The organism is Cyclobacterium xiamenense (genome assembly GCF_900109255.1).
In the GTDB taxonomy this organism is placed as follows: Bacteria; Bacteroidota; Bacteroidia; order Cytophagales; family Cyclobacteriaceae; genus Cyclobacterium; species Cyclobacterium xiamenense.
The window spans coordinates 576716-692058 of record NZ_FNZH01000001.1 but is presented as its reverse complement, the minus strand read 5'-3'; the positions used below and the strand labels follow the sequence as shown (position 1 = coordinate 692058).

Here is a 115343-nt window from a genome sequence, read left to right as displayed (position 1 = left end):
TGGCCCATACAAATCTTTTTGGGTATCCGGTTCTGTTTCCTTTAAAGACCTTTCGGACTGTTTTCAGGGCATAGTCCCTGTCTTATTTTTATGTATCCTACGTGGATGCATCCATTTCGAAAGCACGTATACACTCATTTCAACCAAACCTTCTTCGGGCTGTTCGCCGGAAAGCACTTCAAAATTGAAATGCGAATAAGCCCCAATCCATGTTGCCATGTCGAACCAGAAATTTATCATAAAACCCGCATCGGGAGAGCACGGTCATTACGCTGAGATCATTACTCAGGAAATGGAACGTTCGGCACAAGCCCGGGGCACAGGAATCGCCAAAAGGTCTCCCGAATACATTCGGACAAAAATGAATGAAGGAAAAGCAGTAATCGCACTTACCAAATCGGGAGAATGGGCGGGGTTTTGCTACATCGAAGCCTGGGGACACGGAAAGTTCGTGGCCAATTCGGGGCTGATTGTTGCGCCGGAATTCAGAAAGCACGGATTGGCCAGAGAAATAAAACGAGAAGTCTTTAAGCTTAGCCGAAAAAAATACCCCGATGCCAAGATCTTCGGGCTCACAACCGGGGCAGCCGTTATGAAGATCAACTCCGAATTGGGCTACTATCCGGTAAGTTATTCGGACCTTACCACCGATGACGATTTTTGGAAAGGATGCCAAAGCTGCGTGAATTATCCCATTCTCATGAGCAAAAACCGATCAAACTGCTTGTGTACGGCCATGCTCTACGAACCTAAAAGCGTAAAAAAGGCGGAGCAAAAGAAGCTTTCCTCGGAATTTAAAAAGAATCTCAGCCTTTTTGAACGATTGATAAAAATCAAACGGGCCATGTTTCTTAATATTGCCAAAGGAAAACGAAATGCACTGGCGAAGGTCAAAGGAAAAGTAAATCAATCATCCTAAGTCAAAAGTTGCTCGCGGCGACGTTTGCAAACAGTAAGATACATTATGAAAAAAGTAGTTTTAGCATACAGCGGTGGATTGGATACCACATTTTGTGCCATTTATTTGAGTCAGGAAAAAGGCTACGAGGTACATGCGGTACTAGTCAATACCGGTGGTTTTGCGCAAGAGGAATTGGAACGTATTGAAGAGCGGGCCAAAAAATTAGGCGTAGCTTCGTTTAAAGTATTGGATGTAACCCAAACCTACTACCAGGAGGTACTCAAGTACCTGATTTTCGGCAACGTACTGAAAAACCAAACCTATCCGCTATCGGTCAGTGCCGAACGGATCCTACAGGCCAAAGCACTGGCAGAATACGCCAAAAGCATCGGAGCAACCGCTGTGGCTCACGGAAGTACCGGGGCGGGTAATGATCAGGTTCGGTTTGATATGATCTTTCAAACCATCCTTCCCGAGGCGGAAATCATAACGCCCATCCGGGACCTCAAATTGAGCCGGGAAGAGGAGATCAGCTACCTCAAGGAGCATCAGGTGCACATGAATTTTGAAAAAGCGGCCTATTCCATCAACAAAGGGATTTGGGGCACGTCTGTGGGGGGTAAGGAGACACTTACCTCGGATCAGGCCCTGCCGGAAGAAGCCTACCCTACCCAGGTGAGCAAAACCGATCCCGAAGTTCTTCGCATTGGTTTTGAAAAAGGTGAGATCAACCGGGTGAATGGAGCGTTTTTCGCAGATCCGGTAGCCGCGATAATAAAAATACAGGAAATTGCCGGTCCTTTCGGTATCGGGCGAGACATTCACGTGGGCGATACGATCATCGGCATCAAGGGCCGTGTGGGTTTCGAAGCAGCCGCTCCACTTGTCATTATTAAAGCACACCAGCTGCTGGAAAAACACACCCTGACCAAATGGCAGTCCTTTTGGAAAAACCAGCTGTCGGAATTTTACGGAAACCACCTGCACGAAGGCCATTACCTTGATCCGGTGATGCGAAATCTGGAAGCATTTATGGCAGCGACCCAAACCTATGTAACCGGGGAAGTGAACGTTCAATTGATGCCCTACCGCTTTAGCATGATCGGTATTCATTCGGACCACGATCTCATGTCGGCAAAGTTTGGCAGCTATGGAGAGATGAATAAAGGCTATACAGCGGAGGACGTGAAAGGATTTACCCGAATTCTTGGCAATCAAACCGCTATCTTTCACAGCGTAAACCAGGAAAAGGATGATTAAAACCGGAATCGTTGGAGCCGCTGGATATACCGGAGGTGAACTCATTCGCCTGCTCGTTCACCATCCCCAGGTGTCGTTGGAATGGATCCATAGCAATAGTCAGCAGGGCAAACCGGTGGTGGCCGTACATCCGGATTTAATTGGCGATTCGGAATTGGTTTTCACAAATCAGATTGATACCAAAGGCCTGGACCTGGTTTTTCTCTGCTTGCCCCATGGTGAAGCCAGGCCTTTTCTGGAGCAGCATCCCTTTGGGCAAGAGACAGTCGTCATCGATCTAAGTACCGATTTTAGGGACGAGTCGGAGGGCTTTGTCTATGGATTGCCCGAGGTGAATGCCTCCCGTATCAAACAGGCGAAGCGAATTGCAAACCCAGGTTGTTTTGCCACGGGTATTCAGCTGGCTCTGGCACCAGCAGTGAAGGAAGGTTGGTGCGCGGGCCCCTTACATGTCACCGGCATCACGGGAAGTACCGGCGCCGGCAAGAAACTTAGCCCCACTACCCATTTTAGCGAGCGGACCCAAAACGTATCGGTATACAAACTGTTTACCCACCAGCACCTGAAGGAAATCAACCAAACCTTTGGCCAGTTGGACTCCGATTTCCATGGACAGGTGTTCTTCGTTCCGTACCGGGGAAATTTTGCCCGGGGCATTTGGGTGACGGCGTATTTTCCTTACAGCGGCACAGAAGAAGCAGCCCTGGAAGCTTATGTCCATTTCTATAGGCAAGCTGCCTTTACCCATGTGACCCAGCAAGACCTGGACCTCAAGCAAGTAGTCAACACCAACAAATGCCTCGTCCACCTCAAAAAGGAAGCGGGACAGTTGGTGATTTACTCGGCCATTGATAACTTGTTGAAAGGTGCCTCCGGGCAGGCGGTCCAAAACATGAACCTGGCCTTTGGGTTGGACGAGAAACTGGGATTGCAATTGAAAAGTGTGGCGTTTTGAAAAACGACGTCAGTACCAAATAAAAACTTAACTTTCGACCAATGAAGCCATTTGATGTATATCCATTGATGCAGGTAACGCCTGTTAGAGCGGAGGGCGTGTACCTTTGGGATGAGGGCGGAAACCGGTACCTGGATTTGTACGGGGGACATGCTGTCATTTCTGTAGGGCACAGCCATCCTCACTTTGTGGCAAGTCTGCGCAATCAGCTGGAAAAAATTGCCTTTTACTCTAATTCGGTACGCATTCCCCTACAAACCGAATTTGCCACCAAACTGGGGCAGCTATCCGGATACGAGTCCTACGATCTTTTCTTATGTAATTCCGGGGCTGAAGCCAATGAAAATGCGCTCAAACTTGCCTCGTTTCGAACAGGAAAAGCAGGCGTCATTGCCTTTAAAGGAGCCTTCCACGGAAGAACCTCCGGAGCAGTGGCGGTCACCGATAACCCAAAAATTGTTGCCCCCTTTAACGCCGGACATCGGGTGTTTTTTGAAGAAATGGGCGATCTCGAGGCGGTCGAACATCGCCTGAAAACCGAAGAGATCGCTGCCATTCTTATCGAAAGCATACAGGGCGTGAACGGCATTCACGTTGCTCCCCCTGACTTCTTGCAGGGGCTTTCCGCATTGGCCAAAAAATACGACGCCTGCTTTATTTTAGACGAAGTGCAGGCGGGTTATGGAAGAACCGGTAAGTTTTTTGCCCACCAATGGACAGCTGGACTGGAGCCGGACTTAATTCCGATCGCAAAAGGGATGGGAAACGGATTTCCCATTGGAGGGGTTCTGATCCATCCCGATTTTCAGGCCCGCCACGGGTTGCTGGGGACTACTTTTGGTGGAAACCACCTGGCCTCCGCGGCAGGGCTGGCGGTATTGGAAATCATCGAACAGGAAGATTTAATGGAGAACGCAATACAGCAGGGGGATTTCCTGACGGAAGCCCTGGCCACGGAGTTTCCTGCCATTTCTTCGGTGCGCGGCAAAGGCCTGATAATCGGGTTTGATCTCCGGGAAGAAGCCGCACCCTTCCGCTCCAAACTGGTCAAAAATCACCGCATCTTTACCGGCAGTGCCGCCAGCAAAGAAACCATTCGTCTCTTGCCTCCTTTGGGCATTCAACGGTCGGATTTACAGGAATTCCTCAGCAGTCTTAAACAAGTAACCGAACAAAAAGCCGACCCGATAAAACCATGAAGAACTTTACACAATTTGATACACGTACCCTCGCCGACTCCCTGATCGATAAAGCCCTGGCATGTAAAGCATCTCCCTTGGAACATCAGGAAAAGGGGAAAGGGAAGCGTCTGGGATTGATTTTCTTAAACCCCAGCCTACGGACCAGGGTGAGTACGCAACTTGCCGCTTCCAATCTGGGGGTGGAGAGTTTTGCACTAAACATGGACAAAGAAACCTGGGCTCTGGAGATGCAGGATGGGGTATTGATGAATAAAAACAAGGTGGAACATATCAAAGACGCGGCGGCTGTTTTGGGCGGCTATTTTGATTTTCTGGCCATTCGTGCATTTCCCTCCCTGACGAATAAAGAAGAAGATACAGAGGACTTTATCATCAATCAATTTATCCGCTACTCCGGCATCCCGGTGATCAGTTTGGAAAGCGCCATCCGACACCCCTTGCAAAGCCTGGCGGACATGGTCACGATTCGGGAGAATTTTCAGGAAAAAAGAAAGCCAAAGGTGGTACTCACCTGGGCTCCACATATCAAATCCATCCCACATGCCGTCGCTAATTCCTTTTCCGAATGGGCGCTGGGCTGCGGCCATGACCTGACCATCACGCACCCGGTGGGCTACGAGTTGGACGAGCAATTTACCCAGGGGGCGACCATTGAATACGACCAAAACAAAGCCCTGGAAGACGCCGATTTCGTCTATGTGAAAAACTGGAGCGCGTTCAATCCTTATGGGAAAATTCTGAAAGTAGACGAAAACTGGCTACTCAAAGAAAGTAAGTTCAAAAAAAATTCCAAGGCCAGGGTCATGCATTGCTTACCCGTGCGCAGGAACCTGGAACTCAGCGACGAAATACTGGATGGTAGCCGAAGCCTGGTACAGAATCAAGCCAAAAACAGAATATTCGCCGCACAGGCGGTAATCGATTCGCTGCTATAAATCCCCATACCATGGAAATCAGTGTTATCAAAATTGGGGGAAACGTCATCGACCATCCGGAAAACGCCAGCCGTTTCCTCCAGCTTTTTGCAAAATTTCCGGGAAAAAAAATCCTGGTTCATGGAGGAGGGGTGCTGGCCAGCCGGATCGGAAAGGCTATGGGTATCGAACCTCAAATGTACCGGGGACGACGCATTACCGACAGGGAAACACTGGGCCTGGTCACCATGGTATATGCCGGACTAATCAACAAAAACCTGATTGCCGAATTGCATACGTACGGCCAGCAAGCCATCGGACTTACTGGAGCAGACGGCAATGCCATACAGTCGGTCAAAAGACCCGTAACGGACGTGGATTATGGCTATGTGGGGGACGTGGTGCAGGTAAACACGCAGCTATTGGAGTCTCTTTTGCAACCATCCATTGCACCGGTGTTTTCTGCGATAACGCACGACGGCAAGGGGCAGTTGCTCAACACAAACGCCGATACAATTGCCTCCGAAATCGCAACCGCTTTGGCCCGAAAACACAAAGTAAACCTCTACTATTGTTTTGATAAAACCGGCGTACTCATGGATGCCAACAACGATGCTTCACTGATTCCCCTTATCAACGAGGATATATACAAGGAATTACTGCGGGATCAGATCATTCATTCTGGCATGATACCCAAACTGGAAAACGCATTTAATGCACTGGCCAAAGGGGTTGTCCACGTATGGCTGGGCTTGCCGGAAAACCTGCTGCTGGCATCGAAAGGTAAAAATGCCGGCACCATCATTGAGTCCCAAAAGTACGGGCTATACTGAGCCCGCCACCTAAACAACTGCCTCATTGGAATCCATCGAACAACTGTATACCGAAGCCATTCACTTACTCAAAGACCTGATCCGCACCCCGTCGCTGAGCCGGGAAGAAGACGGAACGGCGGCGATTATCCGATCCTATCTTGAAAAAAAGGGAATTAACTGCCACCAAAAAGGGAACAACATATGGTGCTATGCGACGAAATACAACCCAAGTCTACCGACGGTCCTCCTGAATTCCCACCACGATACGGTCAAACCCAATCAGAGCTATAGCCTGGATCCATACGAGCCCCTGGAAAAAGAAGGGAAACTATTTGGCCTGGGATCAAACGATGCAGGAGGCCCCTTGGTCGCACTCATTGCTACATTCGTATACTTTCACGAACAGCAACTGCCGGTAAACCTCCTGCTGATTGCGTCGGCAGAAGAAGAAATCAGCGGAAAAGGCGGAATCGAATCCCTGATCCCGGAATTGCCGGAAATGAGCCTGGCCATCGTAGGCGAACCTACACTACTAAAACTGGCGGTGGCAGAAAAAGGGCTGATGGTCATTGATGCCCAGGTAAAAGGCCGTGCCGGCCATGCGGCGAGAGAAGAAGGACTGAATGCCATTTACGAAGCCCTGGACGATTTACTGGCCATACGGGACTTTCGCTTTCGCAAGGTTTCTCCGTACCTGGGACCCAGCAAGGTCTCGGCCACCATCCTACAAGCGGGCTCCCAACACAACGTGGTCCCCGACGTATGCACCTATACCCTGGATGTGCGGGTGACCGATGCCTACACGCTGGAAGAAGCACTGGAGGAAATCAGGCAAGTGGTAAAGGCCGACCTTCACCCCCGCTCCATGCGCTTGCGCCCGTCCCGAATCAGCCAGACACACCCCTTGCTGCTGGTGGCCAGGTCCATGGGATTGGAGACCTATGGCAGCCCTACCCTGTCAGACCAGGCCTTAATTCCCTACCCATCTGTGAAAATAGGGCCGGGAGATTCCGCGAGATCCCATACCGCCGACGAATATATCCATACCGACGAAATCAAGGAGGGTATTTCCCTGTACATTTCACTATTGGAAAATTATTTTTCCCACCTAATCCAGACAAACGCATGAAGCTTTGGCAAAAAGACAAAACGAGCAAAAAAGAAGTTGAAACGTTCACCATCGGACGTGACCCGGAGTTTGATTTGATCCTGGCTCCTTTCGACGTCACAGGCTCCATGGCACACGCCATCATGCTCGCTTCCATCAATCTATTGACTGCCGAGGAATTGGAAGTGCTAAAAAAAGGTCTCAAAGAGATTCGGCAGGAGATCGCAGAAGGAAGGTTTTCCATAGCACCGGGGGTTGAGGACGTACACAGTCAGGTAGAGTTTCTGCTTACCGAACGCTACGGAGACGTGGGCAAAAAGCTACATAGCGGACGATCAAGAAACGATCAGGTACTCGTAGATCTCAAATTGTACTACCGGCAGGCCATCCGCCAAACCATGGAGGAGGTTGAAAAGCTATTTGCGCTATTGTTGCGATTGGCGGAAAAGCATAAAGGAGACCTCATGCCAGGCTACACCCATACGCAGTTGGCCATGCCTTCCTCCTTCGGCCTATGGTTTGGATCATTGGCGGAGGGTTTGGCCGAAGACATGTACCTTTGGCAGGCAGCCTATGCATTGGTGAACCGCAACCCACTTGGGTCTGCAGCGGGCTATGGCTCTTCCTTTCCCCTGAACCGCACCCTGACGACCGAATTGCTTGGCTTTGCTGACATGCATTACAACGTACTAAACGCACAGAATAGCCGGGGAAAAACCGAAAAATCCCTTTCCTTTGCGATGGCCGCTACGGCAGGAACGCTAAACCGCCTCGCTACAGATGCGATCCTTTTTATGAACCAACATTTCGGGTTTATTCGGTTTCCCGACGAACTCACTACGGGCTCGAGCATCATGCCACATAAGAAAAACCCGGATGTGTTTGAATTGGTACGTGCCAAAACCAACCAGATCCAGAGCTATCCCCAAACCATCACCCTGCTATTGACCAACCTGAGTACCGGTTACCACCGGGACTTGCAATTGTTGAAAGAAACCATTTTTCCAGCGTTTGAGCAGCTACGGGATTGCTTATCCATCACCCAACTCATGTTGGAAAACATTTCCGTGCAGAAAGAATTGCTCGAAGATGAAAAGTATGCCTATCTCTTTAGTGTGGAAGAAGTCAACCGACTGGTACTGGAGGGAATGCCCTTCCGAGATGCCTATAAAAAAGTGGGACTGGATATTGAAAACCGGCAGTTTTCTCCCGGAAAAAGAGTCCACCATACCCACGAAGGCAGTATCGGAAACCTTTGTCTCAACGAAATCCAACAAAAAATGGAAGGTATTACAATCGACTTCAAACCCGTACTGGATGCAGAAGAGCGTCTCTGGAAAGACTAAATCAGATAGAATCCCGGATCAGGTAAACCATGACGGAGGCCAACAAGTAGCCCCCCAAAAAGGATAAAAAATACGGCCAGGTCAAATCGTACTGACGGTAGAAGGCTTTCTTCGCAGAATGGGAGATTTCGTTAAATTTTTTGAACCTTTTTACAGGGAACATGGACAAGAACAACAGTCCATAGCAAAGGGTAAATAACAGAAGCGCCACGAATGTTTGCATAATTTTCAATCGTTGACACAAAGGTACGTGCTGTGCTACAAAGGTCCAACACATACCCTTGAAAAGGACTGTTTTTTTTAAATTTTCTGCTGAAGTCGATTCAAACCAATGTGTTAGTAATCAATGCTTTAAATTAAATATGTTGAAAAAATCAAACCGGCGGTGCCTACGCTTGAATTTGTATTTCATTTTAGCATAGGTATAATTCGGAACGATTCGAAATGAGAGCAAAATGATGACAAATAGTAGCACGATCGATCCGATAAACAGCGCATCGAAGCTGTAGCCAGCATCCACCACCAGCCCGTAGATAGCAGGACCTATCGCCGAACTAAGTACCATCACCGAGGCAAAGATGCTCCGTACCTTTCCAATAAAGCTCGCGCCAAACAATTCCACCTGAAGCGCCGAAATAATCGCATTTCCAAAACCCGCGGAAGCGCCCATAAGGATCATGTAAGGAAAGATGACCAGGGAATCGTTTACCAACCAAATAAAGACGATGGCGATTAGAAAAGGAATCAGGTAAAATGGAAAAAATTTTCTCGCCGTATACTTATCAATCAGCGGACCAGCAAACAGAATGGCCAGGGAACCGGCGAGGGCATAAAAGGTAAGCCCAACGGCCATCCACTCCAGCGTCCATCCTTTAAATTCAGCAATGGCAAACTGGTAAAAAAACAAACCGGTTACGGTGAACGAAAGCACAAAGAGATTTGGTGCCAGCAACCAGAACTTGCCGGATTTCAAAATCTCCCATTGAGAAACTTCTTTGGTCGAAGAGACCGCTCCTGCGCTGCCGCCCTCTTCGTGAACGACCAATTTTTTTTCGTCGATAAATAGCTTTAGGTATACCGGAACCACGATCAGGACGATCAATGCATTCACCAAAAGCGATTGCCTCCACCCAAACAAGTTGATCAGGCCTACCACCATGATGGGTAGCGCCGCCTGTCCTACCGGATGCCCCAGCGAAGCCAGGCTGATGGCCTTTCCCCTTCCTTTTAAAAAATACTTTGACATGCTGGTGATGGCAATGTGGCTGAACAATCCCTGTCCAGCGATGCGAAGTCCAAAAAACGCCAGCGGTAACAAGTACCAATGTTGGTTAAAACTCATCAAGACCATGGATAAAATGAAGATGACCGTGGCCATGAGCGTGTATTTCACCAGGCTTGTCTTATCGATGTATTTGCCCAACTGAGGCAATAGCAAGGCACTAGCGATGGTAGCGATCATGTAGTAACCACTAATCTGCGCGTTTTGTAACGAAAACTCCTCGATTAGATACGGCACATACAGGGCCAGCAGGTACGTTTGTCCGTAGCCGGAAAGACTGGTCATCAGTAACCCAAAAGTCAGCAGTTTTTTGTTCTCCAATACAAAGTTCAAATAATTCATGAAGTGGGAAAATTTTGCTGGTGTGTAAAAAAAACAAGCATCCGAATGGCAAAGATAATTTGTAAAATCAGGGATTGCTAATTTTCACCCGAGGCAAGCTCCGTTCAGAGGAAAGATAATTTCCCCTCCCGTTCGATTGCAGCGCATTTCCGACCCATTCTACTGCGGATATTCTCGGGAGGGCAGCTATCAAGAGCAACAAAAACGTAGCTTTCCCTCACAAAGACCATTTGATTGGCAGAATAGTCGCATTTTTTTCTTTATTTAGCCTTTTGAAAAATTGAAAATAAACAAACCATGACCACCGGATTTCAGCACCTTCATTCGTTTCTTGCCTACCTTGTTCTGGCGGGCTTGTTGTTTAGTATTTTCGCCGCCCTTTTTGGGGCTTTGGGCAACAAGGCCTTCAGTGAGAAAGACCGAAAATTCGGTTTGATTGGAATGATCCTCGCGCACGTACAGTTACTCATTGGCATTGTGTTGTACTTCCTCAGTCCGCTTGGTTTTTCCAACCTTAGCGGAGAAGCCATGGGGGACTCGATGAGTCGACTCTACGCCCTGGAGCACCCGCTGATCAATATTCTTGCCGTAGCATTGATTACCGTTGGATACAGCCGCGCCAAAAAACTAACGGAAAGCAAAAGCAAGTTTCGAAGCATCTACCTCTTCTATGGTATTGGATTCATCCTCATTCTCAGCCGTATTCCCTGGGATTCTTGGTTAAACTAATCGTTTAAACCAATGGATTCGAGCATTTTACTTGATCTGGTGTCCAAAAAAATGCCCTTTGGAAAATACAAAGACCGCCTGATCTGTGATATTCCGGAACATTACCTGATTTGGTTCAAGCGCCAGGGTTTTCCCGAGGGAAAGTTAGGCGTTTGGTTGGAAACCATGTATGAAATTCGGCTTAACGGATTGGAACACTTGCTGGACCGGATAAAACCCAAGCGCTAGTGTTTCCCAATTTCTGCCATACTGTTGCAATGATGGATTAATACTGGTATCTTCGTATCCTGTATTTCACTCGTATCATCCAATTCCACCATTCGTGCGGACACTCCTACTTTCAGGCTATTTATTCTTTTTCGTAACCCTTTATTCTTTGGCACAGGAAAAACGTTCCCTGTCCATAACGGGAACGGTTCGGAGCGAGCAGGGCGATGGTCTACCGGCCTTAATCGTTGTGCACGAGTTGGGCAAGGGAACGGCTGCTGATTTGGATGGTCGTTTTCGCTTGGGAGGCCTGAATCCCGGCAACTACCACTTGCACGTGACACACCTGGGATATAAGGCGCTGACCCGCACCATTACCCTGACCACGAATGACCTGGAACTTGACCTGCGGCTTTCCGAATCCGCCATTACCTTGCAATCCCTCACCATCGAAGCCAACCCCTTCAAAAATGGCCCGGTGGAACAATCCCAAACCATCGAGGTGGTGGATAGGGAATTTTTGGAAAAAAATAACGCCGGAACGTTTGCCAATGCCCTGGAAAAGTTGCCCGGCATCAGTACCATCAATACCGGGGTAGGCATCAGCAAACCGGTGATCCGGGGAATGAGCTTTAACCGCATCATGGTCAACGACCGGGGAATCAAGCAAGAAGGCCAACAGTGGGGCGCAGACCACGGGCTGGAGATTGACCCCTTTGATGTGGACCGGGTAGAAGTAGTCAAAGGACCCGCTTCCCTTATCTACGGTTCGGATGGGATGTCGGGGGTTATCAATATCTCTCCTGCCCCGCTGCCTCGGGAAGGGACCATTCAGGGCCATTTGATCAATAGTTACCGAACCAACAATGCCATGCGCAGCCATTCGGCGATGGTGGAAGGCAACGAAAAGGATTTTGTATTTAAAGGTAGGGTCACGCTGCAAGATTACCAGGATTACCGGGTACCTGCAGATCGATTCGTTTACGCTGGATTTGAATTACCCGTATTCGATTCCCGATTGAAAAATACGGCCGGAAAAGAAAGGCATTTCTCGTTCATGACGGGGTTGCGAAAAAATTGGGGAAAAACGACCGTTACGGTTAGCCGGTTTCACCAGAAAGCGGGGATTTTTACGGGAGCCGTGGGTATTCCTAACAGCTACAACCTCCGCCACAACGGCGAGTACGGCAATATCGAATTTCCAAGGCAAAACAATACGCACCTCAAGGTGATTTCAAATACCACGGTGCAACTGAAAAAAAACTGGTTGGAAATTGATCTGGGGTACCAACGCAACCAACGAAGGGAGGAATCACTGCCACATATCCACGGGGTTGGTCCTACGCCGGAAGGCAATCTGGCACTCTACCTGGACCTTGACACCTACACTGCAAATGCCCGATTTAACCATTACATAAACGCCGACCACCAATCCATCATTGGTGTTCAAGCCTCCTTTATGGACAATCGGTTTGGTGGCTTTGAGTTTTTATTGCCCATGTTTCAGTCCTGGAACGCCGGCATGTTTTACTTTCACGAATACCGATGGAAGGAAAACGTCATCCTAAATGCAGGGATCCGACTCGATGGTGCCCGTCATCAAATACAGGCGCACGAACAACCCGTTTACGATGCCTCCCTCAACCCAACCGGGGAAACGGTACAGCGAAACCCGGACATCGACCGGGACTTTGCCAACCTAAGCGGCTCTGCCGGCATGTCCTGGATTTTCAATGAACACACGAATTTCAAAGCGAATCTGGGTAGCAGCTACCGCATTCCTACGCCCATCGAACTGTCCACCAACGGCATCCATCACGGCAATTTCCGGCATGAAATAGGAGATGCCAATCTCACAAGCGAGCGAAGCTACCAGGCAGACCTAAACTTTACCCATTCCCTGGAGAAGCTACTGGTTGGGTTCAGCCCCTTTTTCGCCTATTACCAGGATTATATTTACCTGGCACCTACCGGAAGATTCTCTACCCTTCCCGGGGCCAGTACCCTCTGGGAATACCGCCAAAACAATGCGGTGTTTGCCGGAGCCGAATTGAAGTTTCAATGGGCACCGATCCCAGGTGTGCAAGCCTCGCTGGCCGGAGAATACGTATACAACCAAAACCTGGATACCCGCTTGCCCTTGCCCTTAACCCCGCCGGCCAGTCTGCTAGGCAGCATCGAATGGTCCCTTCCTCAAACTACCCGGATCCTGGAAAATGGCTACCTATATTTGGAATACCGGCAAGTGGCCAGCCAAAACCGAGTGGACCGAAACGAACGCGTTACCGGTGGCTATGGCTTAGTGCACGCTGGGTTGGGATGGGAGTTGCTGGTAGCAAAAAGCCCCTGGAAATTCCAGTTGAGTGGGCAAAACCTGCTTAATACGTACTTTTTTAACCATCTAAGTCGCTACCGCCTACTAAACCTACCCGAACAAGGGCGAAATATCAACCTCCACCTCAAAATCCCCATATCCCTAAAAAGTATTTGAGATTTTCTTCGCCAACTTTTAGGAACTGTTCTACGTTTGTTTTATTATTGCAACAACAATGCATATGCAATAAAATTGAATTAGGTACTACCACTGTAATTGCTACTAGATTTATGAAAAAAAACGGAATACTGCTCTTCGCCTTTGCCTCTACCTTTTTTCTTGCCTGTGGAACCGGAGATGAGCCCCCTCAAGATTTGGAGGCCCCGGTCATCGACCATGCGGATGGGCACGACTACATCGAACCCGAAAATGGCGAAATTTTCAGTGAAACAGCTGATCACACCCATATACGCTTTTCGGTAGAAGACGCATCCGGTATTGGGCAGGTACGGGTCAATATCCATGCTAATTTTGACGGCCACAGCCACGCCCGAATGAAAAACGACTTTGTTCGTTTGGACGTAAATGACATCTACAGCCCTGAAGCGTCGAACCCGGATTTTCGCTTTCCGGAGGGAAGCACACGTATCAATATTGACGGAACGGGTACGGACATTTATTGGACCGGGGCTAACTCCCGCCTCTCTGACCCGGTGATTGCCGGATCGTATGATTTTTCGATTGAAGCGACCGATGTGCATGGCAACCAAACCGGATTTGCCGATGGTAGTAGTTACCTGGCAACCATACAGATCCGCACGCCTTACGCGCCTGCTATCGACGTCACCAACCTACATGATGATGAGTTAGAAGGAGCAGCCGGTTCGCCACTCGATGTACAGGGTACCGTCAGCAAAACCGATCATACACTAAGTGCGCCTATCGCGTTTCTATGGGTTCGTTTGATGGAGGAACACGAAGACCATGGAGGCGGAGACGATGGACACAACCATCGAATCGCCGATGAAGAGTATTTTTACGAAAAAATGTGGGGAACTTCTGCCTGGTTGGAAGAAGGAAGCGGACCCGATTTACCCCATAACGAAATGATCGACCTATCCAAGGTCCTGACTGGAGACGATGCCATTATGGTGCCTTCCGGAGAAGACCACCTGGACTTGGTTATTTTGGCCGAAGATACCAATGGAAATACCACTGAAATGAAATTTACCGTTCACATTGAGTAGGATAGAATCGATAAAATGTGAGAGAAAGTAGCCTATTGATGAGGAGAATAAGCGGCAATCATTTACTTCCGCTTTTACCAAAGCCACCGGAAAGTTGCCGGTGGCTTTTGGTTCCTGACTCGTACTATACCTGCCCGTGGGACAAAGAGACCGACACCTATCCGAATGGAGAACGCACCTCGCAACACGTGCGTTACAGATAACGGCGCTTTATAGTTTTAATCACCCGTAGGTAACTGGCGCCTTGTTCTACAAATAAAAAAAATCGCTTTCCGTTGGAGGCGATTTTTTTTGTTAGATAACGTTGGTTTAGCTTTGGTATGTATTGTAGTCGGTAGGTATTACATCAATTATCAAAAATTCGCGTATGTGGCAGATCCATTGCGTGTTTGGATACGTCCTGTGCAAATCCAGCGAACAATTCCTGAAAGAATGCCACCATTTGTGCCGTTCTGAAACCAACAGCCCCATCCACCTCTACGGAAACCCCTGCTCCTTGATGACTTAAAACAAGAAATGCGAAAATTATAAGTAGGTATTTGGCTGATAACTTCATGACAATTTCGTTTAATAGTATACTAACACACATTAAACAAAAATGTTTTTCAGTAGATAAATTTTTTGCGGCATTATCTAAAAACCGGTGTCGGTCAACCAGCCAAATTTACTAATAATCAGCTAAATAAACCCAATTTAAGGGAAAACCGGACGTTTTTGACCGGTTTTCAAAGCTAAATAAATTTGATTAATAATTAGGGTAGGAAGGTGAACAAAGTGCTAATTTATTGGAATTGAAATTCTCGAGTGAGGTATCGTTGCTGCCAATATTGCCACTTACCAGGATGATGTCGTAATCCGGCCCCTGATCGGCCAGGTGGATCTTGATGTGCCCGTCAAAGTTTTTAAGGGACTCAAAGTCGATCGCTTTACCGTCAGTGAGTTTGCCAAGTTGAGTCCGGCTTTCTAAGGTGCGGCTGTCAATCGGGCTCAGTACTTGCGCAATGGACGCGTCTGCTTCGTCAAAACTCCCAAAGTGTAGGTGTGCAGTGTAGAAATAGGGATCCATGGATCGTACCCCATCCAGCTGAATTAGCAATTCAACATTGGCATCTTCTTTCAATTCAAAAGTAGCTGTACCTTCGAACGCATAATCCGCACTTTGATAAAGCGGATAGGTAACAGCCGCTATTTCCGGTAGTTTTTCTTCCTGCTGACATCCGGCAAATGCCAGCAACAGACTTACGATAAACGGAATTTTTTTCATTTGTTAGTAGTTTACTTACTCATTTTCTAAACGAACAAATAAAAATATTGGTTTATGAAACACCTGAATTTGTGAAAATAAGTGAGGAAAATCATAAAAACCACATGAAGCGCTTTTCGAACCTGATCGCTCAACTCGATCAAACCAATAAAACAGGGGATAAACTGGGGCTTTTGCAGGCCTATTTTGCCCAGGCGCCGGATCAGGACCGCTTGTGGACGCTGGCACTTTTTACGCACAAACGACCCAAAAGAACGGTGACAACGCGGCAACTCCGGGACTGGTGCTGCGATAGGGCAGGTATCCCGGATTGGCTATTTGAAGAATCCTACCAAACCGTAGGCGATCTGGCCGAAACCATTGCCTTGGTTTTGCCAGATAATACCGAGCGTTCCGAGCGGTCCTTGCACGAGTGGATTCAATTTCTGGAAAAGCTCAAGAGCCAGGACGAGGATTCCAAAAAACGTGAAATAGCAAGCGCATGGAATAAACTAAACCGCGAAGAACGGCTGGTTTTTAATAAACTCATTACCGGGGGATTTCGGATCGGTGTGAGTCAGCAGCTGATTACCCGGGCATTGGCAAGTACCTTTGATATGGAAAAATCCGCCTTGGCCCACCGCATCATGGGGAATTGGAGCCCCTTGGAAACCACATTCACCGATTTATTGTTTGAAGCGGACCTATCTTCGGATCGCTCCCGCCCCTACCCCTTTTACCTGGCTCATCCACTGGAAGGAACGGAAGCCTTACCAGGCAGCCGCTCGGATTGGCTGGCCGAATGGAAGTGGGACGGTATCCGTGGGCAACTGATCCAGCGAAAGGGAGAGGTTTTTATCTGGTCCAGAGGGGAAGAATTGATAACGGATAAATTCCCGGAGTTGGAGCAGATGGGGAAGAATCTGCCGGAGGGAACGGTACTGGATGGAGAGATCATGCCCTTTGAAAATGGGAACCCGCTTCCTTTCGGATTGCTTCAGACACGTTTGGGTAGAAAAAACGTAAGTGCGCGGCTGCTTCGAGAGGCTCCGGTGTCCTTTATGGCGTACGACCTGCTCGAATGGAAGGGACAGGATGTGCGTCACTGGGAATTGTGGAAACGACGAGAGACGTTAGCGGCATTGATCCATTCCATGCCCAAGGAAAACCTGGAGCTCTCCCAGGTGCTCACCGACTCAAACTGGGCGGAATTGGCAGCACTGAGGGAACAATCGCGGTCGGTAAAAGCAGAGGGTTTGATGTTGAAAAGAAAAGACGGCAGCTACGAAACAGGAAGAAAACGGGGCGGTTGGTGGAAATGGAAAATTGATCCCCTGACCGTCGATGGGGTGATGATCTACGCACAGAAAGGCCATGGACGCCGGGCCAACCTGTATTCCGACTACACCTTTGGGGTTTGGAACGGAGACACATTGGTTCCGTTTGCTAAAGCCTATTCCGGGCTGACAGATCAGGAGATGAAAGCCGTGGATGCCTATGTAAAGAAAAATACCCGGGAACGGTTTGGCCCGGTTCGAACCGTGACACCAGGTCTGGTCTTTGAGATTGCCTTTGAGGGTATCCAGGAAAGCCCCAGGCACAAGTCAGGCATAGCGTTGCGGTTTCCCCGAATTCACCGCTGGCGACGGGACAAATCCATTGAAAGTGCCAACACCCTGGAGGATTTACAGCTTTTATTGGAAAAATATGGAAAGTAACTGGGCAGAAAAGTGGTTCGAATCGAAGGGATGGACCCCGTTTGATTTTCAGCATGCCTGTTGGAAGCACTATTTACAAGGACAGAGTGGCCTGCTCAATGCCCCAACCGGATCCGGCAAAACCCTGGCCCTATTCATGCCGGTACTGATGGAATACCTGCGTGACCATCCTACTACCTGGCAAAAACCGCAGAAAAACGGCTTGCAAGTCATCTGGATCTCTCCGCTACGGGCGTTGGCCCAGGACATTCAACAAGCGATGACACGGGTCTGCGAAGAAATCGGCCTGCCCTGGCGCATTGGCGTAAGGAACGGAGATACCGGGACGGCCGAGCGGCAAAAGCAAAAGAAATCCATGCCCGAATGCCTGATTACCACGCCCGAGAGCCTGCACTTGCTGCTCACCCAAAAGGACCATCCGGAACTCTTTAAAAACCTGAAAGCCATCGTCGTGGACGAATGGCACGAACTGTTGGCCAACAAGCGAGGGGTACAAGTACAACTTGCGCTCAGCCATATCCGTACGCTAACCCCCAAACCGCTCAAGGTTTGGGGTATTTCGGCGACCATTGGCAACCTTTCCCAAGCCCACCGGGTGCTGTTGGGCGAGCAGCAAGCCGAGCTCATTGTGCGCTCGAAAATCAAAAAAGAAATTCATGTCGTATCCGTCTTGCCAGATGAAGTGGAGCGCTATCCCTGGGCGGGGCATCTCGGCAATAAACTGATCCCGAAAATCCTTCCGGTGATCGAAGATAGCCAAAGCGTGTTGTTGTTTACGAATACCCGCTCCCAAACCGAAATCTGGTACCAAAAAATTCTGGAGGCGAAACCAGAATGGGCAGGCATCATGGCCATGCACCACGGTTCGCTGGATCCATCCGTGCGGGCTTGGGTAGAGCAAGCACTGCATGAAAAGAAACTCAAATTGGTCGTGTGCACCAGTAGCCTGGACCTGGGTGTGGATTTCCGGCCGGTGGATACCGTCATTCAGGTGGGCGGCCCCAAGGGCGTAACCCGCTTTGTGCAGCGCGCTGGCCGGGCCGGGCATCAGCCAGGAGCCACCAGCCATATCTATTTCGTCCCTACCCATTCCCTGGAACTTATCGAGGCGAGCGCATTAAGACAGGCCATACAGCAAGACCATTACGAAGAGCAAGTCCCGTTGGAAAACTGCTACGATGTGCTCATCCAATTTTTGGTAAGCCTCGCACTGGGTGAAGGGTTTTTTCCGGAACAAGTATTTCCGGTCATCCGAAATGCCTACGCTTTTCGCAATTTAAGCAAGGAATCCTTCGAGTGGATGTTGGAATTTATCACGGTAGGGGGCCGGGCCTTGGGTAGCTACGAGGAATTTTCAAAAGTGGAGATCCTGCCCGATGGCCTGTACCGGGTAACGAGCCGAAAAATAGCCATGCGGCACCGATTATCCATGGGTACGATCGTCAGCGATCCCATGATTCAGGTAAAATTCCTGCGCGGGGGATACATAGGCTCGGTCGAAGAAAGCTTTATTTCCAAACTAAAACCGGGGAACGTTTTTTGGTTTGCCGGCCGAAGCCTGGAGTTCGTGCAAATCAAAGAGATGAAAGCGCTGGTACGCCGATCCACGAAAAAAACCGGTACCATTCCCCGCTGGATGGGAGGGCGCATGCCCCTTTCTTCCCGACTGGCAGAATTGATTCGGATCGAATTGCAAAAAGCCGCCGATCACCGGGAAGATTCCATTGAACTACGCACCATCGAACCCATCCTGGCGCTACAACAATCCTTGTCCAGAATTCCCGATCGGCAGTCCCTTTTGATCGAAACCTGCAAAAGCAGGGAGGGCTACCATGTGTTTTTCTTTCCCTTTGAAGGTCGGTTTGTGCACGAAGTATTGGCAGCCCTACTGGCCTACCGCATCAGCGTCAGCAATCCGATAAGCCTGAGTATTGCCATGAATGACTATGGCTTTGAACTGCTGTCTGAAAGCCCCATCCCGATAGCGGAAGCGCTGGAAGAAGATTTATTTTCTTCCGATCAGCTAATGGACGACATTTTCGCAGGAATCAACGCAAGCGAAATGGCCCGGAGGCGTTTTCGGGAAATCGCGGCAATCGCCGGACTGGTGTTTCAGGGATACCCAGGCAAAGGCATACAAACCCGGCATTTGCAGGCAAGCTCGGGGATTCTTTATGGCGTGTTTGAAACCTATGACCCGGAAAACCTGCTGCTCAAACAGGCAAAAAACGAAGTGCTGCACGTGCAGATGGAAAAAAGCCGGCTGGAAAAGGTCATCGAACGCATCAACTCGCAAAAGATTCACCTCGTTACCACCCCGAGAATCAGCCCGTTTGCCTTTCCCATCATGGTTGACCGCCTTAGCCGAAATAGCCTCAGTTCAGAGAGTATCGAAGACCGGGTACTGCGTTTGCAGGCCGAACTACTGGCTTAACATTTGTTTAGAAGCTATTTTCCGGTTAAATTGGACTTTTATTTAGCTATAAAATTCAAATCTATCCTTTATGAAATCACTATTCCTTTCCGTATTGATGGTCAGTCTGTACGTGGCCTGTATGGGCCAAACCCCTCCCAATGGTCCTGAAGTAACTGATCCTCAATGGGACAACTATACCGTCGAACCGGTAGTAGAAGGACTAAAATTACCCTGGGGAATGGCTTTTTTACCGGACGGCGGCCTGCTGATTACCGAAAGGTCCGGAGAATTGATTCATTTTAAGGATGGAACGAAAACCGAAATCAGCGGCGTGCCGGAGGTATGGGCCAAAGGGCAGGGCGGATTGCTCGATATCGCGCTCCATCCGGAGTATGCCAGCAATGGTTGGCTATACCTCTCCTACTCTTCTGACGAAGGACCAGGAAGTGGCGCACATACCGCCATCAGCCGGGCACAGCTGGACGGAACGCGACTAACCAATCTGGAAGTACTGTACAAGGCCACGCCGAATACCGAAAAGGGGCAGCATTACGGATCCCGGATCGTTTTTGACAGAGACGGCTACTTATTTTTTACCATTGGTGAGCGGGGTGCCCGGGATGAAAACCCTCAAGACATCACCCGGGATGGTGGGAAAGTGTACCGATTGCACGACGATGGAAAAGTACCCGACGACAACCCATTTGTCAACACAGCGAATGCCAAAAAAGCCATTTATTCGTATGGACACCGAAACCCTCAGGGAATGATTGTACACCCCGAAACGGGTGAAATCTGGGTGCACGAGCACGGTCCCAGGGGAGGTGACGAGATCAATGTGGTAAAAAAAGCGGCTAATTACGGGTGGCCCGTAATATCCTACGGTATCAATTACAACGGTACCGTATTTACCGAAGAGACATCCAAACCCGGCATGGAGCAACCCCTGTACTACTGGGTACCGTCCATCGCGCCAAGTGGGTTTGCCGTGGTCACCAGTGACCGATACCCTTCTTGGAAGGGGGATTTATTGGTCGGTTCGTTGAGTTTTGCCTACCTGGAAAAACTAACGCTGGAAGGCACTACCGTCACCAAGCGAGAAAAGGTGATCGACGGTATGGGTAGGGTGCGAAACGTCGTAATGGGCCCCGACGGCTATATCTACGCCGGCATCGAAGGGAAAGGAATCGTTCGGGTAATGCCATCGGGTAACTGATCGCAAACAAGCCAGTCCGGCAAATTCCCGACACCCGACACCTGGGAATAAAAATCGATTTGTACAAAAAATTAGTAAGGTTGAATAACACGTATGATTTTATCATTATTGGAGGTGGCTCTGCCGGAAGCGTACTGGCCAATAGACTAAGCAACGAACCCGAAAACAACGTACTCGTCATTGAAGCAGGGAGAATGGACCATGCCTGGGATTTTCGCATCCACATGCCGGCAGCCCTCACCTACCCGCTCTCCAATAATTTCTACAATTGGGGCTACGAATCCGACCCGGAACCCTACATGCACAACCGTAGGATTTACCAGCCCCGGGGCAAGGTACTGGGAGGCTCCAGCTGCATCAACGGCATGATTTACATTCGCGGAAACGCACTCGACTACGAAAAATGGGGCGCGATGGATGGATTGGAAAATTGGAGCTATGCGCATTGTCTTCCCTATTTCAAGCGGATGGAAAACCGGCTCATCGGCGGGGATACGTATCGGGGCGTGGGCGGACCGCTGCATCTCACCACGCCTAAATGCGACAACCCTTTGTTTGATGCCTTTTTTGAATCCGTCCAACAAGCAGGCTACCCGCTGACCGATGATGTCAACGGGTACCAACAGGAGGGTTTCGGAAAATTTGACGCAACCATCTATAAAGGGAAGCGCTGGAACGCCGCAAGGGCCTACATTCACCCGGTAAAAGACCGAAAAAACCTCACCATTTCCCTCAAATCTACCGTTTCCCGCATCTTGTTTGAAGGAAATCGGGCCATCGGGGTAGAATTTGTGAAAGGAAAAGAAAAGCAGGTAGTTTATGGAAATAAAATCATTTGCAGCGGAGGAGCCATCAACTCGCCTCAGGTCCTTCAGCTCTCTGGTGTAGGCAACGGCGATGAACTCAAGAAACTGGGAATTCCCGTCGTAGCAGACCTGAAGGGTGTGGGAGAAAACCTCCAGGACCACCTGGAAGTCTACGTGCAATGGGCTGCCAAAAAGCCGGTTAGCCTCTACCCTTCCCTTAAATTTTACAACCAGCCCAAAATCGGGCTGGAATGGCTCTTCAACAAAACAGGAATTGGTGCCAGCAATCATTTCGAAGCCGGCGGTTTTATTCGTGGAAACGCGGAGGTGGCCTACCCCAATCTGCAGTACCATTTCCTCCCCATCGCGATACGTTATGATGGCTCCGCCCCCAACGAAGGACATGGATTTCAGCTCCACGTGGGCCCAATGAATACCGATGTACGGGGACATGTGAAAATCAAGTCGGCCGATCCCAGTGAATACCCCAGTATCTTGTTCAATTACCTGTCTACCCGGCAAGAAAGAAAAGAATGGATCGAAGCCATCCACTGTACCCGAAACCTGATCAACCAAGCCGCTTTCGACGAGCTGCGCGGCAATGAATTGTCGCCCGGGCCCTCGGTTGAAACGGATGAAGAGATTCTGGACTTTGTGGCGCGGGAGGGAGAAAGCGCCTACCACCCCAGTTGCACCTGTAAAATGGGCTACGATGAGCTATCGGTGGTGGATGCCGATCTTAACGTACACGGGCTCGAAAACCTACGTGTGGTGGACGCCTCTGTCATGCCGGCCATTACCAACGGTAATATCTATGCCCCGGTAATCATGATCGCCGAAAAAGCAGCCGATAGTTTACTGGGAAACAGTCCCGAGCCAGCTCAGGAAGTTCCCTATTATACGCATTCTCCGGAAGTAGAAAAAAATCACCTTTCGCATTAATGGCAGTTCAACCTTTTTTCATTAATGGCTCCTGGGTAACCGGACAAGCCGGGCTGGAGCGCGTAATCATCAACCCTTTTGACCAACAAGCCATTGCCACGGTGGCCGAAGGTGACCGGACCGATGCCCGGGCAGCGATCCGGAGCGCCCGCGAAGCGTTTCAGGGAGCGGACTGGGAGCAGCTATCTCCCACGGAGCGAGGGCAATTGCTCTATCAACTGGGAGAGCGCATTGCTGCCGAAAAAGAAAACCTGGCGCGTCTGGAAACGCTCAATACCGGCAAGACCTATACCGAAAGCCTGTGGGACATGGACGATATCGCGGGTATCTTTCGCTACTATGGAGGTTTGGCGGACAAGCACGCAGGGGAAATCATCGCCAGTCCAAATCCTCACAGCCAAAGCCGGCTGGAAAAAGAACCGGTTGGCGTGGTAGGCATGATTTGTCCCTGGAATTACCCCTTGCTGCAAGCAGCCTGGAAAATTGCCCCGGCCCTCGCTACCGGCTGTACCCTGGTGATCAAGCCCAGTGAACTCACACCCTTGAGTACCCTGGAATGGACCCGCCTGGCCGAAGAAGCGGGCTTTCCAAAAGGAGTCATCAATACGGTGACCGGCCCCGGTTCCACGGTTGGCGCCGAGTTGGCCGAAAGCCTGGAAGTGGACATGATTTCCTTTACCGGAGGCGTGGTTACGGGCAAAAAAATCATGCAGGCGGCCGCTGGAAACGTGAAGAAGGTAGCCCTGGAATTGGGAGGGAAAAATCCTCACATCCTGTTTGAAGACGGGGATTGGGAAACAGCCATCGATTTTATTTTGAACGGGGTCTTTTTCCACGCCGGGCAAATTTGTTCGGCAGGAACCCGGGTGCTGGTACACGCCTCCCTACACGATCGGGTAGTTGCCCATTTGGAAAGCAGAATCCGGAATATCCGTTTGGGCAACGGGATGGAAGAAAGCACCCAGATGGGGCCACTTATTTCCGCCGATCAGCGTCAAAAAGTAGCCCATCACGTACAAAGAGCCATCCAAGAAGGGGCGGTGTTGGTTTGTGGCGGACAACAGCCGGACAACGATCCCAAATTGGAAAAGGGCTTCTTTTACTTACCGACCCTGCTTATCGGATGCAGGCCGGATATGCGTATTGTACAGGAAGAAATCTTCGGTCCCGTGGTCCATGTGGAAAAATTTGAGACGGAAGCGGAAGCGGTAGCTCGGGCCAACGACACCATTTATGGCTTGTCGGGAGGCTTTTGGTCGCGCGACCCGGATCGAATTTCCCGGGTTTCGAAAGCACTACGGTTTGGTACCGTATGGGTCAATGACTTCAATGTTTATTTCACCCAGGCTCCCTGGGGAGGCTACAAACAATCGGGGCTGGGAAGGGAACTAGGTACCACCGGCATGGAGGAATTTCAGGAAATCAAGCACATTTATCAAAACTTCAACCCCCAACCCCTCAACTGGTTCGGGAAATAAACCTCCAAAACTATCGATACCACAAGTCTCGGCATATTCGTCACCGTTTTCTTTTACCTGATCATTTTACTGACCGGCTATTACGCCAGTAGAAAAGAATCCGGAGACAGCAGTTCCGAAGGCATGCTCCTGGCAGGACGAAAAATGCCGGCCTGGATCGGTATCTTTACAATGACGGCTACCTGGGTGGGAGGCGGCTACATTATCGGAACCAGTGAAGCGGTATTTGACAGTGCCCGCGGATTGGTTTGGGCGCAGGCTCCCTGGGGTTATGCGCTTAGCCTGATTCTGGGTGGCTTGTTCTTTGCCCGCAAAATCCGCAGTTTTGGATTCACCACCTTTATCGACGTATTCGAACGGAAATACGGAAAACAAACAGCCGCTATCCTGTTTATTCCCGCCTTGATTGGGGAGATTTTCTGGAGTGCAGCCATCTTGGCCGCTTTGGGGATTACCTTTGCAACCATCTTCGGACTGGACCTGGAAACCTCCATTCTGGTTTCCGCCGCCATCGCCGTTGGCTACACCATGCTGGGCGGGCTTTGGTCAGTAGCCTATACGGACGTCGTACAATTGGTGTTTATCCTCCTTGGATTGGGGATCAGTATTCCCTTTGCTTTGGATACAGTCGGTGGATTAGACCAGGCACTGGCACAATACGATCAGGCCATTCGTCATGGGTTTCGGCTTTTTCCTTCGCTGAATGCATTTACGGGGAACGATCCCAGCTGGGGTAATGAAATCTGGGTATGGTTGGATTTTGCCCTGTTGCTCGTGATGGGGGGCATCCCCTGGCAAGTTTATTTCCAACGGGTTTTATCTGCCAGCTCCGACCGATCCGCCATTCGCCTTTCCATCTATGGGGGAGTTTGCTGTGCCCTGATGGCCATTCCGGCAGTGCTAATCGGGCTCGCCGGAGTAGGGTTTGATTGGAGCAGTTCGACCTTGGGTGAGGCACCGGAAGCAACTATGGTACTGCCCTATGTACTGCTGGAAATGACGCCGCCTCTGATCGCCGCGTTGGGTTTGGGTGCCGTAGCAGCTGCCGTCATGTCCTCGGTAGATTCTTCGGTGCTTTCCGCCGCTTCCCTATTTACCTGGAACCTGTACCGGCCCCTGCTGCGTCCCGGCTGCAGCGATAAGCAAATCAAGGCTACCATCCGATGGGCCATCCTTGGAATCGGAGCACTTGCCACCTGGCTGGCCCTGACCCTTCAAAGTGTGTACGACCTTTGGTACCTCTGTGCTGACCTGGTGTATGTCATTCTGTTTCCGCAACTCCTGCTGGCCTTGTACGATAAAAGAAGCAACCGAAAGGGAGCCTTGACCGGTATCGTTGTCGGCTTAGTGCTGCGGTTTGGCGGCGGTGAACCCATTTTCGGAATACCTCCCTTTTTACCCTATCCCATGGAAGATCCCGTAGCGGGTATTCAGTTCCCATTTCGTACCTTTGCCATGGTGAGCAGTCTGCTTTGCATCCTGCTCGTTTCCCGTCTTTTTCCGGAAACCCAACAATCCCATGAAATCGCTAAAAACTAACCTGCTTGTTCTGACTTTGTTGCTTTCCCTGGCCTTTCTCCCCGCCTGGGGGCAAATAAATGTCATTTTGGATACCGATCTGGATTCGGATGTAGACGATGTGGGCGCCCTGGCCATGCTGCATACGCTGGAAGCAAACCATCGTGTACAGATTCTGGGGATTATTGTCACCAGCGACGATACCCATGCCGCTGCCTGCGCCGCTGTGATCAATACCTTTTACGAACGGCCGGAAATTCCGGTAGGCGTGGAAAAAGGAATCCCCCTCCGGAGTTTCTCCCGCTATACCAAAGCGCTGGCCAGCGAATTTCCAACCGGCGGCAAGCAACCGTTGGATGCCACCGTTTTGTACCGGCAGCTATTGACAGCAGCCGCAGATCAAAGCGTGGTGTTGGTCAGCATTGGACACCTGACCAATATCCGGAACCTGCTCGAATCGCCCCCGGACAGCATCAGCCCCCTGACTGGCAACGCGTTGGTTCGCCAAAAGGTACGACTCTGGTCCTGCATGGGTGGGCAGTTTCCCCAAGGAAAAGAAGCCAATTTCTACCGGCCTGACCCCGAATCCACCCGTATTGCTGTGGACAATTGGCCTGGAGACGTGGTGTTTGCCGGTTGGGAAATTGGCAATGCCATCATCACGGGTAGTGATTTTCTAGAGCACAGCCTGCCCGATTCGCATCCGGTACACCGGGCCTATGCCTTGTACAACTCGTTTTTTGGTCGGCAAAGCTGGGACCAGGCGGCCTTGCTGTATGCGCTTTCGGATAAACCCTATTGGGAACTGAGCGAACGGGGAAAGGTAAAGGTCTACGAAGACGGCTCCAATGCCTGGGAGGCAGACCCCGCTGGCAACCATCGGTACCTAAAAGAAAAAACAGCTCCTCAGGAAATCGCAAAAATTCTGGACGCACTGATGGTGGGCATGTACCGACCGGGATATTAGCAAGTACCTAATAGCCTCCGCCAATCTAGCGGGGAGGATTTTTCAGTAATTTTAAATGGATTCGTTTGATTTCCTGAACGCTAGGTTAGTATTCGGCAACTGGCCTGTAAAAAGTTAAATTCCTGAGCCCCCTCACTCCCCACGCTGGTCGGAATCGCCAGGTTACTACTTTATTCTTCTGGAAATTTGTCTAAATTGGATTCCATTTGGCGATTACAAAGAAGACTCGGCATGGCCTAGGAAGTGCCATCAGGGGTAGGTCTTACAACCGAACTGGGATCTGCCGGAAGTCGTCGAGACCCCCCTACGCGGTAATTCTGACTACTAAGCTAAAAATGGGCACTTAAGTGATTTCCGAGTGGACAACGGGCTTGGCCGCGTAACTGCTTAGTTGAATGGTTCCGGCGGAAAGAAAACAAATAACAGCCAGCGCCAGAAAAACCGGCGTGCTGCTACCAGAGCTATCGATGATTTTACCCAGTATCGGTTCCCCCATCGCGGCAAAAAGGTAAGCGCTGGTATTCATGATTCCCACGCCCGTTCCAACGAATTTTTCACCCAATATCTCTGGACTCAGCGGCCAGAAGTTGGCTTGCGGCCCGTATACAAAAAATCCAGCCAGAAACATCCACACTGCACCCAGCTGCCAGTTTTCGGGTGGTGTCAAATAGATCGCCAGCATGGTACCGGCTGCCAGCAGCATGCCCATACCAATCGATCGGACCCGGTTGCCATAAAAAACCTTATCCGACAAGATTCCAAAAGAAAAGGCACCCAAGGCCATACCGATGGGTAACAACAAACTTCCCCAAAGGCTTTCTTCCCCATCGGTGGAAACCGTACCAAGAAAATGTACCGGCACCCAAACCAGCAATCCATAGCGAGCCATACTTTCGAAGCCCAGGGATAGGGAAGTAAGCAGAAAGCGTTTGTTTTTCAGCACCACCCGGTACCGCTCCATCCAGGAAATGGTCGGCTGATTCGGTAAGTCCGGATACAAATCCGGGTAGCCTTTTTGGGAGGGCTTGCTGCGGGCCACCAGAAAAAACACGATGGCGGCAAATAAAAGGAACAGCACCGGTAGTCGAAACAGATAAGGCCAGGGGATCCCATTCTGAAGAATCAAAATCGATAGTAAAAACGTCACCACCGACGAACTTCCCGCAGCCATGGTGTACAATCCAAAGGCTTTCCCTCGCTCCTCCCGCTCCCACCAGTTGGAAATCAGCCGACTCCCGGGTGCCCAGGCCATGGACTGAAAATAGCCATTCAACGCCCATAACACGAGAATGTAGGTATAGGTCGTACCAAAACTGATGGCTACATTTGCCCCGACAGAGAGAAGTGCTCCCAAAACGATCATGTTCCGCGGACTAAACCGGTCGGCGAGGTTGCCGTTGACAAACTGACCGAAGGCATAGCCAAAAAGCATGGCAGCGCTAATCCAGCCAATCATCGCATAGGAAATCCCCAGGTCTGTTGCCATTTCCGTTGCTGCCCAGCCAAAATTATGCCTTCCTGTATAAAAAAACAGGTAGCAGAACATGGTTGCGAGCAACATGGTCCATTGATCCCTTCGAAAATTCGTTACAGCTGCCACTTAGATTGTTGGATGGATGCGGATGGCTACCCGCAGGGGTTTATGTGCCAGGGCATAGGCAAATGCCTCTTCAGCCTGCTCGAAATCAAATGTTTTTTCCACTACGGATACAAAGGGAAACCGCTGCCAGTTCCTGCGCATAAAATCCAGGCCATAGACAAAATCTTCGTAATTGTAATTGTGAAGGCCGCGAATGGTGATCAGTTTTCGAATCAGGTTTTCTGGGTTTACCTGCACGTTTCTGGTAGCAAAAACAGCCCCCACCCAAACAGCGACTCCCCCGATACCCAGGGCACCTAACCCTACTTCCATGGCCTCCGGTGCCCCGCTCATATCAAATACCCGATCCATCCCCTTTCCGGAACTGGTTTTCGCTAATTCTGCGAGTAAGGCGACGGAACGGTTCCCGCTTTCAAAAATCGCATCCACACCAAATTTCAGGGCTCTGTTTAGCCGTTCCGAAGACACATCTACCATCCCCACCCATTTTGCACCCGCATCCCGGCACATGGCAGCACAGGTAATGCCCAGCATTCCTGCCCCAAAGATCAGGACCCGCTTGCCCTTCGGGTTGCCCGACAGGCGAACGGCACCGGCCGCCGTAGAAACAGCGCAATTGACCGTCGCTGCCAATTCCAGGGGTAGTTCTTTCGGCAGCTTCAAAATTCCTGTTCCGGGCTTAAGGACGCAAAATTCGGACAGGCCTCCATGAAACTGCTCCTTTTCGGTAAGTTGGGCATGTCCATATTTAAACAAATCGGCGCCTTTTTGGGGAATTCCTTCCTTGGCCAGTTGGGATGAAGGATCGCTGGAAAAAATGGTCCAGGTAACCAGGTCGCCCGGCTCCAGCTTTTCGCCGGAATAGTCCCGACCGCTGTGTTGCGACCCAATTTCTACGATGGTACCCACGATCTCGTGCCCCAATACCACCGGGCAGGGTTCTTTTCGAACACCGGTAAAGGTATGCAGATCACTCCCACAGATCGTTGTAACCAGATTTTTTACCAGCACCGATGCCGGGTCCAGTTCTCCAAGCGTTTCGCTTCGGATTTCCAGGTTAGTTCCCGGTCCATTGAATGCTATCAGCCTGCCTTTGTTCATAGGTAGCGTTTTGCCTATACGTTTGTGTTACCTTTCAGCTAATCCGATTCCCAAGATATCTGATTTTTTTACAATTTTCTGCTGGAGTATGTGATGAAACCGTTAAGAAAATTTCTCCCCTGTCGATCTCTCGCCGGCATTGCCCCAATTCGATCCATTTGAGCTACCTTGATACAGGCATTCCCGTATCCCATCCCGGTAAACTATTATAAGTGCCTTTATTTTTTTAAGTTTATACTTCTCTTTAACGAAACCCTATGAAAGCATCCGATTTATTTGTAAAAGCCCTGGAAAAAGAAGGGGTGGAATATATTTTTGGCGTACCGGGGGAGGAAAACCTGGACCTGCTGGAATCACTCAGCAAATCTTCCATTCGCCTGATCCTTACCCGGCACGAGCAAGGCGCGGGGTTTATGGCGGCCACCTACGGAAGACTGACCGGCAAGCCGGGCGTTTGCCTGGCTACCCTGGGTCCCGGAGCGACCAACCTGGTAACTCCTGCCGCCTATGCCCAACTTGGTGCCATGCCCATGCTGATGATTACCGGACAAAAACCCATCAAGAAAAGTAAACAGGCTCGATTCCAGATCATCGATGTGGTGGACATGATGCGTCCCATCACCAAATACACGAAACAAATTGTCAATGGTAGTGTCATAGCTTCCAATATTCGGGAGGCCTTTCGGCTGGCTACCGAGGAAAGACCCGGTGCCGTACACCTGGAATTACCCGAAGACATTGCCCAGGAAGAAACGGAAGATACCGTATTCGAGGTGGTCGGGCATATCATTCCCAAACCGGACGATGCGGCGATCGAAGCGGCCGTGGACCTGATCAAACAAGCCAAAATGCCCTTGTTGCTAATCGGAGCCGGGGCCAACCGGAAAGTAACCTGCGATGCCCTGGCTGATTTTGTAAACGAGAGCGGTATTTACTTCTTCACAACCCAAATGGGCAAAGGGGTCATCGACGAACGGCATCCCCAATACCTGGGCACTGCCGCTCTTTCCAGCAACGATTTCCTGCATGCCGCTTTGGACGAATCCGACCTGATCATCAACGTCGGCCACGACGTGATCGAAAAGCCACCGTTTTTTATGAAGAAAGGTGGTAAAAAGGTCATTCACGTCAACTTTGCCCCGGCGGAAGTGGATCCGGTGTATTTCCCCCAACTCAATGTGGTGGGAGATATCACCACTGCCGTGCAAAAACTGACCGAAAAAATTACCAAAACCAGCAACTGGGATTTTTCCTTCTACCAAAAAGTAAAAGCAGAAGTAGCCGGCCATTTGAGCAAGTATTTTGAAGACGAGCGTTTTCCTACCCTACCCCAGCGACTGGTAAACCTCCTGCGCAAAAAACTCGGCGACAAGGACGTCATCACCCTGGACAATGGGGTGTACAAAATCTGGTTTGCCCGTAACTACACCTGCTACCAGCCCAAGACCCTTTTGCTGGACAATGCGCTGGCCTCCATGGGTGCCGGATTGCCCTCGGCCATGACTGTAAACCTGCTTTACCCAGACAAGAAAGTGGTAGCCGTGTGTGGAGACGGTGGCTTTATGATGAATTCCCAGGAACTGGAGACTGCCGTTCGCCTGGGACTCAACCTGGTAGTGATCGTCCTGAATGATCAGTCCTACGGGATGATTAAATGGAAGCAGGAAGACATGGGATTCAAAGATTTTGGCCTGGATTTCAAGAATCCGGATTTTGTTCAGTATGCACAAAGTTACGGTGCCCATGGGTACCGTCCAGAGAGTGATCAGGAATTGCAGCAGGTACTGGATAAAACCCTGCAAAGCCCGGGGGTGCACCTGATCGATTTGCAGGTTGATTATTCCCTGAATCACCCCATTTTAAATGTATTACTAAAAGAAAAAACAGCGAAATTATGAGTGACCAACTAAAGGTATATGCTCCCTACGACCGACAACTGATCGATACACTACCGCTAATCAACGAAAACGAACTGGAAAAAGTGCTGGAAAAAGCCTATGCCTTGTTTCTCGACCGAAAAGCCTGGATTCCCGCCCATCGGCGAATCGCCATCCTGGAGAAAACGCGTGAACTTATGGAAAGCCGTGTAGAAGAATTGACCCGGACGGCAGCTCGCGAAGGCGGTAAACCGTACGCGGATTCCAAAGTGGAAGTGCTTCGGGCGATCAATGGGGTCAAAATCGCCGCTGAGGAGATCTCTCAGATGAAGGGAACGCAAATCCCGATGGGAATTACCGAATCCTCGGTCAATCGGCTGGCCTTTACCATGCGAGAACCGATTGGTGTGGTGGCCTCCCTCTCTGCCTTTAATCATCCCCTGAATTTGATTGTTCACCAGACGGTTACGGCTTTTGCGGCTGGATGCCCAGTGATCGTCAAGCCAGCCAGCAATACCCCATTCAGCTGCCTGGCCCTGGTGAACATACTGAAAGAAGCGGGCGTTCCGGAGGGCTGGGTGCAACCCATTCTTTGCTCCAATGAATTGGCCGAAAAACTGGCCACCGACAAGCGCATCAATTACCTGTCGTTTATTGGTTCTGCAAAAATCGGCTGGTACCTAAAGTCCAAACTGGCCCCTGGCACCCGCTGTGCCCTGGAGCACGGGGGAGCGGCTCCGGTGATCGTGGCATCCGATGCAGATTTGGAAGACATGTTGCCCTTACTGGTAAAGGGTGGATTTTACCACGCCGGTCAGGTCTGTGTTTCGGTGCAGAAAGTGTTTGCAGCAGCCGAAATTGCCGAAAAACTGGCGGAGGACATGGCCGTGGCGGCCAAAAAACTGAAGGTAGGCGACCCCTTGGAGGAGGCGACCGAGGTAGGCCCGCTGATCCGCACCGGAGAGGTGGACCGGGTGGAAGAATGGGTGCAAGAAGCGGTAGATGGAGGTGCCCGACTGCTTTGTGGCGGCAAGCGCATTGGCGATACCTGTTTTGAACCCACCGTCTTGTTTAATCCGCCAATTGACGCCCGTGTATCCCGGGAGGAAATTTTCGGTCCGGTGGTGTGTGTGTACAGCTATACCGACCGGGAAGCTGCCATCCAACAGGCAAATAGCCTGGACTATCATTTCCAGGCCGCTGTCTTTACCAAAAACATTGACCTGGCACTGGACACCGTACAGCAGCTCAATGCGACCGCAGTGATGGTAAATGACCATACCGCCTTCCGGGTAGACTGGATGCCTTTTGGAGGCAGGGATGCCTCCGGAGAGGGAATGGGCGGCATCCCCTACTCCATGCACGAAATGAGCCGGGAGAAACTGATGGTTTTTCGAAGCAAACCATTGCCGTAAATGTTGAGTAAATTAACGGAAAAAGGCCTTTCATCGATAGATGAGGGGCTTTTTTTTGCCTACAGCTGAAGCAGTAGGCGATTGATTGAAAGAATCCTGGTTCTAAATGATCATCCCCCAATAGGAATGCGGCTTCAACCCATTCCTATTATTGGAAGAGAGAAACCCCGGCTTTAGCCAAAATGGGTGAATGGCTGATGTCTGGATTGAAAAGGGGTTGTGGATCAATGATTTGGCGAAAGCCAATCAGAAAAATGCACGTGTTTTTTTGGATGCAAAGGCTATTTCAGCGCAACCGGTAAAAAAGGTTTTGAAAAAAGATTGATTTGACCCAATACCGGAACGATCGTTAGTTCTACGAATTTCCCCACCAATTTCCAGGGTATTAGCTAATACGATACCCCTTCCGACTTCGACAGCAAGGCATTCGGGAGTTAAACATGTCCGTTCGTTTCTTTCCTGGCAGAATTGATAAATTCAGAAGGCGTTTTTCCGAATTGCTTGTGGAACGATTTGGTAAAGTAAGATGGATCCTGAAAGCCTACCAAAAACGCCACCTCTCCGATATTTCCGGCTCCCTTCCGGAGTAGTTCGGCCGCCTTTTTTAGCCGCATCAGGCGAATAAAATCTCCGGGAGGATAATGGGTCATGGCCTTTAGTTTTCGAAACAGCTGCGTCCGACTCATCCCTACTTCCCGGCAAAAAACTTCCACGCCAAACGAAGGATCCGTCATGTTTTCTTCAATGACCTGCATCGCACGTTGCAGGAATTTTTCATCGGCCGATGTGATTGCCACCGATGAAGGCTGTAAGACGATCTCTCTACTAAAATAGTCCTTCAGCTGTCTACGGCTCTCAATGAGGTTTTTTATCCGAGCCAGGAGCTCTTCTGCATCGAAGGGCTTGATCAGGTAGTCGTCTGCGCCGGTCTCCAGTCCCTCAATTTTGTCTCCGCCACTTGCCTTGGCTGTAAGCAGGATGAGCGGCACGTGGGCTGTTTTATCATTCTCCTTCAACTTTCGACAAAGCGTTACTCCATCCATTTTTGGCATCATCACGTCACTGAGAATCAGGTCCGGAATGGTTTCCTTTGCCAGCGCATATCCCTTTTTCCCATCACCCGCCTCCAGTACCTGGTAGGTAGCCTCCAGATGTTGACGGATAAAAAACCGCACATCCGCATTGTCTTCGATGATAAGAACCAAGGGGGCTTCGTTCTCCTCCTCCTCCTTTTTCGGCTTTAGTGATGGAACCCGGACATCCGCTTCCTGGTCCGAACCGTTTTGAAGTCGTTTGCTCGAAGCCAAAAACGAGCCATATTGGGCCATTTCTCCTAAATCCGCCACCAACAGGGGTAACTTCACAGTGAAGCGACTACCCTTCCCCAACTGACTTGCCACGGATATTTCTCCCTGATGCATGGACACAAGTTCCTTGACCAGCGAAAGACCAATACCCGACCCCTCCTGTTCCCGGGTATGGCTGGTATCCAATTGATAAAAGCGATCAAAAATCATTTCCAATTGATCCTCTGGAATACCCTCACCGGAATCTTGAACCGCTATTTCCAGCCATTTGGCTTCCCTTCCTACGTCATTCGTTTTAGTTGAGGGGACTTTTGCATGATTTACCAGCTGGAAAGTTACCGTTATTTCCCCCCGATCGGGTGTAAATTTGAAGGCATTGGACAACAAATTCGAAACAATTTTTTCCAATTTATCCGCATCCATGTAAACCACTGGATTTCCCGTAGGGAAGGTGAAATGATACCGTATCTGCTTTCTTTCTGCAAGGGAAGTAAAGGGTAGAACCATCCGCTCCAGAAAAGCGACCAGGTCATGAGGTGTCGATTCCAGCTTCATACTGCCCGTTTCAATTTTGGATAAGTCCAGCAGCTGATTGATCAGGTGCAACAGCCGCTGGGCATTTCGCTGCATCATCTGAAATACCGTCTTATCGGGGTTTTGCGCGGAGGTTCGGGAAATAAATTTCTCCAGGGGACCCAAAATCAGGGTGAGCGGCGTACGGAATTCGTGGGAAATATTCGCAAAAAAACGGGACTTAAGCTGGTCCACTTCGTACATTTTTTCGGTTTCCAGTTTTTGGATTTTAAGCGCATGCTTCATCCTTTCCCTGTTGACGGTGTACTGCCTTCCGCCAACTAGTAATCCAATTCCAAGCAACCCATATACGGCATAGGCCCACCAGGTAAGCCACCAGGGCGGCCGGATTTCAAAAGAATAAGCGAGCACCTCACTCCAAACCCCCTCACCGCTCAGCGCCTTCACGTTAAACGTGTACTGCCCATGGGGCAAGTTGCCATACGGCACCTCGCTTCGCGCTGTAAGCGCACTCCAGCTTTTGTCCACTCCCACAAGTTGGTACCGATACCTGACTTTTTTAGGGGATTGTGTTGCGATCCCTACAAATTGAAAGGCGATAAAATTATTATCGTAGGGAAGGCTTAGGTTATCTGGAACACCGTACCACCTGCTCAAGTCGTCGAAATCCAAATCGTGTAGCCGTACACCGTTGCCCAATACCAGGCTGGTATCTTTCGCTTTCCAGGAGTGCTCCTTTTCCTCAAACTCCACCCTAAAGCCAGGTGTTTTTTCTTGGGGCGTTTTCTCCCAAACCGGATTTTCTTGTGCAGCAAAGGAGTGCCAATTGACTTGTTCGTTAAACAACCCCAAACCGGTAAGTTGGATGGTTGGGGCAGTCGTGTCTTTTGTCAACTCCTCGGGACGAAAAGCCACTAGACAGTTATCCCCTCCCAACCAAAGGGTTCCATCCGAAGCTTCAAAAATCGATTTGCCGTGGCTGAGTCCAAAACCAGCATAACCGTCTTCGTACGTGTAGGTGGTAACAAGCGTACCCGTATCGTTCAACCGATCAGCGCCCCCCTGATCAAGCAGGGATAGGTACCTGCTATCCAAAAGGTTTAACCCATTGCTGGTGCCCACCCACAGATCTCCTTTTCGCCCAACAAAAAGACTGGTGACGTTCGTATCGCTCAATCCCTCATTTACCGAAAATTGCGTGATCGTCGCGCTTTCTTCTGCGGCATTCTGGTCGAACTTGAGTAATCCATCCCCATGCGTACCCATCCAAATATCACCCATTTTATCTTCGGCCAGTATCCATAGGTGATCGTTCCCCATTCCCGGTACCTTTGGAATGTACGAAAAATTTTCACCGTCGAATCTGTTCAATCCCCCTCGGGTACCCAACCAAATAATCCCTTTCTGATCTTCTATCAGGGTCAACACCGTATTATTGGACAAGCCCTGCTTATCGGTATACTGGGTAAAGTTCTCCCCATCAAATCGAATTACCCCACCCTCGTGCGTACCGAGCCAAAGATCACCCGCCCGATCTTCCAGTATGCTCAAAACAATCTCACTGTTCATTCCATCCCGCTTGGTGTAATTGGTAAACGTCTGCCCATCAAACTTACTGAGCCCTCCCAGGGTACCAAACCAGAGGTTTCCCGATTTGTCTTCCACCATGCAGCGTACGATGTCATGCACCAGCCCTTCTCTTGTGGTATAGTGCACGAATTGGCTCCCATCGTATTTGGTAACTCCTCCGCTAAAGGTTCCGAACCAAAGGTTGCCGATCCGATCCTCCAGTATGCTGCTTACAAAATCATTCCCCAAGCCCATCTTAACGGTAAACTGCTCAAATCCTTTGGTATAGCGACTAACCCCTCCGCCCGGGGTACCAAACCAAAGATTGCCGTTTTTCTGTTCCAGCATGCAAGCAACGTAATTGATAGCCAGGCCTTCCTTCTCCGTAAAATGGGTAAATTTGTTTCCGTCAAACTTGTTTACCCCTCCACCACGGGTAGCAAACCACAGACTACCGTTTTGATCCTCCAGAATACCCGACATTTTGTCGCTACTCAAGCCTTCTTTTTCCGTGTAATGGTAAAAATTTTCACCATCAAACTTGTTAATTCCTTGCTCAGTGGCCAACCAAATAGTCCCGTATCGATCTTCGTGCGCGTTCAAAACCAACCGAGTACTTAGCCCTTCCGCTTCGGTGTAGTTGCTAAAACTTGTACCATCAAATTTACTTATCCCCCCTTCGTAACTGCTAAACCAGAGATTTCCTGACTTGTCCTCCAGTATGCCGGTAATTATGTTAGAGACCAGGCCTTCCTTTTCGGTGTAAGTGGTTACATGCGTACCGTCAAATTTGCTTACGCCACCCCCGAGGGTTCCCATCCATAGATTTCCATTACTATCCTTTACGAGGGTATAGACATCGTCGTGGCTTAATCCTTCCTTGCTTGTAAATTGAAAGAAACGTTTCCCATCAAACCGCACTACACCCTCTCCCTGGGTCGCCATCAAGAGATTACCGGATGCATCCTCCAAAAGGGTGCGGATGGCACGGTTTGGCGCGTCTTTCTTAAAATAGTGAAAAAAATTCTTTCCGTCGTATTTACTAAATCCTCCATATTGCGTACCAAACCAAATGTTGCCGTTTTGATCCTCCAATAGGCTGGTGATTAGGTTGCTTTTTAATCCCTGTGGCTTCGAAAAACTGCTGAAATTATGGGAGTTTTCGTCTTTTTGATACGCTTCCCCGGCGCTTACGACCTCCGGAATTATCGCCTTTGCAGGCACAAACGCTGCGGGCACGATTTTGGGAAGCGGTAAGCCGTTTTTTCCGGGCTCCTTTTTCTCTGGAACCCCTGCTTTTACCTTTTTGGGAGTCCCGGCAACACGAACATTGGAATACCTCGGTACTACCCGGGGTTTGCCCGCCTTGATTACGGTAGGGGATCCGGCGGGAACAACCACTGCTGCATCCAATCGCTCCTTTGGCATCGCCTTAAACCGGACCTCGGCTACGGTGGGCGCAAATGCATCCGGAAGGTCTTGCTTCGGATGGGGGCTGCAGGAAAGCAGCCATACGAGGAGGGCTGAAAATAAAGCGAATGAACGATTCATAGCACGGAATGAATGTGTTTTCGGTAAAGTAATATACTATTATTTTGTAACTATACCGTCCTTCCAGAATTTAAAATGGGCGGTATGAAACCGTATTGTCTATAGAGGTAGCGCTGTTCGGATAAGGATTTACCCGTCAGCCTTTATGTTAAAGGGGATAGCGCAGCGCTGGGATTGACCCCTTGCCGTCACGCTGATGGCATAGTCCCCCGCTGGCAAATCCTTCGGAATGGTAACCCGGACCATTCCGGAATGTGGAGCGTGCGTCACCTTGGCAATGCGGCCGGCATGCGGCTCCAAGCCCCAGGGATCAAAGGTGACAAAATTCGCGGAAGGGAGCATTTCAAAATTTTCTCCGTAAAGTGTAACTTCGGTACCGCATTTCGCTGAATTTGGGTCTACCCCGTACACGGCAAGGCTCGCTTCCCGCTCAGCAGCGTAGGGCATCGCAGCCGGTGTCGGTTCCAAACAAGCATTCAGCCAGCAGGCAAACAGTATCAAGAGTAATGGGTTTTGCGTTTTCATGGTGGTTCAATGGTTTCGGTTAAACAAAAATGAGCTATGGCGAACAGGGTAAAGCTAGCGAATGCGAAGGGGTAACAGCTAAGCCCTTCGTTCCAATTTCTGGTAAATTGGTTGCGTTTTAGCGCGGATAATCAGGAAATTGGTTCTAGCTGAGGCAGTAGGCGATTGATTGAAAGAATCTTGGTTCTAAATGATCATCCCTCAATAGGAATGCGGCTTTAGCCCATTCCAATTATTGAAATAAAAAAAACCCGGGTTTGGCCAAAATTCATACCCCAAGCAACAGGCAATTGATAATGCCGCGCCTTTACCCCATTCGCTTATAAAGTGCCTGAATCCGAATGCGGTGTACCCGCTGCAGCAAAATCGGGTAGCCGTTTGCCAGGATGTTTAATACGACGATGCCAATAAACACACCGGTATACCCCTCCATCAATAAGCGAAACGAAATAAACAGCAACAGGAAAAAGGGCGCCAAATGCCCGAATTCGGATTGTCTGGTTTGATAATCCAGGTTCGAAATGCCGTTTTTGGTGCCGTCAAAATACTTCTTTCGCTGCTTCTCCCTTCCCCAAAAGGCGACTAGCAGCAACCTTCGGAAATAATCTACGCCCAACCAGCGGGAAATTCGGCTCAATCTCTCCGGATACCGGATGCGGTAATAGGCCGCCGGCAGGATCCGACTCGTTGGAAATACAAAACCCGGAAACGCAAAAATGCCGGTAACAAATAAGACCAATAAAAACGACACGAGCAGCGAAAGCACTGCCGACAGGTTCTTGTTTCCTGACACCACCAAGCTGTTGACCAACTCGTACGAGCGGAACGCAAGGAAAGCAGCCAGCAGGAGCATTCCGACTTTTTTAACCATACCCGATGTTAGTAATACGGGAAATAACGACTTTTTTGCGAAATTGCCTGCAACAACCGGCGCTTTTTAGCAAAAAAAGAAGGGAAGAGTCCTTACCTGGTCGGCAACCGTTTCAAAGCCACTACAAAATCCAGAAAGCGAAACGAAAAACGCGCCTTATAAGCAGGCCTTTCGACCGAGAATGTACATGCCTGGTAACCGTAATTGGTTTACCAAACCCACAAAGGTCTCGCTGATTCCCCCGTCGGAGGTAGCCTGCCTGCCGATACCCTGCTCCTTTAGCAGATAGCCTAAACCTTTACGATCATTTTCCCCGTGTTTTTGCCTTCAAATAAATCGAGAAATGCCCGTGGAATTCGATCAAAGCCTTCCACGATGGTTTCGGTAGCCGTTAGTTTTCCCTCCCCAAGCCAGGCGGCGAGTTGCTTGCTTGCTGGCGGAAACTTTTCCGCAAAGTCGCTGACAATAAAGCCCCGCATGGTAGCGCTACGGGTCAGGATAATGGGCTGCAGGCGAGGCCCCATCGGAACCTTCGTCTCGTTGTAAAGCGAAATGGCCCCGCAAACTGCTATGCGTGCATATTTATTGAGTTGTGCCATGACGGCATCGGAAATTTCCCCGCCCACGTTGTCGAAGTAGCAATCTACCCCATCCGGGCAGGCCGTTTGGATCGCCTGCTTCAAATCGGCCGCGGTCTTGTAGTTAATCGCCTGATCGAAGGAAAAGGTATCCGTTAGCAAGGCCACTTTTTCGTCGCTTCCCGTGATTCCCACCACCCGGCAGCCCAGCAGTTTGCCTATCTGGCCCACCACGCTTCCAACAGCACCGGCTGCTCCGGAAACCACCAGGGTTTCCCCTTTCGTTGGCTTGCCGATTTCCATCAGCCCTAAATAGGCGGTCAGTCCCGTCAAGCCCAAAACCCCCAAATAACTGGATAGGGGTGCCACCGATGGATCTACTGGCTGCAGTCCTTTGCCGGTAGAAGTTTGGTATTCCTTCCATGCCAAGGTACCGGAAACAAAATCGCCTTTTTGGTAATCGGCATGCTTGCTTTTCACCACTTCGGCGATGATTCCTGAACGGATGGGTTCGTTCAATTGAAACGGGGGTACGTAGGACCGGGCATCGTTCATCCGGCCACGCAGGTAGGGGTCCACGGATACATAAACCGTTTTCAGCAGCACCTCCCCCTCCTGTGGTGCAGGTACTTCCTCGGTGATCGTCTTAAAATCGGCAAGTGTTGGTTTTCCTTGCGGACGTTGGTTTAAAAGAATGGTCTTATTCATGGTTTAGGTAGTTGGTTTGTAAGGTATAAAAAACAGCAGTCTGGTTTCAACTCCCGGGGGTGTTGTTGCTCTTAATTACAAAAGATGTATGACAACCCTGATGCGTTGCTACCACTCATTTTTACTTCCTTGTGGAGAACAACCCGGTCACAAGAAAAGCAAAAATCCAGGTAATGTGTCAGCAATAGAAAGTACAAAGATCGTTCCGAAAATTGGTGTAGCGGTTTCGCTGGCGGCACCCGACAAAAAACAATGGCGCGCGCCAAGAGGGTAGCAACGCGTCCACGACCAGGGGTTCTCCCCTTCTTAACCATTTTTTTTGGTTTTGTAGGTATGGGTCCAGCTGTGATACAGCCGGTATTCGTTGGTAAATACCGGCAACATGCACTGGCTACTTCCTACCTGAGAATCCGCAACGGACAGCATGCCGGCCTCATCGATTCCATAGATTACGACCAGGTGCCAGCCCACAAAGTGCTTCATGCAGGCAACGATCGGTCGGGCCTGAGCCAATTCCATTCGAATTTCCTGCAGGCGCAACGCCCGATCCAATTTATCCCCAAGATTCCCCAATATGGCCAGGGCTTTATCCGGTTCAAAAAACCGGTTATAGCGCCTTCCCCACACGTTTTTTGCAAAAGCGATCTGCTCCGGCACGGCCGGTTGCTCGTAGTAGCGGGCGATCGCAACGGATACAGCGGCCCAACACAAGCGGGACTCGCGCTGTAGCTCCATGTCAAAATCCAGCCGGATAGCTGCCATGGCTACAAATAAATGGTAATCAAACGTTTTTCCTCCAGTCGCCGCAATACCGAAAAAAGTCGGTCTTCGCCGTTTCCTGCCACATGAAGTTGCCGCACGTCGGCGTACCGATGGACGTTTTCCAACACCCACTTTTCCAGGCCCGACAAGAGTACGGGTGTTCTGTACCGCTTAAAATACACCCGGATCTGATCCTTTTGCCGATCCACCGAGGCAATGGCGGGGCAGATCGCTACCTTGGAGCTCATCAAAAAACGCATCTGCTCGCTCTCCGAGAAGGAATACTTCTTTTCTGCAAAAACCACTTTGCCCACACGATGCCGGATGCACGAAGCGATCAGCTCCTTGGCGCTTACCGGCAGCTCATTGCCAAACTGGGAATCGGTGTAAATCGACCGATAGCCAACCAAATCGGGCAACAGGCTGCACAAGACGCGGTAGCAAAGCGCCTGTAGGGAGCGGTAGTGCACTCCCTCGTAGACGCTTTGCCCGGCGTTTGACGAGGCCATCACCCCAATGCCTGCCGTACCGAGGGCAATGTCGGGAGGTTCTTCCGCCCGCTCAATCCTGCAAAAGGAAGGGTAGTTTTCCCCTTCCCAGGGTTCAATTCGTATATGCATTCTCTGAGCGCTGGCAAGCAAGGCCTGCTTTAGCTGTGCGGAAATGGCTTCAACGGAACCTCCCCTGTCGGATAATACCCGTGCCAGGACGGCCTGGGCGACACGGGGTGCCAGGGCTTCGGGAGCCTCGTTGCTCAACCAATGCAGGCAGGTTCGCAGCCAGAAAATAAAGGCTGTTTTGTGGTTTTCCTGTCTTTCCTCTAGCTGCGCGAAACACAAATTGGCATACAACAAATCGCTTTCCACCTTCAGGCTGTTATTTACCTCAAAGGCTTTGAGGTAGTAGGTTCGGGCCAGGTCATAGGCCCCGGTTTTCTTGTACAGCCGTGCCAGGTTGATGGAATTGATGTAGCGAATGTGCCAATCTACGGCCTTTTGCTCCGCCAGCGTTGCCTCGATTTCCTTTTCAAAGGCAAAGGCCTGCTCCAACTCACCGGTCTTCAGTTTGTTCAAGGCAGAAATGTTCAACAGGTACAGGTAAACCCGTGGAAACCGCTCTTTGGAAAGGTAGCTTCTCGCCTTTTCGAAAAAGGGTTCGGCTTCCTGCGCGCGGTTGGTCATGACCAATCCCCAGGCCTTGCTTTGATACAGGGAGGCTTTGTAATCCTCCGGTAAATTCTCTTCGGGAGCGGCTTCTTCTGCAGCAGCTGAAAAGTACATCAGCGCGATTCGGATGTTTTGGATCTGGGATACAACACCGGCCAATTTCAGTGCGTCCCGCATCTCCGCCCGAATGGATTCCAGGATTCGCAGGGCGATGCCGTAACCACCTTCGGAAAATCGGCGCGAAGCCTCCCATTGCAGAAAGGCAATGTCGCTAGCGCTAGTTAGCTGCTGAAGTTCAAAAACCACCCGCAAATGGGCGGCACCACCCTGCTCCCGAAGTGCATTGGCAAAAAAGGCCGGATCGGTCCATTCCTTGCCCCTGGCGGAAGGCGGGATCAATAGCTGTCCTCCGGCTAGTCGCAAGCTGGAGGCCGGAATCCGGTCCTGTAATCGCGGCAGCAACCCCGCATCCAGCAGCCCGGCGACCGGAAACGAACCCGCGGATGGCAGGTAATCCCCCAATGGGTACGCATGGCTGACCTGCCAATCTCCCGGGACAACCGCGCCGGCAAAGGTCAACAAACCCAGCTGGCAGGAAGTGCCATGCAGGCCCTGGGAAAGCAGTCGGAGAAGGATCTCGTTTTCCGGCTCCCAGGAATGACCCAGCGCCGGAGGAACGATCAGCACCCAGGCGATTTCCTTTGCCTGGATTTCGGCTAAAATCCGTTTACAGCTTTCGTAGGCGATGAGAAAATTTTGATCCCCTATACTTTCATTATCGATCAGTCGATTGATCACGCTGGCATACTCCTCTCCTTCTTTTTCCATGCCAATCAGTGGCTGCACGTACGAATAGGCATCGATGCCCAATTGCAGGCACAATTCGTGCAGGATCCAGTGTCCCTTCCAGGCGCCCATGGAAAGATCCGAGAAGAGGCAACTTTCGTCCAGGCGGTCAACTCCTAGCTGCTGCTGCAAGCGATCCCAGCTTTCAAAATGAAACCCGCTGATCCGGACTGGTTCATCGCTTCGGGTGATGTTCGGCAGCACGCGTTCAATTTCCTTTGCAAATTCCATTCAAATAAACCGTTGCATGATTCAACCCATCGATTTTCAAAAAGCGATCCACGAGGCGATCGTGGTACCCGCCGATATTGATGACGCCCAGTTCCAGGGCAGTAGCAGCCAGATTGATGTTCTGCGCCACATGACCCGCTTCAAAAAGCGCAAAGCGGTAGCCTTTTTCCTTGTACTTAAAGGTAGACCGATTGAAGGCAGCCGTAATAAACAAGATCAGGGAAGTATCGAATGCCAGATGGGTCTGAAAACTCACCAGTGTATTGGCAATTTCCTCATCGAAATTCCCTTCTTGGATACATTGAATGGCGTTTTCTACCGGAGAATAGTGGTACAAACCAGCCGCCAAGGAGGTAACCCGTTGGTTGGTATAGAAATACAATTCCAGCGGGTAAAGGGCTCCGCCCGAGGGAACGGTCCGAAAAGGACGGGTAATGTATTCGTTATCCGAATTGTCCCGGGTGACGCCATAGCCGCAATACAAAATGGTGCGCAGCTCCTCCATCGTTAGGGTGGTTGGCCGAATTTCCTTCGGCGTAACCCGATTCGTGATGGTTTCCATAAAGGAGCGGTTGATGGGGGCCAGGGTTTCGGGCAATGGAATGGCAGGAAACTGCTTGTACGGAAACACGTCGTACAAATTATCCATTTCGGCCACTACCTGATCGTTGGTGAGGGCGCCGTCGTAATGCCCGGTTTTGGAATTTTCATGAAATATTTCCCAAGAAGGGGTGGCCGATTCGCTGCTGAGTTCGGCTTCTTTCCACAATGAATGTAACATAAATGCGTGTCTTTTTTAGTAATTACCGACTAGGGAAAAGGGTGGGGAAAGGGGTAATCGTTACCTCCCGGTACCAACCCCTCAAAACCCAATTTCTGAGGAATCGTCCACAGGCGTTCGCTACCCAGGGGGCGCTTGTGGTAGCCCATAAAGAGCGGATGGTAGCCGGGGATAATCGCCCGAATCACCGTGATACCCAAACTGCGGATATCCGACGAGGTGATGTCAGTCACCAGAACCTCGTACCCGGAGTTTTTTATCAGGGATACCAGCCTGTTCATTTCTTCTGCCGCGGTTTCCTGCGAATGATCCACCAAGTCCGCAAAATCCATTGTCTCCTCCGACCCGTACAGAAAAGCCGCATGCTCGCTTACGCCGGGGTTTACCCAAAAATTCACGTGATGTACCTGTCCGAGCACGTTGTCATACTCCGGATGCGGCGCTAGCCGGGGCAACTCATTTTTGATCTGATAGGCGTACCGCTCCGTATGTGCCAGCTCTTCCAGCGCCTTTCTAACCGCCTCTTCCGGAGAAAGGGCTACCGAGGCGGCCACTACCAGCGGTACAAAGTCGGTTTTCGTGTGGGTAGCTACCGCCAGTATTCCCGTGATCGTCGTTTCGTTGGAAATATCCATCAGGTGGATGTCGTACCCCACCTCCTCAAAACGCCGGATCAAGTCCCTGTTTTTAGCGCTCAGGCTCTGTTTCCGGATTTTTCGCCGGGAAAGTTTGGCTTGCCAGGTGATCATAAAATTGTCCCGTTCGATCACCTCACAAATACCGCCCACTACCGCCTCCTCAAAGGAACAATGACAGGACAATCCGGAGGAAATCGGCTGCACGATGGGGGTTTCGTCCCCATTTTCGTAGAAAAAATAGGGAACAAACACCATGGAAGCCGGAACCGCCTCCTGCACACCGGTTGCCAGATTTGCTGCCTGCACCCAACGCACCGGCGCGTCCTCGGTAAATTCGTCAAAATCAAATTCCGGGTGATTGTATTGATCGGCGCGGTACAGCGCAAATCTCCCCGGATGCACGCAGGCAAACGGCGCCTCCTTGTAGGAACACAAGGGAAACTGCTGCTTGTCGTAAATAGCTGCGCAATAACGCTCCACACATTCTCCTACAGTTTTGGCCAGGGCCAATTCCCGGGTGGTAGCCGCTCCTCCCCCAATAGCGAAGTTGCGGTACTCGCCAAAGGCCTCCGTATTGGCTGCCGAACCGTTGAAACGGAAAAAACGAGGAGAATCCACCTCCAAGGGATGCTCGCTGACACCGGTAACGATACCGACTTTGGGGTCCAGAAGGAAAGGCAAGGTATCCGTTAGGCGGCGGATAGGGCTTAGCAACTCATTCATCGTAGCCCACGGTTTGTTCAATATCTTTCCAGGACTCCGCAGAGGTCAATTGCCGGTGAATGTTGATCAGCGGCATTTCGGTCATTGGGCTGCAGACCGCGCAGCGAGGCGCTTTTACCAGCTTTCGCTTGTTCATAGAACCGGCCAGAAGATCGACTTCACAGAGCGTGCCCAAATCCCACTGAATATTGGATTTGAATTTGACTAGATCAAATGCGCCCACTTCCGCCAGGACGGTAACCATGGAATGGTGGTAAGCCGCAACGGATTGCCCCTCAAAGGCAAATTTCTCCGTCAGGCGTTTCTCCGCAAAATCCGAACTGGCCGAGTTTTGCCGCAATTTCAGGCATTCCAGGCAAGGTCCCTCGTCCTTGATTACCAGAGGACCGGCATAGCCCACCATGTTTTGCAACAGGAGTGGATAAAAGGGAATGTCCTGCTTTACCGCAAAGGCGTTCCAGGATTCCAGCAAATAAAAACTTCCAAATTCGGAAGAGGCGATAAGGAAGCCCACTTCCTGACAGTTTTGCATAAACTGCGCTTCCGGCACCATGCGGATACGCCCGTCCTGCCAAAAATCATCCACGATTCGCTGGCTGTCGTCAAAAAAGGTAACATTTCGAAGCGAAGGATCGTCTACGACCCAGACGTTTTGCTTCCCGTCCCGAAAAAGGGAACGAAGTACCTGCTTGGTTAGCTGGTTGATACCCACAAAAGCCCAGGGCTTTTCGTTCAATGCTGCCGCAACCTGAGATTGTTGGGCGTTGAAATGCCAATAGAAGACATCCTGCTGGCTTTCTGTTTCGGGGATCGGGTGGGGACCTTCCTCCTCAAGAGGTACAAGGAATTTTTTGGCAATGAGGTGTTGAATGAAGTTGGTTATCAGGTTGCGTAGCGAACCGGTAAACAAGCCCGCCAGTTCGTCCACCGTCAGCGGACGCTGAAGCAAGGCTTTTTGGATAACCTTGACGATCAGCAGTGCACTTTTGTCCGGGATCGCCATGGAGGACAGGCCGCGCTTCAGGACCACCCGATCGTCCAATTCAATCACCTGAAAGGGAAGCGCCTTTAATTTATTTTCCATAATACGTGAATTAATAGATCGTACGAAAAGAAAGTGGGGAAACCTCCCCACTTTCAAGACAAAGAATTCGGTCAGGCTGCTTTGATCACTGCCGCCGCCGTGCAACAGCAGGCGGGGGTACAGGTACAGCAGCAGCTGGCACCCACCACCGGGGCCTTGGAACTTCCGAAAAGGCTATGGTTGGAAAATGCCTCCTCGATGGACTGCAGGTCCCGTACGCCCAACTTTTCGGTGCGGGGGGTGTGGTTTTTCCAGGCAAGGGCTACCAGGTCCCCTTCCAATAGATTTTTGGCTGCATCCGTTAAGATACTTACATCGTGACCCTCTAATAACTCCGCTATGGGGGTATTAAAGTCGTCGTAATTCTCTAGTAATTTGCTCATTGTTTTAGGTTTAAGTATGTAAAATTGATTGATGATCAGGAAACCCAACCGGGTTTCACGCATGGAATAGGAAGTCACCCTGTGTCTGACTGGCAAGTTGGTTTATCTGCAAGGCGGTGCGCCGGCGAGGCTAAGGCCTGGTAGTTGGAAATACCGTGCCACCGGTGCCAAGCTTCATGTGGCTGTCGTTTGCTGGTTGGTTTAAAAATAGCCTGCTGCCGATGCGTTGCTGTCATGCATCGGCAGAACGGTGTTGCCTACCCGGGCAAGAAACACGGCGGTTTCTTACGGCTGTAGTTGTTATCGACTCTCGATTCCGAGTCGTTCCGGTTGTCGAACAATACAAACAATATAGGGATTATTTCACCAACACCTCCCTTTCAACCGAAAAAAAATCTTTTTGATATAAGTATTCTGTGTATTTATAACAAAACACAGAATTATGTCGATGGAAATACGGTTTGTTCCGTTTTTTGACAATAAAAAATAAGGCCAGGGTACCAGGCATCATTTTTTTGCCTGCAGCTAAAGCAGTAGGCGATTGATTGAAAGAATCCTGGTTTTAAATGATCATCCCTCAATAGGAATGGGGCTTCAACCCATTCCTATTATTGGAATAGAAAAACCCCAGGCTTTAGCCAAAATCGGTACCCCTCGCCACCAATCCCCTGGATTACAACCATTTTAAGCCCCGAGAGGGATCTATTGCGTCCCAAAGGGTATTTCCGAAGTACCCCCTCCCACTTCCCAGGTACTCCCCCCGGCTTCTAACCTGGGAGAGGGTACCTCAACCTGACACCGTTCAGGTTCGGAACGCGAACGTTGCGGTTCAAAACCCGAACGCCGCAGTTCGGAACCCGGCAATTGCATCCAAAATGCTCCATTTACTGCCTAAAAACCGGAGCGATTTGCTTCAATTTAAAAGTTTCCGACATTTTGGCCGAAATTTTCCGGTTCGGAAATCGACAAAGGGTACTTCCGAAGTGGGGGGGAGTACTTCCGAACCCGGCCTGTCAGGTTTTTCGATGCAAGTGTGCGGTTCGGAAGGGGCTGCTTGCGGCATTTTCACAACCCTTGCGCCATTTTGGCGGATCTCTTGCTTATAAAAAACACAAAACGCTCCGTTCAATCAAACCTTTCTCCATTTTTGCCAGGCGCTGTATGCCTTTGTTATTTTTTCACGAGTTGATAATTAGTCACTAGAACGTAAGCTGAAATTTGAAGAATTCGCTCCAATTTTCTAATCATTTCAACAGTCAATTTCTTTTTCCGATTTAAGATTTCAGATACGCGGCTTTTTCCACCAATTACTCCCACCAAGTCCTTTTGACGCAAGTTCAATTCTTCCATTCGTATTTTTATCGCTTCGATGGGATCTGGGGCTTCAATTGGATAGTGTTCGTTTTCATACGTATCTATCATCAATGATAGAATTTCAGCTTCATCACCTTCTTTTGTATCAATAGGAGCATCAAAAATCACTTCCAAACGCTCAAGAGCCTGTCGGTAGTCTTTCTCGTTTTTAATAGGTCTTACATTCATCATCCATTGTATGTAGATCGTATCAGCATCTATTTTATCCTACTCAGGGTGAGTTCCAATAAATCGAATAAATGCCCATTGTTTTTAGAAACTATTTTTTTTCTACTCTGTTTTATTATAAGGCGCGAAACCTCTTTTTGCATTTAGGTGATGCTATTGCTTCATTACTTTATCATTCGTTTCAAAATCTTTCAGTGTCTTTCCTTCTTTTGATTTCCATTCTGTAAGTCCGTTCGCATTTCGTCCCATTACCATTACTGCGGCCGTTGATGGGCTGCTGAAGATATAGTCATCTGTAAATTCAAGATATTCTCCTTTGTCAATTAACACACTTTCGTTAATTAGCTTTTGTCTGTAGATGATGAAATTAGGAGTCATCGAGTTTACAATCGTTGCTGCTGCTTTTGAGCCTTTAAATACCACAAATCCGTCAGACGTTGGTTCGCCTTGTCCGTCTGCCCCGCGTGCTGCTTTGATGAAAAAAGTCGCCTGCTTTTGCTTAGGTTTAAATTCACGTTTTTCTTCAAAAACTTTATGTCCTAACGTATTTACAAGCATTTTGATATACTCAATAAATTCTTCCATCTCTGCCCTGTCAGATTCTGAGATTGAAGATTGCGTTGGATTAATGGAATTGTCAACCTTATAACGATTTGAGGCCTTAGCAATGTCATGTAGTCTATTCTCTAAGTATTTTATATGCGCTTTGTTAAGGTTTTCGTCTTTGCTAATAAATACTATTGTTTCGTTCCAAAAGTCCTTTGAAGTCAATTGCTGATTCAGTCTTTTTAAAATAGATTCCGCTTCACCAATATAAACTTGATCTTTTCCATCATCGTCCTTTCCAAATAACAGGTATACGCCTGTGCTTACCAAATCCTCTCGGTCTGAGCATTCTTTAACTTTTATTCTTGGAATTTTATATGCTTTTCCTGACCAATTGGAAAGTTCGCAGCTCATTCGTCCGTTTGGGTCTCCGTCAATCAGGAATATTTTTATTGTCTTACCAAATTTCATTTTTTGTTGTATGTCGTTTTACAATGAGCCATAACGTTTTGCACCTAAGAATCGTGGGGCATTTCGGAGCAATTTCCTTTACACCATAGTAGAAGTTAGTTCGGGAAATAAACCTTTCCCTTGGTAGCGTGCGCCCCACTTTTTCTTAGGTACTGTTACAGGGAGGTTATTTTCTTTCCGACCAGTTTTCCAATTTCAGGTTTTCTAAGTACCTGAAGTCTTTACTATTGTCTGTTACTAAAATCATTTCGTTAGCTAGTGCGGTAAAACCAATGATCAAATCAAATTCATCATGCATCGGTGTTCCGTTTTTTCTTAGCAAGACTTTGTTTTTGGCATACTGGTCTACTATCCCAAAAATCGGTATGATGGTTAGCCCATTCACAAATTTATCAACCGCTCTGTGAGATTTCTTGGGATCATCGCTTTTTTCTGCTCCGTATTTCAATTCAAAAACTGTTATTTCAAAGATGAAGCAATTCTCAAGACCTTTTTCCTTAATGATTTCATCGAGATGGAGTTTACCTCTCAAAAAAACACACATGTACTCGTGTCAAGCAAATATTGCATACATCAAATTTTCAAGTTTTTAGATTTGAATTTCCTGCTTTCCCTGATATCTTTTATGATTTCCTCGGCTGGTTTTTCTGAAACAAATCCTCCGAAAGAACTGAAAAAATCTTTTTCTTGAGATTTTCCCCCCTGCCTTATAGATTTCGCAAGTCGCTCAAGCAGCTCTAATTTGCTTACTGAACTCAAACTTTCAAAAAGCTCAGAATAAGTTTCAATGATATAGCGTTCTGCATGTGTCATAGCCTAAATTTTAATAAATATATGAAATTACATCGTAAAACTGATTTCCATTCTACTTGGTTCTTCTTCAACTTCCCTGTAACAACCAGCTATCCCTGATCGGGCTGCTTTTTTGTCAGGGTTTAGTTCTTCGACTTGTACTGCGTCCGGTAGGAAAGGAATCCATCTAACCCAACCTTTCAATGGCCTAAGACTAGGTGCCCTGCTCCAGATAAATCTGGGCGATACCCCGCTATTTAATGCCCCGATGCACGATCAATATAGTAGATTTTTTTTAAGAATGGGCAATGGGCCGGAATGGGGTCCAAAAAATTCGGCATTCCATAAAAATTGCTGGAAAGCAAAAAAACATACGGCAGAAAACCCGGGCAGTCCCTCCTATCCCACCAAAAATGTACGGGTGACACTGCCTGTTTTGCTGGTAAAGGCATACCTTTATCTTTCTGCCCCGGTCTATCAAAAGCCCGGTCCGTAGACGGTCGCGCCTGTTGCCGGCACGGTCGCGAGAAAGACGCCCCCACTCTGGGGATACTGCTGCAGTTGCTCCGCGGAAAGGTTTTCCCGGGCGGTGGTGATCAGTAATTCGTTGTTTTCCGGACCGGTAAACGCACAGGAGGTGACGTGGGGCGCGGACACATCGAGCTTGTCCAGCTGCAGGCCGGTTTCGGGGTCCCAGCAGTACACACCAAATCCGCCGTAATGGGCCACCCAGAGCTTCCCATTCTGATCGATGCATAGGCCGTCCGGGGTACCCAGCTCCTCCGGTATGGTCACGGCAATCCGGTTAAAACTGATAAAGCCCTTTTCCAAATCGAAATCAAAGGCTTGTATCTTTCGGGTAGGGCTGTCGATGTAGTACAGGGTCTTTTCGTCCAGGGACCAACAAATGCCGTTGGAGATGCTCACCTGATCGATGACCTTCTCCGGAACCCGGTCCGCATCTATTCGGTACAGGGAACCGGCGTTTTTGGTGAATTGGGTGCTCATGGTACCCGCCCATAGGCGGCCCTTGCTGTCACAAGCCCCGTCGTTCCAGCGGTTGTCCGGCTTGTCCTGCGCTACCTCGCAAAGCCAGTCCAGCTGCTCCGATTCGGGATTAAATGTTGCCAGTTTCCGGTCCAGCGCCAGCAGGTAGCTACCGGCCTGATCGGGGATTACCAGCGTAAGCCGGTGGGGAAAGGTCCAGGTTTCCGGACTGCTTGCCCCCCGCTTCAACCGGTACAAAACCCCATTTTCAATGTCTACCCAGAGGTAACTTTCCCGGGCTTGCTCCCAAACGGGGCTTTCCGCCAGGATGCAGCGGGAATCGACCAGTAATCGTGCGTTTGTCATGGAAATCTGTTTTTTTTGACTGGCCTGCAACAGACAGGCCGGTTGGACTGCGCTTCTATCCGGCTTGTTCGGGCCAGTAGGTAGCGAGCTTTTTCTTTAGGAAAGCCACGCTTCTTTCCAATTGATCCATGCCGTCTACCCCGTCTTCGATGCTGACCCAGCCGTCGAATCCCACGCGTTTCAGTTCGGTAAAGATGGCATCGTAATCGTTCAGGCCTTTGCCAATCTCTCCGTGACTCAGTCGTTTTGCATAGCCCACGGCTCCGCCTTCCTCTTTCTTTAAATCTTCGATGGTCCCGTATTTCAGGAAACGGTCGCTGGCATGCATGGTAACCACCCGGTCCGACACCCGATGCAGCAGTTCCAGGGGGTCTTCCCCGGCCAGAAAGGTGTTGCTGGGATCGTAATTGACGCCGAAATGGGGGTGCTGTATGCTGTCCACGAGTTGACAGAATACGTCCATTTTCTGGGCAAATTCCGGGTAGGTCCAGAAATCGTCCTTGTAGTGGTTTTCCAGGATCAGCGTGATCCCCCGCTCTTCGGCATAGGGAATGCAGCGCATAATGGCATCGGCAGCCAGCTTTACACCTTCATCCAGACTGAGCTCGGGACGCTTCTGTCCGGAAAGGACGCGGCAATAGCTCCCTCCCAGGGCATGGGTCATGTCGATCCAGTGTTTTTGTTTGGCGATTTCTTTTTCCCGAAAGGCGGCTTCCGGATGGGTAAAATCCGGGGAGCAGCACATCATGGGGATTACTTTTCCGGTATCCTCCACCCGGGCCTTGAATTCGGGCCAGCGGGAGCGGTCTTCCATTTCCAGAAAACCCGCGTACCATTCCAGTCCGGCGATATCCAGGGTACTGGCAAGGCGAATCCATTCTTCCAGTTTCATGGATCCATCTTTGCACAGGGCCTGCATGTAGGCTTTAGGAAATGCGGCTAATTTTGGCATAGTGTGTTGATTGAAAAATTAATGAATGGTACTTGCATCTTTGGGGGCATTGCGGCCGATCAGCGGGTATTGTTCCAGTTCCATGACCTGTCCGCTGACGGGCCCGCACTCGTCGGAGAGCCAGAAGATGGCGGCGGCAGCAATTTCCTCCGGAGCAATGATCCGCCCGGCCGGGGCGTACATGTTGGGAAGGTCTTCGTACCAGGTATCCGAGAGCCCGTGTTCTTTTTTGCGTTGTTTCTCGGTTTCGGTGAGCACCCAGCCGGGATTGATTTGGTTGACGCGGACGCCCTTATCGCGAAACAAGCTATCGCCCAGGTTACGGGTGAGGGTCATCAGCGCGCCTTTGGACATGCTGTAGGCCAGCAGGTTGGGTTCCCCACTCCAGGCATTGACCGAACCGATGTTCAGCACGTTGCCCCGATTGGCGGCCAGGGCGGGCAATGCCGCTTTGATCAGCAGAAAGGGGGCAATGGAATTGATGGACAGGACTTTTTCCAGAAAAGGCCGGTCCACGCTGTCGAAATCGGAGGAAACCACCCAGGCGGCATTATTGACGACGGCATCCAGTTTTCCAAAACGTTCGTCGGCCAGGGCTACCAGGCGCTCCGCACAGCCCTCCGTTTGCAGGTCTTCGATGTGGAGTACGGCCTGCTCCGCTCCTATTTGTTGCAAAACCGCTTCTCCCCAATCCTTTTCCAGTCCGTGCAGCACTACCTGCGCTCCTTCGGCGGCACAACGCAGGGCAATGGCTTTGCCGATGCCCGTGGTGCTGCCGGTGACGATGATTACTTTTCCTTTCAATCGCATGATTAAACGGGTTTGAGTACGCTTTTTACCACTTCTCCGTGGTGCATTTTCTCGAAGGCTTCCAGCCAGGAGGTGACGGGCCATACGCCTCCGATGATGGGTTTGACGTCCAGCATTCCGGAACCCATCATTCCGATGACTTTTTCCCAGATGGGCCAGTTATGGCTGAAACTGCCCTGCAGGCGCACGTTCTTTTGGACAATAGGGTCCAGGGAAAAATTACAGGGCTGCGGTCCCCAGCCCACTTTGGTGATTTGCCCGTTGGGGCGCACCAGGTCCATGGCGATTTTCAGGGTGGCGCTGGCACCGGCAGCGTCTACGATCAGGTCGGCACCCAGGCCATCCCGGGAACGAGCCCATTCGCTGGCATCGCCGATCAGCCCCTCGCAGCCGTAGCCTTTGGCTATTTCCAGGCGGCCCCGGTCAGCTTCCAGCCCAAGAACGGCCACCTCAGCGCCATTGAGGCGGGCCATTACGGCGCAAAGCATGCCGATGGTACCGGGACCAATGACGACTACCCGGTCCCCCGGGCGGATATTGGAGTTCACGACCACGGAGTTGTACGCCACGCAACAGGGTTCCGTCAGGCAGGCCTCTTCAAACGGCACCTGCTCGGGAACATGGTGCAGGCAACGCGCCGGCACCTTGACAAAGCGTGTCATGGCCCCGTTAACGCCATAGCCAAAGCCTTTTCGGCTGGGATCCAGGTTGTAAAGCCCTACCCGACTCATGGGGTTTAGGGGATCGATGACGGCGGCGGTTTCACTGACCACCCGGTCGCCGGTCTTCCATCCTTCGACCCGGGGTCCGACTTCCACGATTTTGCCTCCAAATTCGTGTCCCAGCACCACGGGGTAGTTGACCGGCCAGCTATGGTCGGAAGTCCATTGGTGCAGGTCACTGCCGCAAACTCCGACATTGGCTACTTCCAGTAATACCTCCCCTTCTCCGATTTCGGGTTGTTCGATTTCGCGTATTTCTACAGAGCCTTTGGCTTCTGCGTAATTGACTACTGCTGCTGATTTCATAGGATTGTACTTGTCTTTATTGGTCAGATAGCTTTTCTGACTCAGGCAGGTTCGATTTCATCTACCTGCTTGGTTTTAGTTAGAAATATCCACATCGCCATGCGCATGTACCGCATCGCAAATTTTGCGTAGAGAGGCTTCCAGGTCTCCGTCGGCCGTTTTAAAGGCATCCGCGTCGATGGTTAGCGGGGCACCCAACACCACCAGCGGCGCTCCGTAGGTGGGGGTGGAAATGGCCTGCTCCAGGCTGAGTCCGCCAACGGCCTGAACGGGGATGCTTACCGCTTTCACCACTTCCCGCAACTGGTCCAGGGGGCTGGGCATGCGTCGACCCTGCGCGGCTATGCCCCGGCGTTCGTCGTAGCCGATATGGTGCACAATATAATCACATCCCAGGTCTTCCAAAAATTTGGCCCCGGCGACCATGTCGGGGCAACCCAGGTTATCGCCCATGACTTTCACGCCATGGTCTTTTCCGGCTTGCACCACGCATTTGATGGTTTCTTCGTGGGCGCGTGCCATCACCACCACGTGGGTGGCACCGGCCTTGGCCATCATCTCGGCCTCCAGGTAGCCCCCATCCATGGTTTTTAGGTCGGCCACGATGGGTGTGTTGGGAAAGGCTTCGCGTAGCTTGCGCACGCCGTGCAGGCCTTCGGCTAGAATTAAGGGGGTGCCGGCTTCCAGCCAGTCTACCCCGGCCCGCATGGCCAGGGCCGCCGTCTCCAGCGCTTCGTCGATATTTGTAAGATCTAAACTGATTTGAACGATAGGTTTCATTCGTGTGGGTTATTTAGTAAACGATAATGGATTTCTTGCAAAAGTATGAACTGACTATTTCGGATCAGGGCTTAGTGGTAAACGCGATGGAAAGGGCGGTACGAAAAGTTGGGAAAATTCAAAAAAAAGACCGTATGTATCATGGAAAATGAGAATTGTGGGTACATAAACTGTTCGATTCCAAGTTAACTATTTATATTTAAAGCGCGATGGGATTTTCGCATGTATTACAGGATTCTTTCACGAATGGACTATTCCTGTTTTGGTCGAATTCCCCACGCGTATCCATTCACCAATTTTTAGTTACCATGCGGGAAACCTGGGTTTTTGACTGGCCCAAAAATGCACAACGAGGGAGTTTGACATCCGTTTTTGAAATCCTCCTTTCGGAAAAGAAAACGGAGTTTGGGATTTTTCTGAGCTACTACACGCGGGCAGCAGGGGCGATTGCCGAAAACGTACGGCTGTTGGAAGTAACCGCCGCCGAACCCGCGCTCAGGGGGAGTATTTGGTTGGGTTTCCATAAAGTCTATTACAATGCCTGCCTGAACATCCATGAATCCGATCCGGAAAAAATCCGGGTAGATTTTGCTGCCAATCGTTCGGAAGAAAAACTAGTATTAACCGGTCCGGATATTCCCGAAAGGGAACCGGATGAGCTTTGAATTCCTACATGAAATCGCGCATGCCGAAAACGTCACACACTGGGATGGTTATCAATCATGCGAAGATTCCCTGTCTGCCGACAGGCAGGTATCTGACCGCTGAAAATAACTTATAAACACATGAAATCGAGCATGACGCAGGCGACCCACGGAGGGATGATTATAAAGCATGCGAGATTCCCTGTCTGCCGACAGGCAGGCATGTGGCAACTTAGAGACAATTATAAACACATGAAAACGTACGACATCGCCGTTATTGGCACCGGACCGGCAGGCGCCATGGCGGCCTATACCGCAGCGGCCAGAGGCAAAAAAGTGCTTTTAATCGATAAAGAGCAGCTTCCCCGCTACAAGACCTGCGGCGGGGGATTGGTCTTTCGGGGAAGAAGCCGGCTGCCTTTTGCCCTCGATGGGATGGTGGAAAAGGAATGCCGGGAAATTGAGGTCTATTTTGAAGGGTCAGATCATTACTTTCTGACCCGGCGGGAGCAGCCCATTATTAGCATGGTCATGCGGGACTCCTTCGATTCCCTGCTGGTAGATAAGGCCCGGGAAAAAGGCGCGGAGCTGTTGCAACAGTGCACCCTGCAGGGATTGCAGGAGGAGGACGAGGAACTACTCTTGCAGACCTCTCGTGGGGCGTTTCGCACCCGCTACCTGATCGCTGCGGACGGAGCGCTCAGTCCCACGGCAAAACTGGCGGGCTGGGAAGAAAGCCGAAAGCTGATTCCTGCCCTGGAATACGAGGTTGAGGTAAATCCGGCGGATTTTGAGCGCTTGTCCCGGCGCACGCGTTTTGACGTGGACGCGGTACCGTATGGCTACGCCTGGTGCTTTCCTAAAAAGAATCATTTGTCCATCGGCGTAGGCTGCTTGAAAAAGCAAAAGATCAACCTAAAAGCCTACTACGAGGCCTATTTGGAAAAATTGGAAATTCGGGAAATACGGTCCGCATCGGCGCACGGATTTCAGATACCCATCGCCCCCAGGCAATCCGGTTTTTCGCGGGGGCGGGTATTCCTGGCGGGGGACGCAGCAGGATTTGCGGATCCGCTAACCGCCGAGGGCATTTCAAATGCCCTGTATTCCGGGGAGTTGGCCGCTCAGGCCCTGGTAGCAAGCGGGGAATCTGTCGGGCAGGCAGGCGAGACCTATCAACGCCTGCTGGAAGAACGCTTGCTTCCCGAGCTTAAAACCTCTTCCCTGATGGCCTGGGTTTTCTATGCCCAGCCCCAGGTGCGGAATTGGCTGCTGCAAAAATACGGGCAGCGCGGCTGCGAAATCCTAACGGATATGTTTATGGGCAACCAACCCTTTCCGGACAATTTGAAACAGAAGTTGGCTGATCGAATCCCCTTGCTGCGCTTTAGCTAAAAATCGGTAGGTAAAAACCATTACATCTCAAGTAGCATTCATTTCTTCAATTCCGCCCCTGTGAGTGGGTGGATAGCAGGTAGGCAACCAAAAATCCCCGAAAGGGAGGAAGAGGATTTTTTTGGGAATTAACTTTTTAAAATAGGGATTGACTGAATTTTACTAAACTAAATCCCCGGCTGGGTGTAGTTTGCAACTACACCCTCATATCATTTCCAATTTGCAATTGGCAATGGACGGAACTACTCCTCCTCTCCCTTTTTTGAAAAGGGGGAGTTGTTTGCGAAGGGCCGATTGGGAAGGTAGCTCCTGGCATTTCACTTGCCGCTTGATTTCCCAACACCAGGCCGTTAAATCACTGGTACGTGCGTACCTAAAAATCTCACCCGAACGGATTTCCGGCGACCTGGCGGGCGAGGGTGACCTTTTCGGAAATTTAGTTCTTAAACGAGCGATTGACGTAGGTTTACGTTACGAAATCCCGCTGGCCCCCTTTGAAAAAAGGGGAAGTTCTTTGCGTAAAGCAGGTCGCTGGGCCAAAACCAGGTATCCGTGCATCCGGGCCACATTCAGCAAATTTAACGGCAAGGCCCAAGAATAAACACCTTCTCCCCTATTTCAGCTCAATCCGCAGCACATAACTATCCGCCGTAACGAAAAGCACGTCCTCCGTTTCATTCAACGCCACGTTCGAGCAGCGCTGCCCGACGTCAATTCTTCCCAATTCCTGTCCCTCCGGATCAAAAATCCACACACCGCCGGGGCCAGTCGCAAATACGGTGCCGTCACTTCTGATCTTTAACCCATCCGGCAGCCCGGGTTCCTCGGCGCCTACGTCGCTGGCATCGCGATAGATTTCTCCCTGCGACAGACTGCCGTCTTCCGCCACGGAATACCGGTACCAATAGGGCTTATCCGGATCCGAATTGGCAATCAACAACTGATTTCCTCCTGGAAAAAAGGCCAGGCCATTGGGACGGGTAAGGCTGTCCAGGAGCAGTGATAAGTCGCCCGCCTGCGAATACCGGAAAACACCTTGATAGGGAATTTCCTTTGCCGGATCCTCCATCCGGTGTTCCAGCCCATAGGGCGGGTCGGTAAAGTACAGATTCCCGGCAGCATCGTACGCGGCATCGTTGGGGCTATTGAATCGCTGATTGTTAAATTCACCCACAATGGTTTCGTATTCGGCTGCCGGATTGGCAATCGGAGCGGTCATGCGGGCCAACCGTCGGTCCCCGTGCTGGCACAGGACCAGATTGCCCTCCGGATCCAGGAGCAAACCGTTGGACCCCAATTCTCCCCCACGGGTACCTTCGCCGGTAAATCCCGCAGGATCCAGGTAGACTTCCGGATCTTCGGCTCCCTGCTTCCAGGCATGCACGCGGTTTGCCGGAATTTCCGAAAAAAGCAACATACCCTCGGAGGGAATCCACAAGGGGCCTTCGGTCCAGGCATAGCCGCTACCAAGAATTTCGGCTTTGGCCTCCCGATCGATGACCTCGTACAGGGCCTCCTGCGCTGCGATGAGTTGGAGGGGAAGTGTAGCTTCCTTCTTCGCCGAATCGCTTGAAGCGCTATCCGCTACCCGGTCCGTCGAATTTCCCGAACAGGCGGCCAGAAGTACCATGACGAACATCGTCAGGCTGATTTGATTTGCCGGTTTCATGACTAGTCGGTCACAGAAAATTTATAGATACACTCGTGCGTGTAGGTTTCCTCCGGGTTCAAGGTTACCGAAGGAAACTGCGGCTGATTCGGGGAATCCGGAAAATGCTGGGTTTCCAGGCAAATGGCTCCCCGCTTGCCGTAGGTTTTTTCGCCCTTGGACGCCGAGGTGCCGTCCATAAAATTGCCGGTATACACCTGCACGCCGGGCTGGTCGGTGTACACCTCCATTTTTCGACCGTTTTCGGGTACCCATACCGAGGCGGCCAATATGGTCTCGGAGCTACCTTCTTCCCGGTTGATCACCCAGTTGTGATCGTAGCCCCCACCCTTTTGTAGCTGCTCATAGTCGTCGTCTATCCGCTCACCTACCCGGTGCGGTTCGGTAAAGTCCATGGGCGTTCCTTCCACGGGTCGCAAATCACCCAATGGAATCAGCACCTCGTTTACCGGCGTGAAGCGGTCGGCATTTAGTTCCAGCATGTGGTTTTTGACATCTCCTTCTCCATGTCCGTTCAGGTTAAAAAAGGAATGATGGGTCAGGTTGACCACGGTGGGCTGATCGGTTGTTGCCTCGTAGGTGATTCGAAACTCGTTGTCGTCCGTGAGGTAATAGTTCATAAAAACCGTGAGTTCTCCGGGAAATCCGGCCTCACCGTCAGGCGAAACGTATTTCATCGCCAGTTTTTGATCGGTGGCTTCCAGTACCTCCCAAACCGCAATGTGGTACCCGCCGGGCCAACCGTGCAGGTTGTTGGGGCCGTTATTTGCCTCCAGCTCGTAAGTTTCTCCATTCAACGTAAACTGCGCGTCGGCAATGCGGTTGCCATAGCGGCCGATGGGGGCACCGTAATAAGATGTCGGATGATTGATGTAGTCGTCCAGGTTATCGTAACCCAGCACCACGTCGGCAAAATTCCCTTCTTTGTCCGGGGCGAAGAGCTCCACTACCCGGGCGCCAAAATTGGTAACGGTCATTTCCATACCGTTGGCATTGCTCAGGCGGTACAGGCTTACTTCTTTGCCGTTAATTGTTTTTTCAAATTTTGCTGGATCCATTGCCGATAAGGTTTTTGTCGTTTGTGCTTCTGCTGCTTCTTGTTTTTCTGCTGGCCCGCAGGAAATCACAAGTCCAAGTAGGGCCACGATGGGTATACGTAATGCGTTCATTTCATGGGGATTTTAATGGTATACAGTTCCTGGTGTTTGTTTCGCAGGAATGCAGGATCAAATTTAATCACTTCCCGGTCGTAGGTCATCAGTCCGTTGACTTCCACCTCCACATCGGTCGTTTGGGTGTAAATGGCAGCCGACAGACCTTTGGGTATCAGCGGCTTCAGATCCTGGATTAGCCGGCTATAGCGCTCCTGCAGCTCGGTCTCGTTTTTAAAACTCTGGTAGCCCCAGTTGTCTTTTTCCTGCCAGGTATGGCCGTCCACCGGTAGCCCCAGCCCTCCATATTCTCCGAGGACGATGACCTGTTGGTCCCCCCAGATTTGCGGATCCGGCATTACCGGGTCGGGATAGTTGTGCATGTCCATGATCTGTCCTTTCAGCGTGTAGTTTCCGCCACTTGCTCCATTTACCAGGCGGCTGGGATCGTAGTCCACGGTCCATTCCACGATTTCCTCGGTATCGAATTGCCCCCAAGCCTCATTGAACGGTACCCAGACCACTATGGACGGGAAGTTGTAATTGGCATCCATAATGGCTTTCCATTCTTTCCGGAAAATCGCCTCCGATTCCGGAGTCCGGTCTTTTTCCGTCCCCTTGCCGATAACACCCGGCCTGGATTCCCAGCGATTGCCCATGTCTCCACTGGGCATGTCCTGCCAGACCAACACGCCCATACGGTCGCAGTGGTAGTACCAGCGGGCAGGCTCTACTTTTACGTGCTTTCGGATCATGTTAAATCCCATGTCCAGGGTTTTCTCAATGTCGAAAAGCAAGGCTTCCTCTGTGGGAGCCGTATACAAGCCGTCGGGCCACCATCCTTGATCGAGGGGACCGTATTGAAACACAAATTCATTGTTGAGCAGCATGCGTTGGATCCCATTGGCATCTCGGGCGGTGCTGATTTTTCGTAGAGCGGTGTAGCCGTTGACCTGATCCACCACTTTCTTTCCATCCATCAAGGCTACTTCCAAATCGTACAAAAAGGGGTTTTCCGGGCTCCAAACCTGCGGAGCATCCAGCATGAAAACGGCTTCTTCCTGATTGGCCACGAGCTGTTCCCCCACCGGAGTTCCATCGGCTAGCAAACGTATCCGCAGGCGCTGTCCCGCTGTAGCACCTGCCACATCGGCTTGCACCCGAATCTGCTTATTGTCGAAATCGGGCGTATTTTTTAGGGACCGGATGTGGTGTTCCGGCACGGCTTCCAGCCAAACGGTTTGCCAGATTCCGGTCACCGGAGTATACCAAATTCCGCGGGGCTCGTTTACTTGTTTTCCCCGGGGCTGTGGCCCCTCATCCGTGGGATCCCATACCCGAATGGCCAGAGATTGTGTTTTCCCGGATTGCAGGGCCTCGCTGATGTCAAAATAAAAGGGATCGTATCCGCCCTGATGCGTCCCTACGGATTGTCCGTTTACAAAGACCTCGGCTTCCCAGTCCACCGCTCCAAAGTGGAGTAGTAATTTCTCCCTTCTAAGCGAACGATCGATTTCGATCTCCCGAAAATACCAAAGTTCCTGGTCTTTGCCCACGGTTTTTCCCACCCCGGAAAGGGCCGATTCGATGGCGAAGGGTACCAGAATTTCTCCCGCATAGGCCTCGGGCATGCCTGCCCCTTTGGGTGCCAGGGCATAGTTCCACAAGCCGTTCAGGTTGACCCAGTCCTCCCGCGTCATTTGGGGACGGGGGTATTCGGGGTGTGGGTTGGCCGGATCAATTTCCGCCGCCCAGGGGCTCAGGATTTTGGTATCCACCGGACGCCAGGAGGCCTGCTGTGCAAACGTTGACGCAACGAGGGCGACGACAAGCAATGGTACGAAGAAAAGTAACTTCATTGGAACGGTTAAATTTAGGGTGGTACTGTTGAAAGTTTCGAAATTCTATTTGGAATAAGGCGAAAATATTAAAAAATATGGATAATGACACCGAATCTAAGGTAAAAATACATAATTTAAAGCGGTGCTTGTAACACACCGTCCGTTCATCTACCTAAACTTCAAATGATTATCCGTTCCACTCCTACCGCATTCCCCCGTATTGGATTTCCATTCCTTGCCGGGCTGGTTATTTTTCTGCTCGGAGCCTGTACGCAAAAGGAAAAAACCTTCGAACATCCGCTGGCTGCTTCGCCGGATGTGGCTCAGTACATGGAAAACTTTGAGGGCAGAGGGGACCTGACCGATCCAAATTCCCAGCCCCTGGCTCCGGAAACATCTCTAGAGGCCTTCCAATTACCGGAAGATTTGCGTATCGAACTGGTGCTGAGCGAACCGGATGTGGTGCAGCCGCTTCACCTGAGCTTTGATCCACAGGGTCGACTTTGGGTGGTGCAATACCAGCAATACCCCTACCCGGAAGGACTGAAAATCACCTCCATCGACAACCATACGCGGGTAAAATTTGACCGGGTGCCGGAAGCGCCTCCGGCCGGCGCGCGGGGAGCGGATGTGGTCGCCGTCTTTGAAGACAAAAACGGCGACGGCAGGTATACCCATGCCTTCAATGCCATTGAAGGCCTAAACATCGCCAGCTCGGTTGCCCTGGGCCGGGACCGGATTTGGGTGCTGAATCCTCCCTACCTGTTGGCCTATCCCGATCCGGATGGAGACGGGAAACCCGATGCAGCGCCGGAAATCCACCTGGAGGGATTCGGGCTGGAAGACACCCATTCCATTGCCAACAGCCTGCAATGGGGCCCGGACGGCTGGTTGTACGGCGTTCAGGGCAGCACCACCACCGCCTACATCACCTACGAAAACGGAACCGACCTGGCGTTTCAAGGGCAGGCAATCTGGCGGTACCAGCCGGACAGCAAGCGATTTGAGCTTTTTGCCGAAGGAGGCGGAAACAACCCCTTTTACCTGGAATTTGACCGGAAAGGACGAATTTTTTCCGGCTCGAATGGCTACGGTCGGGGCCCCTATTACAAGCAAGGCGGGTATTACGTGAAGAGCTGGGGCAAACACGGGCCCCTGACGAACCCCTATGCCTTCGGGCATTTGCCCAACATGCCCCTGGATGGGGAAAACAAGCGGTTTACGCATGCCGTGATGCGCTACGAGGCAGCACTGTTACCCCCGGCCTACCGGGGTAAGATCATGGCCCTAAACCCTCTACACAATTACATCCAACTGACCGAACTTGCGCCAAACGGCTCCTCTTTCGCCACACGGGATGCAGGCAAATTGGTGGAGACAGAAGACAAGTGGTTTCGGCCAGTCGATATCAAAACCGGTCCGGATGGGGCCGTATACCTGGCCGATTGGTACGATAGCCGACTTTCCCACGTGGATCCACGGGATACCTGGCACAAAAGCAGCGGACGCATCTACCGGATCGTGCCTGGCAGTGGACTACCAAAAAACGAGCCCTTTGACCTGGCCAAAGCAGATTTGCACGCACTCACCGAATGGCTGCAGCACCCCAACAAATGGTTTCGGCAGCAAGCCTTGCGGCAATTTGCGGACCGCAAAGACCCGGCCGCCCTGCCGGCCTTGCATCGGTTGTTTGCATCTGAAAACCCCCAACATGCCCTGGAAGCCCTTTGGGCGATTCATTTATCCAACGGCTTTGACGATTCTTTTGTAGTAAACGCCTTGCGGCATCCCGATCCAGCAATACGCAGTTGGACCTACCGGCTGGTAGGGGATCAGGAGTCGGTGGGAAACCGGGTATGGGAGGTAATGGTCGAGCAGGCGGAATTGGAATCCGTGGCGGAAGTAAGCAGCCAGATTGCATCCACGGCAAAGCGGCTTCCCGCAGCGCAGGCGCTCCCCCTTTTAAAAGCTCTCCTGCACGCCAACCCCGACCCCGATGATCCGGATATTCCCCTGCTGATTTGGTGGGCCATGGAAGCCCAGGTAGAACAAAATCTGAACGCGGTCATGGCTTTCTGGAAAGACAGCCGCATCTGGGAAAGTCCCCTAAGCAAAGGACACCTGGCCGGACGAATGATGCAACGCCTGGTAATGGCCGGGGAACACGAAGCCGCCAGCGAATTTCTGAAGCGTTCTCCAGACAAAAGCTACGATCAGGTGTTGGTCGCCGGCTTTTACGAGGGCCTGGTAGGAAGGGACCTGGTCAATATTCCTCGCACACTGATTGACCTGGTATCCGAAAAGGAACCCGACACCCAAGGCTTCGAACTGGCCCTGAGATCCGGCGACTTTTCCAACCTGGATAAAGCCATCGAGATGCTAAGTAAGGCCGAACAGCCCCTAAACGTCCGACTCAACCTGGTACATTTGCTGGGAGAACTTCGTCCCAAATCGGCGCTGCCGGCCCTGCTTACCCTGATTCAGTCCGGTGCGAGCCCGGGATCACTGAAGCAAGAGGCCATTCATGCCGTGAAAAAATTTGACGATCCGGAAATCGGTAAACAGATGGCAGCCATTTACCCCGGCATTCGGGCCGATAGCTACGTACGCGAAGAGGCGATCCGCCTGTTTGGTAGCCGACCGGAATGGGCAACCGCTTTTTTTGCGGAAATCCGTGAAAGTAAGGTCGTTCACAAGGAAGACGTCTCCTATTCTCAGGCGCGTCGGTTTTACCTCCTGGAGGACGAATCCGTCCGGCAATTGACCGAAGAAATCTGGCCGGAAAGCAAACTACTAACTGCGGAAGAGAAAACCCGCTCGATGGCGGCCTACAAACAACAAATACGTTCCGGGAAGGGAGATGCCCTGGCGGGAAAGCAGCTATTTGTGCAAACCTGCGGAAGTTGCCATCGGCTGGATGGCGGAGGGGGAAGTATTGGACCGGAATTGACCGGGTACGACCGCACGGATTTGGATTACTGGCTGTTGCATACGGTAGATCCAAATGCGGGGATACGGGAGGGCTACGAAACCATCGAAATCGAAACTCGTGACGGACGAAAAACCTGGGGGAAATTGGAAAAGGACGAAGGCGGAACGAAATACATCCGTCCCCTTCTGGGCGGAAAAGGAGAATCCATACCGGACACGGAAATCCGGGAAATGCACATTCTGGAACATTCTACCATGCCGGAACGCTTGCTGGAGCCATTGAACGAACAGCAGGTCAGGGACTTATTTGCCTATATTCTGAAATAATTCCATAAATAATCAACCGAATTAAGAAAATTTCTGGTACAATTCACTAATTTTGGTTTTGGGATAGATTATACTCACAAATTTGTATTTCTAATAATTAAAATTGTTTTTTATCGTGCGTAATTTTTTGAGGAGGTTGCTTTTTCGCCTGAAAATAACGGGGAGTGTAGGCTGGCTGACCGGGCTGGTGCTGGGGATTACAGCTTTGCAGACAAGCGGAACTGTCTGGGATAGTTTTGCGCCGATCTCCATTACCGGACAGCAGGATGTACGCATATTTTATGACGAAACGCTAGAGATTTCCCTGGACATGCTTTCCATCGATTACGATGGCGACCCTTCGAACCTTACCCTGCAGGTTGAGGATGGGACGGGTTACCTCCGTTCGGGAAACGCCATTACCCGAACCATCGAATACGACGAAAACTGGGCAGCAGCCGGGGAGGAAATCACGGTTAATGTTCAGGTAAGCGACGGTGCCGATGATGCAACCTACGGACTAACCGTTTTGGTGGTTCCACCGATGACCCAAACCAACTACAGCGAAAATACTTGTTTGGGTACCATCTCCCTGACCGTGAGGGCCTACAGACCTGATCCGGGTGTGGCCTCCGAATCCTTTCCCTTTACCTTTACCTTGTTGACTCAGGACGAGGAGGTCATCGACGTCATCACCTTCAACAGCAACTTTCCCGGTCAGAGCAGTGCTTCCGCTACCTTTGGCGGAACGGGTCTGCCACTGGATCGAAACAGTGCCTACATCATCCAGGTGGAAGACAACCTGGGAAGAACTTTCCAGCGGGATGCCGGACCCATTGGGGAAGCCTATTCCCTGGATTTTGACTTGAACGTAGCCGGCCCCTTGTGTGCCGGCGATCCCGGAGGGGTGGTCGAATACATCATATACAATGCCGAAGTGCCCCTTGGCTTTTTTGGTATTTTCGACGACGAGGGAAATCTGGTAACCGAACTATTCGACATCGTCAGCCTTACCGAGGATTATGTCGTCGTGAGTACAGATAATCTAGCGGCAGGTAATTACACCCTTGAGGTAACCGATCGCTTCGGATGCATGGGATCGGAACCCTTTGAAATCGTATTGCCCGAACCCATTCAGGCAGTGGAAACACTCACCGATCCTACCTGCTTTGGAGCGTCCGACGGGCAAATTGATTTGTATATCAGCGGGGGCTGGTCACAGCCCTTTGCGGGTAGTCCCATCAACGCTGCCCGGGAATATGCCATTGAATGGTTTACCGCTGGCGGGACCGAACTGGGTGTTGGAGCCAATGAATTGGTGGAAGAGGGTGGTACCGTGACGGGCATGAACAGCAGCCTTACGGGCCTGGCTGCCGGCGGGTATTACGCCGAGATAACCGAAAGCGTGCGGCGGTTTGAGATTCCCGATGCCGAGCCCCTGGTCTGTACGATTACTACCCCTATTTTTGTATTGGATGGTCCGGATCCGTTGGACCTCAATGCCAACTCCACCGACATATCCTGCAACGGTGCGGGAGACGGCTTGCTGAGTATCTCGCCCTCCGGAGGAACGAATCCGTACACCGTCGATTGGTATCGGGGCAATTTTACCGACCTGGAACTTCCGGACCCGACTGGATTGACGGAGTTGGTGGAGCAAGCCGGAGACGGTCCGTTCCTACGCCAGGGATTGCCTGCCGGAGATTATGCCGTTTTGCTTACCGATGCAAACGGTTGTTTCCTTGCCGAAAACTTTTCGATCGCGGAGCCCCCGCCCCTTTCCATGACGGAGCGCACGGATTTGCGGGAAGACGTGCTGTGTTTCGGTGAAGCGACCGGAACCATTGTGGTAGAGGTGGACGGACCCACTACGCCTCCCTACTTTTTCGAGGCTTTCCGGGATGGGGATACAAACCCGATCGGCGCGCCCATCGTTTCGCTGGGCTTTGCCCCGATATTTTTCAACAATCTCCCGGCGGGAGAATACCGCGTGCGCATCACCGACTCTTTTGGTTGTACCTTCGATCTGGATGGCATTCAAATCGAACAGCCGGCCACCGGTCTGCTCATTGAGGAGCCGGTAATCTCGGATTACAATGGATTTCAGCTTTCTTGTGCCGGGGCCACCGACGGGAGCATCGAACTGACCATTACAGGAGGTGAGGGGGAATTGGATTTCCTCTGGACCGGACCGGATGGCTTTGAATCCACCGAAAAGGATATCTTTGATCTTTCACCGGGCCAATACCAATTTGTGGTCACCGACGAAAACGGCTGTACGGCTACCCTGGGTTCGGTTGAAATGAGCGCGCCTCCGCCATTGACGGTAGGTGCGGATATTCCGCAGTACAACGGTTTTCAAATCAGCTGCTTCGGTGCCGCCGATGGGCGGATTAGCTCCCTGCCCGAAGGGGGCACCGGTACCTATACCTACAGCTGGACCGGTCCGGATGGATTCGCATCGGATCAGCCCGAGCTAACCAATCTGGAGCCGGGGAACTACGAACTTACCGTTACGGATGAAAACGGCTGTACTGCAGCAGCCAATTATTTGATCGAACAACCGACGCAACTGGTCATCAACGAAATACCCGAAGAGCGGGTGAACATTACTTGTTTTGGTGAAGATACGGGCGCCTTGACTGTATCATTGACCCTTTCCCTACCTCCTTTTCAGCTGGACCTTGGTCTGATGGGGGAAGCCGACCCGCTGCGGACCATTAGCGAATTTACCGAGGAATTGTATGAATTTGCCAACCTGGAGGCAGGCAACTACTGGGTACGTGTCACCGATGGCAACGGCTGTACGGATACAGTCGAAGACATCCCCATTATTCAGCCAGAAAACGGTTTAGAACTGGAAAACGTCAGTGTCTCCGACTACAATGGATTCGGTATCTCCTGCCAGGGGGCAGGAGATGGCTTTATCTCCCTGGAGGCCATCGGTGGCCTGGGCGATGTGAGCTACGCCTGGACCGGTCCAAACGGCTTTACCTCCGAGAGCAGTTCCATCGCCAATCTGGATCCCGGAACCTACGAGTTACTGGTTACCGACAATACAGGCTGTACGCTTGCCGAAACCTTTGAGGTAACGGAACCCGAGCCCCTGGAGCTATCGGCGGAAGTTTCTGATTTCAATGGCTTTGCTATCCAATGCAATGGTGGCGATCAGGGATTCATCAACCTGAGCCTTTCCGGGGGCGCGGCACCGCTTACCGTTGCCTGGACCGGTCCGGAAGGGTTTGTTTCGGATGCTCCTTCCCTGGAAAACCTGAGCGCAGGCCTCTACGAACTCATCGTCACCGACCAAAACGGCTGTGAGATCAGCAATAGTTACAATTTGCTGGAACCTGAGAGCCTGGAACTGATTGAATTGACCGATGAAAAGGTAGATGTGGCCTGTTTTGGGCAGCAAACGGGAAGCCTGGGGGTTACCCTAACGCGTGGATCGTCGGCTCCTTACGCTTTCCGGCTGGAGGATTCCGAGGGCACGCTCGTACGGGAAGCACCCTCCCTTGCGGATACCAGCTGGATCGTATCAAACCTTCCCGCCGGCAACTACCGGGTGCAGGTAACGGATGCAAACGGCTGTACACAGGAGCTTGCAGACCTGGAGGTCAGCCAGCCAGCGCAAGGGGTGCAAATCGAATCCATCGAGACTTCCGATTACAATGGCTTTGGCATCAGTTGTTTTGGTGCCGGAGACGGATTTATCGAGGCAACCGTGAGCGGAGGTTCCGGGACCTATACCTTTTCCTGGGAAGGCCCCAATGGCTTTACCTCCGAACAGGCCTCACTCACCGACCTGGAGCCCGGCAGCTATGTATTGACCGTCACGGATGAAAACGGCTGCATCCTTTCAGAAACCGCCGAATTGACCAGTCCCGAACCCCTAACACTTGGAGATAACGTTTCCGATTACAACGGATTTGCCATTCAGTGTGATGGGGGAAACAACGGCTTTATCGAACTATCCCTTTCCGGAGGAGTGGCCCCGCTTTCCATCAACTGGACCGGGCCCAATGGCTTCAGTGCCGGGACTGCCGAGCTGGAAAACCTGGAGGCCGGCCTGTACGACGTACTCATCACGGACCAAAACGGCTGTCAGATTAGCAGCAGCTACAACCTGCTGGCACCACAGGGGCTGGAAATCATCGAGTTGACCGAGGAGAAAGTAGACGTTGCCTGTTTTGGACAGGAAACGGGCAGGCTGGGAATCAGCCTAAGCCAATCCTCCCTTCCGCCGTACCGGTACCGGCTACTGGATGCCGGGGGTACCATTGTCCGTGAGTTGGACGACAGCGCAGAGACGAGTTGGATCGTGGAAAACCTTCCTGCGGGCACCTACCGCGCAGAAGTAACGGACGGCAACGGTTGCCAACAAGACATGACCGAGCTGGTAATCACCCAGCCCGAGGCAGGCGTACGGATCGACTCCATTGAGGTCTCGGATTACTCCGGATTCGGTGTCAGTTGCTTTGGCGCCACAGACGGCTTCATTCGGGTCAACGTTTCCGGTGGATCGGGTACCTATACGTTTGACTGGACCGGACCGGATGGGTTTATTTCCTCGGAACCGTTTGTCGAAAACCTCGCTCCCGGTACCTATCAGGTGAGCCTTCGGGATGAGAACGGGTGTACGCAGCAATCCGATCTGCTGGAAATCCAGTCGCCTGAACCGGTGACGGTGGATGCAGAGGTATCCGATTTCAACGGCTTTGCCATTCAATGCCACGGGGCAGACAATGGGTCTATCAGCCTGACCGCGGCAGGGGGAACGGGCAACTACCGCTACAGCTGGACCGGTCCTGATGGTTTTCTATCGGATGCTGCGGCTATTTCCGGACTTTCTCCCGGCACCTATCAGGCACGGGTCATCGATGAAAACGATTGCGAAGTGCTGCGCGAATTTGAGCTGGTTCAACCTGATCCCCTTCAGGTATCCCTGGACGAAAAGGTGGACGTACTTTGTTTTGGCGAGTCCACCGGATCCATAGCGATCGCGGTAAGTGGGGGTGTTCCCGATTCCTACCGCTTTGAATGGAGAAGGAACGGGCAGCTCATCGATACGAACAGCCAAAACCTGACCGACATACCGTCCGGAAACTATGCATTGACCGTGGTGGATGCCAACGGTTGTAGTGCCGGAATCGGGGAAATTGAGGTGGTGCAGCCGGAGGCAGCCCTCGAGGTGACACTCAATCAAACGGCCATTTCCTGCTACAATGCCAACGACGCCAACCTGTACGTGGACATTCAGGGCGGTGTGGAACCCTATCAGGTAAGTTGGAACATCGGTTCCACCTTACGGGAATTTACCGGCATCGGACCGGGCTTTTACCAGGTGACGGTCACCGATGCAAACGGCTGTACGCAGGTGCGGGAAACCGTCATTGAAGATCTTCCGGTATTTGCGATCGATCCGGAGGTGGTCCCCATCTCCTGTCACGGGGCGGCGGATGGAAGCATTCTCCTCAACCTGGAGGGTGGGGAGGCACCGGTTCGGGCCATTTGGGATCACGGACCCGAGCAGTCGTCCCTGTTTAACCTGGGTCCGGGCGAATACCGGGTGCTGCTCGAAGATGCAAAGGGCTGTACGCTGGAACGAACCTTCAATTTGGTGGAGCCTGACCTCTTGGTGGTGGTAGAGCAAATTCAGGATGCGCTTTCCTGTGAAGACGGGCAAAGCGGGTCCATTGACCTGGTGGTATCGGGAGGAACGCCACCCTATGCTTACAACTGGAGCAATGGAGCCACTACCGCCGGGATAGCAAATCTGACCAACGGGAGCTATTCCGTGGAGATCACCGATCAATCCGGATGCTTTGTCAGTCAGACGTTCCAGGTAAACCGGCCTTCGCCCATCCGTATCGACATGGTGTCCACCACCACTTCGAGTTGCGAACCCAGGGAGATTACGGAGACTTTTGACATCAACGTGGATGGAGGCGTAGCGCCCTATACCATCGAATGGAGCAGTGGAAACGTTTCTGAAGATGGGTACCGCATGGTCACCAGCGAACCCGGAACCTATTCGGTAACGGTGACCGACGGCTTCGGATGCAGGCAATCCAGAAGTTTTGTGGTGGACAACAGTCAGGTACTGGTGGAAGGCGATTTTGCCTCCGCCTCCTTCCCGGTCTACGGAGAAAACCTGGTCAACTACGAGGTGCAATTTATCAACAACAGCAGTGGCAATATCCGCTCCTATTATTGGGATTTTGGGGACGGCAACAACAGCCTGGAAGCGGCGCCAGTTCACCGCTATCAGGAAGCCGGAACCTACACTGTGGAGCTGACGGCTTATGATGACTGGGGCTGTGCTACGAACAGCAGTTTTCAAATCGAAATCCTGGATTATTTCCTGGAAGTACCAAACGTATTTAGTCCAAACGGGGACGGTATCAACGACCACTTCTTCCCGAAATTTCTCTACATCGAAACGCTTTCTTTCACCGTCATGAACAAATGGGGAGAGATTTTATTCCATACCGAAGACCTGGATTCCCAGGGATGGGATGGCAGTTACCGGGGGCAACAAGCCATCCCGGGTAATTACGTGTACAAAATTGATTTTACGACTACCGATGGCAGGAACTTTTCTGATACCGGTGCATTGATGCTTTTGGAATGAGGTATTTACGGATCGTCGCCCTGATCGGGGCCTACTTATTGATGAATTTGGAAGAAATCCGGGCGCAGGATTTTCATTTTACGCAGTTTTACGCGGCGCCGCTAAACCTCAGTCCTGCATTTGCCGGAGCGATGGAAACGACACGCGTCGGGATCAACTACCGCAAGCAGTGGCCGGGTTTCGGCTACGATTTCAATGCCGCCGGTTTCTACTACGACACCTACCTGACAGATTCCAGGCTGGGTGTGGGCCTTTCTGCCTCCCAGTTTACCGAATCCTTTTTAAAAATCCGCTCGGCAGACCTTGCGGGCTACATCTCCTACCGGCTCAACCTGGATGAATCTACCTTTCTCCGTTTTGGCGGGCAGTTTGGGGTGGTCAACCGCAGCCTTACCTTACAGGAATTGGTTTTTGGCGACCAGATCAACCTACTTACCCGAAGCATCAATCCAAGCAGCATCGACCGGCTTCCCGGCGAAGACAGCAACTGGTACCCGGATATCTCCTTTGGCGCGCTGCTGCAGGGACGGGACTTTTGGTTGGGAGTCAGCAGTGCCCATCTGACGCAACCCAATGTGGGCTTTTTGGACGATGGCGTTGGCAACAACCTGCCCATTAAATGGGGGTTTCATGGCGGGTACGTCAAAGACCTCGACAACCGCATGTTCAAAACTAACCGGATTCGCAATGTTTTTTCTGTCTCCTTTAACTACAAGCGACAGGGTACCTTTCAACAAATCGAGGTCATCCCCCAACTACAGGTAGAAAACTTCATCGGTGGTCTTGGCTTTCGAAACGTCACCCGATTTAACGACCTGCCCGACCAAAACTCCATCAACGCCGTCTTGGGATTTAGCCTTTTGGACGGGATTACCATGGCTTACAGCTACGATTATATGCTGAACCGATTTAGCACGCCAGCGCACGTGTCGCACGAGGTATCGATTTATTTTACCGATTTAAGAAAGAAACGCCTCATCCAGACCATCCTCCCCTGCCCTCCCGGCAACGCCAACTGGAGGTATTAAAAATGCATGTCAGCAAAGTCCAGGTATTGCTCCCAGTCGTACGGCAATAAACCGTGGCCTCCGGAACGGACATGGTAGCCAATATGCCCCATTTCCGGCTCGTCCACCGGTGGCTGTGCGGTGACGGGCATCCCCTGCAGACCAAACAACGCATATACGGGACTTGCCGCTACACAAGACAAAAACTCTCCCCTGGGATCCGCCCAGCGATCTTCCACGCCGCTGGCGACGTAAACCGGACGTGGTGCCATAAGGGCCAGCAGCTGGTGCTGATCGATGGGTAAAGCGGCTTCGTTTTCGTTGTATTGGTTAAAATTTGCGGCAAACCAATGGGGAAACGAACGGTTGATCCTGGCTACCGTTTCTCCGTATTTCCTCCGGGAAAGTGCCGCTCCCCCGCAGCCGGAATTGTTGGAAATGACCAGTGCAAAACGGGTGTCCACGGCACCAGCCCACAACGCCGCTTTTCCCAAACGACTGTGGCCCAACACGGCTACTTTTTCCGGCTGTATCCAGGATTCGCTTTCGAGGAAATCCATCACCCGGGAAAGGCCCCATGCCCAGCCAGCAATACTGCCCCAGGATGCCTCATTTCTACGTTCTTCCGGATACAGAGCATGTACCCCATTCCGAAAGCCATCGTCAAAATCCGGATCTACTTCGCCGTAGTACAGGCTGACCAAGCCGTATCCCCTGGAAATGATCGCTTCGTAGGGCCAATTGGGAATCCGTTTTCCCCTGCCGGCCTCAGAAGCCCGGTTACCGCTACTGCCCATGGCCTCGTTGTTTCGAATCCAGGCCTCGGTCACAGGAACCTGGGCATCGCTAGCGAGGGTGTGGTTCCCATAAAAATTCAACCCGAGAAAAGCCGGAACCGGCTGGCCCGTGTTCGGGTAAAACAGCAAAAGATCGAAAAACACTTCTCTCCCATTTCGTTTCAGGTGCAGCCTGACGCCCTTTCTGCTGGCTTTTCCCGCCAGGAAATTCGGGTTTTCAAACAAGGTTTCGGCATGCAGCTCCCCATCCCAGTCCGGGGATTTTCCATACACATGCTTTTCAAATAGCGTAACCAGCTCCTTTCGACGTTCCAACCAGTCCTCCACATGGTTTACCTGACCACCCGCTTCAAACCGTAGCGGGTCGGGTAGCGAATAATCCGGTACCCCGGACTCTTCGTAGTTGGGTTCAACTTGCTGAGCCGGACTGGGGCTACCGAAACTAAGGGTACCAAGTACCAGAAGTATCAAGAAATTTTTCATGGCGGTGGTTATTTGACACAAAAGTTAGGCAAAAAAACGCTATGTAGAGCCGATTGCTTTCCACAATTCAGGTGGATAGGACAAAATCCGCCTCTGGAACAAGTGTCGCTATGTTGGGTAGTGGATAGAATAAGGAACAAATCTTCCTTCCTTTGGTACGGAACCCGTATATTTGCGCTCGCAAGTAACCAGGAGCACACGCATGAATAATTTTATAGAGGAATTACGGTGGCGGGGAATGCTACAAGACATGACCGCAGGTATTGAAGAACATCTCAACAAGGGGAAGGCAACCGCCTATTTGGGCTTTGACCCTACGGCAGACTCCCTGCATATTGGGCATTTGGTGGGCGTCATGACCTTGCTTCACTTTCAGCGGGCCGGACACCAGCCGGTAGCCCTGATAGGCGGCGCCACCGGAATGATCGGTGACCCCTCCTTTAAATCCGCCGAACGAAACCTGCTTGACGAAGAGACCCTGGATCGGAACATCGCCGGAATTCAAAAGCAGCTGGAAAAATTCCTTGATTTCGGTTCGGACAAGTCCAATCAGGCGCTGTTGGTCAATAATTACGACTGGATGGCCGGCTTTTCCTTCCTGGAGTTTATTCGGGATGTGGGGAAATACATAACGGTCAACTACATGATGGCCAAGGACTCCGTAAAGCGGAGGTTGGAAGAGGGAAATGGTCTTTCCTTTACCGAATTTACCTATCAACTCATACAGGGCTACGACTTTTACCACCTGTGGAAGCATCAAAATTGCAGCATCCAACTGGGGGGCTCCGATCAATGGGGCAATATTGTGACCGGGACCGAGCTGATTCGAAAAAAAGAAGGCGGAGAAGCGTATGCGCTGACCGTTCCCCTGATCACCAAGGCAGACGGAAGCAAATTTGGGAAGACCGAAGGGGGAAGCGTTTGGTTGGACCCGGAAAAAACCTCTCCCTACGCATTTTATCAATTCTGGCTTAACGTATCGGATGCCGATGCCGCAAAATACATTCGCATATTCACCACGCTGGACCGTGAGGCAATCGAAGCGCTGGAAAAAGAGCACGCAGAAGGACCACACCTTCGCCTACTCCAAAAAGCCATCGCCAAAGATGTAACCATTCGTATCCACAGTGAGGCAGACTACGAAATGGCCCTAAAAGCCTCCGGAATCCTTTTTGGCAAATCCTCCCTGGAAGACCTTGCTTCCCTGGACGAACGCACCTTTCTTCAGGTGTTTGACGGCGTGCCCGTCATGCCGGTAGAACGCTCCTCCTATCTTAACGCGGAAAATGTGGTCGAACTGCTTTGTGCAGACCAAACGATTTTCGCATCCAAGGGCGAAGCGCGAAAATTGATACAGGGGGGAGGACTCTCTATCAATAAGATTAAAATCACGGATCCCCATGCCAAACCGGAGATCCCCTTGCTTCAGGAAACCTATCTGCTCGTGCAAAAGGGGAAAAAGAACTATTTTATCATCACCATCACCGGTTAATGAAACCCACGGCATGCGTGGAATCCCGATGAACAGCCAGACTCAAGAATGGGCGTTTACGAAAGACAACAGCGAGAGAAAAAAATCCTGGAGGCGGCGATCCAGCTTTTTGGTGAAAAGGGGCTGCATGTTAGCACAATGGCGGACGTTGCCAGGAAAACGCGAATTAGTAAGGGACTGATTTACTTTTACTACAAGAGTAAAGAAGACCTGTACCTGGCCCTCACAAAAAAGGGCATGGATGAGTTGAAAGAGCTGTTCAACAAATCCTTTGGAAAACCAAAGGAAAAAACCGGTTTGGAAATAATGACCACGCTGGTCGAGGGCTACCTCTCGTTTGCCCGGGAAAAAGCGGTCTTCCATGACGCCCTGCTCGACTTTCTGTCCGTGCTTGATTCTTATCAGGTGCAAAGAGAAAAGGTCAGCCCCCTGATTTTGGAAAGTCCCTATTTTACCAAACTGCTTCAAAGTCATCACGATCTGGCTAAACTGGGAATCAAAGCCATTTCCATGGGTATACAGGACGGCAGCATCCGTCCGGATTTGCATGCAGAAAGTGCGTTTTATACCCTATGGAGCATGATGATTGGCTACACCAAGGTGACGGGTTCGGTATCCCTGGAGCCCGGTGATATCAAGATAAATGCCGAGAGCTGGAAAAACGGCTTCTTAAAATTATTTTTTGAGATTCTCAAGGGAAGTAATACGCCTTTTAAAAGTCAGCCGGTTCAGGGCAAACTGTTTTAGTGATTGTACCGGGTCCACACTTACTGGGTTTTCGGAAATAAACTAGCGTAGAAAAGCGATTAGGCACCTTTCTTGTGCTAGTTAGGCCAAAGCATGTAAAACCAAATTTATGAATTATGGATTTAGTAATCGGATTTTTGTTTGTACTGGCTGTCGCGCTTGCGTTGTATTTGATTTTCAAGCGAATTTTTAGTCGAAAAAAGGGCCAGGTAGACCGGACGCAGGAACTCTCATCCAAGGAGGTGATCGGCAAGGAGGTATCAAATTTTGATGCAGATACCCAAAAAGGGGATACAACGGATGAATCGTCCAAAAACCCCTAGTTGGCTCTCTTGCACCTGATCTCACCGCCTTCCGGTAGTCTCCTACCCTGTCCCATTCCTGAATTGGGAAAGTCCCCCGCGCTTTCCCGTCGATATCCACTGGGAAATCCCTCTGCGGGTTGGTAGCGGCATGCCCGTTTGCTCAAGGCGGGCCCAGGTTTTTCCAGTTGATACCTTTGGGGCTTTAATCCACGAAAATTAAATGATAAGCGGATGTGTGAAATTCATAGGAATACGCTAAATTGTACCTGAAACATTAAAAATTGATTTTTCTACCAAATAGACCATGGATTTAAGTTCGCTGTTTTCGCTTCAAAACAAAGTTGCCATCGTTACAGGTGCCAGTAGAGGTATTGGTTTTTCGATTGCTCATTTTTTTGCGGCGGCTGGTGCAAAGGTGGTGATCAACAGCCGGAATCAGGAACGATTGGATGAGGTGACGCACAAGCTTCGGGAGAAAGGATACGAGGTGATCGGGATTGCTAACAATATTGGCTACCCCGAAGATCGGCAAAACCTAATCAATCAGACCATTGAAAAGTACGGCCAAATTGATATTTTAGTAAATAATGCTGCGACCAATCCCGTATTTGGGCCCATTGAAGAAAATGAACTGGCGGTGTTTGACAAAATTCTTGACGTGAACCTCAAGGCTCCGTTTGAGCTTTCCAAGCTTAGTTTACCCTACCTGAGGCAATCTGCTTCGGCATCCATTATCAATATCAGCTCCACCGCTGCCTTATCGCCGGAAAAGGGACTGGGACTGTACAGCGTCAGCAAGTCGGCACTGAATTCCCTAACGAAGGCGCTTGCCAAAGAATGGGGGACGTATAATATTCGTGTAAATGCCATTTGTCCCGGGTTGATCAAAACAAAATTTAGTGAAGTGCTGTGGTCCAATGAAACGATTAAGGAGAAATTCCTATCTGATCTTCCCCTCAAACGAATCGGGGAAGAGGGGGAAATTGGAGCCATGGCCTTGTTTTTGGCCTCGCCAGCATCCAGCTACACTACGGGAGCCGTTTTCACGGTAGATGGCGGATTCAATGCCTGAGATACCATTCAGGCAGTATCTTTTGCCGTTTCAACGGCATTGTCCTCGTCCATTTCTATGGTCTGAATTTTAACTGCCTCCTTGATGGGGGTTACCTGTCCACCGATGTTCTCTGCGATAAAATAGGTTAGTTGGGCGCCGAACAAAAAAATCACCGCCGAATAGTACACCCAAATCAGCACTACCACCAGTGATCCTGCAGTACCGTAATAGCTGCCCACGTCCGCATTTCCCATATACAGCCCGATCAGGTACTTACCCAGGCCAAACAGCAGCATGGTTACAAATGCGCCCAACCAGACATCCTTCCACTTCACCACGGCATCCGGAAGTATTTTGTACATCAAGCCAAATACCAGAATTAATATACCCTGCGTCACAAGAAAGTTGATAACCGAGGCCATTTTTAAGGTATCGCTATCAAAAATCGTCGAAAAGTAATTCAAAAAAATCACAATCAGTGCATCTGCCAGCAGGGATACCAGGAGTAAAAAGCCAATGGACGCCACCATGGAAAAGCTTAGGAGCCGGTTTATCACAAATTTTAGCAAACCTTTTTCCGGTTTGGATTTGATGTGCCAGATATGATTGATGCTGTTTTGAAGGCTGACAAATACCGTCGTGGCGGAAAAGATCAAGATCCCGATTCCCAAAGCCCGGGTGTACATGCCCTGACCGCTAATGGATACGTTTTTCATGACTTCGTCCAGGGTTTCTGCACTTTCATCGCCCACCAATCCGGATACCTGCGCCAGCAATTCGTCTTTTACGGTATTTTCACTGTACAAAACAGACGCGATATTTAATACAATAATAAGCAGCGCAGGTAGTGAAAAAATGGTGTAAAACGCGGTAGAAGCCGCAAAGGTCATGGAATCGCTTTTTCCAAATTCCTTTACGCTGTCTGACAGTATCTCAAAAACAGTATAGTTTTTAAGCTTTTTAAGGTTTCGTTTGATCATCGGTAGTGGTTCGGTTAACTACCGGATTTGCTTCAAAAATCATTCCTGAATTTTCGATCCCGCCCGCTATTTTTCTAATCAGCGAATTCCCTGCTCGGGATACTTTCCGGTAATGGTCCGGCCAAAGGCTTTCATTTCTTCAATTTGGGCTTCCATGTTGCCGTCCGGAATGATGACAGGGCCTATTCCTGCCAGCTTTCGCTTGTAGTCTAAAAACCCAATTACCACCGGAACGCCGGCTCCCTGTGCGATGTGGTAGAATCCGGATTTCCAGCGCGGGGCATAACTTCGGGTACCTTCCGGGGTAACCATAATGACCAGATCCTCTCGTTCGCGCAGCATTTGAATCATGGCTTGTGTATAGGTTTGTTTTCGTTTTCCGGGCATGCGGCTACGGTCGATGGAAATCCCCCCCAGCGCCTTGATAAGCCAGCCAAGGGGACCGACCATCACTTCCTTTTTGATGGTAAACCGGACGGGAACTCCCATCAGGTAAAAAGCAGACCGGGCGTACAGCAGGTCCCAGTTGCTGGTGTGGGGAATGGCGATCAATACGGCCTTTTTGACCCCTTCTGGCCATTCGCCGGATACTTTCCAGCCAGTGATCCAAAATACAAAACGAGCGAGTACTTTCATGGTTTGATCGAATCCAGGTTTTTGCTGCCTAATGCTTCCAGTGCGGGACTGTCCTGCAAGGCCTCCAGGCAGGCAGCATAGCCTGCAGCGTATATTTCCTTGGCTTTCTTGATTTCCAACACGCCGAAACTGGCCAACCCCGGGGGCTCAATAAAAAAATCACAATGGTGTTTTCGGCTGTAGACATTGTAGTTCATCGACAAAATCACCGTACGTTCGATGAGCCCCTTCACGTGACCAATGGATTGGAGTTCGGGTAAATGGTTGCAATTGACACCGATGATGGTCTGGCAGCGATCCAATAGCGGCTCCACCGGGAGGTTATTCAGCACTCCTCCGTCCACGAAATAGGCGCCATCCAACGAAATGGGCTCAAACATCCCGGGAATGCAGGAGGACGCCATGATTCGCCGAATGATGGGGCCCTCGGAAAAGTACACCGTCTGCCCGGTAAGGATATTGGTGGCTGCGAGAAAGGTGGGGATTTTCAACGCTGAAAAATCATCCACCGGAAGGTATTTTTTAAACAAATCCGCAAGCCTGTCCATTTTCAGCAATGCTTTGAAACTGATGGCTGGTTTGAAGAACTTGAAATAGTTCGTTTGAACGATGATGTCCAATATTTCCTGAGGTTTGTAGCCGTAAGCATACATCACCGCTGCGATGGCGCCGGCACTGCTGCCCGACAGGTAGTCCGGGTAAATACCCTTCTCGTTTAGCGCCTGTAAGATCCCCAGGTGGGCGATTCCTCTTACCCCACCACCGGAAAGAACAATTCCTATCGAATGGTTTTTTTTCAAAATACGGTACTGGATTTGGGAAGCTTGGACAGATTTGGCTTACTCATTGACAACCCCCATGGAGCAGAATTTTTCGATCCGACTGGCAATGCGTTTCTCAGGACTGATTTTATCCAATTCCTTTAATGATTTGATAATGGTTTGCTTGATACGCGCAGCCATGTCCAGCATGTTTCGATGAGCACCTCCCAGCGGTTCCTCAATGATGCCATCGATCAAGCCGTGATTTTTCATGTCCGGGCCGGTGAGTTTCAGAGCCTCGGCAGCCTGTTCCTTATAGTCCCAACTTCGCCATAGGATCGAGGAACAGGATTCGGGGGAAATCACTGAATACCAGGTATTTTCCAACATCAAGACCCGGTCACCGATAGCGATACCCAGTGCACCGCCAGATGCCCCCTCCCCAATGATGATGCAAATCACCGGCACCCTGAGCTTGAACATCTCCCGGAGGTTTTTGGCGATCGCTTCTCCCTGACCACGCTCCTCGGCCTCTATGCCAGGGAAGGCCCCCGGTGTGTCAATCAATGTAATGATGGGTTTATTAAATTTTTCGGCCATTTTCATCAACCGCAGGGCCTTGCGGTACCCCTCGGGATTGGCCATGCCGAAATTTCGTTCCTGTCGTTGCTTGGTATTTCTTCCCTTCTGCTGACCAATAAACATAACGGTCCGACCATCGATATCGCCCAAACCTCCAATCATGGCCTTGTCGTCTTTTACCGTGCGGTCTCCGTGCAATTCGATAAAATCATTGGTCATTTCGTAGATGTAATCCAGGGCATAGGGCCGGTCACCGTGGCGGGAAAGCTGTACCCGCTGCCATCGGGTAAGGTTTTGAAAGGTCTCTTTTTTCAATGTCTGAAGTTTTTCTTCCAGAGACTGTATATCAGCCGATAAATCAATGTTTTTCCCTTTTGCCAATTGTATCATCTCGTGGAGTTTATGCTCCAGATCAGCGATAGGTTTTTCAAATTCTAATACCATAGCCTGCAGTTTTGAAGTACCAAAGATAAAAATTAATTTTTGAATCCATGATTAACGGGAACCAAAGATACCGCAGGTCCTCTATTTCAAGCCAATATCTTTCCGTCCTCCATGGTCAGCATCCGATCAGACATGCCGGCCAGGCTTTGGTTATGCGTCACAATTACAAAGGACTGCCCAAATTCGTCCCGCAGTTTAAAAAAAAGTTCGTGCAAGGATTGGGCATTTTGGGTGTCCAGGTTGCCACTGGGTTCATCGGCAAAAATCATGTCGGGGTTATTAACAAGGGCTCTGGCAACGGCCACACGCTGCTGCTCTCCACCGGACAATGCGGCGGGTTTGTGAGACAGCCGGCTTTGTATCCCCAGTAATTTCGCCAGATCTTGCGTCCGCTTCTTCAGGACGTTTTCCGGTTTTTTCCCCATCAGGCCGGGGATCCAAATATTCTCCTCGGCGGTAAACTCCGGCAGGAGGTTGTGAAATTGAAAAATAAAGCCAATCCGATCATTTCTAAAAGTAGCTAGTCTATCGCCGGTCAATTTCAAGATATCCAATCCCTCTACTTCCAGGGTTCCGGAATCGGCTTTATCCAAGGTACCCAAAATGTGTAACAAAGTGCTTTTACCGGCACCGGATGCACCGACGATGGAGACAATTTCGCCTTTTTGTATGGAGACGTTTACCCCTTTCAACACGTGAAGATCACCGTAGTATTTTTGAATCGATTGTGCAATCAGCATAGATAAACGTGGTAAGTAGACGAAGTTCAAAAACTGGAACGGTGGTAAAATTAATGAAATTTTCAAAAAAGCGGGTAGCGGCGGCGGTTTATCCGTGTGCATTTTACTATACCGCTGATTTATAACGCCATAGATCAATATAAGGTAGTAAAAAACAAACAATGTTTTCCTATTTGCCCAAAAAGCGAGACACAACCCTTGAATAATCGGACATTTGACATTAACTTCGGGCAAAAATTTGACTAGAATGAATATACACGAATATCAAGCAAAGGAAGTATTAAAGTCTTACGGAGTCAAAATACAGGAAGGTATTGTGGCGGACAGCCCGGAATCCGCACTGGAAGCCGCAAAAAAGCTCAATGAAACCACTGGTACTTCCTGGTATGTTCTGAAAGCCCAAATCCATGCCGGTGGCAGAGGAAAAGGAGAAATCAAAGAAACCGGGTCCCGGGGAGTGGTATTGGCAAGATCGCTCGATGAGGTTCCCGAAAAGGCCGGTAAGATACTGAATGGTACACTGGTAACGATCCAAACCGGTGAGGATGGAAAATTGGTGAAGAAGATTTTGGTAGCGCAAGACGTTTACTATCCCGGAAAATCCGAACCCAAAGAGTATTACCTGTCGATCTTGCTGGACAGAGCTGCGGGAAGCAACGTCATCATGGCTTCCACGGAAGGCGGCATGGACATTGAAGAAGTAGCCGAGCATAGTCCTGAGAAAATTATCAAGGAATGGGTAGACCCTTCCCTCGGAATCCAGCCCTACCAGGCGCGAAAAGTTGCTTTCCAGCTGGGTTTGGAGGGGAATGCTTTTAAAGAAATGGTGAAATTTATAATGGCGCTATATGCTGCTTACGATGCCACGGATGCCTCACAATTTGAAATCAACCCTGTTTTAAAGACGTCAGACGATCAAATCTTGGCGGTAGACGCAAAGGTAAACATAGACGACAACGCGCTCTTCCGAAATAAACCCCTGGCAGAAATGCGGGATTTGGACGAAGAAGACCCGCTGGAAGTGGAAGCCGGTGAATCCGGATTGAATTACGTAAAACTGGACGGAAATGTGGGTTGCATGGTCAATGGAGCCGGCTTGGCCATGGCTACCATGGACATGATCAAGCTTTCCGGTGGAGAGCCTGCGAACTTCCTTGATGTGGGAGGAGGCGCCAATGCACAAACCGTGGAAGCAGGCTTTCGAATCATATTGAAAGACCCCAAGGTGAAAGCCATATTGATCAACGTGTTCGGCGGCATCGTTCGCTGCGACCGTATTGCGACGGGCGTTGTGGAAGCCTATAAGTCCATTGGAGACATACAGATACCAATCATCGTCCGCCTGCAAGGAACCAATGCCGAAGAAGGCGCAAAAATCATTGACGAATCCGGGCTGAAAGTAACTTCCGCAATAACTTTAAAAGAAGCTGCAGAAAAAGTGCAAAATGTACTGCAACCTTAAATAATTTTTGTTAGTTTTGCGCCACAATCGCAAACAGGCACCCGTAGTTCAACTGGATAGAATATCGGATTTCGGCTCCGAGGGTTGAGGGTTCGAATCCTTCCGGGTGTACAAAAAAAGTCCCCTTTCTTACGAAAGGGGACTTTTTGCTTTTTGATCCCCAACCACTGCATCGGTTAAAAGCCCGTTAATTCGGGCCGTTGGACAGGCAGCACCTAGTTGTTGGTCAGAAGTCTGCTAGGGCATTACGCCTCTTTGATCCACTTAAAAAGCGTCTGATACGTGACGCCTGTCTCTTTGCTAAAGTCGGCTTTTGTCTTTCCTTCGGCTTCCGCTTTTTTCCAGGCCTTCAAGATCGCTGCCTTCTCCTGACTTGAATACGAACGTCGACCTCTGGGGATGCTCTTATCGCTTTTCCCCTCTGCTCCGTAAATAAACTGGAGGAGGTCAACAAATTTTGAAGCTTCGGTTTTTGACTGTATTCCCAACTCTCCCAAATCTTCAAGTGCGGTATCTTTGATATTTTTGGTTACAAAAGGATGGGTTCCTTTTTTATGGGCATCGTCAATTGAGTGAAATACATTTCCCTCGGCATCTTCCATGTAAACGACAGCATCTGTTTTTGAAAGATCTGCATACTTGTTTAAAAACTCTTGAATCGTCATTCTATCTTTTAATTTAAAATTAAAGGTTAATTAATAAATATATTTAATGTAAAGATACAACTATTTTTATATACAAATACACTACCAAAACAGTATATATAAAAAAACATTCTTTAAACAGAATTGTTAACGGATTGCGCAGCGCTTTTCCAGGGATTAACTACCCCAGGTGTAGGCAGTGAATCCTGCTATTTTTCTTTCCTGCTACTCCGCTCAACCACCCGTTCAAAACCGGGATAAAAATCTGGGTGGTCAAACCGTATTTTTTCAGCCATTATATAGCGGGTGCAAAAAAATCAGCGATAGTTTGGAAAATAAAAACTAAATGGTTAAGTTTATAGGAAATGCATGTATCGTTTCAGGAAACAAAAACGTACGAAACCAGGTGATGACATTCAATCCACGTATTTTAAATCTGACTGCGGTGAGCACCTGGTATTGGGCATTGTTTTCCAATTGCATGTCCGGAATGCAAACAGCGCTTCTTTTCCTAAAGCTGGCTGCAACCGATAGTCATTTCAAGCAGAAGGCCAACGGGAGCCATTGCAGCAATTTCCCTGCTTCGGAGTCTTTTTGGGCTTTTCCGCCGAAATCCATTTCACCCGTCGAGATAACATACGCTATACAAACCGTTCCATTCAATACTCACACCAGGAAAATCAATTAACTATGGCAACCATTATCAATTACATGTGGCAAAGTACGTTCTGCCTGGCCTTTTTTTATGGGCTGTATTGGGTTTTTTTAAAAAATGAAAAAACGTTTTTGGTCAATCGGGTCTATCTATTGCTTTCCCCCTTACTGGCAATTATATTTCCGTTGGTAGAGATACCTGTCGCCTTTGACAAGCCGAGTATATCGCTGGAAAATACGGCATTCTTACGCGCGTTTGACACATCCGACACGGCTGAAATTGTTGGCACCTTTGGCTTACCCGAAGTAACGGTGACAGGGAGTAAATTACCGACACTATGGGAAATTACCGATTACCTGCTGTTGATTTATTTGCTGGTTGCCGGGATCCTACTTACTCATTTGCTCTGGCAATATTTCCAATTGCGGCAATTATTGGAAAAGGGATGGTACCAGACGGTTTATATATTAACGGATAATTACTTCAAAGTTCCTACTTATGGATTGGCTCCTGTTTTTTCTTTTTTTGATAAGGTATTCTGGGAAGATCATCCCCACTTACTGGACCGGGAGAAAGCGCAAATCATGGAACACGAACTGGAACACGTGAGACAACGCCACTCCTACGATGTTCTCTATTACCAGCTACTTAGTACGATTTTCTGGTTCAACCCCATGATTCACCTGATGCGTATGGCACTGGTGGACCTGCACGAGTACCAGGCGGATGCACGGGTACTAAAACAAACCGAAAACAAATTATCCTACGCACAACTGATTGCGAAGATGGCATTCAAAGGACTGGACCTACCCCTGGGGAGCTACTTTGTACGGTCCACCACACTCAACCGAATCCTGATGCTGAAGCGTCCGCAAAAAACCAATTGGTTTAAGCTGCTGATGTTGGTTCCGTTGATGGTTATGCTTTTTGGTCTGGTATCCATGAAAACCAAAGAAGGAATCACTCTTTTCAATCAAATCAGTACGCGGCCGGTGCACCTGCTGAAGAACCAAGTGCTGGCGGCACAGGATTCCCTACAGGTGGGAATCAAAATAAAAAACATGAAAAACCCGGTGCATTACGAACGTATCGGAGCACTCGAAAACCAGCAACTAGTCGCTCAATTGGGCGAACTTTCTTACGAGTTTTCGGGTATTCAGACCGAACACGACTATTTCCGGGTATTGGATTTAATTGAATCCTTGCGTTCCAATTCCACCATGGTCAAACGGTATGAAAACGCCCTGGACTTTGAATCGGTGGAGCAACAACCAATCCCCGCTGCGGGGTGGGAAAGTTGGTACAATTACCTGCAGCAAAGCCTTCATGCCAGCCGGGAAGGCTTGCGTCCCATCTCGGGTTCGGTGGCCCTCGAATTTATTATTGACCAGGAAGGCAAAATCATGCATCCGGTTATCAAAAAGAGTTTCGGCGGTACGGTGGACCAGCAGCTGTTGGATGCAATCAGCCATCCGGATGCTCCTGTCTGGATTCCCGGAGCGCATGCGGGCAGCTCCGTCCCCGTTGTCGTCCAGGCCAGCTTGTTCCTCACCGAAGATGCCGGTAAACGGGAACAATCTGGTAGGGAAAGCCTCCAACCACCGCTTCCGATAGCGAATCCGGCGGTCAGCGACCGGATACTACCCAACGCAACTTCTGTAAACAAAACGGCATCCGGAGAAACCATCAACGATTTAAAATCCGGAGCCATTAAATTGGGAGACGCCGCTACCCGGCATTTTCTAAAAAATCTAACGTATCCGAAGACCGATCGGAAAGAGGCCACCGTCGGAACGGCGTTGCTCAAGATACGAACCAACCGGATGGGTAAGGTGCTCTCCTACGAAATTGTGGATTCGCTTTCTCCCGAGACGCGGGAAATGTTGCTTACCGTACTGAAAGACCTGCCCCCACTCGAGCCGGTCAGTCCCAAAGACAACTACCTGGTATTGCTACCGATTACCTTTCAACTTCGGGATCAGGGTATTCCCTTGCCTCCCTCTCAGAAGCGGTTGTATGGGGAGGAAATTACTGTGAATGGCTACGGGAAATCGAACGCCGTTGAAGAAAGAAAGCCGGTGCTGCCAGCCCTGCACAAAAAAGTCTCCCTAAAAATCCTAAACAAAGACTACCTGACAATTGATGGATTCACCCTTCCCCTATCGGTTGGACTATCGAATAGTATCGCCAGTATTGTGCGACTTCAAGAATGGAATAAGGAAACCACCGAAGTGGTCTTTTATGCTGCCGAAGGCGTAAAAATGGAAACCATTCAACGCGTGCAGGAAGCACTGCGGAGTAATGGCCTCCGAAAAATCAATTATGCAGATCAGTTTCAGTCCGAACCGTTTGATTCAACCAAAGACCCTTTGCTTGTAATCGATGGGGTGATACAGCAAGATAAGCGTGTCCTGACCACGACCAATCCACAGAAAATTGAGTCCATCCAAGTGATGAAGGGAGATCAAACCGATTTGTTTGGGTCAAAGGCTAAAAACGGCGTGATCCTGATCATCACCAAAAAATAAAAAACCAGCAACCGTTTATCGTGGATACCTGCCGGTTTACAGAACTTCCGTTTCCGTAAATTGGCAGGTTTTCGTTATATTGCACCCCTTGTAACCCAACAGGCACCGACCCATGCTATCCAAAACCACGTTATTCTTCGCTTTGTATTTACTCGCTTGTTTCACCGGATTTGCGCAGGATGAAGCGTTCAATTACGAGGAAGCCAAGGTCCCGCCTTTTTCACTTCCCGATCCATTTGTTTCGCTGAAGGGAGAACCTATAGAAACCATACAGGACTGGGAAATCCAACGTAGGGGCGAGATCGTTTCCTTGTTTGAAAACGAGGTGTACGGACAAGTTCCCCGGGATTTGGATGCAATTCGTTTCGAACTAATTTCCGAAGACACGCAAGCGATGAATGGAAATGCACATTTGAAGGAAATCGACATTCTGGTGGAGCGGGATGGGGATTCCAACCGCCTGCGGCTGATCTTATTTATTCCCAATGCCCTTACCGGGCCTGCTCCTGTTTTTTTATTGATCAATCACCGGGACCCGGAAAACATCGATCCTACCCGCCAGGTGAAGACGGGTTTTTGGCCGGCAGAAAAGATCGTCCAGCGAGGATATGCTGCGGCTACTTTTCACGTAAATGACGTGTCGGACGATACCAACGAAACCTTTAAAGAAGATATACTGAACACCTTGTATCCCGAGCAGTTAGAAATGGGCAATGGCATGCGTGGGCTGGGTGCATGGGCCTGGGGCGCCATGAGAGCCATGGATTATTTTGTTACCGATGCACAGATTGACGCCCGAAGGGCTGCCGTCGTGGGACATTCACGGGGAGGAAAAGCTTCTCTATGGACCGGCGCACAAGACACCCGATGGGCCATCACCATCTCCAACGAATCCGGATGCGGCGGAGCAGCCCTTTCCCGGCGACGGTTTGGGGAAACGGTCAAACGAATCAATACCAATTTCCCCTATTGGTTTACGGATAATTTCAACCGGTACAACGATCAGGAGGACCTGTTACCTGTGGATCAGCACCTGCTGGTGGCGGCCATTGCACCTCGGGCCGTATACGTGGCGAGTGCCTCCGAGGATCAATGGGCCGATCCAAAGGGAGAGTTTCTTTCCCTTCGCCATGGAACGCGCGTACATCGGGAAATCTACGGGATGGAAGGTGCCTTTCCTTCCGTTCTGCCTGCCCCAGAATCCCCCTTGCATTTGCCCTATGCCGGACACCATATCCGAGAGGGAAAACACAACCTGACTCCCTACGATTGGCAGCGATTTATGGATTTTGCTGATCAACTTTACAGAAAAAGTTATGAGTAAGGGAAGAAAAAATTTCCCAGTTTATCAGCCTGGGAAAAAGCAAGGGATAATCGCTAAGTGCCCACAATATCTGAAATATCCAGGGAATACATTTGCCTGCTTCCTTCGTGGGTGGAATCAAAAAATACCCGTCTCCCCTGCTGATCGCAACGCGGATGCAGGTCACAACGCCACTCCCCAAAAAAGCGCTCCGGGGAGTAAAACTTGCCCAAAATAACCTTTCGCTTGCTCGGAACGTGGTATAGGTACAGCGTGATCAACCGTTCCTTGTCCGGATAGGTATCGTTTAAGACCCATTCTTCGTTGGTATGCGGCACGTAGGTATTGTGGCCGTTTCGGTCCATGGACGCTGCACCGATCCGTTCCATTTCCGCGGTTTTGTCTTTGATCAACCAAAACCCGGCTTCTTTACCCACGGGGCGGGTCCATACAAAAATATGTTCCGAATCCTTCCAGACGAAATGCGAAGAATTACCGGAAGGATCCGCTACATAAAGGTCTTTTCCAGTAGTGTCCACGGTAATCATTCGGGTGACAAACCCCGTTCGTGCCATCTGTTGATTTTCCAGTATTTCCGGCCGCCAGCGGTGAAGAAAGAGCAAGCGTCGGCTGTCCGGGCTCACCAGCATGTGATTAAACCAATGCCAATTGTCGCTGACATCCTCGCCTGCATGCGGAAGGTGGGCCAAATCGGCCAAACTCAACAAATGGTTGGTAGTACCGGTACGCAAATCCATTGTATAAAGTCCGATTTCATCCGGTGCTTTTTGCGCCTGGTAGGGGTCCGGAATGCCGGCGTATCCATACCCTGGCCGAAGGTTTTGTATCCGGTTAAAGGCCGTTCCCACAGCAAAGGCCCCATCCGGAGACAGGGCATATACCGGTTGGGGCAAGGTACGTGTCTGTCCGCTGTGGATATGGTAAATTCGGCTTACGTAGCCTCCCGCTTCCCGATCATTCCAGATCACTTCTTCAGTCGAACCCGGTATCCATTGCAGCATACATGACTGCTGCCAACCCCAGGCGAGGCTCTCGCCAATCGTTTTCCAGCGGTGGCCTTCCTGAAGGTCAATCAGACCAATTTCCAGCCGATCGGTATCCTCTGGCGATCGGCCCTCAAAAGTAACCTTACAGCCCAAGGCATAGCGCCCCGACGGATCCACCTGCCATTTGTCGTAGTAGCCAAACCAGTGCCCCTGCGGGCCTTCGGTGATCCGTACCGGTTGCCTCTCAGCAGCCCTGCTTATCCAGGCCGGTCCGCTGGTCAGGGCGGCGGCGATCAGGCCGGACCTGCGGAGAAATGTCCTTCGGTCAATCATTAACGATGATATTTAGATGTGGGCTTCAGGATGACGGTATCTCCGTAATAAATCCTGGCTTCCTGTAATTGTTCCTTCATAAGGGATACCTGGCCTTGGTATTCCGCATCCGAATACCGGCTATGCATTTCATTAGGGTCGTTTTTCAAGTCAAAAAACTCCCATTCATCGATGGTGTAGTAATGTATCAGTTTGTAGCGGTCTGTTCGGATCCCGTAATGCTGCCGCACCATGTGCCAATCGGGATAGGCATAGTAATGATAGTAAATGTAATCCCGCCAGGATTTTAATTCTGTCGGGTTTTGTAGTAGCGGGAGCAGACTTCTACCCTGCATGTCGTCGGGAATGGGACTTTGCGCCATGTCCAAAATGGTTTGCGCAAAATCCAGATTTTGCACCAACTGCTTGACCTCTGTGCCTGCGGAAGTCACTCCCGGCCATTTTACCAGCAGCGGCATACGCAAGGATTCCTCGTACATCCAGCGCTTGTCGTACCAGCCATGGTCTCCCAGGTAAAACCCCTGGTCGGAGCTGTAAATAACGATGGTATTCTCTGCGAGGCCGGTTTCCTCCAGGTAATCCAATACCCGCCCGATCTCCCTATCCATGCTGGCAACCGAGCGCAGGTAATCCTTCAGGTACCGTTGGTATTTCCATTCGGTAAGTTCCTTCCCGGAAAGGTTGGCTTCCCTGAAGGCCGCATTTTCCGGCCCGTAGGCAGCGTCAAATTCGGCCAACTGCGCATCGGTCATGTAGGAAGGATAGACCAGCTTCAGGTCCCGGTCATTCATGTCAGCAGCGATCTCCATTTCCTGTTCCCGGGTGGCACTGGTACGGTTTTCGTAATCGTCGTAAAAATTGGTAGGCAGGGGCAAATCCAGGTCTTTGTAAAGGCCGTATTCCTCCGGAGCAGGGACCCATTCCCGGTGCGGCGTCTTGTGGGAATACGCCAGAAAAAAGGGTTTATTCGTATCCTTCTGTCCTTCCAGGAATCCGATGGCGCGATCGGTAATGAGGGTGGCCGTATATCCGGTCTCCTCCTGCTGCCCCCCTGCCTCCGTGAAGATCGGATTGTAATAGGACCCCTGACCGTTGCCGCGCGTCAATACCGACCAGTAATCAAAGCCGGTGGGCTCGGACAGCAAATGCCACTTTCCGATCCAGGCGGTTCGGTAACCGGAACGCTGAAGGATTTTTGGAAAGGTCTGCTGGGCACCATTGAACGTGGTATCGTTGTTCAGCATGCCGTTGTAGTGGCTGTGCTTGCCTGTTAAGATGACAGCGCGGCTTGGCCCACAAATGGAATTGGTGCAAAAGGCATTCGTAAACAGTACCCCTTCCTCTGCCAGCCGGTCCAGGTTTGGCGTTTGGATATAGGGGTGGAGTTCGGGATTTCCTGCTTTTGGTCCATAAGCGCCGATGGCATGCGTGGCATGATCGTCGCTGAAGATAAACAAAATGTTGGGTCGGTCCGGTTTCGAAGGTTGTGTCGGATTGCAGGAAAATAACTGAAAGAAAAGCGCCACCGCACCCCCGTAAAGAAACCGTTTCATGGCCATTTTTTTAAAATAAAATTATTTTTTTTTCTATATTACTCAAACATTCAGAAAATCAAAAATTGTCAACCGAAAAATAACTTTTATCAGGCCTCGCTTCCCCTGCGCTGCATTGCAGCATACGGGGATGCCTGTACCTACCCATTGATCGGACAGCCTGTACCTACCGGGTAGGAAAACCATAAACAAACGAACGATGAAACGTTGGATCAAGGTATTGTTGCTTTCCTTATTGCTTGTTATGCTGCTACTTGTGGGCTACGGCGCCTACCAATTTCGGGACCGTCATCCAGGCTATTCACTTGACTTATTTCTGGAAAAGAAACAGCCGGGAACCATTCAAGCAGGATTTGCGAAGGTGGACATCAGTCCCATTGAATTTGATACCTGGTCGGATGCCAATGAGGATGCCCGCTACCGGGAAAAAGATGGTGACACCTATCATGACTTGAATCAAAACGGAAAATTCGACCCCATCTGGGTCGCAGGCTTTCATCAGAATAAACCTGCTTCCGGAATAAACGATCCTCTTTGGGCGCGAAGCATGGTATTGGGAGACGGAAACCATACCCTGGGGCTTTGCATCATCGACATGATCGGATTTGGAAACGACGAAGTGGTGACTCTGCGGAAGCGCATTTTAGAAAAAACGAACCTGGATCACTTGATCATCGCCAGCACCCATGTGCATTCTTCTCCGGATCTGATGGGGATGTGGGGGCCCGGACCGTTTAGCAGAGGCGTGAATGAGGACTACCAGCAGCAAGTTTTCGATGGAATTGAGGCATCGGTGCTGGCGGCCCTGGAAGAGCTGCGACCCGCCCGACTGAAATTTGCTGTCAACGAAAGTGAGGCGATCCCACTGGTCGGCGATAGCCGGGAGCCAACCGTACTCGATCCGGCCATCCGACTGATGCAGGTATGCGAACGAGACACAGATAAGACGATAGGAATGCTGCTGAACTGGGGCAACCATCCGGAAACGCTTTGGTCTCAAAACACGCTGATCAGTTCCGATTTCCCCCATTACTGGCGGAAATACATGGAAGAGGGCATCGTCCTAGGAGACACGGTCCTTCACGAAGGACTAGGTGGAGTGGCGATTTTTATGAACGGTGCCCTTGGAGGTTTGATGACGACGCGTCCCAGCGACACCGTTGTACACCCGTACACGGGCAGGGCGCTCAGTGAGCCCGGGATCGAGAAAATAGACGCACAGGGCCTGGCCCTGGCAGCTATTAGCTTTGAAACCCTAAATTCTGGAATCGATAGCATCGCGGAAGGAAGCCTCTCGCTACGGGCCAAAACCGTAACGCTTCCCATGACAAACAAGCTATTTCGACTTGCCGCATTTGTGGGCGTTTTTGACCGGGGCTTTGTCGAATGGGGCAGCGTGCGGTCCGAGGTCAATGCCTGGACGATTGGCCCGGCATCTTTTGTACATATTCCGGGCGAACTGTATCCCGAAATTGCCAACGGTGGCGTGGAGTCACCCGAGGGCGCGGACTTTGCTATAGAACCGGTGGAAGTTCCTTCCATTCGGAGCCAGATGCAGGGGACCTACCGCTTTTTTAGTGGCATGGCAAATGATATGATTGGCTACATCGTACCCAAAAGCCAATGGGACGAGAAGCCTCCCTTTACCTATGGTAGAGACAGTGCCCCTTATGGAGAGGTAAACTCGCTGGGACCGGAAACGGCCCCAATTCTACACCGGGAAACCCTGCAAATCCTACAAGATCTACGGATCTCCCAGAAGTAGTAAGGGAGTCGCCTTCGTGCCAGCAGTCCCCGCTACCTTGGTCCTCTGGTGGCTGGGGCAGCAATTTTTAGGGTAGAAAACAAAAAGGGCAAACAAAAAGGGTTGAATGCCTGTGCATTCAACCCTCCACTTGTTGTGGTTTTTGGTGGCCGTTTATTATTTGGAAATATACTGTACCAGGTCCACTACCTTGTTGGAATAGCCCCATTCGTTGTCGTACCAGGCCACCAATTTTACGAATTTATCGCTTAACTGTATGCCGGCTCCAGCATCGAAGATAGACGTACGGGCATCACCAATGAAATCATTGGATACGACCGCGTCTTCGGTATAGCCAAGGATTCCTTTTAAATCACCTTCGGAGGCTTCTTTCATTTTGGCACAAATCTCCTCGTAGCTGGCTCCTTTCACCAGGCGAACGGTAAGATCTACTACGGAAACATCCGGCGTGGGAACGCGGAAAGCCATACCGGTAAGTTTGCCATTCAACTCGGGGATTACCTTTCCTACGGCCTTCGCAGCACCGGTAGAGGAAGGAATGATATTTTGTCCGGCGCCTCTGCCCCCTCTCCAATCCTTTGCGGAGGGTCCATCTACCGTTTTCTGGGTGGCGGTGGTGGCATGAACGGTGGTCATTAGCCCTTCTTCAATGCCCCAGTTATCGTTTACTACCTTGGCAAGTGGCGCCAGACAGTTGGTGGTACAGGATGCGTTGGACACGTACACCATGTCCGGGGTATAGGAAGATTCATTAACACCCATTACAAACATGGGGGTATCGTCTTTGGAAGGTGCAGACATCACGACCTTTTTGGCACCTGCGTCGATGTGTCCTTTGGCTGTTTCCTTGGTCAAAAACAAACCCGTAGATTCTACGATGATTTCAGCACCGATATCCGACCATTTTAAATCCGCGGGATTTCTTTCGGAGGTAACGCGGATGGCCGTTCCATTTACTACCAGTTTCCCGTCTTTTACTTCCACATCACCCTTGAATTGTCCGTGCGTGGAATCGTATTTTAGCATGTAGGCCATGTAGTCTACATCAATTAAGTCATTGATGCCTACGATTTGTACATCATCTCTTTCCTGAGCGGCGCGGAACACAAGTCTTCCAATCCTGCCGAATCCATTGATACCTACTTTGATTTTTTCCATAATCTAACTTTTCTATTCTAAGGTTTAAAAGAGTAATAGCAACTGAAATTCCTTATCTCGCCGGGATAATTTGTCCGCAAGGCGAACGAATCATAATTAGCAAAACAAGGATTTTGAACAATCCTACCGAAATTTTCAATGGTCAAATTTATAAAAATTTAATTTATCATTGAAATTTTGCTTTTGTTTAGTTGGAAAAACTTGCAGTAAGAGAAAACCCGAATGTGGTTCGAAAATTTCGGTTATTTTTACCTTTTGTTGCTTGTATTGTTATGGAGAAATTGGACCAATTACAGATACACTTTGAGGGAGATTCGCTATTTCTAATGAATGTTTCCCTGGCCGTCATTATGTTTGGCGTCGCCCTGGATATCCGGCTTGGAGACTTTAAACGAATTTGGCGTAGACCCAAACCCTTTCTTTTGGGAATCTCCGCTCAATTTCTTTTACTGCCGGCGCTTACCTGGCTGTTGGTTTCGGTGATTCAGCCGATCCCCAGTGTGGCCCTGGGCATGTTTTTAGTCGCCGCTTGCCCCGGAGGGAACATCTCCAATTTTCTCACCCATCTGGCGAAAGGGAATACCGCCCTGTCGGTAAGCCTCACTGCTTTTGCTACCCTGTCATCGGTACTTCTTACACCATTAAATTTTGCGCTTTGGTCGGGCTTATACGGCCCTTCTGCGGAACTCCTTACCCAGATTCGACTGGATTATACGGAGGTTTTCCAAACGGTAGGATTGATCTTGGGTATACCCCTCACCTTGGGCATCTATGTCAATCGAAAGCGGCCACTGGCGGCACGCAAAATGGCTACGGCCCTGAAGCCACTCAGCGTGCTGGTGTTTATTACCATTGTCATCGTGGCTTTTTACAGCAACTTTGACTTGTTTACCCGGGTGATTGGCCATATTTTCGGCATCGTATTGCTACACAACCTGCTGGCATTGCTGTCGGGTTTTTTCTTGGCAAAAATGGGTAGATTACCCCTAACGGAAACCAAAACCCTGACCCTGGAAACCGGTATACAGAATTCCGGGTTGGCTTTGGTATTGATTTTTACTTATTTTGAAGGTTTGGGAGGGATGTCGATCATTGCCGGATGGTGGGGAATCTGGCACATCGTCTCCGGACTGCTGCTGGCAACGGCCTGGAAGTATAAAACGGCTGTTTCCAGCCTTGCTGCCTGATTAGCTCAGAAAACAAAACCTATTTGTCTGCTTACTTCTTGCCGCCTGTCAAACCTTGTAGTACTCCACCATCCTTCCGTCAAAACCGGCTACTTTCTCCACCAATTGATCCCTTCGGGCCGCGTCAAAGGCAGTAAAGGTTTTCGCAAAATTGATTTTTTCTGTTAGCATATCCGCATTGTCCGCGCCGGTAATCAACACACTGATGGGCAGGGACCAGGAAAAATGCACGGCTTCTTCCACACTCAATGCATTGGGAATAATTTTGGGCTTATCGCCGTGATTGAAATGCGAAGTCCCGCCAAAAAACCCGCCATTGGCCAGGGTTTTCATGGCGAGGGGAGCCATCTTTTTCTCCACCAGCCGAGGCATAACGTTGGTTATAAAGCTCTTGTAATTGGGGTCAAACGCGTTGATAGGCATTTGGCAGGCCTGCAGCAGATCGGTACGTTCCAACATGCGCAAGTGGGCATTAAAATCGGAATGTCCCGAAAACCCAATGTACCGTACTTTTCCGCTTTCTTTGGCCTTTTGCACCACGTCCAATACGCCATTGGAAATACGGCCGTCCACGTCCGAAGGACTGGTCACGGCATGAATCAACCACAAATCCAGGTAATCGGTTTTTAGGCGCCGCAAGCTTCCTTCCAAATGGGCCTGTGCTGTCTTACCGTCCCGTGCCGTGGATTTACTCTGAATAAAGGCAACATCCCGGTACTTGGGGCTCAGGTATTTTCCGTAGCGCTCTTCTCCTCGTCCATTGCCATAGGATTCCGCATTGTCAAAAAAACGAATGCCACCCGCTATGGCCCGTTCGATGGTCCGTTCCGCTTCGCTCTCCGGCATGCGGGCAATATGCGCTCCACCCAGGCCAAGCATGGTTACCGCTTCTCCCGTATTTCCAAACTTCCGCTGCGGAAGCAGGTCTCCCCAACGGTCCGTTACCCGGGCAGTACGTTCTTTTCGTTCGCCCACACTGGCCTGAAGGCCCGACACCTGCATGGGCAACATGATGCCTGCCGTCAAGCCCGCCAGTGTTTTTATAAAGGCGCGTCTGTCTTTTTCATTTTCCCTTTTCATTTGTTTTTGGGTTTAAATTGATAGTTTATTCCAGCAGCCATGTTTATTCCCGGCATGGGATACCCGTTTTCCAATTGGTAGTTACTGTCCAATAAATTATTTCCCAGCACATGGGCACGCAACCTGGCCGTGATCTGGTAATTTACCTGTAGATTCAGCAAGCTGTAGGTTTCGGATTCTGCTTCACTAACCAGCGAATTGCGAAGACCAAAAACCTGCTGCACAAAAGGAACGAGCTGAAAATTCCCCAACTGCCCGTTCATTTGTAATTTCACGTAATGCCTGGGTGCAAACAACACATTTTCAGACACATCTGCAAAATTATAACTAAAAAGAAATCCCAAATCCCCAGTTGGCTTGAAATTTACCTGACTTTCCAGGCCCTTGTTTCGAAAGGCCCCGGTATTCCTGTTTTGCGGTGGTCCACCTTCCGCATCCACCTGAATGAGGTTATCTCCTTTGGTATAGTAAAGCACCAACTCCATATCCCATTTTCCGCCAGAAAAGCTCCGGAGAAACCCCAATTCGTGGTTCCACAAGGATTCGGGGCGCAATTCCATGTTGGATGGGGGAAAAAGAAAAAGATCCACCACCGATGGGCTTCGAAACGCCCGGGAAGAGGATGCCTTAAGGACGCTGCGGGGATTTACCTCGAAGGAAAGACCAAATCCAGGTACGGTCATGTTGCCAAACTGGGAATTGTATACCTCCCGAACACCGGCATTGAGGTGCAGCTTTTGCCAAAAAGCCTGTTGGACCTGTAGGTATACTTCCGTCTGCCGTACCCGATGCGTGGCATCCAAACCGATCGCAGCGGGTGGAGGAAGTCGGTCGTTGTTGGCTTCTCCCCCGAAGCGGCTGTGCTCCACTCCCAATGTGAGCGTTTGCCGGGGCACCAGTTTTAGGTTTTGGTACAGGGACAGCCCTTGGTTAAAATCCACGGATTCAAATCCGGTAGTAAATCGGTGTTCACCAAAATTGTGGTACAACAGTACTGCTCCGGAAGCTTTGTCTCCTTCGTTTGTCAGTCCCAGCGCTACCCTTCCCCTCCGGTAATCCCGCTGATCATCGGAAAGCGGTGCGTCCACTGTACCTGGATGCTGGTAGCTGGCATCTGACAGTTGTACGTCACCGGCCAGCGAAAGTCCGTCTCCGAGGCGATGCGTGAGTTTATAAAACACAGAGGTATTGGAAAAGCCGTCTGGAGCATCGTCCCGGAATCCATCGGTCGCTCCATGGTTCAATGAAATCACGGATTCCCATTTTCCCGATTGGAAAGATAGCTTTCCTGAAAGTGTTCGGGTACCAAAAGAGCCCGCGGTAGCCGCTGCCTGACCCGACCAGCCGGGTGAATTGTTTTTTGCCGTAATCAGATTGATGGCGCCTCCCATTGCGTTACTTCCGTACAGCACAGAGGCCGCACCCCGAATCACTTCTACGCGTTCGATGTCTGTTGCGTGATAGGCGTCTGCAATTGGGTGACTGAATATCCCCATAAACTGCGGTTGGCCATCAATGAGCACCAAAATCCGGTTGTTAGGCGTGCCGCTTATTCCCCGGATCGAAAGGTTTCCACCCGACCCGGGCCCCACCCCGAAGCCTACCGTGGATCGGTCGTTCAACAGTAGTCCTGGAACATGAGGTACAATGGAAGGCAACACGTTGATATGGGAAGATTGGTCCAATTGATCCCGATCAATGATGGAAATACTGGCGGAAACCTGGGATGCAGCCCGCGCCGCCCGGGTGCCCGTCACCACGACCTGATCCAGCGACATGCCAAGCGAATCCGGTTCCTGGGCTTGCAGGGAGCTTGCCCAACCGGAAAAGAGCAGGAGCAGGTAGCAAAAGGTAGGGGTTTTCATGCATCGATCGTGTTTTTCCAAGGCCAGGCCACACAAGACTTTACTTTGGGAAACAAGACGTAGTCTGCTGTCCCTTTCAAAACAAACGTATGTACTTCGTGGCCGGAAAGCCGTTCCTTCACCGCCGCCATGGTTTTTCCGGTGACCGATACGTCGTCCACGATCAGGATCCGGTGGTGGCTAAATAAATCCCAGTCAAAATCAGAAACAACCACTGGTTCCTGGTACAATGGCTCGTTGGCATCGTTTCGGTGACTAATGCGGACAATTTTCAACGCCGCTCCCAGCTGATGCGCAATCATGCAGGCAGGGGGTGTTCCTCCCCTGGCGATTCCCAGAACCAGATCTACTTCCGGAAAGTCAAATCCGTGCAGTGCTTCACTGATGGCATCAAAAGAAATATCCAATTTTTCTGACATAGGTTCATTTTAAGGCCTGAGAAGCATTCGCTTTTAGGTACGGGTTGGATTTTTTTTCTTGCCCAGTAACAAAAAACCCAACAACAGCAGAATCAGTATCCCAGGCAATCCGGTAGATAAGGATTGGCTGAAATAGGCAAAGGGTGAGACCGGCATCAGGCCAAAGGCCAGGATAAGTCCGGCACCCAGTGCTTTGGCGAGTACAATGGCGGTAATCACTGCCCAATACGACCTTCCTCTGGAGAACAGAAACTGGAGTATCAGGGTAAAAACGGTCAATTCAACCGTTAGGAGTAGCAAAAGCGACCATTGCTCGTTTCCGGTAATTAAAAAATTCAACGAAGGAGAAACGATAGCGGCCAGTAAAGCCGGCACCTTGTCTGTCAGGACCAGGGCAATCAACGGAACGTAAAACAGGGGCAAAAGAACGGCGCCCGTGGGGCTTCCCTGTATCGGAGGGGCTACGTGGACCAGCAAGGGAAACAGAACGGCAGCCGTTAATGTCATAAACACAAACAAAGCCGGACTGCTTTTGTAATATTCGCTTATAGAGTGTATCATGGGAACGTGGATAATTTGTTGGGGATAATGTAATTAAAATATTTCATGCGTACAATTTTTGGGAACAGAATCGGTCCATTCACCTTCCTCTACGCAACGAAATTTCTGGTCTGATAATTGTTCCGGAATAGCCATTAACCCACATGAATCATTCTTAGCAATAGCATTATGCCCGTAATTGGTGAACTAGTAAAAAAAGCAATCGAACTGGGAGGAAAGTTGAATTCCGACGCTACCCCCATTGAAAAACAGGAAAAAGTATTAAAGGAATTGCTGGAGAAGGCCAAAGATACCTCCTTTGGGAAGTACCATGGATTTGAGCTTCTGCTCGGTGCTGAAAACCCCATCTCCGGGTTTCAAACCAACGTGCCGTATTTTGATTACGATACCCTGTATGCACAGTGGTGGTGCAAAATCCGGGAGGGGCATCGGGACATCACCTGGCCGGGGATCAACCGCTTTTTTGCGGTTAGTTCCGGAACGACCAGCAAAAGCAAATACATTCCCGTGACGGACGACATGCTCGATGCCATACGGAAAACGGGGGTCCAGCAAATCATGAGCCTGTCCCATTACGACCTTCCGGCGGACTTTTTCGAACGACAAATCATGATGCTGGGAAGTTCAACGGACCTAAAAGAAAACGAAGGCTTTCTGGAAGGCGAAATAAGTGGTATCAGTGCCAGCCAGATTCCTTTTTGGTTCAGCAATTTCTACAAACCCGGCCCGGAAATCGCTGCCATCGAAGATTGGGACGAGCGCATCGAGAAGATAGCCGAACAAGCCAGGGACTGGGATATCGGCAGCATTTCCGGTATCCCTTCCTGGATTGAATTGATGATGAAACGGGTGATTGCCTACCATCAGGTGGAGACGATCCATGACCTATGGCCCAACTTGAAGGTATACACGCCCGGCGGCGTGGCATTTGAACCCCACCGAAAAAGTTTCGAGAAAAACCTGAGACATCCCCTGGTATACATCGACACCTACCTGGCTTCGGAGGGGTTTCTTGCCTTTCAACAAAGACCCGAAACGGATTCGATGGGATTGGTGTTGGACAATGGCGTCTTTTTTGAGTTTGTTCCATTTACGCCCGAAAACATAGACGAAAAAGGAAGTGTTCGACCCGATGCAAAAGCCTTGACCATCGGTGAAGTAAAAGAAAACACCGAATACATCTTGATCATTTCTACCGTAGCCGGAGCCTGGCGGTACATGATCGGTGACACCGTAGCTTTTACCGACAAAGAGCAAGCGGAAATCAAAATCACCGGGCGTACCAAGTTTTTCCTAAATGTGGTCGGAAGCCAGCTAAGTGTTCACCAAATGGACCAGGCGATGGAAGCGCTTCAGGAAAAATTCGGCCTGGCCGTCCCGGAATATACCGTGAGTGCGGTTCAGGAAAACGGCGCCTACCTCCATCGTTGGTACCTGGGAAAGGAATCCGGAGAGGCGGAGAATCGGGAGGTAACGGAATTTTTGGATCAATTCCTGAAGGAAACCAATAAAAACTACCAGGTTGCCAGAAAAAAAGCGCTGGAATCGGTAGAAGCCATACTGATTCCGGCCGGAGCCTTTATTGCATACAGTGAGAAACAAAAAAAGAAAGGCGGGCAAACGAAATTTCCCCGCGTCATGAAAGAAAATACCTTTGTTGATTGGGAATCGTTTTTGGAAGAAGCGGGATACCTGCAGCAATACTGAAACCGATTTTCCACAGGTTTCTGCCAAAATAGCTTTACATTTGAGTGTAATCTCCTGGGGAGGAAGCAATCGTAAAGAAAGGAACTACCTGGAAACACCATGATGATTTTTAAGTCACTGTCCTCAAAAAATTACCGGTTTTTCTTTGCGGGGCAGGCTTTTTCCAACCTGGGAAACATGATGAAACAGGTAGCGGTGGGCTGGCTGGTATACCGGATTACCGGTTCTGCCTTGCTCCTGGGCCTGGTTTCTTTTTCGCGGGAGATTTCGGCCTTTTTGTTTTCCACGGTAGCTGGTGTACTGGCAGATCGGTACAACAAGCACCGCTTGCTGATGGTGTGCCAATCCATCATTGCCGTGAATGCGGCGGTATTGGCGTCCCTTACGCTGGCAGATCAGATAAATTTTGAACTATTGCTTGGATTGGAAATCCTGTTTGGTCTGGTTAGCGGGCTGGAAATGCCTTCCAGGCATGCTTTTGTCAACGATCTGGTCGAAGATAAAAACTACCTAACAAATGCCATTGCATTAAACTCCTCCCTATTCAATACCGCACGCATCCTGGGGCCGGCCCTGGCAGGAGTGTTGATTCCCCTTATCGGAGAAGGGTATTGTTTTCTGATTTATGCGCTGGCAAGCTTTTCTGTGGTTGCTTTTTTTTCCGGTATTGATTACCGCCCCAACCCCAAAAAACTACCTGCCAAACGGTTTACCAAAGAATTTGCTGAAGGCGCAGCCTATGCCATCTCTACCAGGCACATCCGCTTCATCATCCTGTTTGTGGCCGGACTTACCCTGGTCGGTGTCTCGTACATGGTGGTTTTGCCTGTATTTGCTGCGGATGTTTTTGACGGAGGGGCCGTTATTTTTGGATACATGACCAGCGCTGTTGGGGTGGGTTCCCTAATCGGAGCCGTTTTTGTTGGTACCAAAAAAAATGCACTGGGTTTGGACAAATTGATTCTCCTGGGTACCCTTCTATTTGCACTCGGTCTTGCCGTTTTCTCGTTTAGTACGCTATTGTGGGTATCCTTACTTGCGTTGGTAACCACCGGACTGGGCAGGGTCATTGTATTCACGGGATCCAATACCCTGCTTCAGACGATTTCACCGGAGGAGAAACGAGGACGGGTGTTGAGCTTTTACATCATGCTATTTATGGGTTCCTTGTCGCTGGGCAGCTTTTTGATCGGCTGGATAAGCGATACGATAGGCGCGCCGCTAACCGTCTTCTGTGGAAGCATTGGCGTGCTGCTCCTGGCAGGTTATTATGCCAAAAGTTTGCCTTTGCTACGCAAAAGGACCTATCGAGCCATAAAAAAATCCGCACTCCTCTGGGAGAGAAATTAATCCCAAACACGTACCATAAAATTAATCGATCATGAAACCATTACCTCTGTTAGTTATCAATAGTGTGACCTTTTTGGTAGTATTGCTCTTCAATTATCTGGGAAGCTCCGGGGATTACTTCGGCAGCACGGTCGGTGAGGTCAGCGCCGATTACCAAACTTTGCTGACGCCGGCTGGGTACGCCTTTTCCATTTGGGGGTTAATCTATCTGGGCTGGCTGGCTTTTTTGGTATTCCAATGGCAAGGCTATTTGACGGGAAATTCCGCCACCGCCCTTCTTCCCGCCGGCATCTGGTTTTCACTGGCGAATCTAAGCAATGCACTTTGGGTCTGGGCCTGGACTTCCGGACATCTTTGGCTATCCCTGTTGCTTATCGCTGGCCTGTTACTGGCCTTGATTCGATTGGTGATCAACTTCAGGCTAGAATTGGACGATGTTCCTTTACGTATCCTATTTTGGGTGTGGTGGCCCATTTGTATTTACACCGGTTGGGTCATACTGGCCACCGTGCTCAATACCTCCGTGGTCCTGCGTAGTCTGGGATTCTCCGGCCAACCGGAAACCGATACGGTCTGGGCTGTGGTCATCCTACTGGTAGCAGCGGCTATATACATGCTGTTGACCCTGTACCGGAACATGCGCGAAGCGGCCCTGGTCGGTGCCTGGGGGATTGGAGCCATTGCGGTAAGCAAATGGGAGCAAGCGCCGACTATCGGTATGCTGGCTGCAGCGGTGGCCCTGATGTTGCTCGTCACCGCCGGTGTGCACGGCTATATCCACCGAGACACCTCCCCACTGGTGAAGATGAAAAAAGGAGAATGGAAGTACTGATTCGTTGAGGAATCGACTCAACGGCTTCCGCTAGCAGGGACTGCCTGCTCCCTAAAAAACGCTTTCATGACCCCTTGGGCGAGTTTGTTTTGGGGGCTAAAATCCGGTACGCGATCCCGCGAGCGGGGGTACCATTTCCAGAAATACACTCCTTGAAACCAGGGTTTGTCCCAGACTGCTTCGAAAAAAGCCTGGTAGCAACGTGCTTGAATTTCCTGAGATAGCGTGGCATTCTTTCGCTGGTTGGGCCAGAGCCAGGGTTCCTGGGCGGCATCGCGTGTATCGCAATAGCCAAGTTCGGTAAACAAAATAGGCTTTTGAAAGCTCCGGCTGACCTTGTCCAGTGTTGGCAATACTTTTTCCCAACCCCGGTGCAGCTGAGCCAGATCCGGATCCGAACCTTCTGCCAAGGGAAAGTAGGCCTGCACGCCTATGTAATCCAGCGCGTCCCAAAAGCGAACCTTTTCGTATTCAGTAAAATTGGCGGCGTAGGTCAGCTTGCCCGAATAAATCTCCCTCACTGCCGCGATGATGGCTCTCCAATCGTTTTCCCGATGACTCGTTTTTTCCAATTCGGTACCTACACAAAGCAGGGGCAGGGCATTTGCCTCTGCAAACTGGGCATAATACAGAATAAATTCTTTGTAGTTGTGAAACCAACGCTGCCAATCTGTTTCGGTTTTCATGGCGATTTCACCTGGCCAGGAACCCCGTACCCATAAATGAGGCTTTAGCATGCTCCTTAGGCCCAATTCAGCTGCCGAATCGACCGTCGCTTGCAGTCCGGTGGTACTTTCTCCCCACCACATCTTGTCCGTGTGGGTTTCCCAACGCAGTTCCGGAGCTGCAATATCGGCCTGCCAGCCAAAAGGCGTTTGGGAAATATGGCTGGCACCCGTTTCCGACAGGGCTGCCAGTTCTCCGCCCAGCAGGGGGTTGGGACTAGCTACCCAACATACACCTCTGTGTTTTTCCCCGTCCAGGGAAGGCAAGGTCTCATTGGTTTTGCTTGCGGAACAGGCCAAAAGTGGCGGTAGCAGCAGGCAGCTGTAAAGCAGCTGGTATCCGATATTCGTTTTCAGGCTCATCATATACGTTTTTTGTACAGGGAATAGAGAAATGCACCCATCATCAGCAAGTAAATCCAACTAAAAGGCAGGGCCATGACAAGTAACAGTTGGCTGATGGAGGCCAATAGCTGGTCTTTGCCGATAAAGAGTGTGGCGACGGTAAATAAAACGAGGATTGTTCCCCATACCAGTAAATTTCTCCTTCTTGGCTCGTTGTTCCCGTTATCGGCAAACATGCCCAAAACAAAAATTGCAGAGTCGATGGAGGTGATAAGAAAAGTAAACACCAGCAACAAGGAAAGAGGCTGCAGTAATTGCGTCAGGGGGAGCCCGTCAAAAAACAGAAAAATTGAGTTGTAAAGAGAATCAAACTGCCCCTGGTAAGATTCGGGCAATCCGATCTGCAAAAAGGCTTCGCTTCCAAATACAGCAAACCAGGCAAAGGTTCCGAGAGAAGGCACCAATAAAACCCCAAAGATGAATTCCCGGAAGGTTCTTCCTTTGGAAATCCGGGCGATAAATACCCCGGTAAATGGCGCCCAGGAAAGCCAAAATGCCCAATAGAAATAGGTCCAATCCATCAAAAAATCCTCGGATACCCGCATTGCCCCGGCATTTACGCTCATGGGTAAAAAATCGTAAAGATACGCGCCAAGCGCCGAGGTAAAGTTTACGGCCATGTGCCAGGTATCTCCGGCTACCAAGGTAAAAACTAGCAGAAAGAGGGCCATTCCAATGTTAAACCGAGAGATGTTCCGTATACCCCGACTTAGTCCGGAAAATGCCGAAATAGTGGCCAGGGATCCCAGAAAAAGCACCAGGTAGGAATTATTTAGGTAACTCAACTCAATGGGAATCAGGATTTCACTAAATCCAGCGAGTAGCTGTCGGCTGCCCAGCCCTACCGCTCCCACCACCCCAAATAAGGTACTAAGAATGGTCACTACATCGATAGGCACTGTCATCCAGGACCGTTGGTACCGGTCATTCAGGATGGAAGAACTAAGCATGCGACGTGATTTGCCGTATACGAGGTAGCCGATGATCAGCCCAAACATCCCATAAAATGCCCAGGGGGTAAGCCCCCAATGGAAAAAAGTGTATTCCAAGGCAAAAACTTCTGGAGTCCATTCGGATGCTCGTGGCGGTTGCGTATAGTAAAATACCGGTTCCTGAACCGCTCGAAGCATTAATCCAGCCCCCATTCCCGTGCTGTAGAGCATGGCTACCCAGGAGAACCAGCCATAGGCCAGTGGTCCCTCTCCCAGGGTAATTTTCCCCCAGGGAGACAAGGCGATGCCTAGCAATACCAGAACCATAAATAATCCGAGCAGCAGGTAGAAATCGCCAAAATAGAAGAGGGTGCTGCGCGCTACTTCTCCGAGCCAATCCCTGAATCCGGTAGGAAATAAAAACGCCATCAGCAGGAACAGCAGGCTGGCAAGCAAGGAATAGAGAAAAGTTGGCTGTCGGTAAGCGCTCACAGGTTCTTGAATTAGTTCATGACCCACAATATACACAATTGCTTATTTTGCCTCCTAATCCATAAGCTCTTTGTAGCTACTTGTAAAAAACTCAAAAGAAAACCTATCTTCAACGGCGAGGTAAGAACAGGGAAATAATTATTTTTCCTGAACCGGTTCGCTGATTTTTCGATATGGGCATGGCCCGAAAACGTTTACTTCAACATGGAGGTTCCACGGGAGTACCTAGCAAATGCATGATTCACACGCATCCATAAAACCGGCAACGCATACCGTACCACTCCACGTATACCAACAGCCTCGCACCAACGCATAAAACGATTTGACTAAAAGGGATTGAGGAGGTATTCGGATAAAAACGTTACCGGGAAAACCAACGGTTAAACAGGTCGTTTCGCCACCTTTTGGGCCTTACCCAGTCCTCCTCCATCTCGTAAGGCAGCATCCATACCCGGCCTTCGCTGTCGCCAAAATACAGGTGACTTTCGCTAAATTCATTGGGGTTTCCGTCTGCCCAAAAGTAATAAAAAGGGTCGGAACCCTGCTGAACTCTCCGAATGTAATTGTGGTTTCGCTTGCTGCCACGGGTCAACTGACGGCTCATTTCCCAGGTTTTTCCCTGATCGAAGCTTTTCCATACCTGCACCTCTCCCCCGGCTCCCCAGGCCTGCGGACGATCGGCCGTGGGGCCTATAACCGTCCATTCATCTTCTGCTACCCAAAGGCTCCCCATGTCGTAATTTTGGTCCGACTGGGTGATCAGGTGGTCCTGCCAGCTGCTACCGTCCCAATACACCAGGTGCCAGTTTCGCAACCCGTTTTCAGGGCCGGGCTGATGCCCGATTCCCTCCACATACAAGGCCATGGGATTCCCCTCGGCGTCAAAGTTGATATCCTTTAAATACACGTTTCGCTTCTGGCTAAAATATTCCTTTACCAGGCCGGAAGAGGTCAGGTTAACTACCGGAACATCCAGTACCGTTCCTTCACTATCGGTCCAGGTCTCGCCAAAATCGGTTGTTTGGAAATAGTACAAATTGGTACGCAAATCCACATTTCCATTGGGATGCCAATTGCAGAAAAAGCCAATTTTATCGCCGTGTTGCCCGGAAATCTGGTAATGCCCCGCGTTCTTATCTCCATTTCGTTTGATAGAAACTAACTTCTGATCCTCAGACCAATCCATGCCATCCGGGCTGGTTTCCATGTACAGTTCGCGAACCCCCGTATATTTGGTGAACAAATTCAAAAATCCCTGTCCAGCGAGGTATTTTGGCTGCGGATACGTCATTTCCTCTTCGCTAACCAGATCAAAAGACTCGGCACTATACGGTTCTCTACTCCGGTATTTATAGCCCATCCTCCGTCTGCCTCTCCCACTGACAAACACCCACACGTACCCCTCTTCGTCGAGGGCCAGGCTGGGATTATCGTGGGGGTCATCGACACCTTCTTTGTCATGCACTACCACGGGTCTGGAAACCATTCCCGTATGGTGGTCAAATACACCGATCATACATAGCAAGTGCTTTTCTTCGGGTGAGCGCGTGCCACCATAGACAAAAAATGTTTTATTTACCTCCGGCGCATGGATGGCGAGAGGAATGTGCTTCGCGGTGTAGGTACCCAGTCCACCCGAGTATTTATCACCGTATTCGGAAAATTGACCGAGGGTAAACCAAATTCCTTTGTAGCCATCGGCTACAGTAAATTTCTCTTGGGCAAGCAGCAGCTGCCCAAAAGAAAGAAAAAAAAGAAATAAGCTGGAAAGGATGATAAGATACGGTCGTTTCATGTGCTGCAAGAAGATGAAGTAACAAAAATAATAAAATATTCCTGCTTAAATAAGAAACGAAATAAAGAACCGGTATACGGCAATTTTTATAACTGAAATTTATCTTTTAGCTGAGTAAAATCCTGTATGCTGAAGGGCTTCACCCAGAAGTCGACGATTCGCTCGTACTCCTCTGATCGGCGCTTGTCCGATGACTCAATGGACGACGTGATAATAATGACTTTCAATAGTTGAGAGAATTTCAGGCTTTCTACTGCATCCAACACGTCCCAGCCCGAAAGACCCGGCATGTTGATATCCAAAAACATTAGTAGCTCTTCTGTTTTGCCCCCGTCTTCTACCAAATAATCCAAAGCAGCTTCCCCGTTGTTAAAGGGGACAACTGGATGGCTTATCCCTGCTTTCTCCATCAACTTCCTCTGCAATAAAATGACGATAGGGTCGTCGTCTACCAATAATATCTTCACCTGTTACCTATTAACGTTGTCATTTTTACCAAAAAAAAACATTTTAGATCCAAATGGGGCTGCAACAAAAAGACCTAACAAATACATATTTTTATATGCATTTTTATATATTTAAAATACATTTTTTCAAATGTAAAACAAGATTTGGAAATTAAAAAGATAAATGCAGCTTTTTTTCGCAAATTTTTTTTGGCCTGGAAAATTTCGAAAGACTATATGGAATATATTATAAATAAACCATTAATTTCACAATTAATGGTTTATTCCGCATGGAATCATTTCGCCGCCAACCAACAGTCCCCCCTACACATCGAACATTTTTTCATAGTGCGTACTCGGGGCCAGGATACCGCCACTCTTTTTGTAAAATTCCTCGCCAGTAGGATACACGCCATCCCGGGTTTGTACCCAGGGGGCATCGGACATGGGATGATAGGCCAGCATCTGCTGCCAATTTTTGTAATATTGATGTCCGTTCGTTTCCTGCAAGCCTAAATTCATATCTGGAAAGGGCGCCAAACGAGCGGCAACATTTTTATTCCAATCAACCAAAATGGGATTTACCGTAAGGTCAGCGCAGAAACAAGGAATGTTTCGCTCGTGGGCGGCCTGTGCGATCTTCATGGTCATGCTCATCGTTTTTGCAATCGCTTTCACCGCGATCGCCGTATAGCCCTGTTCGATACGTACCAACGCATCTTCCACCGTATGGGCGCTTTCGTCGGCTGCCACGCGCACCCCTAAATCACCTACATACGTTTCGTTTTCCTCAGCAAAGGGCTCCTCAATCACTGCGATCTGATCAAATGCACCGATTTTTTTTGCGTGATCCAGAAAACGCTCCAGGGTCTCCTTTTCTTCATAACGACCGTTCGCATCAAAATAATAGGGGATTTTTCCGTTTTGGGTGTGAATGGTCTCTCGCTGCCCCAGTGTCCGGTGCACCGCTGTCAAGAATTCAATGTCCTTTTCCAGCATTTCCTTTTGCGTACCGGGTGCACCCGTTTTTAATTTCATGATAAAATGACCCTTTTCGGCAGCATCCTTGATGTCGTTTATGGAGGCGCCGACGCTAAACGAAGGAATACTGGCTACCTTGTCGTGCTTGTGGGACAATCCTGGACGATAGGCATCCGGAATCATCTCATCAAAGGTCTGCAGGTCGTTTTCCTGACCAAAAAGAATCCATGCCGCATTGTCAACCGGCACCAGCGCATTCAGTGCAAAAGTCTTTTTGAGTGCTGGATTGCGGGTGATTTTTACCCCATACGCGTACACTTCGGGTAAAATATCCTCCAGTAGCGTGACCGGATCCACAAAATGGGTTCCTTTAATCAGTTGCAAGGCCCGCTCGGTCATGGCATACATCAGGGCATTTCCACCAGTAGTGGAATGGGCCTGGAAAACCGCCTTGTCCGACCACAAGGTCCCCTGGGTACCGATGCCCACCGAATGCCTTCCACTATCCGCCCGCATCAAGGCAACTGTCTGCCAGGCTTCGGTAATGGCGCTGCCCTTAAAGCGATACGGAAACAGCGGCTCACGCTCAAAATTGGAATCTGTATGCGTAATTTTAATCTTTGTATTCATTTTCTTTGGGGGTTTACTTCCGGCAAATCCCATATGAGGAAAAGTACCCAGGCTGCCAATGGCAACCGCACTACCGGCTTTTTGAAGAAAATTCCGGCGACTCAGGCTATATTGGCGTTCGTTTTTCATGATTGACGATCAGTTTGGAATGTGGTTGAGGGTATACCAGGCTTCGGAGGACCAGAGCAAATTTCCGTTTTGGCTGCGGAGGTCCTCCCGTAATTTAAAATAGACCACGTGCCCTTCCTTTAACCCGGGAACCGTCACCTGTATTTTTTTGCCATCATCGGAGCGGACGATGCGTTCCACGGCAAGCTGGGTTAAATCCAGTTTGGGGCCGCCATAGGCCGGCGTCGGCTCGTACCTCCATTGCTGCAACTCCAGGAGGGATGGATTCAGGTCCTCCGGTGATATCGCTTCGGTGAGTTCGATCTCAAAGCCATCGGGCATTGCCCGGATTGCCAGCATTTCAAAGGTGGATTGCCCATTGTACCGGATCTTTTCCAGGCCATATTGGTTTTCCTTCCAACTCCAGCCACCGACCATGCCTACTTCGCCCACATACAAGGCCCCGTCAGGTCCCCATACCAGCCGGTTGACCCCGGCCGTGAACCCCTGAGAAAAACGGAAAACGGCACCCTGGTATTCTCCGTTTACCTTTTCCAGAAAATCCCGCTTGATGCCTCCATTGCTTACGTCTCCATGCAACAGCTGTCCTTCGTAGGGGCCGTCTTTCATAAGAATGGGCTCGGAGGGCGAGTTGCCGATCTCCTTATCTGGCAGCCAGATCGCCGGAGGAACCATCTCAGGGGGATTTTGTGCGGCTTCTTCCGACAATCCCCAAGCCATGCCGTTGTATACGCCTTTTCTCACGTGAATCAGTTTATTGGCTGGCAACCACTGTCCCTGGTTATCGGTAACAAAAATCTCGTCTTCCATGCCCAGGCCAATCCCATTGGGTGTTCGAAGCCCGTAGTCCATCCATTCGTAGGTGCCATCACGATCTATTTTCAGGGTTCTACCCCGATCTGCCAACTGACGCTCATTCGCCATAAGTCGCATGGCCATAGACAAGGTAATGTAAAAGTGATCTTCTTTGTAGACCAACCCAAAGGCAAATTCGTGGAAATCATCCCGCACACCCCAGTCGTCACAAACGACCCGGTACTCGTCCATCAGGTCGTCTCCATCGTGATCGATCAGCTGGGTGAGTTCGTGTTTTTGCAAGACAAAGACCTCCCCGTCCACTACCTTTACCCCCAATGGCTCGGCAAGTCCCGATGCGATCCGCTTCACGCTGACCGGGGCCGCGTCTCCTTCCAATATTCCGTCCAATACGTACAACCCTCCGATGGAATCCCAGGTGCTGACCAACAAACGGCCGTCGGGTAAAAAGTCCATACCTCCTACCCTGGGCTTGAAAGCGTCGCTATGCAGTGTTTCGAGCGTATAACTTGGATGGACACCGTCGAGGGGAGCTCCGTGACCCGGGCTGGCGGGCGAACGGCCCGAATCCGACACCTCTTTTTTTGTCGCCGACAATCGGGTCCCTGACAGTTGCTTTTCCTTCGGCTTGTGTGTAAAGATATAGTCCAGCATGGTCTTCATCTCCCGGGAATTCAAATCCGGATGGGGATTCATCGGGGTATCTCCCCAAACGCCCGCGCCGCCCTCCTTAATTTTTGATGTCAGCAGCGCATAGCTCTCTTCGTTTTTTGGGTAGCGCGTAGCAATTTGTTCAAAGGAGGGGCCGACCATGGCATGTTTCTCTTCGTGGCAGGTGTAGCAATCACTGTTCTCCATCCATAAAATTCCCAGGTGATCGTAACTGTCCCCAATGGCCGGAGGAGATTGCTCGGGAAGATCCTCAAAAAAATCCGTTGTGACCAGCGTTTTTGCCAGTGCTACCTCCCTGGTTTGGTCGGGAGATTGCAATAAAACCTCCAGCCCATCCGGAATTTCAGATCCCGCAAAGGAACGACGAAAACCCGGCTTTCCTTGCTCATTTCGTACAAATTCCGGGCTTTCGCTGAGCGTTACCCGAAGGCCATCTTCCAGCACCAATTCAAAACGAAGGGTTATCCCGTTTCCTTCCAACAGGTACCCTTTGTATTCGGTAGTAATCGGCATTTCCTTGCCGTTGCGCCTGACGATCCACCGGTTGGGTAGCGATTCTTCGGCGTAATAGGAAGCACCCCAGGAGCTCGGTTGGATGTTTTTCTTATTGGTAAACACCGTCCCTTCACGAAGGACGCCCCCCTTCCAAACCTTGTATAGCTGCCCTTGTCCCAAATCATAGGCTGCATAACAGGCCGAATCCAGGGCCAGGGTCAGCATCCTCGGCCGCCTGTCAAGAACCGACCGGAAGGCCCAGGGATCCATCGGCCGTACACGAGCTTCCTCCGACGATGATTCACACCCGAAATTGCCAGAAAGCAATACCAACCCCGCGGTCCAGCTAAGAATTACCCGCAGCAAGCTGGGAAATCTGTTTGTTGATCCTCCTTCCTGTCTCATTAAAATGGCCCTTTATTGGTCGTGGTGAGCGCATCCGGACCGCCTGGCATCTGTCCGCGGATGCGTTCCTTATCCAGTGATTTTCCGGTTTCCTTGTCGTACCAGTCCGCCGTAAGCCTGTCGGGTACGGAATCGTCTGTTTCTGTGCTCCATTGTTCAAGCATTCCCCGCATGTAATCGAGCATCCCCCCTTCTTCACCGGGAATGGCCCGGTTAAGCAATTGGTAGGTATCCTCGTTCACGCGGTATAGCTCCTCCGCGGGTCTGGGTGCCATAAAAACATCCGCCTGAGCCGGGTTAAGGCTCCCTGCTTCACGCAGCCGCTTTAAATCGGCAAATGAATCGCTGCTATTTGAATCAGCTGGTCCGGGGTTACTAAACCCGGGACGGTTGTTCTTGATATACAGGTAATCTTTGGTTCGCACCATGCGGGCATGAGCTTCGTGGTCGTGCCAATTGTGTTCCGCAAAGACGAATTGCCGGAAAGGCAAACCGGGGTTTTCCAGCACCGCACCAAAACTTTTTCCTTGAAAGGCATCCGGAATCGGCACTCCGGCAAGTTCCAAAAAAGTAGGGGCCAGGTCAATGCTGCTAAGCAGACTTTCCGACACCATCCCGCCTTTGCCGATACCCTTCGGCCATTTGATAATCAACGGGGACTTGATGCCCGAATCAATCAACCTCGTTTTGCTCCTGGGAAAGGGTCGGCCGTTGTCGGATAGCACTACAATAAGTGTGTTTTCGAGGACTCCCTGCCGCTTGAGTTCTGCTTCCACCTCTCCGATAAACGCATCAAAACGGGAAATTTCGTCGTAATACCGGGCAAGATCGGTTTTTGTAGCTGCAGCCTCCGCCAGGTAGGGGGGTACCTGCACGGCCTCGGGCCGATGCGTGCCGGAAAAGGAATTGCTGCCCCAGGGTCGGTGTGCATCCAGGGATGCCAGCCATAGAAAAAACGGTTTGTCTCGCGGCCTTTCCTGTAACAGGGGTACCCACATGTCCTCTCCCCCATCGCCTATCTCCGGACCTTTGTCGTAAATCCGATCAAACCCCCTCCGGGCGGCCGGACCCATGTGCCATTTTCCTGCCTGCCCGGTAAAATACCCTGCCTTCTTTAAGAACTCCGGAAAAATGGCAATGGATTCCGGTAAGGGCGTATGCAATTCGGCCGCTCCGGTATTGTGCGGGTAGCGGCCGGAGATCAGGCTACACCTACTGGGACTGCAGGAGCTCGCAGTCAGATAGAAATTGGTAAAACGAAGCCCATCAGCCGCCAGGCGTTCCAAGGTTGGTGTTTTTACCTGAGCCTGCCCATAAGGACTGGTATCCTCGTAGCCGATATCGTCTGCTATGATCATCACGATATTGGGCCGCGTATCCTGTGCGAAAACACGGATACCGCTAACGAGGACCAAAATGGCCAGTAAATAGCTAGCTACCGGTATCTTTTTCATTCCCTAAAATCCGTTTCAATGTCCGTATCGTTTACCCAACCTGTGTTGAAGGGTTCTCCCTGCATAAACCGGTTGTAAAAATCCCGCTGATTTTCCTGCGCATATTCGTATTCATCGAAAATATGTCCTTTACCAAACATCCGAGGATCCTCCTGGGCCTTTAATTGCCGAAACAGTTCTTCCCTCAGGTTTTCCTTGATGGATTGGTATTCGGGATGCAAGGCCAGGTTAGTGAGCCCTTCGGGATCCTTATTGCGATCGTATACTTCTTCCTGCGGCCTTTTTCCAAAATTCAGGTTCCAAAAATGGCTGTTGCCCGCCACCCGCCGCTGATTTAGAATCAAGGTTTTGGTTGGGCTGCCATCGGTATTCAGGTACCCCGTTTCGGGATTTCCCGCCGGCCAGCGGTCCGTTTCGAAGTTGTGGATGTAGGTGTAGTCCTCGGTCACCAGGGCCCGAATGGGATAGCCCTGATCATCCGGCCTTCCAATATCGTGGCGCTCTTTTCCCAACAAAACGGCATTTCGTTCCGGGTCGGTCTTACCGGAGGCATCCGAGAAAAAGATCGGTACCAGGCTTTTACCCGCCATAGGGGCCATTGCTGTGCCGGCAACATCCAATTTCGCAAGTTCCAAAAATGTCGGGGAAAAATCGGTAAAATTCACAAAATCATTAATGACTCTACCGGGATTTTGAATGCCTTTTCCCCACATAATTGCCAGCGGAAGGTGATTGGAATACTCGTATGCCTGTCCCTTGACCCGGGGAAAAGGCATGCCGTTATCGGCCGTCACCACCACCACCGTGTTTTCCAGCTCTCCCCTTTCTTCCAGCTCCCGAAGCATTTGCATCAGGTGCTGATCAAAGTATTCTACCTCGAATGCGTAGTCCAGTAAATCGTTTCGTACAGAGTCATTGTCTGGCCAAAAAGCCGGTACCTTATCAATGCTCTCCAACGACTTGCCACCTAAGGCTACCCCAGAACCGTAGGCATAGGCCCGGTGGGGTTCGGTGGAGCCATACCAAAAATAAAACGGGGTATCGGCTGGTTTTTCATCCAGAAACGCACTGAAATTTGCCGCATAGTCCACGGAACTAATCTGCCCTGTGGGCGGGTCCAATTTTAAGTCACTATACCGGGGCCCGGTAAGCAAGCGGGGCTTTCCATCCGCTTCGCCCGGATTACCCGGAGCCCACCCTTTGCCGGTGAAACCGGTAAAGTACCCATTCAATCCCAATACTTCGACGTGGGAAGCGAATTTTTCAGGGAAAAAAGGTACATGGTTGGCAGCCTCCTCTAGCTGCCAGGAATTCCTGCCAGTAAGAATGATCGACCGGGAGGGCGAGCATTTCGCATTGGGCGTATAGGCCCGCGTAAACAACAAGCCCTCGCTGGCCACCCGGTCAAAAGCGGGAGTGTTTACCCAGTCGGTTCCGTAGGTCCCTGCATGTGGATAGGACCAATCGTCCGCAATGGCAAATAGGATATTGGGCCTGCTGGGCTCGGA

Annotated in this window: 88 protein-coding genes and 1 tRNA gene (1 of these 89 cut by a window edge); 39 read left to right on the top strand and 50 right to left on the bottom strand. The window is 50.4% G+C overall.

From position 1 onward, the window contains the following. Nucleotides 1-217: 217 nt before the first annotated feature. Genes BMW71_RS02460 through argH form a run of 8 tightly spaced genes read left to right on the top strand, consistent with a single transcriptional unit; the run spans nt 218 to nt 8501 of the window. Nucleotides 218-919, top strand: a complete 702-nt coding sequence (locus BMW71_RS02460; RefSeq protein WP_092168984.1) for a GNAT family N-acetyltransferase — start codon at nt 218-220, stop codon at nt 917-919. 45 nt (nt 920-964) lie between these two features. Further along, nucleotides 965-2161, top strand: a complete 1197-nt coding sequence (gene argG / locus BMW71_RS02455) for an argininosuccinate synthase (RefSeq protein ID WP_092168981.1) — start codon at nt 965-967, stop codon at nt 2159-2161. Next, complete coding sequence (argC, locus tag BMW71_RS02450) at nt 2154-3116, top strand: N-acetyl-gamma-glutamyl-phosphate reductase (protein ID WP_092168978.1); 963 nt, start codon at nt 2154-2156, stop codon at nt 3114-3116. The genes argG and argC overlap by 8 nt, the downstream gene beginning before the upstream one ends. A 41-nt stretch (nt 3117-3157) precedes the next feature. Then, the gene (locus BMW71_RS02445) at nt 3158-4315 is read left to right on the top strand and encodes an aspartate aminotransferase family protein (RefSeq protein ID WP_092168976.1); all 1158 of its coding nucleotides are present in this window, start codon (nt 3158-3160) and stop codon (nt 4313-4315) included. After that, complete coding sequence (locus tag BMW71_RS02440; protein WP_092168973.1) at nt 4312-5253, top strand: Rossmann-fold NAD(P)-binding domain-containing protein; 942 nt, start codon at nt 4312-4314, stop codon at nt 5251-5253. The genes BMW71_RS02445 and BMW71_RS02440 overlap by 4 nt, the downstream gene beginning before the upstream one ends. A gap of 11 nt (nt 5254-5264) precedes the next feature. Next, a complete protein-coding gene (gene argB, locus BMW71_RS02435; protein ID WP_092168970.1) occupies nt 5265-6065 on the top strand; it encodes an acetylglutamate kinase in 801 nt (266 codons plus the stop codon). A gap of 25 nt (nt 6066-6090) precedes the next feature. Continuing rightward, entirely contained in the window at nt 6091-7176 is a 1086-nt protein-coding gene (locus BMW71_RS02430) for a M20 family metallo-hydrolase (protein WP_092168967.1), read from the top strand. Further along, nucleotides 7173-8501, top strand: coding sequence for an argininosuccinate lyase (gene argH / locus BMW71_RS02425; RefSeq protein ID WP_092168964.1), 1329 nt, complete (start codon nt 7173-7175; stop codon nt 8499-8501). The genes BMW71_RS02430 and argH overlap by 4 nt, the downstream gene beginning before the upstream one ends. A 1-nt stretch (nt 8502) precedes the next feature. On the opposite strand, the gene BMW71_RS02420 is transcribed toward argH, so the two are convergent. Further along, a complete protein-coding gene (locus BMW71_RS02420) occupies nt 8503-8724 on the bottom strand; it encodes a hypothetical protein (RefSeq protein ID WP_092168961.1) in 222 nt (73 codons plus the stop codon). A 120-nt stretch (nt 8725-8844) separates the two neighbouring features. Next, the gene (locus tag BMW71_RS02415; protein WP_092168958.1) at nt 8845-10125 is read right to left on the bottom strand and encodes an MFS transporter; all 1281 of its coding nucleotides are present in this window, start codon (nt 10123-10125) and stop codon (nt 8845-8847) included. 297 nt (nt 10126-10422) lie between these two features. Here BMW71_RS02415 and BMW71_RS02410 point away from each other — a divergent pair, with 297 nt between their 5' ends. The 4 genes from BMW71_RS02410 to BMW71_RS02395 all read left to right on the top strand — a co-directional run bounded on the left by BMW71_RS02410 (nt 10423) and on the right by BMW71_RS02395 (nt 14622). Continuing rightward, nucleotides 10423-10854: a hypothetical protein gene (locus BMW71_RS02410; protein ID WP_092168955.1), complete on the top strand. Its 432-nt coding sequence runs from the start codon at nt 10423-10425 to the stop codon at nt 10852-10854. A gap of 12 nt (nt 10855-10866) precedes the next feature. Next, entirely contained in the window at nt 10867-11082 is a 216-nt protein-coding gene (locus BMW71_RS02405; RefSeq protein ID WP_092168952.1) for a DUF3820 family protein, read from the top strand. Between the two features lie 148 nt (nt 11083-11230). Then, nucleotides 11231-13552 carry a TonB-dependent receptor gene (locus tag BMW71_RS02400; protein WP_092168949.1) on the top strand — a complete coding sequence of 774 codons (2322 nt, stop codon included), beginning with the start codon at nt 11231-11233 and terminating at the stop codon, nt 13550-13552. Nucleotides 13553-13665: 113 nt separating this feature from the next. After that, nucleotides 13666-14622, top strand: a complete 957-nt coding sequence (locus BMW71_RS02395; protein WP_092168946.1) for a DUF4625 domain-containing protein — start codon at nt 13666-13668, stop codon at nt 14620-14622. A gap of 346 nt (nt 14623-14968) precedes the next feature. Here BMW71_RS02395 and BMW71_RS02390 read toward each other — a convergent pair whose 3' ends face one another. Beyond that, nucleotides 14969-15178 carry a hypothetical protein gene (locus BMW71_RS02390; RefSeq protein WP_143057530.1) on the bottom strand — a complete coding sequence of 70 codons (210 nt, stop codon included), beginning with the start codon at nt 15176-15178 and terminating at the stop codon, nt 14969-14971. 189 nt (nt 15179-15367) lie between these two features. Beyond that, a complete protein-coding gene (locus tag BMW71_RS02385) occupies nt 15368-15886 on the bottom strand; it encodes a hypothetical protein (RefSeq protein WP_241685051.1) in 519 nt (172 codons plus the stop codon). A 104-nt stretch (nt 15887-15990) separates the two neighbouring features. Between BMW71_RS02385 and BMW71_RS02380 the strand changes: the two genes are divergently transcribed. The 7 genes from BMW71_RS02380 to BMW71_RS02350 all read left to right on the top strand — a co-directional run bounded on the left by BMW71_RS02380 (nt 15991) and on the right by BMW71_RS02350 (nt 26926). Further along, entirely contained in the window at nt 15991-17583 is a 1593-nt protein-coding gene (locus BMW71_RS02380) for an ATP-dependent DNA ligase (protein ID WP_092170181.1), read from the top strand. Continuing rightward, nucleotides 17573-20017 carry a ligase-associated DNA damage response DEXH box helicase gene (locus BMW71_RS02375; protein ID WP_092168940.1) on the top strand — a complete coding sequence of 815 codons (2445 nt, stop codon included), beginning with the start codon at nt 17573-17575 and terminating at the stop codon, nt 20015-20017. Before BMW71_RS02380 ends, BMW71_RS02375 begins: the two co-directional genes overlap by 11 nt. A 70-nt stretch (nt 20018-20087) precedes the next feature. Further along, complete coding sequence (locus BMW71_RS02370; RefSeq protein WP_177179557.1) at nt 20088-21215, top strand: PQQ-dependent sugar dehydrogenase; 1128 nt, start codon at nt 20088-20090, stop codon at nt 21213-21215. 80 nt (nt 21216-21295) lie between these two features. Beyond that, the gene (gene betA, locus BMW71_RS02365; RefSeq protein ID WP_092168937.1) at nt 21296-22963 is read left to right on the top strand and encodes a choline dehydrogenase; all 1668 of its coding nucleotides are present in this window, start codon (nt 21296-21298) and stop codon (nt 22961-22963) included. Further along, complete coding sequence (locus BMW71_RS02360) at nt 22963-24441, top strand: aldehyde dehydrogenase family protein (RefSeq protein ID WP_092168934.1); 1479 nt, start codon at nt 22963-22965, stop codon at nt 24439-24441. Before betA ends, BMW71_RS02360 begins: the two co-directional genes overlap by 1 nt. A gap of 12 nt (nt 24442-24453) precedes the next feature. Continuing rightward, complete coding sequence (locus BMW71_RS02355; RefSeq protein WP_317041126.1) at nt 24454-25980, top strand: high affinity choline transporter 1; 1527 nt, start codon at nt 24454-24456, stop codon at nt 25978-25980. Beyond that, nucleotides 25961-26926 (top strand): nucleoside hydrolase, encoded by a 966-nt coding sequence (locus tag BMW71_RS02350; protein WP_092168928.1) that lies wholly within the window; start codon nt 25961-25963, stop codon nt 26924-26926. Before BMW71_RS02355 ends, BMW71_RS02350 begins: the two co-directional genes overlap by 20 nt. Before the next feature lie 343 nt (nt 26927-27269). Here the strand turns inward: BMW71_RS02350 and BMW71_RS02345 are convergent, their stop codons facing one another. Together BMW71_RS02345 and BMW71_RS02340 are read right to left on the bottom strand one after the other, a co-directional pair. Next, nucleotides 27270-28526, bottom strand: a complete 1257-nt coding sequence (locus BMW71_RS02345) for an MFS transporter (RefSeq protein WP_244891052.1) — start codon at nt 28524-28526, stop codon at nt 27270-27272. Next, complete coding sequence (locus BMW71_RS02340; protein WP_092168921.1) at nt 28527-29627, bottom strand: zinc-binding dehydrogenase; 1101 nt, start codon at nt 29625-29627, stop codon at nt 28527-28529. A gap of 257 nt (nt 29628-29884) precedes the next feature. Here BMW71_RS02340 and BMW71_RS02335 point away from each other — a divergent pair, with 257 nt between their 5' ends. Both BMW71_RS02335 and BMW71_RS02330 read left to right on the top strand, forming a co-directional pair. Then, nucleotides 29885-31525 carry an acetolactate synthase large subunit gene (locus BMW71_RS02335; RefSeq protein WP_092168918.1) on the top strand — a complete coding sequence of 547 codons (1641 nt, stop codon included), beginning with the start codon at nt 29885-29887 and terminating at the stop codon, nt 31523-31525. After that, nucleotides 31522-32919 carry an aldehyde dehydrogenase family protein gene (locus BMW71_RS02330; protein WP_092168915.1) on the top strand — a complete coding sequence of 466 codons (1398 nt, stop codon included), beginning with the start codon at nt 31522-31524 and terminating at the stop codon, nt 32917-32919. Before BMW71_RS02335 ends, BMW71_RS02330 begins: the two co-directional genes overlap by 4 nt. Nucleotides 32920-33353: 434 nt before the next feature. On the opposite strand, the gene BMW71_RS02325 is transcribed toward BMW71_RS02330, so the two are convergent. The 19 genes from BMW71_RS02325 to BMW71_RS02230 all read right to left on the bottom strand — a co-directional run bounded on the left by BMW71_RS02325 (nt 33354) and on the right by BMW71_RS02230 (nt 55450). Next, nucleotides 33354-37880 (bottom strand): two-component regulator propeller domain-containing protein, encoded by a 4527-nt coding sequence (locus BMW71_RS02325; protein ID WP_092168912.1) that lies wholly within the window; start codon nt 37878-37880, stop codon nt 33354-33356. Nucleotides 37881-38009: 129 nt separating this feature from the next. Continuing rightward, the gene (locus BMW71_RS02320) at nt 38010-38405 is read right to left on the bottom strand and encodes an IPT/TIG domain-containing protein (protein ID WP_092168909.1); all 396 of its coding nucleotides are present in this window, start codon (nt 38403-38405) and stop codon (nt 38010-38012) included. 307 nt (nt 38406-38712) lie between these two features. Continuing rightward, nucleotides 38713-39276 carry a glycosyl-4,4'-diaponeurosporenoate acyltransferase CrtO family protein gene (locus tag BMW71_RS02315; protein WP_092168906.1) on the bottom strand — a complete coding sequence of 188 codons (564 nt, stop codon included), beginning with the start codon at nt 39274-39276 and terminating at the stop codon, nt 38713-38715. A 290-nt stretch (nt 39277-39566) separates the two neighbouring features. After that, nucleotides 39567-40562: an NADP-dependent oxidoreductase gene (locus tag BMW71_RS02310; RefSeq protein WP_092168903.1), complete on the bottom strand. Its 996-nt coding sequence runs from the start codon at nt 40560-40562 to the stop codon at nt 39567-39569. A gap of 306 nt (nt 40563-40868) precedes the next feature. After that, on the bottom strand, nt 40869-41324 hold the full coding sequence (locus BMW71_RS02305; protein WP_092168900.1) for a papain-like cysteine protease family protein: 456 nt from the start codon (nt 41322-41324) through the stop codon (nt 40869-40871). A 2-nt stretch (nt 41325-41326) separates the two neighbouring features. Further along, the gene (locus BMW71_RS02300) at nt 41327-43567 is read right to left on the bottom strand and encodes a hypothetical protein (protein ID WP_092168897.1); all 2241 of its coding nucleotides are present in this window, start codon (nt 43565-43567) and stop codon (nt 41327-41329) included. Then, entirely contained in the window at nt 43545-44348 is an 804-nt protein-coding gene (locus tag BMW71_RS02295; RefSeq protein ID WP_092168894.1) for a SagB/ThcOx family dehydrogenase, read from the bottom strand. The genes BMW71_RS02300 and BMW71_RS02295 overlap by 23 nt, the downstream gene beginning before the upstream one ends. Before the next feature lie 29 nt (nt 44349-44377). Continuing rightward, entirely contained in the window at nt 44378-45709 is a 1332-nt protein-coding gene (locus tag BMW71_RS02290) for a YcaO-like family protein (protein WP_092168891.1), read from the bottom strand. Continuing rightward, entirely contained in the window at nt 45702-46793 is a 1092-nt protein-coding gene (locus BMW71_RS02285; protein WP_092168888.1) for a hypothetical protein, read from the bottom strand. Before BMW71_RS02285 ends, BMW71_RS02290 begins: the two co-directional genes overlap by 8 nt. Before the next feature lie 71 nt (nt 46794-46864). Continuing rightward, the gene (locus BMW71_RS02280; protein WP_092170176.1) at nt 46865-47176 is read right to left on the bottom strand and encodes a hypothetical protein; all 312 of its coding nucleotides are present in this window, start codon (nt 47174-47176) and stop codon (nt 46865-46867) included. Nucleotides 47177-48346: 1170 nt separating this feature from the next. Further along, nucleotides 48347-48718, bottom strand: coding sequence for a helix-turn-helix domain-containing protein (locus tag BMW71_RS02275; protein WP_092170173.1), 372 nt, complete (start codon nt 48716-48718; stop codon nt 48347-48349). 153 nt (nt 48719-48871) lie between these two features. Further along, a complete protein-coding gene (locus tag BMW71_RS02270; RefSeq protein WP_092168885.1) occupies nt 48872-49735 on the bottom strand; it encodes a GIY-YIG nuclease family protein in 864 nt (287 codons plus the stop codon). A 166-nt stretch (nt 49736-49901) separates the two neighbouring features. After that, nucleotides 49902-50267 carry a PIN domain-containing protein gene (locus tag BMW71_RS02265; RefSeq protein WP_244891051.1) on the bottom strand — a complete coding sequence of 122 codons (366 nt, stop codon included), beginning with the start codon at nt 50265-50267 and terminating at the stop codon, nt 49902-49904. Between the two features lie 41 nt (nt 50268-50308). Beyond that, nucleotides 50309-50548 (bottom strand): hypothetical protein, encoded by a 240-nt coding sequence (locus BMW71_RS02260; protein WP_092168883.1) that lies wholly within the window; start codon nt 50546-50548, stop codon nt 50309-50311. A 456-nt stretch (nt 50549-51004) separates the two neighbouring features. After that, nucleotides 51005-51880, bottom strand: a complete 876-nt coding sequence (locus tag BMW71_RS02250) for an SMP-30/gluconolactonase/LRE family protein (RefSeq protein ID WP_092168877.1) — start codon at nt 51878-51880, stop codon at nt 51005-51007. A gap of 55 nt (nt 51881-51935) precedes the next feature. After that, nucleotides 51936-52832 carry a sugar phosphate isomerase/epimerase family protein gene (locus BMW71_RS02245; RefSeq protein WP_092168875.1) on the bottom strand — a complete coding sequence of 299 codons (897 nt, stop codon included), beginning with the start codon at nt 52830-52832 and terminating at the stop codon, nt 51936-51938. A gap of 18 nt (nt 52833-52850) precedes the next feature. After that, on the bottom strand, nt 52851-53642 hold the full coding sequence (locus BMW71_RS02240; RefSeq protein ID WP_092168872.1) for an SDR family NAD(P)-dependent oxidoreductase: 792 nt from the start codon (nt 53640-53642) through the stop codon (nt 52851-52853). Between the two features lie 2 nt (nt 53643-53644). Further along, nucleotides 53645-54670: a zinc-binding dehydrogenase gene (locus tag BMW71_RS02235; protein ID WP_092168869.1), complete on the bottom strand. Its 1026-nt coding sequence runs from the start codon at nt 54668-54670 to the stop codon at nt 53645-53647. A 75-nt stretch (nt 54671-54745) separates the two neighbouring features. Then, nucleotides 54746-55450: an orotidine 5'-phosphate decarboxylase / HUMPS family protein gene (locus BMW71_RS02230; protein WP_092168866.1), complete on the bottom strand. Its 705-nt coding sequence runs from the start codon at nt 55448-55450 to the stop codon at nt 54746-54748. A gap of 308 nt (nt 55451-55758) precedes the next feature. Between BMW71_RS02230 and BMW71_RS02225 the strand changes: the two genes are divergently transcribed. Continuing rightward, on the top strand, nt 55759-56115 hold the full coding sequence (locus BMW71_RS02225) for a hypothetical protein (RefSeq protein ID WP_143057529.1): 357 nt from the start codon (nt 55759-55761) through the stop codon (nt 56113-56115). A gap of 120 nt (nt 56116-56235) precedes the next feature. Next, entirely contained in the window at nt 56236-57489 is a 1254-nt protein-coding gene (locus BMW71_RS02220) for a geranylgeranyl reductase family protein (RefSeq protein WP_244891050.1), read from the top strand. 613 nt (nt 57490-58102) lie between these two features. Here the strand turns inward: BMW71_RS02220 and BMW71_RS02210 are convergent. From BMW71_RS02210 to BMW71_RS02200, 3 genes are read right to left on the bottom strand one after another with little or no spacing between them, the layout of a single operon-like run. Continuing rightward, nucleotides 58103-59158: an SMP-30/gluconolactonase/LRE family protein gene (locus tag BMW71_RS02210; RefSeq protein WP_092168854.1), complete on the bottom strand. Its 1056-nt coding sequence runs from the start codon at nt 59156-59158 to the stop codon at nt 58103-58105. A gap of 2 nt (nt 59159-59160) precedes the next feature. After that, a complete protein-coding gene (locus BMW71_RS02205) occupies nt 59161-60327 on the bottom strand; it encodes an aldose epimerase family protein (protein ID WP_092168851.1) in 1167 nt (388 codons plus the stop codon). Beyond that, complete coding sequence (locus BMW71_RS02200) at nt 60324-62168, bottom strand: glycoside hydrolase family 2 protein (protein ID WP_092168848.1); 1845 nt, start codon at nt 62166-62168, stop codon at nt 60324-60326. Before BMW71_RS02200 ends, BMW71_RS02205 begins: the two co-directional genes overlap by 4 nt. Before the next feature lie 165 nt (nt 62169-62333). Here BMW71_RS02200 and BMW71_RS02195 point away from each other — a divergent pair, with 165 nt between their 5' ends. The 3 genes from BMW71_RS02195 to BMW71_RS02185 all read left to right on the top strand — a co-directional run bounded on the left by BMW71_RS02195 (nt 62334) and on the right by BMW71_RS02185 (nt 73049). Further along, nucleotides 62334-65408 (top strand): PVC-type heme-binding CxxCH protein, encoded by a 3075-nt coding sequence (locus tag BMW71_RS02195; RefSeq protein WP_092168845.1) that lies wholly within the window; start codon nt 62334-62336, stop codon nt 65406-65408. A 115-nt stretch (nt 65409-65523) separates the two neighbouring features. Further along, nucleotides 65524-72021: a PKD domain-containing protein gene (locus BMW71_RS02190; RefSeq protein WP_143057528.1), complete on the top strand. Its 6498-nt coding sequence runs from the start codon at nt 65524-65526 to the stop codon at nt 72019-72021. After that, nucleotides 72018-73049 carry a PorP/SprF family type IX secretion system membrane protein gene (locus BMW71_RS02185; RefSeq protein WP_092168839.1) on the top strand — a complete coding sequence of 344 codons (1032 nt, stop codon included), beginning with the start codon at nt 72018-72020 and terminating at the stop codon, nt 73047-73049. Before BMW71_RS02190 ends, BMW71_RS02185 begins: the two co-directional genes overlap by 4 nt. Here the strand turns inward: BMW71_RS02185 and BMW71_RS02180 are convergent. Beyond that, nucleotides 73046-74308 (bottom strand): glucuronyl esterase domain-containing protein, encoded by a 1263-nt coding sequence (locus BMW71_RS02180; RefSeq protein WP_092168836.1) that lies wholly within the window; start codon nt 74306-74308, stop codon nt 73046-73048. The two genes, BMW71_RS02185 and BMW71_RS02180, sit on opposite strands and share 4 nt — an antisense overlap. Nucleotides 74309-74510: 202 nt before the next feature. Here BMW71_RS02180 and tyrS point away from each other — a divergent pair, with 202 nt between their 5' ends. The 4 genes from tyrS to BMW71_RS02160 all read left to right on the top strand — a co-directional run bounded on the left by tyrS (nt 74511) and on the right by BMW71_RS02160 (nt 77924). After that, nucleotides 74511-75800: a tyrosine--tRNA ligase gene (gene tyrS, locus BMW71_RS02175; protein WP_092168833.1), complete on the top strand. Its 1290-nt coding sequence runs from the start codon at nt 74511-74513 to the stop codon at nt 75798-75800. A 48-nt stretch (nt 75801-75848) separates the two neighbouring features. After that, a complete protein-coding gene (locus BMW71_RS02170) occupies nt 75849-76547 on the top strand; it encodes a TetR/AcrR family transcriptional regulator (protein ID WP_092168830.1) in 699 nt (232 codons plus the stop codon). Between the two features lie 116 nt (nt 76548-76663). After that, entirely contained in the window at nt 76664-76870 is a 207-nt protein-coding gene (locus BMW71_RS02165; protein ID WP_092168828.1) for a hypothetical protein, read from the top strand. A gap of 286 nt (nt 76871-77156) precedes the next feature. After that, a complete protein-coding gene (locus BMW71_RS02160) occupies nt 77157-77924 on the top strand; it encodes an SDR family NAD(P)-dependent oxidoreductase (RefSeq protein WP_092168825.1) in 768 nt (255 codons plus the stop codon). Between the two features lie 8 nt (nt 77925-77932). Here BMW71_RS02160 and BMW71_RS02155 read toward each other — a convergent pair whose 3' ends face one another. From BMW71_RS02155 to BMW71_RS02135, 5 genes are all read right to left on the bottom strand, one after another. Next, nucleotides 77933-78886 (bottom strand): YihY/virulence factor BrkB family protein, encoded by a 954-nt coding sequence (locus tag BMW71_RS02155; RefSeq protein ID WP_092168822.1) that lies wholly within the window; start codon nt 78884-78886, stop codon nt 77933-77935. A 78-nt stretch (nt 78887-78964) separates the two neighbouring features. After that, the gene (locus BMW71_RS02150; RefSeq protein WP_092168819.1) at nt 78965-79522 is read right to left on the bottom strand and encodes a 1-acyl-sn-glycerol-3-phosphate acyltransferase; all 558 of its coding nucleotides are present in this window, start codon (nt 79520-79522) and stop codon (nt 78965-78967) included. Further along, nucleotides 79519-80322 carry a patatin-like phospholipase family protein gene (locus tag BMW71_RS02145; protein WP_092168816.1) on the bottom strand — a complete coding sequence of 268 codons (804 nt, stop codon included), beginning with the start codon at nt 80320-80322 and terminating at the stop codon, nt 79519-79521. Before BMW71_RS02145 ends, BMW71_RS02150 begins: the two co-directional genes overlap by 4 nt. Nucleotides 80323-80361: 39 nt before the next feature. Beyond that, nucleotides 80362-81309 (bottom strand): acetyl-CoA carboxylase carboxyltransferase subunit alpha, encoded by a 948-nt coding sequence (locus BMW71_RS02140; RefSeq protein WP_092168813.1) that lies wholly within the window; start codon nt 81307-81309, stop codon nt 80362-80364. Nucleotides 81310-81395: 86 nt separating this feature from the next. After that, nucleotides 81396-82049, bottom strand: a complete 654-nt coding sequence (locus BMW71_RS02135; RefSeq protein ID WP_092168810.1) for an ABC transporter ATP-binding protein — start codon at nt 82047-82049, stop codon at nt 81396-81398. Nucleotides 82050-82296: 247 nt separating this feature from the next. On the opposite strand from BMW71_RS02135, the gene sucC reads away from it, so the two are divergent. Beyond that, nucleotides 82297-83511, top strand: coding sequence for an ADP-forming succinate--CoA ligase subunit beta (gene sucC, locus BMW71_RS02130; protein WP_092168807.1), 1215 nt, complete (start codon nt 82297-82299; stop codon nt 83509-83511). Between the two features lie 37 nt (nt 83512-83548). Continuing rightward, nucleotides 83549-83622: transfer RNA gene (locus tag BMW71_RS02125), tRNA-Arg, on the top strand. A gap of 134 nt (nt 83623-83756) precedes the next feature. Here BMW71_RS02125 and BMW71_RS02120 read toward each other — a convergent pair. Next, nucleotides 83757-84176 (bottom strand): helix-turn-helix domain-containing protein, encoded by a 420-nt coding sequence (locus BMW71_RS02120; RefSeq protein ID WP_092168804.1) that lies wholly within the window; start codon nt 84174-84176, stop codon nt 83757-83759. Nucleotides 84177-84845: 669 nt separating this feature from the next. On the opposite strand from BMW71_RS02120, the gene BMW71_RS02115 reads away from it, so the two are divergent. Further along, nucleotides 84846-87338, top strand: a complete 2493-nt coding sequence (locus BMW71_RS02115) for a M56 family metallopeptidase (RefSeq protein ID WP_143057527.1) — start codon at nt 84846-84848, stop codon at nt 87336-87338. 112 nt (nt 87339-87450) lie between these two features. Further along, on the top strand, nt 87451-88662 hold the full coding sequence (locus BMW71_RS02110) for an alpha/beta hydrolase family protein (protein WP_092168798.1): 1212 nt from the start codon (nt 87451-87453) through the stop codon (nt 88660-88662). A gap of 53 nt (nt 88663-88715) precedes the next feature. Here BMW71_RS02110 and BMW71_RS02105 read toward each other — a convergent pair whose 3' ends face one another. Together BMW71_RS02105 and BMW71_RS02100 are read right to left on the bottom strand one after the other, a co-directional pair. Continuing rightward, entirely contained in the window at nt 88716-89981 is a 1266-nt protein-coding gene (locus tag BMW71_RS02105) for a hypothetical protein (protein WP_177179556.1), read from the bottom strand. Further along, entirely contained in the window at nt 89981-91534 is a 1554-nt protein-coding gene (locus tag BMW71_RS02100) for a sulfatase family protein (RefSeq protein ID WP_092170170.1), read from the bottom strand. Before BMW71_RS02100 ends, BMW71_RS02105 begins: the two co-directional genes overlap by 1 nt. A 199-nt stretch (nt 91535-91733) precedes the next feature. Here BMW71_RS02100 and BMW71_RS02095 point away from each other — a divergent pair, with 199 nt between their 5' ends. Continuing rightward, nucleotides 91734-93299: a hypothetical protein gene (locus BMW71_RS02095; RefSeq protein ID WP_092168795.1), complete on the top strand. Its 1566-nt coding sequence runs from the start codon at nt 91734-91736 to the stop codon at nt 93297-93299. Nucleotides 93300-93455: 156 nt separating this feature from the next. Here BMW71_RS02095 and gap read toward each other — a convergent pair whose 3' ends face one another. Then, nucleotides 93456-94457 carry a type I glyceraldehyde-3-phosphate dehydrogenase gene (gap, locus tag BMW71_RS02090; RefSeq protein WP_092168792.1) on the bottom strand — a complete coding sequence of 334 codons (1002 nt, stop codon included), beginning with the start codon at nt 94455-94457 and terminating at the stop codon, nt 93456-93458. A gap of 272 nt (nt 94458-94729) precedes the next feature. On the opposite strand from gap, the gene BMW71_RS02085 reads away from it, so the two are divergent. Further along, nucleotides 94730-95644 (top strand): bile acid:sodium symporter family protein, encoded by a 915-nt coding sequence (locus tag BMW71_RS02085; RefSeq protein ID WP_092168789.1) that lies wholly within the window; start codon nt 94730-94732, stop codon nt 95642-95644. A gap of 48 nt (nt 95645-95692) precedes the next feature. On the opposite strand, the gene BMW71_RS02080 is transcribed toward BMW71_RS02085, so the two are convergent. The 4 genes from BMW71_RS02080 to BMW71_RS02065 are packed head-to-tail and all read right to left on the bottom strand — an operon-like array spanning nt 95693 to nt 99569. Then, nucleotides 95693-96724 carry an aldo/keto reductase gene (locus BMW71_RS02080; RefSeq protein ID WP_092168786.1) on the bottom strand — a complete coding sequence of 344 codons (1032 nt, stop codon included), beginning with the start codon at nt 96722-96724 and terminating at the stop codon, nt 95693-95695. Next, nucleotides 96721-98589: a TonB-dependent receptor plug domain-containing protein gene (locus tag BMW71_RS02075; RefSeq protein WP_092168783.1), complete on the bottom strand. Its 1869-nt coding sequence runs from the start codon at nt 98587-98589 to the stop codon at nt 96721-96723. The genes BMW71_RS02080 and BMW71_RS02075 overlap by 4 nt, the downstream gene beginning before the upstream one ends. After that, nucleotides 98586-99008 carry a phosphoribosyltransferase gene (locus BMW71_RS02070; RefSeq protein ID WP_092168780.1) on the bottom strand — a complete coding sequence of 141 codons (423 nt, stop codon included), beginning with the start codon at nt 99006-99008 and terminating at the stop codon, nt 98586-98588. Before BMW71_RS02070 ends, BMW71_RS02075 begins: the two co-directional genes overlap by 4 nt. Nucleotides 99009-99041: 33 nt before the next feature. Further along, the gene (locus BMW71_RS02065; RefSeq protein ID WP_092168778.1) at nt 99042-99569 is read right to left on the bottom strand and encodes a hypothetical protein; all 528 of its coding nucleotides are present in this window, start codon (nt 99567-99569) and stop codon (nt 99042-99044) included. Between the two features lie 168 nt (nt 99570-99737). Between BMW71_RS02065 and BMW71_RS02060 the strand changes: the two genes are divergently transcribed. From BMW71_RS02060 to BMW71_RS02050, 3 genes are all read left to right on the top strand, one after another. After that, the gene (locus BMW71_RS02060; RefSeq protein WP_092168775.1) at nt 99738-101276 is read left to right on the top strand and encodes a GH3 family acyl-acid amido synthetase; all 1539 of its coding nucleotides are present in this window, start codon (nt 99738-99740) and stop codon (nt 101274-101276) included. Between the two features lie 99 nt (nt 101277-101375). Then, the gene (locus BMW71_RS02055; RefSeq protein WP_092168772.1) at nt 101376-102626 is read left to right on the top strand and encodes an MFS transporter; all 1251 of its coding nucleotides are present in this window, start codon (nt 101376-101378) and stop codon (nt 102624-102626) included. A gap of 31 nt (nt 102627-102657) precedes the next feature. Further along, the gene (locus tag BMW71_RS02050) at nt 102658-103458 is read left to right on the top strand and encodes a hypothetical protein (RefSeq protein ID WP_092168769.1); all 801 of its coding nucleotides are present in this window, start codon (nt 102658-102660) and stop codon (nt 103456-103458) included. 17 nt (nt 103459-103475) lie between these two features. Here BMW71_RS02050 and BMW71_RS02045 read toward each other — a convergent pair whose 3' ends face one another. The 8 genes from BMW71_RS02045 to BMW71_RS02010 form a co-directional block, all read right to left on the bottom strand. Continuing rightward, entirely contained in the window at nt 103476-104549 is a 1074-nt protein-coding gene (locus BMW71_RS02045) for a glycoside hydrolase family 113 (protein WP_244891049.1), read from the bottom strand. Next, the gene (locus BMW71_RS02040) at nt 104546-106012 is read right to left on the bottom strand and encodes a BCCT family transporter (RefSeq protein ID WP_092168766.1); all 1467 of its coding nucleotides are present in this window, start codon (nt 106010-106012) and stop codon (nt 104546-104548) included. The genes BMW71_RS02045 and BMW71_RS02040 overlap by 4 nt, the downstream gene beginning before the upstream one ends. A gap of 361 nt (nt 106013-106373) precedes the next feature. Then, the gene (locus tag BMW71_RS02035) at nt 106374-107807 is read right to left on the bottom strand and encodes a BNR-4 repeat-containing protein (RefSeq protein WP_092168763.1); all 1434 of its coding nucleotides are present in this window, start codon (nt 107805-107807) and stop codon (nt 106374-106376) included. 86 nt (nt 107808-107893) lie between these two features. Next, nucleotides 107894-108274: a response regulator gene (locus BMW71_RS02030; RefSeq protein WP_092168760.1), complete on the bottom strand. Its 381-nt coding sequence runs from the start codon at nt 108272-108274 to the stop codon at nt 107894-107896. 303 nt (nt 108275-108577) lie between these two features. Then, nucleotides 108578-109993, bottom strand: a complete 1416-nt coding sequence (locus BMW71_RS02025; RefSeq protein WP_092168757.1) for an enolase C-terminal domain-like protein — start codon at nt 109991-109993, stop codon at nt 108578-108580. A 9-nt stretch (nt 109994-110002) separates the two neighbouring features. After that, nucleotides 110003-112381: a c-type cytochrome gene (locus tag BMW71_RS02020; RefSeq protein ID WP_092168755.1), complete on the bottom strand. Its 2379-nt coding sequence runs from the start codon at nt 112379-112381 to the stop codon at nt 110003-110005. After that, on the bottom strand, nt 112381-113835 hold the full coding sequence (locus tag BMW71_RS02015; RefSeq protein WP_092168752.1) for a sulfatase family protein: 1455 nt from the start codon (nt 113833-113835) through the stop codon (nt 112381-112383). Before BMW71_RS02015 ends, BMW71_RS02020 begins: the two co-directional genes overlap by 1 nt. Further along, nucleotides 113832-115343, bottom strand: partial view of a sulfatase family protein gene (locus BMW71_RS02010; RefSeq protein ID WP_092168749.1) — the 3' portion only. 78 nt of this gene lie beyond the right edge of the window; only the last 1512 of its 1590 coding nucleotides appear in the window; its start codon lies off the right edge, out of view; it ends in the stop codon at nt 113832-113834. The genes BMW71_RS02015 and BMW71_RS02010 overlap by 4 nt, the downstream gene beginning before the upstream one ends.

What these genes read in the sequence shown, in the direction of transcription:
- BMW71_RS02390 (WP_143057530.1), bottom strand. Translation starts at nt 15,178, where the DNA reads ATGAAGTTATCAGCCAAATACCTACTTATAATTTTCGCATTTCTTGTT.
- BMW71_RS02020 (WP_092168755.1), bottom strand. Translation starts at nt 112,381, where the DNA reads ATGAGACAGGAAGGAGGATCAACAAACAGATTTCCCAGCTTGCTGCGG.
- BMW71_RS02110 (WP_092168798.1), top strand. Translation starts at nt 87,451, where the DNA reads ATGCTATCCAAAACCACGTTATTCTTCGCTTTGTATTTACTCGCTTGT.
- BMW71_RS02160 (WP_092168825.1), top strand. Translation starts at nt 77,157, where the DNA reads ATGGATTTAAGTTCGCTGTTTTCGCTTCAAAACAAAGTTGCCATCGTT.
- BMW71_RS02100 (WP_092170170.1), bottom strand. Translation starts at nt 91,534, where the DNA reads ATGAAACGGTTTCTTTACGGGGGTGCGGTGGCGCTTTTCTTTCAGTTA.
- BMW71_RS02290 (WP_092168891.1), bottom strand. Translation starts at nt 45,709, where the DNA reads ATGAATGAGTTGCTAAGCCCTATCCGCCGCCTAACGGATACCTTGCCT.
- BMW71_RS02240 (WP_092168872.1), bottom strand. Translation starts at nt 53,642, where the DNA reads ATGCGATTGAAAGGAAAAGTAATCATCGTCACCGGCAGCACCACGGGC.
- BMW71_RS02250 (WP_092168877.1), bottom strand. Translation starts at nt 51,880, where the DNA reads ATGACAAACGCACGATTACTGGTCGATTCCCGCTGCATCCTGGCGGAA.
- gap (WP_092168792.1), bottom strand. Translation starts at nt 94,457, where the DNA reads ATGGAAAAAATCAAAGTAGGTATCAATGGATTCGGCAGGATTGGAAGA.
- BMW71_RS02310 (WP_092168903.1), bottom strand. Translation starts at nt 40,562, where the DNA reads ATGAATAAGACCATTCTTTTAAACCAACGTCCGCAAGGAAAACCAACA.
- BMW71_RS02085 (WP_092168789.1), top strand. Translation starts at nt 94,730, where the DNA reads ATGGAGAAATTGGACCAATTACAGATACACTTTGAGGGAGATTCGCTA.
- BMW71_RS02275 (WP_092170173.1), bottom strand. Translation starts at nt 48,718, where the DNA reads ATGAATGTAAGACCTATTAAAAACGAGAAAGACTACCGACAGGCTCTT.
- argH (WP_092168964.1), top strand. Translation starts at nt 7,173, where the DNA reads ATGAAGCTTTGGCAAAAAGACAAAACGAGCAAAAAAGAAGTTGAAACG.
- BMW71_RS02350 (WP_092168928.1), top strand. Translation starts at nt 25,961, where the DNA reads ATGAAATCGCTAAAAACTAACCTGCTTGTTCTGACTTTGTTGCTTTCC.
- BMW71_RS02235 (WP_092168869.1), bottom strand. Translation starts at nt 54,670, where the DNA reads ATGAAATCAGCAGCAGTAGTCAATTACGCAGAAGCCAAAGGCTCTGTA.
- BMW71_RS02105 (WP_177179556.1), bottom strand. Translation starts at nt 89,981, where the DNA reads ATGATTGACCGAAGGACATTTCTCCGCAGGTCCGGCCTGATCGCCGCC.
- BMW71_RS02165 (WP_092168828.1), top strand. Translation starts at nt 76,664, where the DNA reads ATGGATTTAGTAATCGGATTTTTGTTTGTACTGGCTGTCGCGCTTGCG.
- BMW71_RS02285 (WP_092168888.1), bottom strand. Translation starts at nt 46,793, where the DNA reads ATGGAAAATAAATTAAAGGCGCTTCCCTTTCAGGTGATTGAATTGGAC.
- BMW71_RS02140 (WP_092168813.1), bottom strand. Translation starts at nt 81,309, where the DNA reads ATGGTATTAGAATTTGAAAAACCTATCGCTGATCTGGAGCATAAACTC.
- BMW71_RS02060 (WP_092168775.1), top strand. Translation starts at nt 99,738, where the DNA reads ATGCCCGTAATTGGTGAACTAGTAAAAAAAGCAATCGAACTGGGAGGA.
- BMW71_RS02080 (WP_092168786.1), bottom strand. Translation starts at nt 96,724, where the DNA reads ATGAAAAGGGAAAATGAAAAAGACAGACGCGCCTTTATAAAAACACTG.
- BMW71_RS02245 (WP_092168875.1), bottom strand. Translation starts at nt 52,832, where the DNA reads ATGCCAAAATTAGCCGCATTTCCTAAAGCCTACATGCAGGCCCTGTGC.
- BMW71_RS02015 (WP_092168752.1), bottom strand. Translation starts at nt 113,835, where the DNA reads ATGAAAAAGATACCGGTAGCTAGCTATTTACTGGCCATTTTGGTCCTC.
- BMW71_RS02205 (WP_092168851.1), bottom strand. Translation starts at nt 60,327, where the DNA reads ATGAACGCATTACGTATACCCATCGTGGCCCTACTTGGACTTGTGATT.
- BMW71_RS02380 (WP_092170181.1), top strand. Translation starts at nt 15,991, where the DNA reads ATGAAGCGCTTTTCGAACCTGATCGCTCAACTCGATCAAACCAATAAA.
- BMW71_RS02210 (WP_092168854.1), bottom strand. Translation starts at nt 59,158, where the DNA reads ATGAAACCGGCAAATCAAATCAGCCTGACGATGTTCGTCATGGTACTT.
- BMW71_RS02415 (WP_092168958.1), bottom strand. Translation starts at nt 10,125, where the DNA reads ATGAATTATTTGAACTTTGTATTGGAGAACAAAAAACTGCTGACTTTT.
- BMW71_RS02200 (WP_092168848.1), bottom strand. Translation starts at nt 62,168, where the DNA reads ATGAAGTTACTTTTCTTCGTACCATTGCTTGTCGTCGCCCTCGTTGCG.
- BMW71_RS02420 (WP_092168961.1), bottom strand. Translation starts at nt 8,724, where the DNA reads ATGCAAACATTCGTGGCGCTTCTGTTATTTACCCTTTGCTATGGACTG.
- BMW71_RS02115 (WP_143057527.1), top strand. Translation starts at nt 84,846, where the DNA reads ATGGCAACCATTATCAATTACATGTGGCAAAGTACGTTCTGCCTGGCC.
- BMW71_RS02195 (WP_092168845.1), top strand. Translation starts at nt 62,334, where the DNA reads ATGATTATCCGTTCCACTCCTACCGCATTCCCCCGTATTGGATTTCCA.
- BMW71_RS02460 (WP_092168984.1), top strand. Translation starts at nt 218, where the DNA reads ATGTCGAACCAGAAATTTATCATAAAACCCGCATCGGGAGAGCACGGT.
- argB (WP_092168970.1), top strand. Translation starts at nt 5,265, where the DNA reads ATGGAAATCAGTGTTATCAAAATTGGGGGAAACGTCATCGACCATCCG.
- BMW71_RS02270 (WP_092168885.1), bottom strand. Translation starts at nt 49,735, where the DNA reads ATGAAATTTGGTAAGACAATAAAAATATTCCTGATTGACGGAGACCCA.
- BMW71_RS02095 (WP_092168795.1), top strand. Translation starts at nt 91,734, where the DNA reads ATGAAACGTTGGATCAAGGTATTGTTGCTTTCCTTATTGCTTGTTATG.
- BMW71_RS02320 (WP_092168909.1), bottom strand. Translation starts at nt 38,405, where the DNA reads ATGAAAACGCAAAACCCATTACTCTTGATACTGTTTGCCTGCTGGCTG.
- tyrS (WP_092168833.1), top strand. Translation starts at nt 74,511, where the DNA reads ATGAATAATTTTATAGAGGAATTACGGTGGCGGGGAATGCTACAAGAC.
- BMW71_RS02120 (WP_092168804.1), bottom strand. Translation starts at nt 84,176, where the DNA reads ATGACGATTCAAGAGTTTTTAAACAAGTATGCAGATCTTTCAAAAACA.
- BMW71_RS02075 (WP_092168783.1), bottom strand. Translation starts at nt 98,589, where the DNA reads ATGAAAACCCCTACCTTTTGCTACCTGCTCCTGCTCTTTTCCGGTTGG.
- BMW71_RS02185 (WP_092168839.1), top strand. Translation starts at nt 72,018, where the DNA reads ATGAGGTATTTACGGATCGTCGCCCTGATCGGGGCCTACTTATTGATG.
- BMW71_RS02440 (WP_092168973.1), top strand. Translation starts at nt 4,312, where the DNA reads ATGAAGAACTTTACACAATTTGATACACGTACCCTCGCCGACTCCCTG.
- BMW71_RS02375 (WP_092168940.1), top strand. Translation starts at nt 17,573, where the DNA reads ATGGAAAGTAACTGGGCAGAAAAGTGGTTCGAATCGAAGGGATGGACC.
- BMW71_RS02050 (WP_092168769.1), top strand. Translation starts at nt 102,658, where the DNA reads ATGAAACCATTACCTCTGTTAGTTATCAATAGTGTGACCTTTTTGGTA.
- BMW71_RS02055 (WP_092168772.1), top strand. Translation starts at nt 101,376, where the DNA reads ATGATGATTTTTAAGTCACTGTCCTCAAAAAATTACCGGTTTTTCTTT.
- BMW71_RS02230 (WP_092168866.1), bottom strand. Translation starts at nt 55,450, where the DNA reads ATGAAACCTATCGTTCAAATCAGTTTAGATCTTACAAATATCGACGAA.
- BMW71_RS02065 (WP_092168778.1), bottom strand. Translation starts at nt 99,569, where the DNA reads ATGATACACTCTATAAGCGAATATTACAAAAGCAGTCCGGCTTTGTTT.
- BMW71_RS02330 (WP_092168915.1), top strand. Translation starts at nt 31,522, where the DNA reads ATGAGTGACCAACTAAAGGTATATGCTCCCTACGACCGACAACTGATC.
- BMW71_RS02370 (WP_177179557.1), top strand. Translation starts at nt 20,088, where the DNA reads ATGAAATCACTATTCCTTTCCGTATTGATGGTCAGTCTGTACGTGGCC.
- BMW71_RS02260 (WP_092168883.1), bottom strand. Translation starts at nt 50,548, where the DNA reads ATGACACATGCAGAACGCTATATCATTGAAACTTATTCTGAGCTTTTT.
- BMW71_RS02225 (WP_143057529.1), top strand. Translation starts at nt 55,759, where the DNA reads ATGCGGGAAACCTGGGTTTTTGACTGGCCCAAAAATGCACAACGAGGG.
- BMW71_RS02180 (WP_092168836.1), bottom strand. Translation starts at nt 74,308, where the DNA reads ATGAAAAATTTCTTGATACTTCTGGTACTTGGTACCCTTAGTTTCGGT.
- BMW71_RS02445 (WP_092168976.1), top strand. Translation starts at nt 3,158, where the DNA reads ATGAAGCCATTTGATGTATATCCATTGATGCAGGTAACGCCTGTTAGA.
- BMW71_RS02280 (WP_092170176.1), bottom strand. Translation starts at nt 47,176, where the DNA reads ATGAGCAAATTACTAGAGAATTACGACGACTTTAATACCCCCATAGCG.
- BMW71_RS02300 (WP_092168897.1), bottom strand. Translation starts at nt 43,567, where the DNA reads ATGGAATTTGCAAAGGAAATTGAACGCGTGCTGCCGAACATCACCCGA.
- BMW71_RS02385 (WP_241685051.1), bottom strand. Translation starts at nt 15,886, where the DNA reads ATGAAAAAAATTCCGTTTATCGTAAGTCTGTTGCTGGCATTTGCCGGA.
- BMW71_RS02410 (WP_092168955.1), top strand. Translation starts at nt 10,423, where the DNA reads ATGACCACCGGATTTCAGCACCTTCATTCGTTTCTTGCCTACCTTGTT.
- argG (WP_092168981.1), top strand. Translation starts at nt 965, where the DNA reads ATGAAAAAAGTAGTTTTAGCATACAGCGGTGGATTGGATACCACATTT.
- BMW71_RS02135 (WP_092168810.1), bottom strand. Translation starts at nt 82,049, where the DNA reads ATGCTGATTGCACAATCGATTCAAAAATACTACGGTGATCTTCACGTG.
- BMW71_RS02335 (WP_092168918.1), top strand. Translation starts at nt 29,885, where the DNA reads ATGAAAGCATCCGATTTATTTGTAAAAGCCCTGGAAAAAGAAGGGGTG.
- BMW71_RS02315 (WP_092168906.1), bottom strand. Translation starts at nt 39,276, where the DNA reads ATGGTTAAAAAAGTCGGAATGCTCCTGCTGGCTGCTTTCCTTGCGTTC.
- sucC (WP_092168807.1), top strand. Translation starts at nt 82,297, where the DNA reads ATGAATATACACGAATATCAAGCAAAGGAAGTATTAAAGTCTTACGGA.
- argC (WP_092168978.1), top strand. Translation starts at nt 2,154, where the DNA reads ATGATTAAAACCGGAATCGTTGGAGCCGCTGGATATACCGGAGGTGAA.
- BMW71_RS02325 (WP_092168912.1), bottom strand. Translation starts at nt 37,880, where the DNA reads ATGAATCGTTCATTCGCTTTATTTTCAGCCCTCCTCGTATGGCTGCTT.
- BMW71_RS02405 (WP_092168952.1), top strand. Translation starts at nt 10,867, where the DNA reads ATGGATTCGAGCATTTTACTTGATCTGGTGTCCAAAAAAATGCCCTTT.
- BMW71_RS02070 (WP_092168780.1), bottom strand. Translation starts at nt 99,008, where the DNA reads ATGTCAGAAAAATTGGATATTTCTTTTGATGCCATCAGTGAAGCACTG.
- BMW71_RS02150 (WP_092168819.1), bottom strand. Translation starts at nt 79,522, where the DNA reads ATGAAAGTACTCGCTCGTTTTGTATTTTGGATCACTGGCTGGAAAGTA.
- BMW71_RS02035 (WP_092168763.1), bottom strand. Translation starts at nt 107,807, where the DNA reads ATGAAACGACCGTATCTTATCATCCTTTCCAGCTTATTTCTTTTTTTT.
- BMW71_RS02155 (WP_092168822.1), bottom strand. Translation starts at nt 78,886, where the DNA reads ATGATCAAACGAAACCTTAAAAAGCTTAAAAACTATACTGTTTTTGAG.
- BMW71_RS02220 (WP_244891050.1), top strand. Translation starts at nt 56,236, where the DNA reads ATGAAATCGAGCATGACGCAGGCGACCCACGGAGGGATGATTATAAAG.
- BMW71_RS02340 (WP_092168921.1), bottom strand. Translation starts at nt 29,627, where the DNA reads ATGAACAAAGGCAGGCTGATAGCATTCAATGGACCGGGAACTAACCTG.
- BMW71_RS02295 (WP_092168894.1), bottom strand. Translation starts at nt 44,348, where the DNA reads ATGTTACATTCATTGTGGAAAGAAGCCGAACTCAGCAGCGAATCGGCC.
- BMW71_RS02395 (WP_092168946.1), top strand. Translation starts at nt 13,666, where the DNA reads ATGAAAAAAAACGGAATACTGCTCTTCGCCTTTGCCTCTACCTTTTTT.
- BMW71_RS02360 (WP_092168934.1), top strand. Translation starts at nt 22,963, where the DNA reads ATGGCAGTTCAACCTTTTTTCATTAATGGCTCCTGGGTAACCGGACAA.
- BMW71_RS02045 (WP_244891049.1), bottom strand. Translation starts at nt 104,549, where the DNA reads ATGATGAGCCTGAAAACGAATATCGGATACCAGCTGCTTTACAGCTGC.
- BMW71_RS02305 (WP_092168900.1), bottom strand. Translation starts at nt 41,324, where the DNA reads ATGGCAGCTATCCGGCTGGATTTTGACATGGAGCTACAGCGCGAGTCC.
- BMW71_RS02025 (WP_092168757.1), bottom strand. Translation starts at nt 109,993, where the DNA reads ATGAAAAACGAACGCCAATATAGCCTGAGTCGCCGGAATTTTCTTCAA.
- BMW71_RS02170 (WP_092168830.1), top strand. Translation starts at nt 75,849, where the DNA reads ATGGGCGTTTACGAAAGACAACAGCGAGAGAAAAAAATCCTGGAGGCG.